Annotated in this window: 117 protein-coding genes and 1 other annotated feature (1 of these 118 running past the window's edge); of the genes, 101 read left to right on the top strand and 16 right to left on the bottom strand. The window is 40.0% G+C overall.

The features are described from left to right. Both yidC and CPS94_RS04610 read right to left on the bottom strand, forming a co-directional pair. Positions 1–339 carry the 5' end (the start) of a membrane protein insertase YidC gene (yidC, locus tag CPS94_RS04615; protein WP_004048886.1) on the bottom strand. 573 nt of this gene lie to the left of the window's left edge, so the window shows 339 of its 912 coding nt (coding positions 1–339); its start codon is at positions 337–339; its stop codon lies off the left edge, out of view. 95 nt (positions 340–434) lie between these two features. After that, positions 435–710 (bottom strand): acylphosphatase, encoded by a 276-nt coding sequence (locus CPS94_RS04610; protein ID WP_112194783.1) that lies wholly within the window; start codon positions 708–710, stop codon positions 435–437. A 123-nt stretch (positions 711–833) separates the two neighbouring features. On the opposite strand from CPS94_RS04610, the gene CPS94_RS04605 reads away from it, so the two are divergent. The 13 genes from CPS94_RS04605 to CPS94_RS04545 all read left to right on the top strand — a co-directional run bounded on the left by CPS94_RS04605 (position 834) and on the right by CPS94_RS04545 (position 19,006). After that, positions 834–1,994 carry a hydroxymethylglutaryl-CoA synthase gene (locus tag CPS94_RS04605; protein WP_112194785.1) on the top strand — a complete coding sequence of 387 codons (1,161 nt, stop codon included), beginning with the start codon at positions 834–836 and terminating at the stop codon, positions 1,992–1,994. Between the two features lie 60 nt (positions 1,995–2,054). Beyond that, the gene (locus tag CPS94_RS04600) at positions 2,055–2,774 is read left to right on the top strand and encodes a hypothetical protein (RefSeq protein ID WP_112194787.1); all 720 of its coding nucleotides are present in this window, start codon (positions 2,055–2,057) and stop codon (positions 2,772–2,774) included. 80 nt (positions 2,775–2,854) lie between these two features. Next, the gene (locus CPS94_RS04595; RefSeq protein ID WP_112194789.1) at positions 2,855–3,727 is read left to right on the top strand and encodes an exonuclease SbcC; all 873 of its coding nucleotides are present in this window, start codon (positions 2,855–2,857) and stop codon (positions 3,725–3,727) included. A gap of 10 nt (positions 3,728–3,737) precedes the next feature. Further along, positions 3,738–4,742 carry a hypothetical protein gene (locus CPS94_RS04590; protein WP_112194791.1) on the top strand — a complete coding sequence of 335 codons (1,005 nt, stop codon included), beginning with the start codon at positions 3,738–3,740 and terminating at the stop codon, positions 4,740–4,742. A gap of 9 nt (positions 4,743–4,751) precedes the next feature. Further along, positions 4,752–5,204 (top strand): hypothetical protein, encoded by a 453-nt coding sequence (locus CPS94_RS04585; RefSeq protein ID WP_112194793.1) that lies wholly within the window; start codon positions 4,752–4,754, stop codon positions 5,202–5,204. Positions 5,205–5,487: 283 nt separating this feature from the next. Beyond that, positions 5,488–7,680, top strand: coding sequence for a YSIRK-type signal peptide-containing protein (locus tag CPS94_RS04580; protein ID WP_112286380.1), 2,193 nt, complete (start codon positions 5,488–5,490; stop codon positions 7,678–7,680). Beyond that, entirely contained in the window at positions 7,619–11,233 is a 3,615-nt protein-coding gene (locus CPS94_RS04575; RefSeq protein WP_112286379.1) for a mucin-binding protein, read from the top strand. The genes CPS94_RS04580 and CPS94_RS04575 overlap by 62 nt, the downstream gene beginning before the upstream one ends. Before the next feature lie 159 nt (positions 11,234–11,392). After that, complete coding sequence (gene lepA / locus CPS94_RS04570; RefSeq protein ID WP_004048878.1) at positions 11,393–13,222, top strand: translation elongation factor 4; 1,830 nt, start codon at positions 11,393–11,395, stop codon at positions 13,220–13,222. A 201-nt stretch (positions 13,223–13,423) separates the two neighbouring features. After that, complete coding sequence (locus tag CPS94_RS04565) at positions 13,424–14,443, top strand: ABC transporter ATP-binding protein (RefSeq protein ID WP_112194799.1); 1,020 nt, start codon at positions 13,424–13,426, stop codon at positions 14,441–14,443. Next, the gene (locus tag CPS94_RS04560; protein ID WP_112194801.1) at positions 14,440–15,402 is read left to right on the top strand and encodes an ATP-binding cassette domain-containing protein; all 963 of its coding nucleotides are present in this window, start codon (positions 14,440–14,442) and stop codon (positions 15,400–15,402) included. Before CPS94_RS04565 ends, CPS94_RS04560 begins: the two co-directional genes overlap by 4 nt. Next, positions 15,383–16,342: an oligopeptide ABC transporter permease gene (opp4B, locus tag CPS94_RS04555; RefSeq protein ID WP_004048875.1), complete on the top strand. Its 960-nt coding sequence runs from the start codon at positions 15,383–15,385 to the stop codon at positions 16,340–16,342. Before CPS94_RS04560 ends, opp4B begins: the two co-directional genes overlap by 20 nt. A 12-nt stretch (positions 16,343–16,354) precedes the next feature. Beyond that, on the top strand, positions 16,355–17,242 hold the full coding sequence (locus tag CPS94_RS04550) for an ABC transporter permease (RefSeq protein ID WP_112286378.1): 888 nt from the start codon (positions 16,355–16,357) through the stop codon (positions 17,240–17,242). Between the two features lie 18 nt (positions 17,243–17,260). Beyond that, on the top strand, positions 17,261–19,006 hold the full coding sequence (locus CPS94_RS04545) for an oligopeptide ABC transporter substrate-binding protein (protein WP_112194805.1): 1,746 nt from the start codon (positions 17,261–17,263) through the stop codon (positions 19,004–19,006). 118 nt (positions 19,007–19,124) lie between these two features. Here the strand turns inward: CPS94_RS04545 and CPS94_RS04540 are convergent, their stop codons facing one another. Next, entirely contained in the window at positions 19,125–20,486 is a 1,362-nt protein-coding gene (locus CPS94_RS04540) for an ISL3 family transposase (protein ID WP_112194807.1), read from the bottom strand. Between the two features lie 745 nt (positions 20,487–21,231). On the opposite strand from CPS94_RS04540, the gene CPS94_RS04535 reads away from it, so the two are divergent. From CPS94_RS04535 to CPS94_RS04460, 16 genes are all read left to right on the top strand, one after another. Further along, positions 21,232–22,203 (top strand): IS30 family transposase, encoded by a 972-nt coding sequence (locus CPS94_RS04535; RefSeq protein WP_112194809.1) that lies wholly within the window; start codon positions 21,232–21,234, stop codon positions 22,201–22,203. A 150-nt stretch (positions 22,204–22,353) separates the two neighbouring features. Further along, positions 22,354–22,490: a sequence feature (ribosomal protein L20 leader region), on the top strand. Positions 22,491–22,535: 45 nt separating this feature from the next. Then, positions 22,536–23,036, top strand: a complete 501-nt coding sequence (gene infC, locus CPS94_RS04530) for a translation initiation factor IF-3 (RefSeq protein WP_004047271.1) — start codon at positions 22,536–22,538, stop codon at positions 23,034–23,036. Positions 23,037–23,068: 32 nt separating this feature from the next. Further along, entirely contained in the window at positions 23,069–23,269 is a 201-nt protein-coding gene (rpmI, locus tag CPS94_RS04525) for a 50S ribosomal protein L35 (protein WP_004047272.1), read from the top strand. Between the two features lie 146 nt (positions 23,270–23,415). Continuing rightward, positions 23,416–23,775, top strand: coding sequence for a 50S ribosomal protein L20 (rplT, locus tag CPS94_RS04520; protein WP_004047273.1), 360 nt, complete (start codon positions 23,416–23,418; stop codon positions 23,773–23,775). Between the two features lie 139 nt (positions 23,776–23,914). Continuing rightward, positions 23,915–24,448, top strand: a complete 534-nt coding sequence (locus tag CPS94_RS04515; RefSeq protein WP_004047274.1) for a YqeG family HAD IIIA-type phosphatase — start codon at positions 23,915–23,917, stop codon at positions 24,446–24,448. Next, a complete protein-coding gene (gene yqeH, locus CPS94_RS04510) occupies positions 24,441–25,556 on the top strand; it encodes a ribosome biogenesis GTPase YqeH (protein WP_004047283.1) in 1,116 nt (371 codons plus the stop codon). The genes CPS94_RS04515 and yqeH overlap by 8 nt, the downstream gene beginning before the upstream one ends. A 15-nt stretch (positions 25,557–25,571) precedes the next feature. After that, on the top strand, positions 25,572–25,883 hold the full coding sequence (yhbY, locus tag CPS94_RS04505; protein WP_004047285.1) for a ribosome assembly RNA-binding protein YhbY: 312 nt from the start codon (positions 25,572–25,574) through the stop codon (positions 25,881–25,883). Between the two features lie 12 nt (positions 25,884–25,895). Next, complete coding sequence (locus CPS94_RS04500; RefSeq protein ID WP_004047288.1) at positions 25,896–26,537, top strand: nicotinate-nucleotide adenylyltransferase; 642 nt, start codon at positions 25,896–25,898, stop codon at positions 26,535–26,537. Beyond that, positions 26,521–27,117, top strand: a complete 597-nt coding sequence (gene yqeK, locus CPS94_RS04495) for a bis(5'-nucleosyl)-tetraphosphatase (symmetrical) YqeK (protein WP_004047291.1) — start codon at positions 26,521–26,523, stop codon at positions 27,115–27,117. The genes CPS94_RS04500 and yqeK overlap by 17 nt, the downstream gene beginning before the upstream one ends. Positions 27,118–27,135: 18 nt before the next feature. After that, a complete protein-coding gene (rsfS, locus tag CPS94_RS04490) occupies positions 27,136–27,492 on the top strand; it encodes a ribosome silencing factor (RefSeq protein ID WP_004047293.1) in 357 nt (118 codons plus the stop codon). Position 27,493: 1 nt separating this feature from the next. Then, positions 27,494–28,228 (top strand): class I SAM-dependent DNA methyltransferase, encoded by a 735-nt coding sequence (locus tag CPS94_RS04485; RefSeq protein WP_112194815.1) that lies wholly within the window; start codon positions 27,494–27,496, stop codon positions 28,226–28,228. Positions 28,229–28,242: 14 nt separating this feature from the next. Further along, the gene (locus CPS94_RS04480) at positions 28,243–29,388 is read left to right on the top strand and encodes a nucleotidyltransferase (RefSeq protein WP_112194817.1); all 1,146 of its coding nucleotides are present in this window, start codon (positions 28,243–28,245) and stop codon (positions 29,386–29,388) included. Between the two features lie 79 nt (positions 29,389–29,467). Then, on the top strand, positions 29,468–30,016 hold the full coding sequence (locus CPS94_RS04475; RefSeq protein ID WP_089135839.1) for a YceD family protein: 549 nt from the start codon (positions 29,468–29,470) through the stop codon (positions 30,014–30,016). 74 nt (positions 30,017–30,090) lie between these two features. Beyond that, the gene (gene rpmF, locus CPS94_RS04470; protein WP_004047302.1) at positions 30,091–30,267 is read left to right on the top strand and encodes a 50S ribosomal protein L32; all 177 of its coding nucleotides are present in this window, start codon (positions 30,091–30,093) and stop codon (positions 30,265–30,267) included. A gap of 160 nt (positions 30,268–30,427) precedes the next feature. Continuing rightward, positions 30,428–31,021, top strand: a complete 594-nt coding sequence (gene yihA / locus CPS94_RS04465; RefSeq protein WP_056959465.1) for a ribosome biogenesis GTP-binding protein YihA/YsxC — start codon at positions 30,428–30,430, stop codon at positions 31,019–31,021. Continuing rightward, a complete protein-coding gene (locus tag CPS94_RS04460; protein ID WP_010688827.1) occupies positions 31,021–31,320 on the top strand; it encodes a nucleoside triphosphate pyrophosphohydrolase family protein in 300 nt (99 codons plus the stop codon). Before yihA ends, CPS94_RS04460 begins: the two co-directional genes overlap by 1 nt. A 50-nt stretch (positions 31,321–31,370) precedes the next feature. Here the strand turns inward: CPS94_RS04460 and CPS94_RS11425 are convergent, their stop codons facing one another. Continuing rightward, positions 31,371–31,508 carry an SPJ_0845 family protein gene (locus tag CPS94_RS11425; protein WP_004047308.1) on the bottom strand — a complete coding sequence of 46 codons (138 nt, stop codon included), beginning with the start codon at positions 31,506–31,508 and terminating at the stop codon, positions 31,371–31,373. 221 nt (positions 31,509–31,729) lie between these two features. Between CPS94_RS11425 and CPS94_RS04455 the strand changes: the two genes are divergently transcribed. The 5 genes from CPS94_RS04455 to CPS94_RS04435 all read left to right on the top strand — a co-directional run bounded on the left by CPS94_RS04455 (position 31,730) and on the right by CPS94_RS04435 (position 39,192). Next, a complete protein-coding gene (locus CPS94_RS04455; protein ID WP_112194819.1) occupies positions 31,730–33,199 on the top strand; it encodes an ABC transporter substrate-binding protein/permease in 1,470 nt (489 codons plus the stop codon). Position 33,200: 1 nt separating this feature from the next. Continuing rightward, entirely contained in the window at positions 33,201–33,926 is a 726-nt protein-coding gene (locus CPS94_RS04450) for an amino acid ABC transporter ATP-binding protein (protein WP_162626460.1), read from the top strand. A 115-nt stretch (positions 33,927–34,041) separates the two neighbouring features. Beyond that, positions 34,042–35,814 (top strand): excinuclease ABC subunit UvrC, encoded by a 1,773-nt coding sequence (gene uvrC / locus CPS94_RS04445; RefSeq protein ID WP_112286377.1) that lies wholly within the window; start codon positions 34,042–34,044, stop codon positions 35,812–35,814. A 161-nt stretch (positions 35,815–35,975) separates the two neighbouring features. Then, positions 35,976–37,286, top strand: a complete 1,311-nt coding sequence (obgE, locus tag CPS94_RS04440) for a GTPase ObgE (protein WP_112194825.1) — start codon at positions 35,976–35,978, stop codon at positions 37,284–37,286. 22 nt (positions 37,287–37,308) lie between these two features. Continuing rightward, complete coding sequence (locus CPS94_RS04435) at positions 37,309–39,192, top strand: acyltransferase family protein (RefSeq protein ID WP_112194827.1); 1,884 nt, start codon at positions 37,309–37,311, stop codon at positions 39,190–39,192. A gap of 35 nt (positions 39,193–39,227) precedes the next feature. Here the strand turns inward: CPS94_RS04435 and CPS94_RS04430 are convergent, their stop codons facing one another. Continuing rightward, positions 39,228–39,512, bottom strand: coding sequence for a hypothetical protein (locus tag CPS94_RS04430; RefSeq protein WP_238145383.1), 285 nt, complete (start codon positions 39,510–39,512; stop codon positions 39,228–39,230). Between the two features lie 232 nt (positions 39,513–39,744). Here CPS94_RS04430 and rnz point away from each other — a divergent pair, with 232 nt between their 5' ends. From rnz to dltD, 11 genes are all read left to right on the top strand, one after another. Next, on the top strand, positions 39,745–40,695 hold the full coding sequence (gene rnz, locus CPS94_RS04425) for a ribonuclease Z (RefSeq protein WP_112194831.1): 951 nt from the start codon (positions 39,745–39,747) through the stop codon (positions 40,693–40,695). Beyond that, positions 40,695–41,504, top strand: a complete 810-nt coding sequence (locus CPS94_RS04420) for an SDR family NAD(P)-dependent oxidoreductase (RefSeq protein ID WP_004047332.1) — start codon at positions 40,695–40,697, stop codon at positions 41,502–41,504. The genes rnz and CPS94_RS04420 overlap by 1 nt, the downstream gene beginning before the upstream one ends. Positions 41,505–41,523: 19 nt before the next feature. Further along, on the top strand, positions 41,524–41,838 hold the full coding sequence (locus tag CPS94_RS04415; RefSeq protein WP_004047334.1) for a LapA family protein: 315 nt from the start codon (positions 41,524–41,526) through the stop codon (positions 41,836–41,838). Between the two features lie 21 nt (positions 41,839–41,859). After that, positions 41,860–44,166 carry a single-stranded-DNA-specific exonuclease RecJ gene (gene recJ / locus CPS94_RS04410; protein WP_112194833.1) on the top strand — a complete coding sequence of 769 codons (2,307 nt, stop codon included), beginning with the start codon at positions 41,860–41,862 and terminating at the stop codon, positions 44,164–44,166. 22 nt (positions 44,167–44,188) lie between these two features. Continuing rightward, the gene (locus CPS94_RS04405) at positions 44,189–44,707 is read left to right on the top strand and encodes an adenine phosphoribosyltransferase (protein WP_004047337.1); all 519 of its coding nucleotides are present in this window, start codon (positions 44,189–44,191) and stop codon (positions 44,705–44,707) included. A 151-nt stretch (positions 44,708–44,858) separates the two neighbouring features. Beyond that, positions 44,859–45,527: a potassium channel family protein gene (locus tag CPS94_RS04400; protein WP_112194835.1), complete on the top strand. Its 669-nt coding sequence runs from the start codon at positions 44,859–44,861 to the stop codon at positions 45,525–45,527. A 188-nt stretch (positions 45,528–45,715) separates the two neighbouring features. Beyond that, entirely contained in the window at positions 45,716–45,865 is a 150-nt protein-coding gene (locus CPS94_RS04395; RefSeq protein ID WP_004047341.1) for a teichoic acid D-Ala incorporation-associated protein DltX, read from the top strand. A gap of 11 nt (positions 45,866–45,876) precedes the next feature. Continuing rightward, entirely contained in the window at positions 45,877–47,409 is a 1,533-nt protein-coding gene (dltA, locus tag CPS94_RS04390; RefSeq protein ID WP_004047342.1) for a D-alanine--poly(phosphoribitol) ligase subunit DltA, read from the top strand. After that, positions 47,409–48,605 carry a D-alanyl-lipoteichoic acid biosynthesis protein DltB gene (gene dltB, locus CPS94_RS04385; RefSeq protein ID WP_004047343.1) on the top strand — a complete coding sequence of 399 codons (1,197 nt, stop codon included), beginning with the start codon at positions 47,409–47,411 and terminating at the stop codon, positions 48,603–48,605. The genes dltA and dltB overlap by 1 nt, the downstream gene beginning before the upstream one ends. A gap of 22 nt (positions 48,606–48,627) precedes the next feature. After that, positions 48,628–48,858 carry a D-alanine--poly(phosphoribitol) ligase subunit DltC gene (gene dltC, locus CPS94_RS04380; RefSeq protein WP_004047344.1) on the top strand — a complete coding sequence of 77 codons (231 nt, stop codon included), beginning with the start codon at positions 48,628–48,630 and terminating at the stop codon, positions 48,856–48,858. Continuing rightward, positions 48,858–50,129, top strand: a complete 1,272-nt coding sequence (dltD, locus tag CPS94_RS04375) for a D-alanyl-lipoteichoic acid biosynthesis protein DltD (protein WP_112194837.1) — start codon at positions 48,858–48,860, stop codon at positions 50,127–50,129. The genes dltC and dltD overlap by 1 nt, the downstream gene beginning before the upstream one ends. Positions 50,130–50,178: 49 nt before the next feature. Here dltD and CPS94_RS04370 read toward each other — a convergent pair whose 3' ends face one another. Continuing rightward, positions 50,179–52,806: a YfhO family protein gene (locus CPS94_RS04370; RefSeq protein ID WP_112194839.1), complete on the bottom strand. Its 2,628-nt coding sequence runs from the start codon at positions 52,804–52,806 to the stop codon at positions 50,179–50,181. A 226-nt stretch (positions 52,807–53,032) separates the two neighbouring features. Between CPS94_RS04370 and CPS94_RS04365 the strand changes: the two genes are divergently transcribed. The 6 genes from CPS94_RS04365 to CPS94_RS04340 all read left to right on the top strand — a co-directional run bounded on the left by CPS94_RS04365 (position 53,033) and on the right by CPS94_RS04340 (position 57,927). After that, on the top strand, positions 53,033–55,093 hold the full coding sequence (locus tag CPS94_RS04365; RefSeq protein WP_112194841.1) for a peptidoglycan D,D-transpeptidase FtsI family protein: 2,061 nt from the start codon (positions 53,033–53,035) through the stop codon (positions 55,091–55,093). A 188-nt stretch (positions 55,094–55,281) separates the two neighbouring features. Beyond that, complete coding sequence (gene rpmG / locus CPS94_RS04360; RefSeq protein ID WP_004047352.1) at positions 55,282–55,431, top strand: 50S ribosomal protein L33; 150 nt, start codon at positions 55,282–55,284, stop codon at positions 55,429–55,431. A 122-nt stretch (positions 55,432–55,553) separates the two neighbouring features. Next, on the top strand, positions 55,554–56,228 hold the full coding sequence (locus CPS94_RS04355; RefSeq protein WP_004047354.1) for a rhomboid family intramembrane serine protease: 675 nt from the start codon (positions 55,554–55,556) through the stop codon (positions 56,226–56,228). 19 nt (positions 56,229–56,247) lie between these two features. Beyond that, positions 56,248–56,463: a YqgQ family protein gene (locus CPS94_RS04350; RefSeq protein ID WP_004047356.1), complete on the top strand. Its 216-nt coding sequence runs from the start codon at positions 56,248–56,250 to the stop codon at positions 56,461–56,463. A gap of 20 nt (positions 56,464–56,483) precedes the next feature. Further along, complete coding sequence (locus CPS94_RS04345; RefSeq protein ID WP_112194843.1) at positions 56,484–57,443, top strand: ROK family glucokinase; 960 nt, start codon at positions 56,484–56,486, stop codon at positions 57,441–57,443. A gap of 64 nt (positions 57,444–57,507) precedes the next feature. Continuing rightward, the gene (locus tag CPS94_RS04340) at positions 57,508–57,927 is read left to right on the top strand and encodes a rhodanese-like domain-containing protein (protein ID WP_004047361.1); all 420 of its coding nucleotides are present in this window, start codon (positions 57,508–57,510) and stop codon (positions 57,925–57,927) included. 169 nt (positions 57,928–58,096) lie between these two features. Here the strand turns inward: CPS94_RS04340 and CPS94_RS04335 are convergent, their stop codons facing one another. From CPS94_RS04335 to CPS94_RS04325, 3 genes are all read right to left on the bottom strand, one after another. Continuing rightward, the gene (locus CPS94_RS04335) at positions 58,097–58,903 is read right to left on the bottom strand and encodes an SPFH domain-containing protein (RefSeq protein WP_004047363.1); all 807 of its coding nucleotides are present in this window, start codon (positions 58,901–58,903) and stop codon (positions 58,097–58,099) included. 6 nt (positions 58,904–58,909) lie between these two features. After that, positions 58,910–59,266: an Arc family DNA-binding protein gene (locus tag CPS94_RS04330; RefSeq protein WP_004047365.1), complete on the bottom strand. Its 357-nt coding sequence runs from the start codon at positions 59,264–59,266 to the stop codon at positions 58,910–58,912. 115 nt (positions 59,267–59,381) lie between these two features. Further along, positions 59,382–59,558, bottom strand: a complete 177-nt coding sequence (locus tag CPS94_RS04325) for a DUF3042 family protein (RefSeq protein WP_004047366.1) — start codon at positions 59,556–59,558, stop codon at positions 59,382–59,384. 136 nt (positions 59,559–59,694) lie between these two features. Between CPS94_RS04325 and miaA the strand changes: the two genes are divergently transcribed. The 4 genes from miaA (at position 59,695) to glnA (ending at position 63,799) form a co-directional block, all read left to right on the top strand. Further along, positions 59,695–60,621, top strand: a complete 927-nt coding sequence (gene miaA / locus CPS94_RS04320) for a tRNA (adenosine(37)-N6)-dimethylallyltransferase MiaA (RefSeq protein ID WP_112194845.1) — start codon at positions 59,695–59,697, stop codon at positions 60,619–60,621. A gap of 13 nt (positions 60,622–60,634) precedes the next feature. Next, positions 60,635–61,903, top strand: a complete 1,269-nt coding sequence (locus tag CPS94_RS04315; protein WP_004047368.1) for a methionine gamma-lyase family protein — start codon at positions 60,635–60,637, stop codon at positions 61,901–61,903. Positions 61,904–62,045: 142 nt separating this feature from the next. Beyond that, positions 62,046–62,432 carry a MerR family transcriptional regulator gene (locus CPS94_RS04310; protein WP_112194847.1) on the top strand — a complete coding sequence of 129 codons (387 nt, stop codon included), beginning with the start codon at positions 62,046–62,048 and terminating at the stop codon, positions 62,430–62,432. 23 nt (positions 62,433–62,455) lie between these two features. Further along, a complete protein-coding gene (gene glnA / locus CPS94_RS04305) occupies positions 62,456–63,799 on the top strand; it encodes a type I glutamate--ammonia ligase (protein WP_112194849.1) in 1,344 nt (447 codons plus the stop codon). A gap of 48 nt (positions 63,800–63,847) precedes the next feature. Here glnA and CPS94_RS04300 read toward each other — a convergent pair whose 3' ends face one another. Next, entirely contained in the window at positions 63,848–64,243 is a 396-nt protein-coding gene (locus CPS94_RS04300) for a hypothetical protein (RefSeq protein WP_112194851.1), read from the bottom strand. A gap of 306 nt (positions 64,244–64,549) precedes the next feature. On the opposite strand from CPS94_RS04300, the gene gmk reads away from it, so the two are divergent. From gmk to CPS94_RS04240, 12 genes are all read left to right on the top strand, one after another. Beyond that, positions 64,550–65,164, top strand: coding sequence for a guanylate kinase (gmk, locus tag CPS94_RS04295; protein WP_004047375.1), 615 nt, complete (start codon positions 64,550–64,552; stop codon positions 65,162–65,164). A gap of 127 nt (positions 65,165–65,291) precedes the next feature. Continuing rightward, positions 65,292–65,501: a DNA-directed RNA polymerase subunit omega gene (rpoZ, locus tag CPS94_RS04290; protein ID WP_112194853.1), complete on the top strand. Its 210-nt coding sequence runs from the start codon at positions 65,292–65,294 to the stop codon at positions 65,499–65,501. A 113-nt stretch (positions 65,502–65,614) separates the two neighbouring features. Continuing rightward, complete coding sequence (gene coaBC / locus CPS94_RS04285; protein WP_112194855.1) at positions 65,615–66,805, top strand: bifunctional phosphopantothenoylcysteine decarboxylase/phosphopantothenate--cysteine ligase CoaBC; 1,191 nt, start codon at positions 65,615–65,617, stop codon at positions 66,803–66,805. Next, a complete protein-coding gene (priA, locus tag CPS94_RS04280) occupies positions 66,805–69,225 on the top strand; it encodes a primosomal protein N' (protein ID WP_112194857.1) in 2,421 nt (806 codons plus the stop codon). Before coaBC ends, priA begins: the two co-directional genes overlap by 1 nt. 27 nt (positions 69,226–69,252) lie before the next feature. Further along, complete coding sequence (gene fmt / locus CPS94_RS04275) at positions 69,253–70,218, top strand: methionyl-tRNA formyltransferase (RefSeq protein WP_112194859.1); 966 nt, start codon at positions 69,253–69,255, stop codon at positions 70,216–70,218. Further along, the gene (rsmB, locus tag CPS94_RS04270; protein ID WP_112194862.1) at positions 70,199–71,548 is read left to right on the top strand and encodes a 16S rRNA (cytosine(967)-C(5))-methyltransferase RsmB; all 1,350 of its coding nucleotides are present in this window, start codon (positions 70,199–70,201) and stop codon (positions 71,546–71,548) included. The genes fmt and rsmB overlap by 20 nt, the downstream gene beginning before the upstream one ends. Before the next feature lie 3 nt (positions 71,549–71,551). Continuing rightward, positions 71,552–72,301, top strand: a complete 750-nt coding sequence (locus CPS94_RS04265; RefSeq protein ID WP_112194864.1) for a Stp1/IreP family PP2C-type Ser/Thr phosphatase — start codon at positions 71,552–71,554, stop codon at positions 72,299–72,301. Then, positions 72,298–73,992 carry a Stk1 family PASTA domain-containing Ser/Thr kinase gene (gene pknB, locus CPS94_RS04260; RefSeq protein WP_112194866.1) on the top strand — a complete coding sequence of 565 codons (1,695 nt, stop codon included), beginning with the start codon at positions 72,298–72,300 and terminating at the stop codon, positions 73,990–73,992. Before CPS94_RS04265 ends, pknB begins: the two co-directional genes overlap by 4 nt. Positions 73,993–74,013: 21 nt before the next feature. Continuing rightward, positions 74,014–74,901 (top strand): ribosome small subunit-dependent GTPase A, encoded by an 888-nt coding sequence (gene rsgA / locus CPS94_RS04255; RefSeq protein WP_004047390.1) that lies wholly within the window; start codon positions 74,014–74,016, stop codon positions 74,899–74,901. 14 nt (positions 74,902–74,915) lie between these two features. Beyond that, the gene (gene rpe / locus CPS94_RS04250; protein WP_112194868.1) at positions 74,916–75,566 is read left to right on the top strand and encodes a ribulose-phosphate 3-epimerase; all 651 of its coding nucleotides are present in this window, start codon (positions 74,916–74,918) and stop codon (positions 75,564–75,566) included. Between the two features lies 1 nt (position 75,567). Continuing rightward, positions 75,568–76,236 carry a thiamine diphosphokinase gene (locus CPS94_RS04245; protein ID WP_112194870.1) on the top strand — a complete coding sequence of 223 codons (669 nt, stop codon included), beginning with the start codon at positions 75,568–75,570 and terminating at the stop codon, positions 76,234–76,236. A 111-nt stretch (positions 76,237–76,347) separates the two neighbouring features. Next, complete coding sequence (locus CPS94_RS04240; RefSeq protein ID WP_112194872.1) at positions 76,348–77,988, top strand: peptide ABC transporter substrate-binding protein; 1,641 nt, start codon at positions 76,348–76,350, stop codon at positions 77,986–77,988. Positions 77,989–78,090: 102 nt separating this feature from the next. On the opposite strand, the gene rpmB is transcribed toward CPS94_RS04240, so the two are convergent. Next, entirely contained in the window at positions 78,091–78,276 is a 186-nt protein-coding gene (gene rpmB / locus CPS94_RS04235) for a 50S ribosomal protein L28 (RefSeq protein WP_004047397.1), read from the bottom strand. Positions 78,277–78,656: 380 nt separating this feature from the next. Between rpmB and CPS94_RS04230 the strand changes: the two genes are divergently transcribed. From CPS94_RS04230 to rplS, 16 genes are all read left to right on the top strand, one after another. Continuing rightward, entirely contained in the window at positions 78,657–79,019 is a 363-nt protein-coding gene (locus tag CPS94_RS04230; RefSeq protein WP_004047399.1) for an Asp23/Gls24 family envelope stress response protein, read from the top strand. 32 nt (positions 79,020–79,051) lie between these two features. After that, on the top strand, positions 79,052–80,743 hold the full coding sequence (locus CPS94_RS04225; protein WP_112286376.1) for a DAK2 domain-containing protein: 1,692 nt from the start codon (positions 79,052–79,054) through the stop codon (positions 80,741–80,743). A 67-nt stretch (positions 80,744–80,810) separates the two neighbouring features. Continuing rightward, positions 80,811–82,856: an ATP-dependent DNA helicase RecG gene (gene recG / locus CPS94_RS04220; protein WP_112194876.1), complete on the top strand. Its 2,046-nt coding sequence runs from the start codon at positions 80,811–80,813 to the stop codon at positions 82,854–82,856. Between the two features lie 16 nt (positions 82,857–82,872). Then, entirely contained in the window at positions 82,873–83,904 is a 1,032-nt protein-coding gene (gene plsX, locus CPS94_RS04215; protein ID WP_112194878.1) for a phosphate acyltransferase PlsX, read from the top strand. 48 nt (positions 83,905–83,952) lie between these two features. After that, entirely contained in the window at positions 83,953–84,195 is a 243-nt protein-coding gene (gene acpP, locus CPS94_RS04210) for an acyl carrier protein (protein WP_004047408.1), read from the top strand. Between the two features lie 80 nt (positions 84,196–84,275). Continuing rightward, the gene (gene rnc, locus CPS94_RS04205; RefSeq protein WP_004047410.1) at positions 84,276–84,971 is read left to right on the top strand and encodes a ribonuclease III; all 696 of its coding nucleotides are present in this window, start codon (positions 84,276–84,278) and stop codon (positions 84,969–84,971) included. A 25-nt stretch (positions 84,972–84,996) separates the two neighbouring features. Further along, positions 84,997–88,536: a chromosome segregation protein SMC gene (smc, locus tag CPS94_RS04200; protein WP_112286375.1), complete on the top strand. Its 3,540-nt coding sequence runs from the start codon at positions 84,997–84,999 to the stop codon at positions 88,534–88,536. A gap of 61 nt (positions 88,537–88,597) precedes the next feature. Beyond that, positions 88,598–89,953 carry a signal recognition particle-docking protein FtsY gene (gene ftsY / locus CPS94_RS04195; protein ID WP_112194882.1) on the top strand — a complete coding sequence of 452 codons (1,356 nt, stop codon included), beginning with the start codon at positions 88,598–88,600 and terminating at the stop codon, positions 89,951–89,953. Positions 89,954–89,962: 9 nt separating this feature from the next. Next, positions 89,963–90,304 (top strand): putative DNA-binding protein, encoded by a 342-nt coding sequence (locus CPS94_RS04190; RefSeq protein ID WP_004047415.1) that lies wholly within the window; start codon positions 89,963–89,965, stop codon positions 90,302–90,304. A 15-nt stretch (positions 90,305–90,319) separates the two neighbouring features. Then, on the top strand, positions 90,320–91,747 hold the full coding sequence (gene ffh, locus CPS94_RS04185) for a signal recognition particle protein (protein WP_004047416.1): 1,428 nt from the start codon (positions 90,320–90,322) through the stop codon (positions 91,745–91,747). Between the two features lie 126 nt (positions 91,748–91,873). Then, entirely contained in the window at positions 91,874–92,149 is a 276-nt protein-coding gene (rpsP, locus tag CPS94_RS04180) for a 30S ribosomal protein S16 (protein ID WP_004047418.1), read from the top strand. 10 nt (positions 92,150–92,159) lie between these two features. Beyond that, positions 92,160–92,408: a KH domain-containing protein gene (locus tag CPS94_RS04175; protein ID WP_004047420.1), complete on the top strand. Its 249-nt coding sequence runs from the start codon at positions 92,160–92,162 to the stop codon at positions 92,406–92,408. 68 nt (positions 92,409–92,476) lie between these two features. Beyond that, positions 92,477–92,992 carry a ribosome maturation factor RimM gene (rimM, locus tag CPS94_RS04170; RefSeq protein WP_056959531.1) on the top strand — a complete coding sequence of 172 codons (516 nt, stop codon included), beginning with the start codon at positions 92,477–92,479 and terminating at the stop codon, positions 92,990–92,992. Next, positions 92,993–93,739: a tRNA (guanosine(37)-N1)-methyltransferase TrmD gene (gene trmD, locus CPS94_RS04165; protein ID WP_010688901.1), complete on the top strand. Its 747-nt coding sequence runs from the start codon at positions 92,993–92,995 to the stop codon at positions 93,737–93,739. Further along, positions 93,732–94,295: a GNAT family N-acetyltransferase gene (locus tag CPS94_RS04160; RefSeq protein WP_112194884.1), complete on the top strand. Its 564-nt coding sequence runs from the start codon at positions 93,732–93,734 to the stop codon at positions 94,293–94,295. The genes trmD and CPS94_RS04160 overlap by 8 nt, the downstream gene beginning before the upstream one ends. 117 nt (positions 94,296–94,412) lie before the next feature. Further along, positions 94,413–94,766: a 50S ribosomal protein L19 gene (gene rplS, locus CPS94_RS04155; RefSeq protein WP_004047428.1), complete on the top strand. Its 354-nt coding sequence runs from the start codon at positions 94,413–94,415 to the stop codon at positions 94,764–94,766. A 53-nt stretch (positions 94,767–94,819) separates the two neighbouring features. Here the strand turns inward: rplS and CPS94_RS04150 are convergent, their stop codons facing one another. The 3 genes from CPS94_RS04150 to CPS94_RS04140 form a co-directional block, all read right to left on the bottom strand. Continuing rightward, complete coding sequence (locus CPS94_RS04150; RefSeq protein WP_331250498.1) at positions 94,820–95,695, bottom strand: IS3 family transposase; 876 nt, start codon at positions 95,693–95,695, stop codon at positions 94,820–94,822. After that, positions 95,680–96,207 (bottom strand): helix-turn-helix domain-containing protein, encoded by a 528-nt coding sequence (locus tag CPS94_RS04145; RefSeq protein WP_004047940.1) that lies wholly within the window; start codon positions 96,205–96,207, stop codon positions 95,680–95,682. Before CPS94_RS04145 ends, CPS94_RS04150 begins: the two co-directional genes overlap by 16 nt. A 569-nt stretch (positions 96,208–96,776) precedes the next feature. Next, the gene (locus CPS94_RS04140) at positions 96,777–97,082 is read right to left on the bottom strand and encodes a hypothetical protein (protein WP_112194886.1); all 306 of its coding nucleotides are present in this window, start codon (positions 97,080–97,082) and stop codon (positions 96,777–96,779) included. A 209-nt stretch (positions 97,083–97,291) separates the two neighbouring features. On the opposite strand from CPS94_RS04140, the gene CPS94_RS04135 reads away from it, so the two are divergent. The 11 genes from CPS94_RS04135 to CPS94_RS04085 all read left to right on the top strand — a co-directional run bounded on the left by CPS94_RS04135 (position 97,292) and on the right by CPS94_RS04085 (position 107,578). Next, positions 97,292–97,801 carry an HD domain-containing protein gene (locus tag CPS94_RS04135; RefSeq protein ID WP_112194888.1) on the top strand — a complete coding sequence of 170 codons (510 nt, stop codon included), beginning with the start codon at positions 97,292–97,294 and terminating at the stop codon, positions 97,799–97,801. A gap of 98 nt (positions 97,802–97,899) precedes the next feature. Beyond that, entirely contained in the window at positions 97,900–98,235 is a 336-nt protein-coding gene (locus CPS94_RS04130) for a winged helix-turn-helix transcriptional regulator (protein ID WP_004047555.1), read from the top strand. Positions 98,236–98,553: 318 nt separating this feature from the next. Further along, positions 98,554–99,600: a phenylalanine--tRNA ligase subunit alpha gene (gene pheS / locus CPS94_RS04125; RefSeq protein ID WP_112194890.1), complete on the top strand. Its 1,047-nt coding sequence runs from the start codon at positions 98,554–98,556 to the stop codon at positions 99,598–99,600. A 7-nt stretch (positions 99,601–99,607) separates the two neighbouring features. Further along, a complete protein-coding gene (pheT, locus tag CPS94_RS04120) occupies positions 99,608–102,019 on the top strand; it encodes a phenylalanine--tRNA ligase subunit beta (protein ID WP_112194892.1) in 2,412 nt (803 codons plus the stop codon). Positions 102,020–102,095: 76 nt separating this feature from the next. Continuing rightward, positions 102,096–102,623, top strand: coding sequence for a helix-turn-helix domain-containing protein (locus CPS94_RS04115; RefSeq protein WP_112194688.1), 528 nt, complete (start codon positions 102,096–102,098; stop codon positions 102,621–102,623). Then, entirely contained in the window at positions 102,548–103,483 is a 936-nt protein-coding gene (locus tag CPS94_RS04110) for an IS3 family transposase (protein ID WP_112194690.1), read from the top strand. Before CPS94_RS04115 ends, CPS94_RS04110 begins: the two co-directional genes overlap by 76 nt. A gap of 339 nt (positions 103,484–103,822) precedes the next feature. Further along, positions 103,823–104,920, top strand: coding sequence for an endolytic transglycosylase MltG (gene mltG / locus CPS94_RS04105; RefSeq protein WP_112194894.1), 1,098 nt, complete (start codon positions 103,823–103,825; stop codon positions 104,918–104,920). A gap of 24 nt (positions 104,921–104,944) precedes the next feature. After that, positions 104,945–105,592 carry a uridine kinase gene (gene udk, locus CPS94_RS04100; protein ID WP_112194896.1) on the top strand — a complete coding sequence of 216 codons (648 nt, stop codon included), beginning with the start codon at positions 104,945–104,947 and terminating at the stop codon, positions 105,590–105,592. A 48-nt stretch (positions 105,593–105,640) separates the two neighbouring features. Next, a complete protein-coding gene (gene greA / locus CPS94_RS04095) occupies positions 105,641–106,114 on the top strand; it encodes a transcription elongation factor GreA (protein WP_004047561.1) in 474 nt (157 codons plus the stop codon). A gap of 76 nt (positions 106,115–106,190) precedes the next feature. Then, positions 106,191–106,718: a helix-turn-helix domain-containing protein gene (locus CPS94_RS04090; RefSeq protein ID WP_004047940.1), complete on the top strand. Its 528-nt coding sequence runs from the start codon at positions 106,191–106,193 to the stop codon at positions 106,716–106,718. Beyond that, positions 106,643–107,578 carry an IS3 family transposase gene (locus CPS94_RS04085; protein ID WP_112193146.1) on the top strand — a complete coding sequence of 312 codons (936 nt, stop codon included), beginning with the start codon at positions 106,643–106,645 and terminating at the stop codon, positions 107,576–107,578. The genes CPS94_RS04090 and CPS94_RS04085 overlap by 76 nt, the downstream gene beginning before the upstream one ends. 206 nt (positions 107,579–107,784) lie before the next feature. On the opposite strand, the gene CPS94_RS04080 is transcribed toward CPS94_RS04085, so the two are convergent. Both CPS94_RS04080 and CPS94_RS04075 read right to left on the bottom strand, forming a co-directional pair. Next, positions 107,785–108,135 (bottom strand): hypothetical protein, encoded by a 351-nt coding sequence (locus tag CPS94_RS04080; protein ID WP_056959630.1) that lies wholly within the window; start codon positions 108,133–108,135, stop codon positions 107,785–107,787. A gap of 18 nt (positions 108,136–108,153) precedes the next feature. Beyond that, entirely contained in the window at positions 108,154–109,113 is a 960-nt protein-coding gene (locus tag CPS94_RS04075) for a nucleoside hydrolase (RefSeq protein ID WP_089135447.1), read from the bottom strand. Between the two features lie 223 nt (positions 109,114–109,336). Between CPS94_RS04075 and CPS94_RS04070 the strand changes: the two genes are divergently transcribed. The 7 genes from CPS94_RS04070 (at position 109,337) to CPS94_RS04040 (ending at position 115,322) form a co-directional block, all read left to right on the top strand. Then, positions 109,337–109,825: a DUF3013 family protein gene (locus tag CPS94_RS04070; protein WP_004047568.1), complete on the top strand. Its 489-nt coding sequence runs from the start codon at positions 109,337–109,339 to the stop codon at positions 109,823–109,825. 18 nt (positions 109,826–109,843) lie between these two features. Further along, positions 109,844–110,731, top strand: a complete 888-nt coding sequence (gene prmA / locus CPS94_RS04065) for a 50S ribosomal protein L11 methyltransferase (protein ID WP_004047570.1) — start codon at positions 109,844–109,846, stop codon at positions 110,729–110,731. A gap of 3 nt (positions 110,732–110,734) precedes the next feature. Then, positions 110,735–111,484, top strand: a complete 750-nt coding sequence (locus CPS94_RS04060) for a 16S rRNA (uracil(1498)-N(3))-methyltransferase (RefSeq protein ID WP_112286374.1) — start codon at positions 110,735–110,737, stop codon at positions 111,482–111,484. A gap of 81 nt (positions 111,485–111,565) precedes the next feature. Then, entirely contained in the window at positions 111,566–111,892 is a 327-nt protein-coding gene (locus tag CPS94_RS04055; protein WP_112194901.1) for a hypothetical protein, read from the top strand. Between the two features lie 121 nt (positions 111,893–112,013). Next, a complete protein-coding gene (locus CPS94_RS04050; RefSeq protein WP_112194903.1) occupies positions 112,014–114,236 on the top strand; it encodes a RelA/SpoT family protein in 2,223 nt (740 codons plus the stop codon). Positions 114,237–114,251: 15 nt separating this feature from the next. Next, positions 114,252–114,698, top strand: coding sequence for a D-aminoacyl-tRNA deacylase (gene dtd, locus CPS94_RS04045; protein ID WP_112194905.1), 447 nt, complete (start codon positions 114,252–114,254; stop codon positions 114,696–114,698). Positions 114,699–114,710: 12 nt separating this feature from the next. Further along, a complete protein-coding gene (locus tag CPS94_RS04040) occupies positions 114,711–115,322 on the top strand; it encodes an HAD-IA family hydrolase (RefSeq protein WP_112194907.1) in 612 nt (203 codons plus the stop codon). Positions 115,323–115,343 lie beyond the last annotated feature (21 nt).

The raw sequence follows: 115,343 nt of genomic DNA, 5'->3' as shown, positions 1-115,343 counted from the left end.
CGCATCGCTAGTGGCTTCTTTTTGACGCTTGGTGATGTCTTCCATCAACGGTTTGATGTGAGCGATCTTTTCTTGTTGGACCGTAGCATTTTTAGACTGCTTGATCATGATCGGCATCAAGACTAGGCGGACGATGAAAGTGATCACGATGATTGCCCAGCCTAAACTATTGCCTAAGATCTGTGACAGCCAAACTAAAACATGTTGGGTTGGAACTGCCAAGTTATCATAGACAAAACCATAAGGCTTACCTGAGGCAGTGTGTTGAACACAGCCACTCAGGAATAACATTGCTGAAGCCATGATCGCAGCAATAGTTAATAATTTTTTGTTTTTCATAGGTCAATTCCTTTCACTTATGAATAAAGGTATCGTTATTAACTATACTGGAAAAAAAGCGATATTTCAATGTATAATCCGTAAGAACCGTGCAGTTACATATATGCCACGCTAAAACGCGTATAGCTATTTTCAGGGATCGACTTGAGGATGACACGATCGACGCGCCCTGCTGGGGTAGGTGAAGCTTTGATCCCTTCGATAAAGGCAGAAAGCTTTTCGGGATCGCCTTGTGCTTCAATATAAACAGAGCCATCATTTTTATTTAAAACTTTACCAGTGACTCCGATCTGATCGGCCAAGATCTTAGTCATATAACGAAAGCCAACTCCTTGAACGATACCATGTACTTCTAAACTGATTGCTGCCACTTATCCCATTCCCTTCGTAAGATATTTCTAGTTATATTATACTACAGGAAAGAAATTTGCTAAAAAATAATAACTTCGCTAAACTTGTAGAGTGAACAATCAGCAGTGAGAGGTGCGATGAAAATGAAAATTGGGATCGATAAAATCGGCTTTTTTACGCCACATTTGTACGTGGACATGGCTAAACTAGCTCAAGCACGAAATGAGGATCCAAATAAATATTTGATCGGGATCGGCCAAAATAAAATGGCGGTCATCCCACCGACACAAGATGCAGTGACCTTGGCAGCTAATGCCGCAGCTAAGGTTTTGACAGTAGAAGACAAAGAAGCGATCGATCTAGTGATAGTTGCCACGGAATCAGGGGTAGACAACTCTAAATCAACTGCAGCTTACGTTAGTGAATTGTTGGGCCTATCTCATGAGATCAGAACGATCGAATTGAAACAAGCTTGTTATGCGGCAACAGCTGGCTTACAGTTAGCTAAGGGGCATATTGCTTTAGCTCCAGATAAAAAAGCGCTAGTTATTGGTAGTGATATTGCTCGCTATGGCTTGAAGACACCAGGTGAACCGACACAAGGTGGTGGTGCAGTGGCAATGTTAGTTTCTAAAGATCCTAAACTTGTTACTTTGGAGGCAGAAAGTGCGTATTATGCTAAAGATGTGATGGATTTTTGGCGCCCACTTTCTCAAACTGAAGCTAAAGTCGACGGTAAGTTTTCGGCTAATATTTATCTAGAATTTTTTGAGAAAGTCTATCAAGACTATCTAGCAAAGACAGGGCTTAAGTTAACTGATTTTTCAGCGTTATTGTTCCATTTGCCATATACTAAACAGGGGTTAAAGGGGCTGCGTAAGGCCTTAGAAGGTGTTGATCCGACTGTAGCTAGTCATTATTACAATGAATTTGAAGCAAGTCGCAAGTATAATATGGCAACTGGGAATTTATATACTGGCTCGTTATATTTGAGCTTGCTATCTCTTTTAGAAAATACTGATACACTAAAGGCTGGAGATCGGCTAGGCTTGTTTAGTTACGGTTCTGGAGCCCAAGGTGAGTTTTTCTCAGGACGCTTACAGCCTAATTATAAAGAAGCTCTCACTTATCAAACTTCTGAAATGTTAGAGATGCGGGCAGAAGTTAGTGTTGCGGAGTATGAACAGATCTTTTCAGCGATCTTAACAGATGATCATGATCGAAAACTTGATATTTCAAAAGATCCTGCTCAATTTGTGTTAGCTGGGATCAAAGATTTTAAACGCCAATATTTGAAAAAATAAATTATAATGGCTACCTTTTGCGTATCTATAAAGTGTAGATAGTGAAAGGTGGTTATTTTTATGAAGTTTGAAAATAGTGAAGAGATCGTGTTAGCTAAGTCAGCCCAAGTGGTGATCGACCGGTATTTGGGGCTCAGTATGAATGTGATCGCAGAATTTATTGCTAATTGTGATCAGATGTCATTTTTACAATGTAAGAAATTATTGAGTGCAAAATATCGCAATCGTGCACAAAATACGGCCAATGAATTTTTTGAGTGTACGTTAGAGGCCACCTTTATTTTACTTGAAGAGATCTTTTTGAAAAAACAACCTTTTTTTCCTGAGTTTTTTATGGGGATCTGTAGTGGCAAAATGAAGTTGCTACTCGTTCAAGGGGTAATGGTAAGTCAAAAGATCGATCCTGAGCAACGGTTTATTGTTTATCTACACAAAGGCCGATATTTCATTTACTTTATCGATCAAACTCCACCAGATAAAGCTAATTTAGCTAGATTAGATCTCTTTTTTGGTGGGAATAAGTTATTGAAATTGAGTAATGGTCAGCGTTTCAATTATTTCAGGCAGCTCAGTAAAAAGCAACATCGCTATTACAAACAATATAAAGACCCGATTTGTGCCTATCATGAACGGATCTGCCAGCAGATCATGGCTTTACATCCAAAAAAATTAGCGGTCACAGCCAATAATAAAGTAACAGGTGCCTACTTAGAGGAACAGTTGCGGTTAAAGAAGCGATTAAATGAGATGATGAAACAAGAACTCAGCCCTGATAATTGATAAATTTAAGTTTTTTTGTAACAATAGAGCTATGAACATCTTGCTCTCAACTGGGCAATTATGAAATAGAGGAGATACTTATGGCTAATCCAAATCAACTTAGTTTATCAGATCATAAACAAGCAACTAAAAGCTTGACTAAGGCACTTCTAGATAAAGTTGCCTATTTAGAATCTTTTGAAAAAGCTGTTCAAGACCAAGATGATCGTTTGGTATACCAGCTGATCGATGGTAAACGTTATGCAACTGAGATCTTAAAACAAGATGGGGCTGAAGTTGATGATACCCATGAACATCTTGTGCGTGACAGTTATGCTAAGATAAGTGATTATTTGAGTAAGAACTTGATCGATTATTTATGTGAGATGTACCCATTTTTCTATTTTGAAGAGACTGCGATCGGACAGTATCAATTTTTCTTTGGAAATTGGTGGGGGAGACGATTATTTGGGACGTTAGATGTATTGAAAGTCAAATTCAATTTTGATGAAACTGAATATCAAAAATTAGCACGTGCTTTTGCATTGGAAAGTGAAAATAAACGCTTGAATAGCGATCAGATCGCGCTCTTATCGCAACAATCAGATGAGTTACAAGAATTGATCGATGCTCAAAATGAGCGTGATCAACGAAAAGATGAACTTCGTCAAGAGATCAAACGGACTTCGCAAGAGAAGGTGATGCCTTGGGAAGCTTCAAAACTCAAGGAATCTAAGCAAAAATTGATCGATGAATTATCCTATCTGTCTGAACTGGATGAAAAAGCGGGGAATGCTTACCGTCAGATCCGTGAAAATGAGGAAAAAATCTTAGCACTTTCAAAAGAAGATACTTTAATGGGCTATGAGAAACAAAGTATCGTAGCTAAATTTGGGAGCTTTGAAAACTTTGAAGCGCATAACGCAGCATTATACCGCAACTATATTGCAGATTTGATCGCTAAGCAAAAGTAGGTGAACAAAAATGACGAAAGAATATGAAAAACCAACGGAAACATTTCGACCAACTAATAAGAGGAATGCTGAAGAGACCACCAGTGCATATGCAGGTTCTTTGAGTACAACAGGGCGGTTGATGTCATACAACGATCAATTAAAAGAAAGCCTTAAGCGTGGGATCTACTTTACCAAAGTTTTAGATGAGCTGATCAATACCGATGACAAAAACATTTTACTAGAGTCAGTTATGACTTTGACTGATTATAGCTTGGATACAGCATATCTGATCTTCCCACAGCAATACAGTCGGGCTGACTATTACTTGATCTTTTTGAATCGTTTATTGCAACTTCATCAAAACGAGCAAGTTATTTTGCAATCCAGTGATCATCAAAATGAGCTTTACCATGAATTTCCAGGAATAAATATGGAAGGCTACTTTACTTTTAAGATCGATGAGAACATGCGTGAAGGAGCATATTATGTTGATAAAAGTACTGGTGCACGTTTGTTTTATATCAACTTTAAGCGCCAGTTGATCCGGTTTAATAGTCAAGCTTTAACTGATCTATTAGTTGTTGATTATAGTGGAAAATTTGACTATAAGACCGTAAAACGTTTTGAAGAGTATTTAGTTGTGATCGGCAAGTATTTTAAAGAAGATTACGGTTTTGATGTTGATTTTAATTTACTTGATACTTCTAATAATGCAAGTTATCAAATCTCTTCAGCCGATGAGCCACGTGAGGCATTAGATAAACTCTTCATCATCAGTGCAGATGCAGGTTATATGTTGGTAGCTGGTGAAAGTGGTCGTGCAGTCTTGCAATTGAAGAATAATATTGTTGTTTCTATTTTGATGCAAGCAGAACATGCTGATTTAAATAATGCTAGTTGGGTCATTAAGGTCCATGATGAAGATCATAAAGTAGCCTGGTTCGATATTTTATACCAGTATGAGTTTATCAAGGATTGGTATTTAGATAATTTGACGAGTCTAGCTATTAAATCAGATGAAAGATTTTTTTAGGACTAACGCATGGATATTACCAAATTAGCTAAAATTCAAAGACAGATCGGCACAAAGAATTCTTTTCAAAGAGAAAAAGATGAGCTCGTTTACAGTGAACTAAGCATCGCAGTGGCCGAACTGTTTAATAAAGTAAGCCGAGCAGATGAAACGATTTGTTTGAAAGCATATTGCAAAGTATTAGCAGCATTTTTAGATGTTGCTAATACAAAAAAATGGGTCTATCTATTATTACTGTCCCCAGAACAAGAAGAAAAGTTAGCTTCTAAATGGCGTTCACGTTCTGAAGCGACTGTATATCTTACCTTACAACAGCAGATCCTAAAAGCTCATTTAGAACGTCGAAATGAGTATTTAGTCCGAGCTTGGAACATTTTTATCAAGTTTGGTTTAACAGATTTGAAGTATTCATCTGAAATGATCGAAACCTGTTTTATAGATTTATATATGAGAAAAAGTTAGATGTTTAACTTTAAAGCAAATTAGAATATGAAACAAGCCAAAGGACTACTACGCTACAAAGCATCGTAGTGGTCCTTTGGCTTATATTGTTGGTAATAACAGTAGCCATGTTCTAAACGCTTTTTTTTAATTTGGATTAGATGTAATTGGTATATTGTTTAAAAATGTTGAAAAATAACGTAAAAATTGTACAAAGCATGTTCACTGCATTGTTTTATTAAAATTAATATGATAAATTTTTATTGATAAAATATTAAGTAAATATTAATTTTAGGAGGTCACTATGGGTTCGAAAAACAATCTAAAACTTCGCTCTGAAAAAATGGCACAACGCAAAGCAAAGTACAAAATCAAAAAATTGAATGTGGGAGTAGCATCTGTGATGGTCGGGGCTTTACTTGCTTTTTCGAACGCAGATGCTGTTAACGCAGACGTGGTCGATACTGCAACTAATGATGAAAAAACGACTCAGCTTACTGAAAGTACTGAAAATGAGACAGAAGTGGCTTTAACTGAAACACCAGAGGAAAACACAGTTACTTCGACGCAAACAGTTGAGCAAGCTGAGGCAGATAAGAGTGCTGACCAAGGTGTTCCACCAGTTGAAAATAATGAGGTATCATCTGCTGAAAGTACAACTGAAGCGCCACAAGAACAAATACACGCAACTTTTAGAAGTGCAGTAGCCGATGTGCCAACAGTCAATGTAGATCAAGTGATCGAAAATAATACCCAAAGTCAAGCAGTAACATTGGATCACGGCGATAATGAAACGCGTAGTATTTCAATTATGGTCCCAGCTGTTGCGGGAGATACAGTTACGGTCACTGTTCCATATATTTTTACAGCTTCGACTGGCAGTAGTATCAATGGTGAGTTGTACAATGTCGATACAGAAACTTCTCCAGTAGCTGATCCAGGATATGTTACTAATAAGGCCAGCCAAAATACGACTTTTACGTACAATATCAACACAACAGCTTCAATGATTTTTAATTTAAGATTGATGCCAACTGTTTCTGATTGGTCATTTTTAACACCAGGTTCAAAATTCCAAGTTGTTGTTAAGAAAAATGGGGATGATATTGGTGAGATCACTTATACGATCGGGCAACCGGCCGAGATCACCGCTGTCAATCTCAATTTTGATCAAAATCAAACTGCAGAAAATGGTTTAGTTAAGGATCAAAAATATGTTTTAGGGGTCAATTTAGCTAATAATGGTCAAAAAGACGGTGATAATTTTGCTGGTACAGTAACATTGAACGTTCCAAAGGGTTTTTTAGCTGATACTACAAGCATTGGCTATGCATATGGCTTGACTGATAAAACAGTCGTTGGTGATACAGCTAGTGATTTTGCTACATTAGCTAATGGAAAAAATGTTACGATCAAACAAGCAGCTGCAGGTGAACCAGTCGTTATTGATTTTAATAATGCCAAAACTGATCTATTGAAGGGGTCATTATTATTATTTGGGACATACACAACTGAATTGGCTGCCAGTGATAACAACTTTGATGCTACAGTTGCATACTACTCGATCAACACTGCAGGCGAACGAGCTAAGGATATGATCCAGCAAGCTGTGGGCACTAAGCATCTCAATTTAGCTGTGGCTACTAAAGTTAATAATTCTTGGGGAGCACAATTCAAGAAAAAAGATGGTGAGATCTACACAGATAATGGTCAAGCTGATGGGGAACACCAATCTGATGATACAAAGTTAGATTACAATGACAATGGTAGTCTGATCCGTTCGATCGAAGTATATAACAATGGTAATGTTGCGCAAGAAAATGTTTTGATCCACTTAGATATTGAACCAGGTACGATCATGAATGGTGGCGAAGGTGAGTATGCGTTAGCGATCACATCGTCAAGTGAAAATCAGCCAAGCGGTTTAACACGAGCAACATTAACAGATGGCCGTACAGTAGATCTACAAATGGGTAACTTTGTAACTTCTAATGTAAACTCTATTGTTGTTGCTATCGACGATAAAGCGATCAGTGCAGGTGTTGCTAAAGATGGATCTAATATTAAAGCGCTTGATATCGGTTATAAAAATATTGAAGCAGGTACTAAAGTTAAGATCAATTTCAGTAACAATGCGATCTTAGAAAAAGGGACGACTAAGAAGGTCAATGATACAGCAGAGTACAGCTATACTGTGACTTCCGATAAAGGACAAGAATTGACTGGGAAAATGTCACTTAATATCAAAGCGCCTAATCCAAGTAAGAACCAGTTTACTGGCAATATCTTGAATTTCAATAATACTTCTTACCAACCAACAAGTGAAGATGGTGGTAATATTGCAACGATCACATACCAGATCCGAAACATCGTTCAATATAATGACATTCCAAGCTCTTATTTTATTGCGATCCCTCAAGGATTTGATCTAGAAGATGCTAGTCAGTTACATGTTTACAAACATGGGGGGGGCACTTTACGAAGCTGCTGTTGTTGAAGATCTAGGGTACATCGGGATCAACGGTGAACGGATGTTTAAGATCAGCTTACCTGAAACACCTTGGTATCGTACGCCTGTTTTGATCAATGGGACTTCTTACACAACACCGTTGCAGATCGTAGCAAATAAGAATCAGTTACCGTTATCCTATGCTTACCCTGAAAACGGGATGAGTTTATTCATGGAGCTTAACGAAAATAATCAAGTTTCCGCACCAACTAATGGTTTTGCTAATATTAGTGAGGTCACGTTGCGGGATGGCAAGACTTATAAGGTTCGATCAACTAACTTAGGTTACTATAAGACTCCAAATGAAGTGAGCTACAGTTTCACCTATCCATCAACTTACGGTCCGATGAATGGTGTCAAAGCAGCTGACGCTGGAAAATATACCGAAGAAACAGGAACGACCAAGTTAGCATATAGTAGTTCAAAAGAGTTGGCTAACTCTAAAGGAACGATCCGCTTAGCTAATGTTTTGACGGATAAGGGTATTTCAGAATACTCCTATAATGTCATCAATTTACCTAGCATAGCAAATGGCGATGATGCGACGATCGTTTTGACTGGTGAAGGTGTTGATAAAGTAACAACTACAGGAACTGGTAATGGACAATTACTATTCGCTTATACACCATTTGTAGGTGATCAAGTAACTGAAGCTGCTCTAGTAGACTTTGTGACAGCTGATCAAGTGACTGATTGGTCTAAAGTAAGAGCAGTAGTCCTTAAGTCAGATAAATTAGACCCAAGTGCAACCGCAATGGCTGAATTAGGCTTTAAGATCACCGGTATTAAAGATGGTTCTAGTGTAGTCGGTGTCACACTTCAAGATCACTTTACTGGTGAACATGAAAATTCAACAGGTGTTAGTGGTATCTATAATGTTGCCCCAACTTACAAATTGGAGATCCAACGTTATGTAGATGTTACAACAAGATGGATCGATACAGATGGTAACGAGCTCCAAGCACCAGACGTTCAAAGTATCATGTCAGGTGCCACATATGTAACAACTGGTATCACACGCCCACACTATAAATTTGTTAAAGTTGAAGGCCAGCCTGCAGGTGTTACAGCAGGTCAAGATATTGTAGTTACCTATATCTATGAAGCTGACAAAGAGATCGAAGCTCAAAGTGTTAAATTTGAACAAACGATCAACTATATTTATGCTGAAAATAACCAGTCAGCTGCGCCAACAGTAACAAAAACTATCACATTTACGCGTGATAAGGTAAATAATTTAGCTTTAAATAAAGTAACTTATACGCCATGGATGGTCGATGGTAAGGAAGTAGTTGCAGCAAGTTTTGCAGCAGTTATTTCACCCGAGATCAAGGGCTATACAGCTGATCTAAAAGAAGTAGCAGCGATCACAGTAACACCAACGGATGAAAATAAAGCTTATGTAACGACGGTCAAGTATACTAAAAATCCAACTGAAAATGTAACTGAAGATAAAACGGTAACACGTACGATCAATTACGTTTACGCAGATGGCACTCAAGCTGTAGCACCAAATGTTGCAACTAAGACATTTACGCGTACTGGGATCAAGGACACTGTAACTGGTGAGATCACATGGAATGCGTGGAGCCAATCCCAAGAGTTTGGCGCAGTGACCAGCCCAGTTCTAAAAGGCTACACAGCTGATAAAGCAGAAGTAGCCGCCCAAAGTGTGACCGCTGATAGTGCAAATATCGAAGTAACGGTAACCTACACAAAACAAGCTGCAACTGAAGTGAGCGAAACAAAAGAAGTAACGCGTACGATTAAGTATGTCTATGCAGATGGTACTCAAGCATCTGAACCAGTTGTCGAAACAAAGACGTTCACAAGAACAGGAGCTAAAGATGCAGTGACCGATGAGATCACATGGAATGCGTGGAGCCAAGCCCAAGAGTTTGACGCAGTGACTAGCCCAGTTCTAAAAGGCTACACAGCTGATAAAACAGAAGTAGCCGCCCAAAGTGTGACCGCTGATAGTGCAAATACCGAAGTAACGGTAACCTACACAAAACAAGCAGCGGCTGAAGTGAGCGAAACAAAAGAAGTAACACGCACGATCAACTATGTCTATGCAGATGGCAGCCAAGCATCTGAACCGGTGGTCGAAACAAAGACGTTCACGAGAACAGGAGCTAAAGATGCAGTGACCGATGAGATCACATGGAATGCGTGGAGCCAATCCCAAGAGTTTGGCGCAGTGACTAGCCCAGTTCTAAAAGGCTACACAGCTGATAAAGCAGAAGTAGCCGCCCAAAGTGTGACAGCCGATAGTGCAAATATCGAAGTAACGGTAATGTACACAAAACAAGCAGCGGCTGAAGTGAGCGAAACAAAAGAAGTAACGCGTACGATTAAGTATGTCTATGCAGATGGTACTCAAGCAGCTAAACCAGTGGTTGAAACAAAGACGTTCACAAGAACAGGTGCCAAAGATGCAGTAACAGATGAGATCACATGGAATGAGTGGAGCCAAGCCCAAGAATTTGAGGCAGTACCAAGTCCAGAGCTTAAAGGTTACACAGCTGATAAAACAGAAGTAGCCGCGCAAAGTGTGACAGCTGATAGTGCAAATACCGAAGTAACGGTAACCTACACGAAACAAGCTGCAACTGAAGTGAGCGAAACAAAAGAAGTAACGCGCACGATCAATTATGTTTATGCAGATGGTCTACAAGCTTTAGCACCAGTGGTCGAAACAAAGACGTTTACGAGAACAGGAACTAAAGATGCTGTGACTGATGCGATCACCTGGGGAGCATGGAGTAGCGCTCAAGAATTTGCTAGTGTAATGAGTCCACAGATCTCTGGTTATTGGGCTGATCGGACAAGCGTTCCAGCTACCACAGTTGATCATATGAGTCCTGATCAAGTTGAACGTGTTATTTATACAGCAAACTACAGCTTGACAGAACGCTTTGTAGATAATATGGGCAATGAATTGATCCCAAGCATTGTTAAGAAAAATCTCTTTGTACCAGGTATGGATTTTGACAATACTGCTGATGCTAAGGTGATCACGGGTTACGTCTTACAAAAAATCGAAAATGGTATCGGAACATTTGGTGAAGGTGATGAAACCACAACATTCATCTATGCTAAAGTTGGTAATATCGTTCCTGTTGATGAAAATGGTAATGCCTTAGTTCCTCCAGTTCCATATGAAAATGATAAGGATGATCCTTTCGGTGTTACACCACATCAAAAGGTACCAACGATCCCAGGATATAAGGCAGAAGTAGAGTTTGTCGATCCAACTGATCCTACTTCAGATACGATCGTTAAATATGTAGCTGAAAAAACAGCAGAAGTACCAGAAGTGTCTGAAAAACAAGAACCAACTAAAACAAAGGGCGTAACTGTCCCAACCTCTCAAGTTGGACCAAAAGCAACTACTCCGGTTACAGATGAAGCAAAAGTTGCTGAATTACCACAAATGGGTGATGATGCTAAAGCACAAGTAACAGGTGTCGGTGCGATGTTAGTTGCCTTAGCAGGAATTTTAGGCTTAGGTGTTAAAAATAAGCGCAAAGAAGACTAAAATAGATTTTTAAAATAACTAGAGTATAGCTAAAACTATGCTCTAGTTATTTTTTGGTAAAATTGACGCTGACCTGTAAAACAGGCTATAATTGATAGTTAAAGAGTATTGAGTTGGGTGAAGAATTTTTCTTGCCCACTAGAAAGTAGGAAGAGCGAAATGGATTTTGAAAAAATGTCGGAGCGCCAAAAGCATATTCGGAATTTTTCGATCGTTGCTCATATTGACCATGGGAAATCGACCTTAGCTGATCGCATTTTGGAATTGACTGATACGGTCTCAAAACGTGAAATGCAAGATCAGTTGCTCGATTCGATGGATCTGGAGCGCGAACGTGGGATCACGATCAAATTAAATGCAGTAGAACTTCATTATCATGCAAAAGATGGAGAAACTTACATTTTCCACTTGATCGATACGCCTGGGCACGTGGACTTTTCATATGAAGTTTCACGTTCATTGGCGGCTTGTGAAGGTGCTGTTTTAGTGGTCGATGCAGCGCAAGGTATCGAAGCCCAAACTTTGGCAAATGTTTATTTAGCATTAGATGATGACCTTGAGATCGTACCAGTGATCAATAAGATCGATCTGCCTTCAGCTGAGCCAGAGCGTGTGCGCCAAGAGATCGAAGACGTGATCGGTCTGGACGCTTCTGAGGCAGTCTTGGCTTCAGCTAAAAACGGGATCGGGATCGAAGAGATGCTAGAAGAGATCGTTCAAAAAGTTCCAGCACCAAGTGGCGATCTAAAAGCACCGTTAAAAGCGTTGATCTTTGATTCAGTCTATGATGATTACCGTGGGGTCGTCTTGAGCTTACGGGTCTTTGATGGAACTGTAAAACCTGGTGATAAGGTCCGTTTGATGAATAGTGGCGCGGAATACGAAGTTATTGAAGTTGGGGTCAACTCACCTAAGCCGATCAAACGCGACTTCTTGATGGCTGGGGATGTAGGATATCTAACTGCAAGTATCAAGGATATTCAAGATACACGTGTTGGTGATACCTTAACGCATGCTGATGACCCAACTGAAAAACCATTAGCGGGTTATCGTGAAATGAGCCCCATGGTGTATTCTGGACTTTATCCGACAGATAATGCTAAATATAACGATCTGCGTGAAGCTTTAGAAAAATTAAAGCTAAATGATGCAGCTTTAGAGTTTGAACCTGAGACCTCGCAAGCTTTAGGTTTTGGATTTAGATGTGGCTTTTTAGGCTTATTGCACATGGATGTTATCCAAGAACGCTTAGAACGTGAATTTGGGATGGAATTGATCACGACGGCACCATCTGTGACCTATGATGTTGAATTAACAGATGGTTCGCATGTGAGCGTATCTAACCCATCTGAGATGCCAGAGGTCCCAACGATCAAGCAGATCAATGAACCTTATGTCAAAGCTGAGATCATGGTCCCAAGTGAGTATGTCGGGGCGGTGATGGAGTTATGCCAAGCTAAGCGTGGGAATTTTATCACGATGGATTATCTTGATGATTATCGGGTCAATGTTATTTACGAGATGCCATTATCAGAGATCATTTTTGATTTCTTCGATAAATTGAAGTCTAGCACTCGTGGTTATGCTTCGCTCGACTATGAACTTGATGGCACACGTCCAAGTGACCTAGTTAAGATAGATATCTTACTGAATAGTGATAAAGTCGATGCGTTAAGTTTTATTGCGCACAAACAATTTGCACAACAGCGAGCACGTGTGATCACAGATAAGTTAAAGACGATCATTCCACGACAAAACTTCGAGATCCCGATCCAAGCAGCGATCGGAGCTAAGATCATTGCACGAACTAATATCAAAGCTTATCGTAAAGACGTCACGGCACGGATCCATACAGGTGATCCTGATCGACGGGCTAAGTTGTTAGATAAGCAAAAGCGTGGTAAGAAACGAATGAAAGCAGTCGGACGTGTAGTCGTTCCGCAAGATGCCTTCATGGCTGTCTTAAAAACCGACGAAGAAAGCAAATAGATCAGTTATTTCCCTAGAGCATATCGCTTTAGGGTTTTTTTATTAATTATTAGACCTATAAGTTTAAATAGGTATTTTAATATTGTTGGTGATCAGACTCTTAGCTTATTTATGAAAAGAGTCTTTTTTGATTATTCGATACGTTATATTAATTAAGTATTGCAAAAAAAAAAAAAAAACAACTATAATAGTTAAAACAAAATGAAAGGGGTGGCAAGCAGTGTGAGAGATGTATTAGTTTTGGATAAAGTTAAAGTGGATTTTAAACTTGATGGTACTTTCTATAACGCAGTCGATAGTGTCGATCTGAGTGTTAAAGAAGGTGAGATATTAGCGATCGTAGGCGAGTCTGGTTGTGGCAAAAGTACGCTTGCAACAAGCATTATGAATTTACATGACCCAGTGACCACTCGGGTAAGTGGAAGTATCAAGTTTGAAGGAGAAGAACTCTGTGGGGCTTCGCCAAAAAACTTAGAGCAGATCCGTGGTGCTCAGATCGGGATGATCTTTCAAGACCCTTTGGCAGCTCTTAATCCGTTGATGAGGATCGGTGATCAGATCAAGGAGAGTTTAGATCTACATACAACACTTTCATCAAAAGAAAAGGAGGCACGCGTCGAGGAACTTTTGAGTAAAGTGGGGATCGATGATGTCAAACGTACTGTGAGACAGTATCCACATGAATTATCTGGTGGAATGAGACAACGGGTGATGATTGCGATCGCAGTTGCATGTAAACCTAAGTTGATCATCGCTGATGAACCAACGACTGCGTTAGACGTAACGATCCAGGCCCAGATCCTAGATCTTTTAAAAGAGATCCAACAAGAAAGAGGAGCAGGAATCATTTTGATTACGCATGATCTAGGAGTCGTGGCTGAAGTTGCAGATCAGGTGGCTGTCATGTATGCAGGTCAGGTAGTTGAAAGGGGAAGTGTGGGAGACATTTTTAACGATCCTAAGCACCCATATACACGTTCTTTGTTACGTTCGATGCCACAAACAGATACAGTTGATGATGAATTGTACGTGATCGCAGGTAATGTACCCTCACTAAAGAAAATGGCAGTGGATGGTTGTCGTTTCGCTGATAGGATACCTTGGGTCGAAAGCGCAAAGCATGAAGCTGAGCCAAAGCTTCATGAGGTGTCATCCAGACATTTTGTGCGTTGTACTTGTTATCAGGATTTTGAATTTCCGCTTGAGGGGGACATGAAATGACAGCTTTATTAACGATCAAAGATTTAAAAGTCTATTATCCTATCAAAACGGGGATCTTGAATCGGACTACTGATCATATCAAGGCAGTCGATGGGGTAGATCTTGTGATCGAAGCCGGTAAAACTTATGGCATCATCGGCGAGTCTGGTTCGGGAAAATCTACGATTGGAAAGACGATCGTAGGACTAGAACAAGCGACCTCGGGTGAGATCATTTATGAAGGTGTAAATATCTTACATAAAAAGGCAAAAAAACGTTTTGAATACAATAAAGATGTTCAAATGATCTTTCAAGATTCGCTTTCAAGTCTCAATCCTAAAAAACGGATCAAAGATATCATCAGTGAACCCTTGAAGAATTTTGAAAAACTTAAAGGTGAAGAACTTCAAGCACGAGTAAGAGAAATTATTAAGATCGTAGGTTTGGATGAAGATAGTCTCTATAAATATCCGCACCAATTTTCGGGTGGACAACGGCAACGGATAGATATTGCCCGCGCTGTAGCGACACGTCCTAAATTGATCATTGCCGATGAGCCTGTTTCTGCGTTAGATCTTTCGGTTCAGGCACAAGTTTTGAACTATTTAAAGAGGATCCAAAAAAAGTATGGTATTGCGTATTTATTCATTTCACACGATTTAGGAGTCGTTTACCATATGTGTGATACTTTAGCGATCATGCATCGTGGAAGATTTGTTGAAGTCGGTGGGCGTAAAGATATTTATCAAGATCCAAGACATATCTATACTAAACGGCTTTTGGCGGCGATCCCCCAAACAACGATCGCTGACCGTGAGATAAATAAACAACGACGTCAAAAGCTCGAACAGGAATTTTTAGCACAAAAAATTCAAGGATATGATGAAAGTGGTAAACCTTATCCACTCCAAAGAATAAGTGAGACTCATTTAGTTGCACTAAGAAAGGGGGAAAGATCAAATGTGGAAGACGATCATTAGACGAATCTTGATCATGATCCCAGAACTCATATTACTCAGCGTCTTAGTCTTTATGTTGGCTAAATTGATGCCAGGGGATCCCTTTACCGGCTTGCTGACACCTCAGACTTCCGCAGCTCAAGTGCATGAGTTAAAAGTTCGAGCTGGGCTTTACGATCCATGGTATGTTCAATATTGGCGTTGGATCGTTCATATGTTCCAAGGTGATCTAGGTATGAGTTACCAATTTAAATCACCAGTTGCCAATTTGATAGCTGAACGAGCGACAAATACATTATGGTTGTCATTGTTGACGGTCATTTTAAGTTATGCAATCGCGATTCCATTAGGAGTTATAGCGGGACGTTACGAAAATACTAAAAGAGATAAATTGATCCAATTTTATAGTTTCGTTGTCTATGCGATCCCAGCGTTTGTCTTTTATCTACTGGGCGTTTACTTTTTTGGATATAAGTTGCACTGGTTCCCGACTTCTGGTTCAGTGAGTGTTAGTGCTGATAGTGGATTGAGTTACCTTTTTTCGCGGCTTGATCACATGATATTGCCAGCCTTATTGATGGCGATCTTATCGACAACATCGATCATTCAATATTTACGAAGTGAGATCATTGATAATACTAACCAAGATTTTGTCAAGACCGCACGTTCTAAGGGCGTATCGGAAAAAATGGTTTTTTGGAAACATATTTTGCGCAACTCGCTTTTACCGATCGCAGCTTTCTTTGGTTATTCGATCACAGGTTTGTTGGGTGGTTCGATCTTTTTGGAAACGATTTTTGGCTATCCTGGAATGGGGCTGCTGTTTATGGACTCGATCGTTAGTCGCGATTATTCTGTTATCACGGCACTTGTCATGTTGTATGGTTTGTTGAACCTTATTGGGACCTTACTGTCGGATATAGTTTTAAGTATCGTTGATCCAAGAGTTCGGATCGAGTAAGGGGGAGAATATATGGTAAAAAATAGACCCACTAGAGTGATGATATCATCTTTACGGATGATCAAACGAGAATTTTTGAAAGATAAATGGGCATTGACCGCTCTTGTCCTGCTTTGTATCACTTTTGTGACGATCTTTATTTGGGCGCTATTCTTAGATACTGATAAAGTCATGACAGTTAGTGTTTTACAACAATATGATCGCCCTGGGACTAATGGGATGATTCTAGGAGCAGATCAAGGTGGTCGGGATGTTTTGTCAATGCTCATCTTAGGGGCACGTAATTCGATCACGATCGGATTTGCTGTAACGATCATGATGCTTGTTATCGGGATCTTGTTTGGGGTGATCGCCGGTTATTATGGCGGTTTAGTCGATAATCTAATGATGCGCTTTTTGGATTTCATGATGACACTGCCGATGTTGCTTTTGATTATCGTTATCGTGTCGATCATTCCACACTATACGATGATGACCTTTGTTTTAGTAATGGGGGCTTTTTACTGGGTCGGAACAGCACGATTGATCCGCTCAAAAGCTCTATCAGAAGTTAAAAAAGATTATATCAGTGCAGCTAAGACTTCAGGGGCAAGTGATCTAAAGATAATATTTAGTGAGTTACTTCCCAATTTGAGTTCGATCATCGTAGTCGAAACGATCTTGAGTTTGACGGCTAATATCGGGATCGAAGTCGGGTTGACCTTCTTAGGGTTTGGCTTACCTGATTCAGTTCCAAGTTTGGGGACATTGATCAGCTATGCTCAAAATCCAGATGTTTTAACAACAAAGCTTTGGGTATGGCTACCGGCTGCACTACTTATCTTATTTATCTGTGTAGGGATCAGTTATGTTGGAAATGTTGTGCGTCGAACATTTGATGCACGGCAACGTTTAGGATAATTACGAGGAGGAGATTTTATGAATAAAACACGTATCGCAAAATGGATGGTGACCGTATCAGTTACGGCAGCTGTTTTAGGGGGCTTGGTCGCTAGTACGAAAACGGCTCAAGCAGCACCAAAGTTAAAATTAGAATATAAAAATGATAAGTCAGCTAAAAAAGATGCTACTTTGCGAATTGGATATGCTGATGATGGTTCATTCAAAGGGGTGTTTTCACCAGAACTTTCAAATGATGCAGCAACTAGTGAGGTGTCGCAATTTGGGACAGTTGGACTTTTCAAAGTTGACGATAACTACAAGTTTGTCAAGGGAGGTCTGGCTGATGTAGATTTTGATCGCGAGAATAAAACAGCCACGATCAAGGTGTCGGATAAGGCAAATTGGTCAGATGGCCAACCAGTGGTCGCACGTGACCTAGTCTTTGCGTATGAGATCATTGCTAATAAAGAAAGTGGTTCAGCAAGATACACAGATCAATTAGCAAACATCGTAGGTATGGAAGAATATCATGCTGGCAAAGCAGATGCGATCTCCGGGCTAGAAGTAAAAGACGATAAAACTTTGGTAGTTCACTTTAAAGAAATGGCACCGACAATGGGAACTTCGGGTGCAGGCTATATCTGGGAATATGCAGAACCTTACCATTATTTGAAGGATGTTGCGATGAAAGATCTAGCATCAAACGATAAACTACGTAAAGAACCACTATTTTACGGACCTTTCAAGATCAAAAAAATGGTCCAAGGTGAATCGATCGAATGGGTCCCAAATACTTACTACAGCCAAAAGCCTAAGGTGAAAAAGCTCACGGTTGAAACGGTAAGCACTTCACAGGCAGCAGCGGCTGTCAAAGCTGGTAAATACGATATTTTGCTCAATCAAACACCACAAGTATATGATGCTGTCAAAAATGAAAAAGACTTCGTTCAACTTGGCAAACCGATGCTTTACTACAGTTACATGGGCTTTAGAGTTGGGACTGTTGATAAAGACGGAAATAGTGTGATGGACAAAACAGCCGTGACTAAAGACCGTGCGTTAAGACAAGCAATGGCCTATGCGATGAATATTGATCAAGTGCAAGAAAAATTCGGCTATGGGCTATCCTATCGTGCTAACACTCTTGTTCCAGCAGCATTTGGAAAGTGGAATGACAAGCATGCGACTGGTTATAAATTGAACATGAAAAAAGCCAAAGCGTTGCTCGATGAAGCGGGCTATAAGGTACAAAAAGACGGTTATCGGACCCAACCAAATGGCAAAAAATTAACTTTGACCTTGATGGCCAATAAATCGTCGAAGAATTTTGAGGCTTCGGTAAAAAATTATATCCAACAATGGAAAGAACTTGGAGTACGGGTAAAATTGATGAATGGTCGTTTCCAAGAGTTCAATTCAATGTCTGAAAAACTTATCAGCGGTGCAAAAGACTTTGATATCTGGATGGGTGCGTGGTCTACTTCTTCAGAACCAACTGATGTGGCAGCTAATTATTCTAAAACATCGGCTTATAACTTTGGACACTTTGTAACTAAGGAAAACACGGAGTTGATCAACTCACTAAGTTCAGAGAAAGCATTTGATGAAAATTATCGCAGAAAGCAACTCTACAAATGGCAAGAATACATGAATAAAGAGGCTTTCATTGTGCCGATGACCTTTACACATTCAACGATCAGTGTTTCCAAGGATGTCAAAGGGATGACTTTAGATGTATCTGACAGTGATACGTTGTGGAGCAATGTTGCTTTGACCAAATAATCGTTTTTTGAGGCTGTGACATAAGTCCCTATCTTTAAAGAAGACAATTCGAATTTTGGCTCTTTGTCAACCACTGTGTAAAGAGTAAATATTTTTAGAGAAGCTCTGTGAGAATAGTTTAGGCTGTTTTCACAGAGTTTCTTGTATCTTTACCAAGATATGTTTGGAGATAGATACGAGCTTTGAGATGTTCAAAATTACGATAACCATAGGCTGTTCTTTGGATCTGTTTTATTTTACGATTTATCCCCTCTAAAGGCCCATTAGTATAGTGACAATACTGGGGTTCTAAAGCTGTAATGACGGGAATCAAATTATCATAAAGTGTTAGAAGTGCTTTGTCAGCCTTAGATGCTTCAGAACGGGAGCCAGAGTATTTTTGATTTACTTCAGTAAGGCACTGCTTGAATATTTTTATTTTAGAAGGTGTTGGGTCATCAATAATCTCTAAGAGCCGTTGATAGTCCCAATATGCTTTGCGGAAGTCTTGATCAGCTAATTGAAGTCCTTGATTGACTAACTGTTCCGCAGTCACCCATTCACGTTGAGATCTTTCATAAAACTGATAGGTACAGTTTAGATCATCATATCGTTTTAAAAAGAGCTTCCAATTACGTTTAAACAGCTTATAATTTTTAGAATTATTATCAAACCGATTCATCAGATCAGTACGCATTGAATTTACGGCGCGATTGAGCATTTGAACGATGTGAAATCTATCGATGATGATCTTAGCATTAGGGAAAAGCTTTTTGATAAGGTCAACGTAGTACGAATTCAGATCACAGCTAACAGTACGAACTAAGCTTCTTACAGGAGCGGGGAAACGCATGAAATAGTTGAAAATAGTCTGTTTCAATCGGTTAGGTAAGATAGTCTGAATGGCGTGGTTATCAGCATCTAGACAAATAAAGTGGTATGTGTTGTGAGTGCCTCTGAATTCATCAAAGCACAGATGGAGCGGTAAGAAGTTAAAGTTATTCCGAAACTCGCAACGAGTAGAGTCTAGCGTGCGATTGACAGTAGAGGCAGAAACACCTTCTTCAAATGCGATAGTTTTAGCACTGATATCCATTCTTAATCTGGCAGCTATTTTGGCTTTAAGGAGTTTAGAGATCTGACAACCATGATCAGTGAGCTCAGAGCTTGCGGAGCAAGTAGAGTTACAGTTACGACAACGGATCCTGGCAGAACGAGCAGCAATAGCTGTTTGATATGTTGAATTGACAGAAGGAACTTTTATAAGATGCATAGGAGTGAACCCACTACGATAGAAAGAGGTAAACCCGCAATTATGACATCTAAAATCAGCTAATTCCTGAGGCAAGAAGTAAATAGTAGCAGGGAAAAGGAGGTATTTAGTTCCTCTAAGAGTATCTTTATAAGGTTCGTCATCAAAAATAAGATGCGGGTCATGACAATTAAGGCAAGATTTAACTGTTGAATCAATAATATTTGTAGTATAATTTAAAGAGGTCATAATGGACACCATACTTTCTAGTTGAGTTTTCGTGGTAGGATACACAAGAGAAAGATGCCATTATGGCTCTTTTTGTGTACCAGGATACTTTTTATTTTATGATAAATCAAAAAAGCTGTGTAATGAAGTAATATCATTACACATATAAAATACTCTCCAAGTATAAGATGAATTTTCTATTTCATCTGTATACTTAGAGGGCATTATAGCCTGGAGTCATACAAAACAACATAGCTCTAAAACTTGGAATGCAGTAGAACGCGCGGAGAAAAAGTTTTGGAGTCATACAAAACAACATAGCTCTAAAACCTCAAATGGAAAAATTATCATTTTGGTTTCGTAATCGCGCTATTCATCCTAGCAAGATCCCAGTTTTATATGCTCCCTAATGTACTATTATATTTCTGATAATTAGTTTAGAACTTTAATTGCTTTAATTATACAATATATTGACAAAAAACATGAAATTATTTTTATTGAGATGATCAATATATATCTATTTTCAGGTACGCATAGTAGACATCATCAAGCTTTAAATCGATCAAATAATCCCAAGAGTATCTTTCATATACTTTTCAAATTCTCTATTTTTCCAAAAACCTACTCGGATACCATCGATTCCTCGGGTCAATAGTACATAATAAATGTTCAAAACACGCAGTTTGTAAAATTAAGTTAGAAAAATAAAAAGCCATTTGTGATAGACTTTTGAGTATCAACAAACAAAAGTAAAGGAAAATCACAAATGACCTATAATCATCTTACCATAAGCGAACTGTCATTCATACAAAATTTTTGGAATCAAGGTGTTAAAGCCTATATTGTAGCTAAAAACTTAAAACGTAGTGCCGAAATTATTTATCGAGTATTTTGTTTTTTAGATGCTGGATATTCGATCTCTGAATACTATGAAAACTATCGGGCTAATAAATCTAGATCCGGCCGTAAACCCATCGTATTACCTAATGATGAGCTTGATTACATCAAGGAAAAAGTTAGTCTAGGTTGGACTCCTGATACGATCATCGGACGTAATGAAAAACATATCAGCTGTTCGATGCGTACCCTTTATCGTATCTTTAAACGCTCTAAAGACCTAGATGTGACCTCGCTCCCAATGAAAGGAAAAAGGCATCCAAATGGTTACGTTGAACGCCGTGGAAAAGCTGGGAGACTAGGTCGGACTCTTTTGGAACGACATCAGGACTATCCCAACTACCATAATGAATTTGGACATCTTGAAGCTGATACGATCCAAGGTAAAAACCACCATGGTGCAGTAATGATATTAGTTGAACGGAAGTCTAAGGCTGTCATCATTTTGAATACACGCCATAAGACGGATAAAGCTATCTTTGAGAAACTTGATGCTTTACTTTCTGTTACTCCTAAAGGACTCTTTAAATCGATCACTTTTGATAATGGTAAGGAATTTTCTAAGTGGAAAGATATTTCTAATAAGCATGATATCGGTACTTACTTTGCTGATGTAGGTGCTCCTAACCAACGTGCACTAAATGAACATACGAATGGGTTACTTAGAAAAGATGGACTAGGAAAAGATATGGATCTCAGTGATCTCTCCACTGACTATGTCCAACAAGTAGCTAGCTATAGAAACAATATTCCACGTAAAAGTTTAAACTATAGCATCCCACTAGAAGTATTCATAAAGTATATTACGAATGAGCAAGTAGTTTTTTCTAACTTGATTTGACAATTCAGGTCAAATGTAATCATTTGATATATTTGATTACGTTTGTTCACGTTTTATATAGCAGTAAATATCTTGTGTAAGATAAAACTCAACTTTTTTGAAAAAATTAGTTGTTTCAATATGGAAGTTATGTTATTCTATAACAGTTGAGAAAAAAAGCAGAGGCTCCCGCTTCTCGCCTAGGGGACAATTAGTCCCGGGGCAGAATTATGAAATGTAATTCCGATAAAAACGGATCTGTGCGGGTGTCTTGTAGTTTTACGAGATACCCGCATTTTTTCTGCATTTTCTCTGAATTTTTTTGGAGGTGAAACGCCATAGCAGTTGATAAGATGGTAAACGAAGGCATTCGCGCACGTGAGTTACGCTTGATTGCTGATGATGGTTCCCAGTTGGGGGTCAAATCTAAGCAAGAAGCTTTGAAGTTGGCAGAGCAAGCTAACTTAGACCTTGTTTTGGTAGCACCTAAAGCAAAACCACCTGTTGCCAAGATCATGGATTATGGGAAGTATCGTTTTGAGTTGCAGAAGAAACAGCGTGAAGCTCGTAAAAAGCAAAAAGTGATCAACGTTAAAGAAGTTCGGTTAAGCCCAACGATCGATACTAACGATTTTAATACTAAAGTCAAGAATGCACGTAAATTCTTGACGAAAGGTGACAAAGTTAAGGTATCTATTCGCTTTAAGGGTCGTGCGATCACACATAAAGAGATCGGACGCGAAGTTCTTGATAGATTTGCTGCGGAAACAGATGATGTTGCAACAGTCGAATCTAAAGCAAAAATGGATGGACGCAGCATGTTCTTAATGCTTGCGCCTAAAGCCGAAAAATAGGCTGATAGTTTATTTAGGAGGAGTACAGTATTATGCCAAAACAAAAAACACACCGCGCATCAGCAAAACGCTTTAAGCGTACAGGAAATGGTGGTTTGAAGCGTGCTCACGCTTTCACATCTCACCGTTTCCACGGCAAGACAAAGAAACAACGCCGTCAATTGCGTAAGCCAGCAATGGTATCTGCTTCAGATATGAAGCGTATCAAGCAAATGCTTTCTCAAATGAAATAATTATTGAGATTCTATTACTCGGTTGCAATGTAAGATTGCATCATTATTGTGCTTTGCAGAAGCGATTGTTGGATCGTTTTTTCAGCGCACAGATCAGTTTTGTGAATCCCGCATAACGTCGGGCTAAGTTTAAGGAGGAATTAACCATGCCACGTGTTAAAGGTGGAACAGTTACGCGTCAACGCCGTAAAAAAATGATCAAATTAGCTAAAGGATACCGCGGTTCAAAGCATATCCAATTTAAAGTAGCTAAGCAACAAGTTATGAAGTCTTACCAATACGCATTCCGCGATCGTCGTAAGACAAAATCAAACTTCCGTAAATTATGGATTGCTCGTATCAACGCAGCAGCTCGTATGAACGATATCAGCTACAGCAAGTTGATGCACGGTTTAAAATTAGCTAACATTGATGTTAACCGTAAAATGTTAGCTGATCTTGCAATCAGCGATGCAGCTGCTTTCACAGCGCTTGTTGATGAAGCTAAGAAAGCTTTGGCAAAATAATTTGCCACTCATTTAGTTAAAAGGCTGAGACTACTGTTGTCTCGGCTTTTTTCTTTAGCTGTCACATTAAAATTTTGCTAAAAGTAGTTTTGCTAGCATATAATAGTAGTTGGAGACTATATTTTGAAGGAGATATACTTTGCTCAATAAATTTGAACCAACCTGGATGGTCGAGTCGATCTATGACCTTTCACCGACTGAGTTAAAAGAAAAAGGGATCAAGGTCGTGTTGACTGATCTTGATAACACTTTGATCGCTTGGGATAATCCTGATGGCACACCCCAATTGCATGCGTGGTTACACAAGATGGAAGATGCTAAGATCCCGGTGGTCGTAGTGTCAAATAACAAGCATAAGCGGATCGAACATGCTTTAAAAGCTTTAGAACTACCTTTTGTTTCCCGTGCTTTGAAGCCACTTACTCGTGGGATCCAAATTGCTTTGAAGCGCTATGATCTAAAGAAACATGAGGTCGTTTTAGTTGGTGATCAATTGATGACTGATGTAATGGCTGCCAATAATGCTGGGATCCGCAGTATTTTGGTCAAGCCACTAGTGGATTCTGATGCGTGGAATACTAAGATCAATCGTTTCTTTGAAAAGATCGTTAAAAAACGTTTGATCAAAAAAGATAGATTGAGTACAAAATGGGGGCATACATTAGATGACTGAAAATGAAGAATTATACTGTATCGGTTGTGGGGCTAAGATCCAATCTGAAGATAAAACTGAACCTGGTTATACTCCACGAGCAGCGATCCAAAAGGGCTTAGAAAATAATGAGCTTTATTGTCAACGGTGCTTTAGATTACGCCACTACAATGAGGTAGCTGACGTTTCTTTAACTGATGATGACTTTTTGCGTTTGTTAAATCAGATCGGTCAAACGAATGCTTTGATCGTCAATGTTGTCGATATCTTCGATTTTAATGGTTCGCTCATTCCGGGATTACACCGCTTTGTAGGGGATAACCCTGTTTTATTAGTTGGTAATAAAGAAGATCTTTTACCACATTCATTGAAGCGTTCCAAGATCAAAGATTGGATGCGCCAAGAGGCTAACAAACAGGGGCTTCGTCCGGTCGATGTGGCTTTGACTAGTGCCAAACGTGGAAAAGACCTCGAAGATCTGTTAGAATTGATCGACAAATATCGTGAAGGTCGTGATGTATATGTTGTTGGGGTCACTAATGTAGGGAAATCGACTTTGATCAATCGGATCATCAACCAAACGACAGGGGTCAAAGACTTGATCACGACTTCGCGTTTTCCGGGAACAACCCTTGATCGGATCGAGATCCCATTTGGCGACGGTCATTTCTTGATCGATACTCCAGGGATCATCCATAAGCATCAAATGGCACATTATTTATCGCCTAAGGCTTTGCGATTAGCTGCACCTCAAAAAGAGATCAAGCCTAAAGTTTATCAGTTAAACGAAGGCCAAACTCTCTTTTTTGGCGCTTTAGCTCGTTTTGATTATATCTCTGGTGGAAAGCAAGGTGTGATCGTTTATACCGATAATAATTTAATGCTCCATCGGACTAAGACTGAAAAGGCGACTGAATTTTATGCTAAACATGCAGGTACGTTATTGACCCCACCAACAGCTGAAGAAATGAAAGATTTTCCAAAGCTAGTACGTTTTGAATTTAAAACGACTGAAAAAAGTGATCTTGTTTTTGCAGGCTTAGGTTGGGTCACAGTTAAAGCTAATAGTGTCGTTGCAGGCTGGGCCCCTGAAGGAGTAGCTGTTATTTTAAGAAGAGCGATGGTTTAAGAGAGGAATTAGAATATGAAACTTAAGGGTAAACAAAAACGCTATCTCCGTGCTCAAGCACACGGAATGCGTCCGTTATTTCAAGTGGGTAAGGAAGGTTTGAGTGCTAACTGGCTTGCTCAGATCGAAGATGCCATTGAAAAACGTGAATTATTTAAGGTAAATATCTTACAAAATGCGTTAGTCGAAGATGAAGAAGTGATCGCGTTTATCGAAGACAATACCAATATCCAAGTCGTTCAAAAGATCGGTCATGTTTTAGTATTGTTCAAACAAGCAGATAAACGTGATAATCGTTCATATTCACTTGAAGTTACTAAACTCTAAGAGGTGGGTAGGATGCTAAAGACCGAAACGACGGTGGCTTCTAAAGTCCAAGTTCAACCTATAAAAGCTGATAGCCGTGAACGGATCGGGATCATGGGTGGGACCTTTAATCCACCTCATTTAGGACATTTGATCATGGCTAAGCAGGTGCAAGAGCAACTTGATCTAGATAAAGTATTATTTATGCCAGATAATTTGCCCCCACACATTGATCAAAAAGCTGCGATCGCTGCCAAATATCGTGTGCACATGGTCGAAATGAGTATTGCTTCTGAGCCTAAATTTCAACTCGAAGATATTGAGATCAGACGTGGTGGGGTCAGTTACACTTACGATACTGTCCAGGAGCTAAAGAAGCTATATCCCAATGCTGATCTTTATTTTATCATTGGAGGGGATATGGTCGAGTATTTGCCTAAATGGTATAAGGTCGATGAATTGGTCAAAATGATCCAATTTGTTAGTGTAGAACGCAAAGGCTACGCCAAAAAAAGTGACTACCCTTTGATCTGGGTCGATGTTTTGCGGATCGATATCAGTTCATCGATGATCCGTGAAAAAGTACAACAAGGACGCTCGATCAAGTACTTGGTAACAAGTGAAGTGGAAAATTATATCAAACAAGAAGGTCTTTATCATGACACAAACAGTTGAATACCAAAAACATTATTACGCTGGTTCACGTAAAGAGCTGATCGCTAAAGTCAAAGAACAGGTCAGTGAAAAACGGTTTAAACACATTTTAGGGGTCGAACAAGCTGCGTTAGAATTAGCCCGAGCTAACGATTATGAGCTTGAAAAAGCTAGTGTGGCAGCGCTAGTCCATGATTATGCTAAAGAACGTAGCGATTCAGAGTTTAAAGCGCTGATCGTTCAAACTGGATTAGAACAAGACTTACTAAATTGGAACAATTTTATCTGGCATGGAGTTGTAGGCGCTGAGATCATCAAAAAAGAATTAAAGATCACCGATGAAGAGATCTTAAATGCAGTCCGACGCCATACAGTGGGCGCTAAAGAAATGACAATGCTAGATCAGATCGTGTATGTAGCTGATTATATCGAACCAGGCCGTGATTTTCCAGGGGTCGACCAAGCACGTCAGCTAGCTGCTGAAAGTCTACGTGCAGCAGTTGAGTTTGAAACTAAGCATACATTGCTATATTTGATGAATAATGATAAAACAATTTATCCCGCTGCGATCTTGACATATAATGCATATGTCGCATCGTAGCCTATTTAGGAGGACTATATGAACAGTCAAGAATTATTGGAATTAGTTGTTCGCGCTGCAGATAGCAAGCGTGCAGAAGATATCGTTGCTTTGGATGTCCAAAATATCAGTTTATTAGCTGATTATTTTGTGATCATGCAAGCCGGTTCTGAAAGACAAGTCAAAGCTGTAACTGAAGCGATCGTTGAAAAAGTTCATGAAGCAAATGAAGATATCAAAAGTGTTGAAGGCAAAGATGGCGCTAACTGGATCTTACTTGATCTAGGGGATGTGATCGTACATGTCTTTAAAGAAGAAACACGGCAATTCTATAACTTAGAAAAGTTATGGTCTGATGCACCATTAGTTGATATCGAAGAATGGGTCAAAGACTAAGATGATCTATTCGAGTTTTGCCAAGCTCTATGACGAGCTAATGGAACCGACGATGTATGATCAATGGTTAGATTTTGTTGAACAAGAGCTTCCTAAGACTACGGGGCAGATATTAGATCTAGCCTGTGGTGCCGGACGTTTAGCGGTCATGTTGGCTCAAAATGGTTATCAAGTTTCAGGAGTCGATCTATCAGAAGAGATGCTAGCTTTAGCTGAAATGCATGCTAGGGAAGCTGATTTAGCGATCCCATTTATGCAAGGAAATATGTTAGACTTGAGCGCACTAGGCCAGTATAGTGCGGTGACTTGTTTTGCGGATTCATTTTGTTACTTACAAGATGAAGCTCAAGTACTTCAAGCTTTTAAAGAAGTTTATCAACATCTAGAAAATGATGGGAAATTTATTTTTGATGTGATCACACCTTATCAAACTGATGAGGTCTATCCAGGCTACATGTATAACTATACTACTGAAGATCAAGCCTTTATCTGGAGTAGTTTTGCTGATGAATTTGAGCATAGTGCGGTCCATGAATTGACCTTTTTTGTTTGGAATGAGGCACTGGCGAGTTATGAAAGAGTCAGTGAGATCCATCATGAACGAACTTATGAATTAGAAGTTTACCAGCGACTATTGACCCAAGCGGGATTTAAGGATATCACGGTAAGTGCTGACTTTGGTAAGGGTGAGCTTACTTTAGAAACGACGCGGTGGTTTTTTAGTTGCCATAAGTAAATAGGGGGATAAACATGCCAGTTGCGGGAATTATTGCTGAATATAATCCATTTCATAATGGACATCTTTACCAGATAAAGGAAGTCAAAAAAAAGTTCCCCGATGCACCTTTAGTGGTAGCGATGAGTGGAAATTTTTTGCAACGGGGCGAACCAGCTAGCTTTGACAAGTGGACGCGGGCCCAACAAGCTCTAGCTAATGGAGCTGATCTTGTGGTCGAGATGCCGGTTTTGGCCTGTGTACAACCAGCGGACCGTTTTGCTTTTAATGGGGTCTCGATCCTAGCTTCATTAGGCGTGACAGATCTATTTTTTGGGGCTGAGCATGCGGAGTATGATTTTACCGCGTATGCGCGCTTAGTCCAAAGTACACACGGTGATTTTAAAATATATAATGAATCTTATGCGGCAACATTTCAAAAAGCAGTTGCTGCTAAGATCGGCCATAATGTCGATCAGCCAAATGATCTTTTAGGGCTGGCGTATGCTAAAGCAAATTTAAAGTTGGGCGAGCCTTTGTTCTTGAATCCGATCCAGCGCAAAAATGCAAATTATCATGAAATAAATTTAAAAGCTGGAACGATCGCTAGTGCGACTGCGATCAGACAGCATTATCTAGCGGGGAATTTAGCGAAACTGAGCGCTTATGTCCCTGCGGCTACGTTAAAGACACTAAAGACGCAAAAATTACTGACGTGGGATGATTTTTTTCCATATTTAAAGTATAAATTGCTGTCAACTGCGCCAGCACGATTAAGTGAGATCTACGGAATGGCTGAAGGGATCGAATATCGCTTAAAAGAGCAAATGGAACGGTTACCGAGCACAGCTGATTTTGATCAATGGTTAAAAGCAGTCAAGACCAAGCGTTTCACATATACGCGTTTGTCACGCTTAGCCTGTGCCTTACTATTAGATCTAACACTTGCTGAGCTCAAAGAGTATGACCAAGCTCCATATATGCGTCTTTTAGGCTTTAATTCCAAGGGGCAACAGGTATTGCGTCGAGCTAAGAAGACGAGTGCATATCAGATAATTGCTAAAGTTTCTAAGGATGATAAAGATGCGATTTATCGCGTTGATTATCGTGCTGGGAAAATTTACCAGCTTCAAAATCAGCTAGAACAGGATCTAAAAAGAGCGCCAATACGCATTTTTTAAATAGGTGTCAAGGAAAAAGCATTGACAAAGCTTTTTAAAGCAAGTATAATCAATTTTGTTGCATTAGGAGGAATATAGCATGAAATGGTCATTAAATGAATTGCGCCAAACTGCTGATGAGCCGTTGATGTTTGAAGAAGCTTTAGATCTTAAAGCTTCTTTAACAAAACGGCGTCCAGAGATTCTGGATGTTTCCCCGGTTTTGGTCAAGGGTGTCTTTTCCGTTGATGAATTAGGTGTCTTAGGCTATGCCAAAGTTAAAACGACAGTCACATTACCTTCAACGCGTTCACTTGAACCAGCCGAAGTTGACTTAGAGTTTGAATTTACGGAACATTATGTCAGTCACCATGAGCGTGATCTTTCACGGTTTGAGGATACAGATGTTGTGATCGTTTTAGAAAATGACATTTTAGATCTCAATAGTGTGATCGAAGACAATATTTTGTTACAAATTCCGATGCAGGTTTTAACGAAAGCCGAACAACAAGATGATGCGACAATGCCTAACGGTGGCGATTGGAACGTTGTCAGTGAAGGTGAGTTAAAGAAAATGCAAAAAGATGAAGATGGTGTTGATCCACGTTTGGCTAAACTCAAGGATTTTTTCGAAAATGCTAAAGATTAGTTGCAAAAGTGATGAATAACAAGTAAAATTCTTTTTGTTGGATATTTTTAAAATTTTGAAGGAGGTGTTTCTCGATGGCTGTACCAGCACGTAAAACATCTAAAACACGTAAGAGATTACGTCGTACACACTACAAATTGTCAGTACCTGGCATGAGCGCTTGCCCTAACTGTGGTGAATTGAGAAAGTCACACCACGTTTGCCCAGCTTGCGGTTTCTACGGTGACAAAGAAGTTGTAAAAACAAAATAATTTTGTTAAATGATGATATGGGACCATGGCCCTATCGTTTTTTCTCAAAGTTCACGCCCCAGATCTGCGGATCATGGGGCGTTTCTTTTTAAGTACACGTAGATGTGGATTTTGTGATAGAATTAGACGTAAATGAATTTAACGGAGGTAGCAGATTTATATGGACGTACATAATGTTGAGCTGACGATCAGTGCAGTCCGACCAGAACAGTATCCAGCAGAAGGGTATCCTGAGATCGCCTTGTCAGGGCGCTCCAATGTGGGGAAATCATCACTGATCAACACCTTGATCAATCGTAAAAATTACGCCCGGACATCTAGCCAACCAGGTAAGACACAAACTTTGAACTTTTACAATATTGAAGATGAGTTATATTTTGTTGATGTGCCAGGTTATGGTTATGCAAAAGTTTCGAAAAAAGATCGAGAAAAATGGGGAAAAATGATCGAAACATATTTTGAAACACGGCAAGAATTGCGGGGTGTGATCTCATTAGTCGATGCGCGGCATGAACCGACCGAGCTTGATTGCCAAATGATCGAATTTTTACATTATTACAACTTGCCGATCTTGGTCGTTGGAACTAAGATCGATAAAATTGCTCGTGGTAAGTGGAATAAGAGTGAAAGCATCATTCGCAAAAAATTACGTCTACGTAAAGAAGATAAAGTCATTTTATTTTCAGCAGTTACTAAAACAGGTAAAGAGCAGATCTGGGAATGGATCGATGCACATACAATGGGGGCAAAATAATGGAATTTAATGAATACCAAGTAGCAGCAAATCGAACTCTCTATGGAAATGAACAGGTTTTGACCAATTGTGCTTTAGGTTTAGCAGGTGAGAGTGGACAATTGATCGATCTCGTGAAAGATTATACATTTAAAGGTAAAGATCTTGACCGTGAGAAATTAGTGGCTGAGATGGGAGATGTTTTGTGGTATCTATCTCAGATCGCACAATGGGCAGATATTCCTTTTGATGAGGTCGCGCAAAAGAATATCGACACCTTGAATCGACGTTATCCCAATGGATTCACACCGAATGCATAATGATACAAATAATGAGAATGCCAGGAACGAAAACTTCACTGGCATTCTCATTATTTTTTCTTATCCTTATCCTCTTTTTTAGGATCAGTACTTTCTTTTTCTTCGCGCTTGGCTTTTTTTTCAGGCTCGATTGCAAATTTACTGAAGAGATCTTCGAGTTTATTGGTTTGATTGATCTTAAGACCCATGGATATCACCTTACTTTAACTTATTTACCCCAAGGATAACAGGTCTTTGACTAGATTTCAAATTAGATATATTCAGTATTTTTTGTATAAAAAAACTTTTTGTGATTATTTATTGCATAAATAATCTTATGGGGGTATAATACCTATAAAATTAAAAAATAAGAAGTGGGAGTCAAGCCAGATGGTGCGACACACAAATTTAAAAAAAGGAGCTATTGGAAATGAATAAACTCAAGCAATTTATTTTAATGCTGGTCATGATGTTTGCTGTTTTTTTACCACTTAGTAATTTAACGATCAAAGCTGATCAGACGGATACCTCTTTGGAAGATATCAAAAAAAGTGGGAAATTGGTGGTTGGTTTAAGTGCTGATTACCCACCATATGAATTTACAGCTAAAGTTGATGGTAAAACAGAATATGTTGGGATCGATATTGAGATCGCTAAAAAATTGGCAAAAGATCTCGGTGTAAAACTTGAGATCAAAAATATGTCATTTGATTCACTATTAGTTGCTCTAGAAACAAATAAGGTTGATGCGATCATCTCAGCAATGAACCCGACACCTGAAAGAAAAGCAAGTGTGGATTTTTCTGATATCTATTATTCGGGTAAACAATACATCGTCATCAATAAAAAAGATGCTAGCAAATATAAGAATTTAGCAGATTTCAAGGGACAAACAGTTGGTGCTCAAAATGGGTCATTACAATATAATTTAGTCAAAGATCAAATGCCTGGTACGACTGTCAAAGGACTTTCGAAGTTAAATAACTTAGTCTTAGCACTACAATCGGGCAAAATCAACGGGATCGCAATGGAAGAACCAACAGCTAAGGCGTATGTGGCTAACAATAATCAATTATTAGCCTTTGATCCAGGCTTTTCCGTTAGTTCTGATCAAACCGGTTCAGCGATCGCCTTTAGAAAAAATTCGCCTGCTTTAGTCGCTGCAGCCAATAAAACATTAGCTCAGATCAAAAAACAAAATTTACTTGATACAAAGTATGTGCCTGAAGCGGCTAAATACATGGAAACGACTACCAAGAACAATACCATGATGAGCTATTGGACATATTTTGCTAAAGGGATCGAATATACCTTGATCATTACTGTTACAGCGATCTTCTTTGGTTTTATCTTGGGGACACTGCTCTCCTTGATGCGTCTATCTAAGAATAAATTGTTGCATAGCATTGCAGTTTGTTATATCGAGTTTATCCGAGGGACACCGTTGATGGTCCAAGTGATGTTTGTTTACTTTGGTGTCGGTGCAGTTATTCAATCCTTACCAGCTTTAGTAGCCGGGATCATTGCAACTGCTTTAAATTCCGCAGCCTATATTGCTGAAGTTATCAGATCAGGGATCGAATCTATCCCAACAGGTCAAACAGAAGCAGCTCGTTCGTTAGGGATGACACAAAAAGATACGTATCGTTATGTTGTTATTCCGCAAGCCTTGAAAAATATTTGGCCAGCTTTAGGTAATGAATTTGTGACCTTGATCAAGGAAAGTTCGATCGTCTCGATCATCGGTGTCGGTGATCTGATGTATCAAACACAATTAGTACAATCTGCGACGTATAAAGGTGTCATGCCGCTGTTTATCGCAATGGTGATCTACTTTATCATGACATTTAGTTTATCGAAGTTACTCAACTTATTTGAAAGGAAGTTAAACCATGGATAAAATGATCGAGATCAAAAACTTGAAGAAAAATTACGGTAAAAATGAAGTCTTAAAAGATATCACCGAAACAGTGGATAAAGGTCAAGTTATCTGTGTGATCGGACCTTCTGGCTCAGGTAAGAGTACATTTTTACGTTGCTTAAATGTTTTAGAAAAACCAACAAGTGGCAAGATCATTTTTGATGGTCAAGATCTGGCACATATTTCTGAAAAACAATTAAATGTTTTACGTGAAAAGATGGGGATGGTCTTTCAAGGCTTCAATCTTTTCCCAAATATGAGTGTTTTAGAAAATATCAAGTTAGCACCGATGAAAGTCAAAAATGTGGATGAAAAGACAGCCAGAGAGCGTGGGAAAGAGCTGCTTGATAAAGTTGGACTTTTAGATAAAGCTGACCAATTCCCAGATAGTCTATCTGGGGGCCAAAAGCAACGGGTGGCGATCGCACGTGCATTAGCGATGGATCCAGAAGTTATTTTATTTGACGAACCAACTAGTGCCTTAGATCCTGAGATGGTCGGCGAAGTTTTGAAAGTTATGCAAGATTTAGCTGATAGTGGAATGACAATGGTCGTGGTCACACATGAAATGGGCTTTGCTCGCGAGGTGGCTGATGAAGTTTGGTTCATGGCAGATGGCTATGTTCAAGAGATCGGTAGTCCAGAAGAGATCTTTGAACATCCAAAATCTGCTCGTGCCAAAGATTTTTTAGCAAAAGTTTTATAAAATAAATGATTAGAAAAATACGCTTGTCATTTGAGGGCAAGCGTATTTTTACGTATTGTAAAGCCAATTTTTGCTGTATAATTAATGTAGAGGAAGTAGCGAAAGGAAAAGTGGGATGGCATCAGAACATATTGAAAACAAATTAAAGTTGTTACCTGATCTTCCCGGATGCTATCTGATGAAAGATATCAATAGCAAGATCATTTATGTGGGGAAGGCTAAGAATTTGAAAAACCGGGTCAGGTCTTATTTTAAAAGTAGTCATGAAGGTAAGACAGCTAAGTTGGTCTCTGAGATCTATGATTTTGAAACGATCATTACTTCGACAGATAAAGAAGCGTTCTTGCTAGAAATAACGCTGATCCAAAAGTATACACCTCATTATAATATCAAGTTGAAACGGGGAACGGGTTATCCGTATATCAAGATCACTAACGAAAAAGACCCCGTACTAAAGATCGTTAGTCAAGTCAAAAAAGATGGGGGCTATTATTTTGGCCCTTATCCTAATGTTTACGCTGCTCAAGAAACATTACAGTTATTGCAAAAGGTATATCCGTTAAGACGCTGCAATGGGTATCAAAAGCGTCCTTGCTTGTATTATCATATGGGCCAATGTTTAGGGGCCTGTTTTAAAGAAGTCGATCCAGCTGAGTATGAAAAAAATATCAAAAAGATCAAATCTTTTTTAAGTGGTAATGTTGGTGGGATCAAGCGAGAATTGACCACAAAGATGCAACAGGCTGCCGAACAACTCGAATATGAGCGTGCCGGTGAGATCAGAGATCAGATCCGTTATGTTGAGATGACTGTTGAACGGCAAAAAATAATTTCTAATGATAATACACCACGAGATCTGTTTGGTTTTTATATGGATAAGGGGTGGATCTCGATCCAGGTTTTCTTCATTCGTCAGGCTCGGTTAATGAAACGAGAAAAACGGCTTTTCCCATGTATCGATACGCCTGAGGCCGAACTAGCTTCATTTATCTTACAGTTTTACAACCAAAAAAATCGGATCTTGCCTAAAGAGATCTTAGTTCCAGAAAGGATCGATAAAGAGATCTTAGCTGATATTTTACAAACACCAGTTAGGACACCAAAACGTGGGACCAAAAAGGAATTGCTCGATCTTGCTAGCAAAAATGCCCAGTTAATTTTAGAAGAAAAGTTTCGTTTACTAGAATTAGATGATCGCAAAACGACTGGAGCAATGAAAGAGATCACTGATGCTTTAGGGTTACCGGTGGGCCATCGGATCGAAGCCTTTGATCATTCGCATACGCAAGGTTCAGATCTCGTTTCAGCGATGGTTTGTTTTGTTGATGGGCAACCAGAGAAAAATGATTATCGGAAATACAAATTACAAACAGTTGATCATGCGGATGAAGCTGCAAGCACGCGAGAAGTCATCTATCGCCGTTATAGCCGGTTGTTGAAAGAAAAAAAGCCGTTACCTGATTTGATCTTGATGGACGGAGCCGAGATCCAAGTTCAAGCGGCAGTCGATGTTTTGCATAATCAGTTAGGCTTGGCGATCCCAGTAGCTGGGATGGTAAAAAATGAGCACCATAAGACGGCTGATCTTTTACGTCAAACCGGCGAACGGATCGGACTAGATCCAAAGAGCGAGGGCTTTTATCTGTTGCAAAGGATCCAAGATGAAGTTCACCGATTTGCAGTGACATTTCACCGTCAAGTTAGATCGAAAAATTCGCTTTCATCCAAGCTTGAACGGATCCCCGGTGTGGGACCAAAAACGCGGATCAAACTTTTGCGTAATTACGGATCTTTAAAGAAGATCGCGCAAGCTTCATTAGAAGAGCTTCAAGCTTTAGGGATCTCTAAAAAGGTCGCCCAAACGATCAAGTTAAGTTTAGATAATTAAGTGTTATTCTTGGTTGAAGAATGAGGCGTGAAACTGTTATACTTGTGCTTAGTGTTACAATATTTTGAAAAAATTTTAGATAATATTGAATAATAGTTAGAGATTATGTAGAAACATCCTGGACAGCAGAGGTTGTCGGATTATTTAGAAGGGTGAAATAAATGTTTGTAGATCAAGTTAAAATTCAAGTCAAAGCTGGTAAAGGTGGCGACGGTGCCGTAGCTTTTCGGCGCGAAAAATATGTTCCTAATGGAGGACCGGCTGGGGGAGACGGTGGTAAAGGTGGTAGTGTCATCTTGAAAGTCGATGAAGGTTTACGGACTTTGATGGATTTTCGTTATCACCGTATTTTTAAGGCTAAACCTGGCCAAAATGGAATGATCAAAGGGATGTATGGTCGTGGAGCAAAAGACTTATATATTGCAGTTCCACAAGGTACGACCGTGACGGATGCTGATACTGGTGAGGTTTTAGGCGATCTAGTCGAAAATAACGCTGAATTAGTCGTAGCTAAAGGTGGTCGTGGTGGTCGTGGCAATATTCATTTTGCTTCAGCTAAGAATCCAGCCCCTGAGATCGCTGAAAATGGTGAACCAGGGATCGAACGAAATCTAAAGCTTGAACTTAAGGTTTTAGCGGATGTGGGACTGGTCGGGCTCCCATCAGTTGGAAAATCGACCTTACTTTCGGTGGTAACAAGTGCTAAACCTAAGATCGCTGATTACCACTTTACAACACTTGTGCCAAACTTAGGGATGGTACGTTTAGATGACGGGCAAGATTTCGTAATGGCTGATCTGCCAGGTTTGATCGAAGGTGCCTCACAAGGCGTTGGCTTAGGGATCCAATTTTTACGTCACGTTGAGCGGACAAGAGTGATCTTACATTTGGTCGACATGTCAGGGACAGAAGGGCGCGATCCATTTGAAGATTATCAAAAGATCAATGCTGAACTAAAGAAATATGATCCAGCTTTGTTGAAGCGGCCACAGATCGTAGTCGCTTCTAAGATGGATATGCCTGATTCGGCTGAAAACTTAGCTAAATTTAAAGAACAACTTGCTCAAGATGATACTTTAGCAACTAAACCAGAAGTGTTAGCCATCTCTTCTTTGACACATCAAGGTTTAGATGAATTATTACACAAGACTGCTAAGTTGTTGGCTGAGACACCAGCGTTTGAGACTAAAGCTGAAAAACTCCAAGATAAACAAGCTAAAGTCTATGAGTTTGAGGAACAAGCGGCACAAGCACCATTTACGCTTACACGTGATGCAGATGCAACCTGGATCCTTGGTGGTGCTAAGTTAGAAAAACTCTTCAAGATGACGAACCTAGATCACGAAGAAAGCATGATGCGTTTTGCGCGTCAATTACGTGGAATGGGCGTTGATGATGCCTTGCGTGAGCGTGGAGCTAAGAACGGTGATCTTGTAAGAATTGGCAACTTTACATTTGAATTTGTTGAATAAGATTTAAAGGAAATATTTACAAATGGGAAAAAGGTTAAAGAAGAGTAGATATATTACAGGTTTTGATGGTATCAGAACGATCGCAGTCATCGGTGTTATTTTGTATCATCTGGCACCGTATCAATTTCAAGGTGGTTTCTTAGGAGTTCCGATCTTTTTTGTGGTCTCTGGTTATTTGATCACAGATCTATTGTTTCAAGAATGGCAACAAAATAGACGGATCGATATCAAGGGCTTTTATATTAGACGAATGAAGCGCCTGTATCCAGCTTTAGTTACATTGGTATTAGTAACGACTGCCTACATTACTTTGTTTGTCCGTGATCTACTGACAAATATTCGGGCAATAATCGCGACCAATTTTTTATATGTTTATAATTGGTTCCAAGTGGCACATCATGAATCTTATTTTGATAAGTTTGGTACCCAGTCACCGTTTACCCATCTATGGTCATTATCGATCGAAGGACAATTTTATCTTTTTTGGCCGATAATTATTTTATTATTGCTAAAATTTGTCAAAAAGAAACAACCGATCTTTGATACGATGATCATTTTAGCGTTTATCTCGGCTTTATTGATGGCTATCTTGTATCGGAGTGGTCAAGATCCCTCCCGTGTTTACTACGGTACAGATACACGGATGTTTTCGATCTTATTAGGGACATCGTTAGCAGTTATTTGGCCAAGTACAGCCCTTAAAAAGGATTTGCAACCAAACTTTAGGCTAGCCCTAGATGTGATCGGTGGCGTCACAATGTTGCTTTTACTTTGGATGTTTATGCGTATGACGGGTGAAAGTGCTTTGGTTTATCGGGGCGGGATGTTTTTCTTCTCTGTTTTATCGATGATCTTAGTCGCAGTTGTGGCTCATCCTGGGGCTGACATCAACCGTTTGTTGACAAATCCATTATTTACTTGGATCGGAAAGCGCAGTTACGGGATCTACTTATATCAATATCCAGTCTTGGTCTTTTTTGAAGACAAAGTAAATGTCGCCGACCATCCATTCTTATACGGTGTGATCGAAGTAGCTTTGATCTTAATGATCAGTGATCTTTCTTATCGTTATCTTGAATTGCCCTTGCAACATTTTGACTATTCTAAGACATGGATAACGATCAAGGAAATTTTTGCACCAGGATCACGCTATGGCAAAAAACGCTGGTATCTAGCTGTACCAAGTGTGATCATCTTATTAGCTTTGACGGGTGCGATCATTTCCCCGGCTCAGGGTTCTGAAAGTAAGCAAAATTCAGCATTAGAAAAAGCGATCGAGTCAAATAACAAAAAGGTGGCAACGCAAAATAAGGAGATCCAAGCTGAGAAAAGTAGTCAAGCTTCAAGTGTTCAAAAAGCAAGTTCTGAGCAAGCAACAAGTAGATCTGAATCTAGTTCAAGTGATTCATTGACCCAAGCTGAGCTTACTCGAGCACAAACTTTACCGATCACAGCAGTAGGTGATTCGGTCCTTGCTGATGCTTCAGCAACACTCCAAGGAATCTTCCCTAATATGTATGTCGATGCTAAAGTCGGACGTCAGGTCAAAGAAGCGATCCCAGTCTTACAATCGTTAGCTCAAATGGGTAAACTATCTGACACAGTTTTGATCAGTGAAGGTACTAATGGCCCATTTACGGAAGATGAGATGCAACAGATCATGACGATCTTAGGTGATAAACGCAAAGTGTATTGGATCAATGTCCATGTTCCGACACGACGTTGGCAAGACCAGGTCAACGATGATCTAAAAGAAGCTGCTAAGAAATATCACAATCTAAAGATAATTGATTGGTATGCTTACAGTAAAGATCATGCCGATTGGTTCTATGGTGATAATGTTCATCCAAATCCAGAAGGACTCAAATACTATGGACCTTTTGTAGCCAAACAGATACTAAAATAAATAAAAGATGCTTTCAGGTTTTGAAGGCATCTTTTTTACTTAAGTAATAATTTTGGAGGGCTGATCTTGATCCCAAAAAGTGGTTGGAGTGTATCATTAGACATTAAACTTAGTGTTGTAGTTGGAGCTATAGGTGCTAACTTTAGCTGAAGTTCTTTTAGTGTTAGGGGCTTTTTAGTTGGCAACAAAACAACTTCAGTCGGCAAAAAGCGTACTACTCCTATTGGCAAAGTTTGCGTGGACGTTGTGAAGTAAACTTTTAAAGTCAGATCGAGTTCTGTGGTCAAATGTAAAAAATCACTGATACGCAATGGACTCACCTCAATTGTATTATAAAACATTTGTTCGATAAAGACAAAATTTTTATGCTATTGCAAATAAAGAAATGTAATATTTTTTATTTAAATCGTTATCGAATACTTAAAAAGAGATGTTCGACTGAGGTTTTGGATAGAGGGTACTTTGTCTACTTGGGGAAATGATGATAGAATATAAAAGGAATAACATGAAAAACTACTTCGGCTTTGCCGATTAGAATAGGAATATCAATTGATGGAATTAGAATTTTTAGGTACAGGTGCGGGCTCACCTGCGAAATTTCGCAATGTATCATCGGTCGCCCTTAAACTGTTAGATGAGGAAAATGCGGTGTGGTTATTTGATGTTGGCGAAGGAACGCAACATCAGATCTTACACACGACGATCAGGCCACGTAAGGTCGATAAGATCTTTATAACGCATTTACATGGAGATCATATCTTTGGACTACCTGGTTTTTTAAGTAGTCGTTCATTTCAAGGGGGAGAAAAATTACACCCACTGACGATCTATGGACCTAAAGGGATCGCTGATTTTGTGAGGATAAGTTTGAAAGTTTCGCAAACACATCTTTCATACCCACTGCGATTTGTAGAATTAACAGACGAAGGTGTGATTTTTGAGGATGATAAATTCAAAGTTTCATTTCAGCGGCTAGATCATCGGATCGAATGTGTGGGTTATCGGATCGAAGAAAAAGATCATCCAGGTGAACTGTTGATCGATAAGTTGCGGGCTGAACATGTTCCTTCGGGGCCGATCTATGGTCGGATCAAGGCTGGAGATGTTGTGACTTTACCTGATGGACGCACGCTTGATGGTAAAGATTACATCGGTGAACCCCAAAAGGGTCGGATCATCACGATCTTAGGTGATACTAGACAAACACCTGGGATCTTAGAATTAGCGCAAGGTGCAGATGTGTTAGTACACGAGAGTACTTTTGGTAAAGGCGAGAGCAAACTAGCACGTAACTATTATCACTCGACGTGCATTCAAGCAGCTAAGATCGCAAATAAAGCGGGTGTCAAGCAATTACTATTGAATCACATTTCGGCACGTTATGTCGGACCTTTAGCAACGCAACTGCAAAAAGATGCTGCAAGTATCTTCAGTAATGTCAAGGTAGTCAAAGATTTTGATGTGATCGATGTTCCATTCAAAAAGAAAGGTGAAAAAAGCTAATGACAGGATATAAGCAATTAAAAGATCTAACGAATCGAGTTGTTTTGATCACAGGAGCTTCTTCTGGTTTAGGCGAACAAGTTGCCTATCAAGTTGCTAAGCAAGGGGCGATCGTAGTTGGGTGTGCTCGGCGCAAAGATAAGCTTGAAAAAGTAATGGCTGTTTGTCGGGCGATCTCTGGGAGATTGGCCTATGCTTACCAATTAGATGTCTCGCATCCGCATCAGATCGAAAAAGTGATCGATGAAGTAGAAGCAAATGTCGGTCCGATCGATGTTTTGATCAATGATGCTGGTTTTGGTTTTATGCGTCAAGCCCTGGACTTTAGAATGGATATTGCCGAAAGAATGTTTCGGGTCAATGTCTTAGGCTTGATGTATGTAACTAAATATACAGCTTTATATATGGCTAAGCGCAAACGAGGCATGATCATCAATGTAGCCTCGATCGGTGGCAAGATCGCAACTCCCAAATCATCGATCTATTCAGCTACTAAAGCAGCTGTGATCGCATATTCAAATGCTTTGCGTTTAGAATTAAAACCTTTGGGGATCGCAGTCTTGACAGTCAATCCAGGTCCGATCAGAACAGCTTTCTTTGAAATTGCCGATGAAACAGGCGAATATATCGATCGGGTCAAGAAAATGTCATTGAATCCAGAGATCGTTGCTGAAAAGATCGTTAAGGCGATCGGGACACGTAAACGCGAGCTCAATTTGCCATATTATATGGAACTAGCGCATCACGGGTATCAAATGTTTCCGTGGCTAGGTGATCATCTGGCTGGCGGGATCTTTAATAAAAAATAATAAAGGATAGGTAAGATCTATGAAAAAACAATGGAGTTTGATCGGAATTTTAGTTTTAGTCTTGGTGATCGTGATCTTTTCATGGTTAAATGTGCAACCTGTGACTGTTAATTTTGGCTTTTCCCAAGTTACGATGCCGTTAGTTGTGATCTTGGTGATCTCATTACTTTTAGGTGTTATTTTAGCAGTTCTTTTCTCGATGACGACTATTTTGCAACAAAAGCAGGAATTAAAACAGGTCAAGAGTAAATTAGAATCTAATCAAGCAATGCGCCGGGCAGATAAAAACATTAAACAAGAGATAAAACACGATACAAAAACAGAAGAAAAGTAGTTAGATGTAGGGGGAAAAATATTGGTTTCAGCAAAATATCGATGGCAAGAAGAAAACCTGGCCCCAACTCCAGCTAGCCAAGCGATCGCAGATGAATTTGGCTTGGCTACTCTAGTGGCTGAGCTGTTAGTGAAGAAGGGATATACGACCGTCGAGGAGGTTCGCAGATTTCTTGAGCCATCAAGTACGAGTTTTTACGATCCATATTTACTATATGATATGCAAAAAACAGTTGATCGGATCCAAGAAGCGATCGTTTCAGGTGAGCATATCACGATCTATGGTGACTATGATGCCGACGGACTGACTAGTACGGCGATCATGTATGAGACTTTGACACAGTTAGGTGCTGATGTTGATTACTATATCCCTGATCGCTTCAAAGATGGTTACGGTCCCAATAAAGACGCATATGAACGTTTGATCGCTAATGGAACTGAACTGATCGTGACCGTTGATAATGGTGTCTCAGGTCACGAGGCGATCACTTTGGCAAATGAAAAAGGTGTTGATGTGCTCGTCACTGATCATCATGAATTGCCCCAAACGCTACCAGATGCTTATGCGGTGGTCCATCCTCGTCATCCTAAAGGAAAATATCCGTTTTGTGATCTTTCAGGAGCGGGGGTAGCTTTTAAAGTGGCAACAGCGCTGTTAGATGAGATCCCACAAGATCTCTTGGATCTAGCGACGATCGGAACAGTGGCTGATCTTGTCTCATTGACAGATGAGAATCGTGCTTTGGTCAAATTTGGGTTGACGGCTCTGGAAAATACCTTGCGTCCTGGATTACTTGCTTTATATGAAGTTGCGGGTGTTGACCAACGAGCGATCACTTCTGAAACGATCGGTTTTTCGTTAGGACCGCGCTTAAATGCGATCGGCCGAATGCAACATGCCCAAAGTGGTGTTGAGCTGTTGACGACATTAGATGATGAGTTAGCGACAGATTTAGCCAAAGAAGCTCAGAGCTTGAACATCCAAAGACAAAATATCGTTGAAGAGATCACAAAGCAGGCATTGCATAAGCTTGAACAAGAACCAAAACATTTGGTCAATGTTGTAGCCGGTTCTGATTGGCACGAAGGCGTCTTAGGGATCGTAGCGAGTCGTTTGGTCGAAAAAACGGGCCGGCCGACTTTGGTGCTCGATATTTCAGATGAAGGGATCGCTAAAGGCTCTGGGCGGTCGATCGAGGACTTCCATCTGTTTAATGCTTTGGATGGACATCGGGAACTGATGACAAGCTTTGGTGGTCATCACATGGCATGTGGATTAGCTCTTGAAGTTAGCAATTTGTCTCAACTTCAAGCGATCTTGGATGAAGAGGCAAAAGCCCAAGAACTTGATTTAACAAAGAAACCTGTTTTGAAGGTGTCAGCTAAACTTAAGGCCAGTGAAGTTACGCTAGATCTGATCGCTTCGTTAGATAAACTAGCACCTTTTGGGACGGATAATGAAGTTCCATTATTTGAGATCATAGACTACCAAGTTGTGCAAGCTAAAGCTCTAGGTAAGACAAATGATCATTTGCGGTTGGATCTAAGTACTGGTAAGACCCAATTAGCAGCCCTAGCTTTTGGTGTTGGTGATAAATTACCAGAATTACTAACTCAGCCTAAGTCATTAAAATTTGTCGCCTCAGTCGATAAAAATGAATGGCGTGGTAACGTTAGTCCACAATTATTGATCAAGGACTTAGCTCAGGCAGTTAAGCCAAAGCCACAAGTGATCATTGAGCGAAGCGAACGATTACAAAAAGAGCAGTTTTTGCGGCCAGCTCTTTATGGCTTTTTCAATGCAAACTTAGCCCAACGTTTTGCTGATCATCTGCCAGCCGGTTCTAAATGTGTCGTTTTTGATCAAAATCTATCTCAATTGACAGCAGATGAAATAGTTTTAGTCGATCTACCACAAAATCTTGCTCAATTGGAATTTGTTTTAAGTAAACTTGATTGCGCTAAAGTCCGGGTTATTTTATACACTAAGGCTAAAAGCGCACCATTACCTGAAAGAACAGCGCTTACTAAAGTGTATAAATTTATTTTTCAAGTAGGACATTTGAATTTAAAAACAGACCTTGATCAAGCTGCAACTCAAGTGGGACTAGAAAAATCTCAACTAGTTTTGGTCTTAAAGATGTTTTTTGAGGCAGGATTTGTTACAATAAAAAATGGAATTTTAGTTGGTGTGAGAAATGCACGTCCACATCGATTAGAAGATACAAATAGTTATCGCACACATGGCCAGCAAATACAAGTCGAAGAGCTAGTTTCGACTAGTTCAGACGAAGAGTTGACTGACTGGTTACTACAACGTTTAGGTTAGTGGCGAGAGAAGGAGTTAAAAAATGGCTTTGGATTTAAATAATTATGTTGAAAGTATCCCTGATTATCCTGAAAAAGGGATCATCTTTCGCGATATTACGCCCCTAATGGCTGATGGTGAAGCCTATCGCCAAGCAACAGATCGGATCGTTCAATTTGCCAAAGATAAGGGCGTTGAAATGGTCGCTTGTCCTGAAGCCCGTGGCTTTATCGTAGGCTGTCCCGTGGCTTATGAATTAGGTGTTGGCTTTGCTCCTGCACGTAAAGCAGGTAAGTTACCACGAGAAACGGTCGAAGCAAAATACGATCTAGAGTATGGTACTTCTGCACTTTACATGCATAAAGATGCGATCAAGCCAGGACAAAAAGTTTTGATCGTTGACGATCTATTAGCAACTGGTGGAACGATCGGTGCTACGATCGATCTAGTTGAACAACTCGGTGGTGAAGTAGTTGGCTGTGCCTTTATCATCGAATTAAAAGATCTAAATGGACGAAAACGTATCAAAGATTATGATACACTATGCTTAATGGAATACTAAAAAGCGAGCCTAGTCAGCTAAAAGTTGACTGGGCTTTTTAGATATTAGATCACTAATGTTAGTAGCAGTAAATAAAATCAAGAAAGGAAAAGCTATATTCTTACTCAAAGTACAGTATTAAAATTGAGCATATTATATAGCAGAAAAACGCATGGAAAAGCAAACATTTGCCGTGATCGGTCTCGGGCGTTTTGGCGGTAGTGTCTGTCAAACACTAGCTGATGCGGGACAAGAAGTTTTGGCGATCGATCATGATGAAGCTAGGGTCAATGATTACAAAGATATTGCGACCCAAGCAGTTGTTGCCGATGCTCAAGACGAAGACATTTTACGTTCGTTGGGGATCAGGAACTTTGACCATGTGATCATTGCGATCGGTGAGGATATTCAAGCAAGTATTTTAGTAACTTTGATGGTCAAAGAACAAGGGGTCAAATATGTAACGGCTAAGGCTCAAAATGAAAATCACGCTAAAGTTCTAGAAAAATTAGGTGTCGATCGAGTCGTCCATCCCGAACGCGACATGGGGGTGAGGATCGGGCGGAGTTTGACCTCTAAAAATATGATCGATTATTTAGATCTAGATTCAAACTTCAAGATGGCTGAGATCTTGATCACTAATCCGCGCTTCTTTGGCCGGTCATTAGCTGAATTGAATTTCCGCGATAAATATAAGCTAAATGTGATCGCAATTGCTCATAGTAAAAGTGAGATGAATCTTCCAGCAGCTGATGATGTATTAGGTCTACATGACAGTATCTTAGTAGCTGGGCCTAAAGATGCGATCGATCAATTTGAAGAATTGATGAATTCTAAGTGAATTTAAAGTATTCTTAATTATTTGACCTTGCTTTTTGGAAAACATTGGTCTTTAATTACTTTAGGACAAGTGCTTGATAAACCAAGTCTTGTGTAATTAATCTTGTAATCTAATATAAGAGTATTGTAATATAAATTAGTTGAGGTAGATTTTACCTACGTATCAATATATAGATTAGGAGAAAAATATTGAAAGAAAAGTGGACAAAGTTTTTTAAAAATGAGTATGTCACATTTGCTTTAAAAACAGTTTTTTATTTTGCTGTTTTATTTGCACTGGTCTATCTCTATAGTTACAGTGGTGTAAATCAACCACACTTTATCTACAACGAATTTTAGGAGTGATTTGTTTGGCAGAAAATTTAATCAAAGCGATCGATCGTTGGGGGATCGAAACGCCAACTAAAATTGCCTACGATTATTTAGGTAAGACTAATACGTATGCTGAGCTCAAAGCATATTCCGATGCTTTAGCTAGTTATTTGCTCAATTTAAACTTACCTAAGGGTGCACCTGTGATCGTTTTTGGAGGGCAGACATTTGAAATGATCGCTGCTTTTTTAGGGGCGGTCAAAGCAGGACATGCTTATATTCCTGTTGATGCTCACTCGCCATTAGAACGGATCAAAGTTATAAATGAGATCGCCCGTCCAGTGGCTTGTATCGCAGTTGAAGAGTTGCCATTAGAATTGGGAACATTGCCCGTCGTTACACCAGCTAAATTGGCAGAAGTTTTTGCGACAAAGGCTACATATGAGGCGTCAGAAAATTATGTTGCTGGAGATGATAACTTCTATATCATCTTCACCTCTGGAACTACGGGGGTACCAAAGGGCGTTCAGATCAGCCATGATAATTTAGTAAGTTTCAACACTTGGATGCAAACAGATTTTGGTTTAGCTAGTGATGGTATCTGTTTATCACAACCACCATATTCTTTTGACCTCTCAGTGATGGACCTCTATCCAACTTTGACAGCTGGGCGTCAGTTGACAGTTTTACCTAAGGAAACAACGGATAACTTCAAGGAGTTATTTGCAGTTTTACCTAAATTGCATGTAAGTGAATGGGTCTCGACCCCCTCATTTATGGATATTTGTCTACTGCAACCGACTTTTGATGCAAAGAATCTTCCTGAGTTGACGCATTTCTTCTTCTGTGGGGAAGAATTGACACATAAGACAGCGGCGACGTTAAAACAACGCTTTCCTGAAGCTAAGATCTATAACACCTATGGTCCAACTGAAGCGACTGTGGCTGTCAGTGCAGTTGAGATCACAACTGAGGTCTTGGAAAAATATCCTCGGTTACCGATCGGCCAAGCTAAGGCCGATACCACCATCGCGTTGATCGATGAAGCTGGTAAACCAGTCGAACAAGGGCAAAGTGGTGAGATCTTGATCGCAGGTCCAAGTGTTTCAAAGGGATATTTGAATAATCCGGAAAAAACAGCGCATGCATTTGTTGAGTTTGAGGGACGCCCAGCGTATAAGACTGGTGATCTTGGACAGTATGATGAAGCTGGTCAATTGTTGTATAAAGGGCGGATCGATTTTCAGATCAAGTTACACGGATTTAGGATCGAACTAGAGGATGTTGATCATCATTTAGATAAAGTGAGTTATGTTGCTCAAGCTACGACGGTCCCACGGTATGGCAAAGATCATAAAGTCAGTCAATTGATCGCTTATGTGGTCAAAGATGAGACAAAGACAGCTGATTTTGAGAGTGACTTCAAGCTAACACAAGCGATCAAGCAAGAACTCTTAGAAACGATGATGTCATATATGATGCCTCAAAAATTTATTTACGTCGATTCATTACCGTTGACTGCTAACGGAAAGATCGATCGCAAATCTTTGATGAAAGAGGTTAATGACTGATGCTTAATATGCAACCGTACCAAGATCCGACCTATTTTGTATTACTGGCGATCGGTCTATTGCCGATCATGGTAGGACTTTTATACGGTCGACGCTTTAGAGTTTATGAAACGATCATCTCATTTCTATTTTTATTGCTGACCTTTGGAGGCGTAAAGTGGCAACAAGGGGTAGCCTTGATCGGATATATTATTTTTGAACTTTTGCTGATCTATGGGTACCTTGCTTATCGTAAACGTAAAAATGCTTCTTGGATCTTTAATTTGACTGTCATTTTGTCGATCCTCCCCCTAGTGATCGTTAAGATAGCACCAGTCATGAATAATGGGCGTGAATCGATCATTGGCTTTTTAGGGATCAGTTATTTAACCTTTAAGGCGGTGGGAATGATCATGGAGATCAGAGATGGGATCATCAAAGAAGTTGGACTAAGTGAGGTTGTACACTTCTTGCTCTTTTTCCCAACGATCTCATCTGGACCGATCGACCGTTACCGCAGATTTTTAGGTGATTATAAAAAGGTCCCCGCACGTGATAAGTATTTAGCTTTGTTAGATAAAGCTATGTGGTATATCTTTTTAGGGTTTGTCTATAAGTTTTTACTGGCATATCTATTTGGGGTCGTGATGTTGCCTAAGATCTCAGCCTTGGCCTTAGCACACGGTGGCTGGTCATGGTGGGTGATCGCATATATGTATACCTATTCGATGGATCTGTTCTTTGATTTTGCAGGTTATAGTTTATTTGCAGTTGGGATCAGCTATATCATGGGGATCCAAACACCGATGAACTTTAACAAACCATTTATTGCTAAGAATATCAAGGATTTCTGGAACAGATGGCATATGACTTTGTCGTTTTGGTTTAGAGATTACATTTACATGCGGTTAGTCTTCTTTATGATGAAAAAGAAATTGCTCAAAAGTCGGATCGCGATCGCCAATGTCGGCTATTTGACGCTCTTTTTGATCATGGGCTTTTGGCATGGGGTAACTTGGTATTATATCGTCTATGGCTTGTATCATGCAGTGGCGATCAATTTGTGTGATATGTGGCTACGCTTTAAAAAGCGCCATAAAGAGAAGATACCACACAACAAATTTACTGAAGCTTTAGCTATTTTTATCACATTCAATGTAGTTTGCTTTAGCTTCTTGATTTTCTCAGGTTTTTTGAATACACTATTTTTTGCATAGATAATTTTTGGAGGTTTTAAACATGAAAGATACAGTATTGGATATTTTAGAAGATTTAACAGGTAGCGATGAAGTAAGAAACGATCTAGACATCGATATCTTCGAAACTGGTCTTTTAGACTCAATGGGAACAGTACAAATGTTATTAGAATTACAAGCTCAATGTGGCGTTGACGTACCAGTTTCTGAGTTTGAAAGAACTGAATGGAACACACCTAACAAAATTATCGCGAAAGTAGAAAGTATGCAATAATGGACGTAAAAAAGAAGCTCTTTAAGATCTTCGGTCCGATCATTTTGGCGGCTGTTTTATTGACGCTCTTGTTGATCTCACCATTTAATTTTCGTAAGATCAACGATAAGACAGTTGAAGTAGCTGCCTTGTCCCAGTCAAAGAATGTTTTTAAGGGGACAGTGGTAAAACAAAAAGCTTTAGAAGAAAATTACGTTCCATTTTTTGGTTCTTCGGAATTATCGCGAATGGATGCCTTTCATCCAGCTACATTAGCTAGTCACTATGATCGCAGTTACCGCCCATTTTTACTTGGGGGACCAGGATCGACCTCACTTTCTCAATTTTTTGGGATGCAAGGGATCAATCAACAGTTAAAAAATAAAAAAGCTGTGATGATCATCTCACCACAGTGGTTTGTACCTAAAGGAACCGATCCCGGAGCCTTTAGTCTATACTATTCCAATCTTGAAGCTGTTACGTGGTTGCGTCAAGCACAAGATGACCAGATGGACCGCTTTGCGGCTAAGCGTCTGTTGCAGATGCCATCAGTCCAAAATGATGCGATCTTAAAACAAGCGATCCAAAAAGTTGCAGCCGGTCAAGAATTATCTAGTTCAATGAAGATATATCTTGATTTGAAGTACAACCAATTGCAACACGAAGATGAATTGTTTTCGACATTGGCCTTAAAGGATAATACGCAAAGGATCGCTAAAGTTGCAAAAGTCTTGCCAGATAAGTATGATTTTGAACAACTTGATGCGATCGCTTATAAGCTAGGGCAAGCAAACACAACCAATAATCCGTTTGAGATCAGTAATAAATTTTTTGATAAAAATTTACGCAAAAAATATAAGAAGCTAAAGGGCAAACAAAGCAAATACAGCTATGTAAGATCACCTGAATTTGCTGATTTCCAATTAGTCTTGAATCAATTTGCTAAAGATAATACTGATGTGATCTTTGTGATCCCACCAGTAAACAAACACTGGTCAGATTATACTGGCTTATCACAAGAAATGTTGCAAGATTTTAACCAAAAGATCACGTATCAGTTGCGTCAACAAGGTTTCAATAATATCGTTGATCTTTCTAAAGATGACGGTGAGAGATATTTCATGCAAGATACGATCCACTTAGGTTGGCGTGGGTGGTTGAAGATGGATCAAGCAGTAGCACCATTTTTGACTAAAGAACAACTAAAGCCAAAATATCAGATCGATAATTACTTCTACAGTAGATCTTGGCAACAGCTCGATGGTAAAGACCTAGATCAAGTAACAAGATAAAATAAAACGCATCTAATCCAGTTGTTTTTACTGTATTAGATGCGTTTTTTTAAGCTTTAGTTTCTCGTATATCTAGTGTGAAAACTAGCACTAATGAAACTAAACTAAGTACGATTCCCAAGTATAAGCCTGGTGGAGTGAAGGTCAAAGTTACTTGATGTTTACCTTGGCCGATGTCAAAACCAACGAAGGTATCTTGGATCTTGTAAGTTTTGACGGGTTTTCCATCAACTTTTGCTTGCCAGCCTTTACTATAAGGGATAGTTGTAGCAAAGAGCTGGTTTGACTTAGTGATATCGATCTTACCTGTTAATCTGTGAGCGGTAGCTTTTGTAAGTTGCCAAGAGTTTTTTTGGAGTTGCTTTAGTTTTTGTTCAACTAGGGATCTATCCATGCGATAGAGAACGAAATTCTCCAACCAAAGGCTATTTTTTTTGAATTTAGCGGTAATAACGGCTTCATCGTCACTACCAGATACGGTTGGATTTAAAACGACTGTATGTCTGAAGGTCTTATAGTAAGGATATTCCTTGCTACCTAAATACCAAGTAGCAGAATCACCGTCGAGACTAGCACCAAGTGTCAAGTAGTAAGGGTCATCAGTCTCAGGCGTGAATTTAAAGATGATCTGAGCTGGTTTAGCCAAGTCGGTCTTTTTGAAAAAGGCGCCAGTAAGGTTGGTCTGCTTTTTGGTATTTTGAAAGACGACTTCATTAAAATTAGCGGCATAAAAATATTTAGTCGTATTAGCTGAGCCAGTCGCTGCATTTAGCCAATTGGTCTGATAGGTCAATGGCTGATCGTAGAGAACTTTGAGCTGCTTTAATTTTTTATCAGCACTATAGCCAAGTCCGATCGCATAAGGGTTTTGATAGATCCTGGTTTGAGCAGTTTGGGCACGTAAGGCATAAAGCTTGGTATCGGGACGATAACTAGTAACATTAAGGTCGACCTTAGCTGAGGAGCTCAAGACAAGTTCAGCTTTATCTTTAGCTTGAAGGAGGTACTTCATGTCGAGCAACGAATCGCTGATCAAAGTCCCGTTATAGTAACCCACATAGTTGTCGCCATCGGGTTGCCCCAATTGACCATAAAAATCAGGGATGCTTTTTTCAAGTGCAGAGCTAAAATAAGAACCTGTTTTTAAATCATGCGCAAGGCCATCATCTTTAGTCCGACTATAGAGTTGAGCGGTCCGATAAAAGCCAGGATCTAATTGCGTCAACTTTTTTTGGTCTTGGGCGATGACTTTAGTTGGCCCGGCAAACTCAGCTTGGGTCAAATAGCTGATATTATTGAGCGAATAAGTTGTATTAGCTAACATTTCAAAGCATACCAATAAAAAGATGACTAATGGTGTTAGTCGTTGATTGAGCGGTGTCTTCTTGACCGTCAAGACAAGCAAGAGCAAAACGTTGAAGAGAGCTGTGAATAATATGACTTGTTTTGATACATAGTCAAAACTCTTAGAATTAAAATAAACATAGCTCAAACCAGCTGTAAAGATCCCCAAGCAGATCAAAGCTTGGTGGGGTTTAAGGCGAAATTGATTTTCTTTGAGAGCCAAAGCGGCTAAGAAGATCATCCAAAAACTAACGATAAATGAAAAACGGTATGGATACCATACGGGAAATTGCATCCCATGCCACAATAGATCAAGTGGTTCAAAGCATAGAGAAAGCCAAAGAAATACGCTCACTAAAAAGGCAGCTAATTTTGGACGCCATTTGATCTTTAAGCTGATAAAATATAGAAATACTCCGATCAAAGCAAGACTACCGATAAAAAGATTCGGGAATCCTTTAGGCATTTGCTCAAAATTAAATGCCCCGATCACAAATTTTGAAAGCATCTTTAGCGGAGCATATTCAAAGTGTGATTGGAAACTTTTTTCGGTGTATTGTCCCTTGCTAGTGACCAACGAATAATAAGTTGGCACAAGGACAAAGGCCGAGATGCCGACCGCTAGAAGGGAACGACTTATAAAAAGGTAAAGCTGTGACCAAAACTTTTTGAGACCCGAAAAGTATGCTGTTTGGTACCAAGCAAAAAATAAAACTAAAAAAAGACAGATCATGTATGCCATGTAATAATTGATGATCATCATTGCTGCCAACCATAAGACATAGGCGAGACTGCGCTTTTTTTGTAAGAGACGATACAAAGCTGAGATGATCAACGGTAAAAAGATCGGTGCATCTAGCCAAAGCATATTCAATTGGTTAGCGATCATCCAACCCATCAAAGCATAGCTGGTAGCAAGAGCGGGGATCATCCATTTATTTAATTTGAGTTCATTTTTGAGTAACCGCCCAAAAGTATAGCCAGCGCACCCGTATTTTAACAGTAAGATAAGCAAGCATCCAGCTGTTAAATATTTGCCGGGAAAAAAGACAAATAAGAGATTAAATGGACTCAATAGGTAATAGGCAGCTTCACCGATCATCGGGCCCCCTAAGGCTTTTGAAAATGAGTAAAATAGTTCACTCGGAGAATGCAGCAAGGTATGGCGAAAATAAGCAAAAAAGTCGACATATTGCTGTCCTAGATCGACTGTCAACACACTGGAGCTGCCAAAGGGATAAAAGCCACGGTAGATAAAATACCCAAGCATGAGCAATACTGGAGTCCAAAAGCTCAAGCCGAGGGGATAGTGTTTTTTGAGATATTCTTTCATATCTAGCGTGATCCTTTCGAATTTTTGAATATTATCAGCTTATAGGATACCACAACGAGAAAAAGATTTCGAATAGTGCTTGTTTTAAGTGGTCTTTTAAAAAATTTAGTATTTAATCGCTCGTATATCGTATATAATATAAAAGGTAGTATCTAAGGTACAGATTTTAGTTGATTTGTGCTAGGATAGTTCGTAGTGTTAATAATATTAGTAGAGGAGAATTGTGGTGAGATTCTTAAGAAAAGCGAATGCACAAAATAAGCAAAAGCATTCGCAAATACCATTTAGATTAAATTTTCTCTTTTTGATCGTTTTTTTACTTTTTGCAGCCTTGATCGGACAATTAGCTTATCTGCAGATCATTCATGGTCCTAAGTTTGAATCAGAAGCAACTAGTAGTGATAATCAGACCGAAACTAGAAATGTGCAACGGGGAACGATCTACGATTCAACGGGAAAATTATTAGTCGCCAATAATACTTCGCGTGCGATCACGTATACTAAACCGCTGAATGTGGCTTCAAGTCAGATGTATAAGGTCGCTAATAATTTAGTTAATTATGTCAGTGTTGAAACTGATACTTTGACCGAGCGTAATAAGGTCGACTACTATTTAGCTGATCCAAAACATACTGCAGCAGTCAATAAGCATATTCCCAATGCTGATACGATGCAAGATAATGAAAAATTGACTAAGTTACAGACAAATTACGTTAAAAAGCATAACTTAGTCAAGAAGATGTCAGAAAAACAAGAACAAGCAGCTGTGTTATATGCTAAGATGGCAGGTGCTTATGCTTTGTCGACGGTCTATCTTAAGACAAGCGATGTCAGTGATAGCGAAATGGCTGAAGTTGGTGAGCATTTGTCTTTATTACCAGGTGTTAAGATCGGGACTAGTTGGTCGCGTTCTTATCCTAATGGCGAATCAGTCAAGAGTGTCATTGGGACTGTGACATCAGAAAAACAGGGACTTCCTAGCGATCAGATCAATAAGTTACTGGCTGAGGGCTACTCGCGTAATGATAGTGTAGGTTCAAGTTACATCGAATCTCAATATGAAAATGCGCTCAAGGGAACAAAAGAAATTATTAATGTTCAAACGCAAAATAATGAGATCATCAAAGAAGTCAAACAATATGGCGGTAGTCCAGGGGATAATCTACAATTGACGATCAATGCAGAATTTCAAAATCAAGTCCAAAAGATCGTTGAGGATAATGTGAAAAATGCTGCTGGTAGTAATCCGTATATTCCAGGAGGCTATGCCGTTGTGATGAATCCTAAGACTGGCGGGATCTATGCATTGGCTGGGGTCAATCGTGATCTTTCAACAGGTAAAGTAACGGAAAATGCACTTGGAACGATCAATCAGACTTTTGTAATGGGGTCTGTTGTCAAAGGTGCGATGGTCATGGGAGCTTTGAAAGATGGTGTCATCACTCCGACCAACAATACTTTGCTTGAAGAACCGATCAAGTTAGCTGGTACTGCTGCTAAGACATCTTGGTTCAATAAGACAGGAGCAGCTAACATGAGTCTTACTGCGGCTGATGCCTTACAAGTCTCGTCTAACACATACATGATGAAATTGGCGATGCTAGAAGGGGGCTTTAAGTACACTTCGGGGGCTGCACTCAATTTACCGACCTCGATCTTTGATAAATTACGTCAAAACTTTAAACAATATGGTCTAGGTGTCAAAACTGGGATCGACATTCCAGGCGAAGCTAGTGGATTTGAAGGGGCTGCTGATCAGTCACATATCGGTAATGCGTTAGACTTATCTTTTGGGAACTACGATGCCTATACCCCGATCCAATTAGCACAATATGCATCAACGATCGCTAATGGAGGTTATCGTTTACAGCCACATATCCTAAAGTCGATCCGCAAGACGAATAAGGATGGCTCTTTAGGACCAGTAAAATACGAAATGCAACCCAATGTTTTAAATGTCGTTGATGGGACAAAGGATCAATGGGATGTTGTCAAGACCGGTCTTTGGCGTGTAGTCCATGGCTCTAATACCTATCGGACCGGGGGCTCAATGGCTTCGGTAAAACCTGAGATCGCAGCTAAGACAGGGACCGCGCAAACATTTTATAACAATATCGAGACTGAGACATTAAGTGCGATCAGTTATGCGCCAGCTAATGATCCACAAGTCGTAGTTGTAGTTGCATTCCCTAATATTACTGACTCTAACAGTAAGATCAATACTGAGACAGTCAAGCAGATCTATGAAGCTTACTGGAAAACGGTCCAGTCTAGTGATGGTTTTTAATAAATGATCTTTGATCGACTTTAAGCAGGCAATAAGCGTGTTTAAGGTCGTTTTTTTTGCTGTCAAGGAATTTTCCTTAACAAATAGCCAAAAAATACTGGTAATCGATGCCAAAAGATGATATGATATTAAACGTTGAAGATGCCAAGGGCATTTTTAGGAACTGATATGTATGGGAGGTTTAGAACATGCGTGTAAATATTACATTAGAATGTACAGAATGTCATGAACAAACATATTTGACAAACAAAAACAAGCGTAATAACCCAGATCGTCTTGAACTTAAGAAGTACTGCCCACGCGATCACAAGGTTACTTTACATCGTGAAACAAAATAACAACAGGTTTAAAACCCTGTTGTTTTTTTTTGAAAGTTTGATGAACCGGTTGCATAAAGGCAAGACCTCAGCTGTGGTTTGTGCTAAAATAGGATAGACCAGACTAAATTGGGGGACCAGTTATGAACAGCTTTCGCAAAAAGCCGATCGTTACTTACGGACTGATCGCTGTCAATCTTTTAGTGTTTATTGGAATGACCCTAAGTGGCGGGAGTCAAAATGTAGTCAACTTGATCGCTTGGGGGGCTAAATATAACCCTTTGATCATTCAAGGTGAGCTTTGGCGCTTGTTCACACCGATGTTTATTCATATCGGATTAGAGCATTTGGCCTTAAATCTATTGACATTGTATTTTCTGGGAGTACAGCTAGAACAGCTATTCGGCAAATGGCGTTTTTTAGCCTTATATTTAATAAGTGGCGTAGGAGGCAACATTTTGAGTTTTGCGCTCTCAAGCAACATTTCAGCAGGGGCAAGTACTTCGCTGTTTGGTTTTTTTGGCGCCTATTTGATGCTAGGAGAATCATTTAGACAGAACCAGTATATCAGAATGATCTCACGGCAATTTTTAGTTTTGATCGTACTTAATCTTGGATTTGACCTCTTTGCAGGAGGTATAGATATTTGGGGACACTTAGGTGGACTCTTAGCCGGTTTTCTGGCTTCTTATGCAGTTGGGGTACCTAATATAGGATCTATTCCAAGGATAAAGCGGATCATTAGTGTTGTTGCTCTAGTAGTTGTATATGGATTATTGTTGCAAACTGGTTTCAATCACTGGCAATATCCAGTATAATTTTGAGGGAGAGGTTTTCATGAAGACGTTATATGATGTTCAACAGCTTTTGAAGCATTTTGGGATCTTTGTGTATGTTGGTAAAAGGCTTTGGGATATCGAATTGATGGCGATCGAGCTGGACAATTTATATAAAGCTGATGCGATCGATAAACAAGTCTTTTTGAGTGCCAAACTAGTCTTGACGCGGGAACACCGCATTGAGGAACAATATGAAGCAGCTAAAGATATTTAGATTTGAGGAGATATATTAGTATGGACAAGAAACTTATCGGCGTTGACCTTGGTGGGACAACGATCAAATTTGCAATTTTAACCGCAGATGGTGAGATCCAACAAAAATGGAGTATTGAGACTAATATTTTAGATGAAGGTTCGCATATCGTACCTGATATCATTGAATCGATCAACCATCACTTAAATTTATATGAAATGACACCAGACCAATTTATCGGTATTGGGATGGGGACCCCAGGGACCGTTGATCGAGCAGCGGGCACAGTTGTTGGGGCTTACAACTTGAACTGGAAGACAGTTCAAAATGTTAAAGCTGAGATCGAAAAAGGCACAGGAATCAAGTTTGCACTTGATAACGACGCTAACGTTGCTGCTTTAGGTGAACGTTGGAAAGGTGCGGGTGAAAATGCTGCTAACGTTGCATTTATCACTTTAGGTACCGGTGTTGGTGGCGGTTTGATCGCTGATGGCAACTTGTTGCACGGTTTAGGCGCAGCGGGTGAAGTTGGTCATATCAACGTTCAACCTGATGGCTACCTTTGCACATGTGGTAACAAAGGTTGTTTAGAAACTTATGCTTCGGCTACTGGTGTTGTCCGGGTAGCCCGTGATATGGCTGAAGAATTTGCAGGCGATTCTGAATTGAAGCGTGCTTTAGACAATGGTGAAGAGATCAGCTCAAAGATGGTCTTTGACCTAGCTAAACAAGATGATATCTTGGCTAAACGTGTTGTTGATCGTGTTTGTTATTATTTAGGGTTGGCAAGTGCTAACATCAGTAGTATTTTGCATCCAGAATACGTTGTTATCGGTGGCGGTGTATCTGCTGCAGGGGATTTCTTATTGGAGCAAGTTGAAGCTTACTTTAAGCAATTTGCATTCCCAACGATCCGGAATACGACAAAACTAAAATTAGCACAACTAGGTAACTCTGCAGGGGTTATCGGGGCTGCTTCGTTAGCTTTGGAATTTAAATAAACGTATTGATCAATTAAACAGTCTCGCTTTTAAGTGAGACTGTTTTAGTCTAGGAGGTTTTTTGATGAATTTAGTATTGGGTGAAATTTCAGCATGGCTTTGGATCGACCTTGTTTTGGTCATTATCTTATTATGGATGCTTGGTACACAATTATATTGGTGGTATCGGGGCAAAAAAGTTGCTCATATCGTTGAAAGCGATGAGTTCAAACAAGGTCTACGTAAAGGACAAGTTATCGATCTACGAGATAGTGCCGAGTTTGGGCGCTCACATATTTTAGGGGCAAGAAATATGCCATTTGCACAATTCAAGCTTTATGAAAACGCATTGCGTAAAGATGCACCGGTTTATCTGTATGATACGACTAAAGCAATGCCGATCCGGATCGCAGCTCGTTTGAAAAAAGAAGGATTTAACGACATCTACATTTTAAAGGGTGGCTACTCTAAATGGGATGGTAAGAAAAAAACTAAAAAAATTTAGTAGGTATGGGTGATAGCGCTAAAGTTGTCGCCCATATTTTTGTAAAAATATAGCTGTGACATAAGGCTTTATTTGGCCTTCAAAATATCAAAAATACCCAACTCCTAGTAGCTAAAAAACCGCCATGATGCCAAAATACATCATAGCGGTTTTAACATGTTAGGAAACATTACTGGTCTAACATTTTTTTAATAACAGGTACTTGTCCTAGTTCGGTAATATCTTCTTTCGAAAGTACGACTAGATTAGTATCTGATTCAGCAAGGTTGGTAAAAGCAGTGATACTTTGATCTTTGAAGTAATTCTCATCGACATTTTTTAAAGCTTCTTGGATCTTGGTGATCCGATAACTTTCAGCGTCAGCCCGTGTTTTTGTCGCTTGGGCTTGAGCCTGTGCAGTTTCAACTAAGGCTTTATTTTTAGCATCGGTCGTTAATTTGATGTTGCGGGCTTCGCCTTCGGCTCGAGCGATCGCAGCTACCCGTTCGCGGTCGGCGGTCAACTGTTTGTCCATAGCTTTTTGGATCTCTTTTGAAGGGGTCAATTCATCGATGTTTACCCGATCAACATTGATCCCATAAATATTTGTCAGATCCCCGATCGCATGTGCGAGCTCAGCATTGATCTTAGAGGTCGAACCTAACGCTGCGTTTAGATCCATTCGTCCGATGATGTCGCGTAGATGACCGCGAACTAATTGAGCCATAGATTCTACAGAGTCAGAGTTTTCATAAGTGTATTTTTTAGCATCAGTAACGTGGTAGTTCAAAGTGACGCTTGCCTCGATCTCGGCATTATCTTGCGTGATAACAGAATATTTTTGTAGACGCAGTGGATGCATAGCCAATTCGACTGTCCGGATCTTTTGAAAGATAGGAACATAGAATTGCAAGCCAGCATCAACTGAACGTGAATATTTGCCTAAGGTCTCAACGAGTCCCTTACAGTTTTGGCGAACGATCTTGATTCCAAACATAATGGTTCACTCCTCTTTATTATTAAGTGGTCGTAAAGTTAAGATATTCCCCACTGCTTCGATGATGATGTAGTCGTGACCGAGTTTTAAAGGTTGGTTACTTTCGATCAAGTAGCGATAATAGATGCCGTCAACTTTGACTAGACCATCAAGTTCATCAAATTGCCTAGCCGAAACGCGTTTGCCTAAAAACATTCGTTTCTCCAAGGACTCAGAACTAGTAGGCTTAGTTAAGGATTCATCAACGATCGATTGCAATGTTGCATTGACACTTTTATTTTCTTCTTTAGCCTTCTTACTTAGTTTTTCTTTTAATGAAGCTGGCAACCGAAATAAGAAGGTCGTCATTTCATCTTTGTCCATAAGGATCCTCACTTAAAAAATATTTTAGCATTACGATATCATTATGATATCATCAGGACGTAATAAAGTAAATAAAAATACCCGCTCTCAAAAAATGGAGCGGGTAGCTTATCTATTATCCTTGATGGGAAGAACGGCGTTTGCGCAATGCACGACGACGATGTTGATCCAACACGGCTTCGCGTTCTTCGATCGGTTCAACTACAGTCTTCTTGAATGCATAAACACAACCTGCAACTGCACTAAAAGCAGTTAACGTGCCAACTAAGAAGCCCTTACCAAATGTCTTCATAGGGGATTCCTCCTTTTTGAATTACTACTCCTATTATGAATGATTAGCCAAAAAATATCCAGTATTTAACTCTTTTGGCTAGAAAATATGATAGTATTAATCATGTGAATAATTAGTCTTGTAGAAAGGAAAGATAATGGCACAAAAGCTACTATTGATCGTGGGGCCAACTGCAGTGGGGAAAACGGCATTAGCTGTTGAATTAGCCCAAAAATTCAATGGTGAGGTCATCTCGGGGGATTCGATGCAGATCTATCGCGGTCTAGACATTGGGACAGCTAAAGTAACACCTGCAGAAATGCAGGGCATCAAGCATTATATGCTTGATATAAATGAGATCGATCAGCGCTTTTCTGTAGCTGATTTTATTGCGCAGTGTAAACAAGATGCCCAAATGATCGCCAAAGAAGATAAATTGCCGATCTTAGCCGGGGGAACTGGTTTTTATCTTCATGCGTTACTAAATGATTTTAAGCTGGGTCAAGATAGTTATGCTCAAGCTGAGATTACACGTAACAAATGGCATACTTTTGCAGCTGAACATGGGCAAAAAAAGTTATGGGAAAAATTAGCTCAGATCGACCCTAAGGCAGCTACAAAGATCCCATTTCAAAATGAACAACGGGTCGTGCGGGCTTTAGAAGTCTATGAAAAAACTGGAAATCTTTTTTCCAGTCAAGCTGACCAAAAAAGTTTGGCTTATGATGCCTTGATCATTGGTTTGACAACAGAGAGGACTTTACTATACGAACGGATCAATCAACGAGTCGATCTGATGTTAGAGCAGGGCTTGTTGGCAGAAGCTCGTTTTCTCTATGAAAAAGGCGGGGTCCAATTACCCCCGGGAAAAGGGATCGGATATAAGGAATTTTATCCATATTTTGAGGATAAGATCACGCGCAAAGAGGCTGTCTTAGCAGTCAAACAAAATTCACGACGCTATGCCAAACGGCAATTGACATGGTTTCGCAATAAAATGGATGTTAATTGGTTTGATATCGTACAACATCCAGCACAAAAAGAAAAAATTATTGGGTTAGTTACGGACTGGCTCGCAAAATAACGGAGGATTTTCAATGCTAAATTCATGGAAACAAAACTTACCAGAAGATCTGATCGCAAAGGTGGCAAAAGTTGATGAAAAGATCAGTGGTCATTTGCAAAAGATCGATGAACAAGTGCTCTACAATCAACAACGCTTATTGAGCTTATTTAGAAAGCACCGGGTCGCTGAAGAAGATCTGGTTGGTTCAACGGGGTATGGTTTTGATGATATGGGACGTGAAAAACTTGAAGCGATCTTTGCTGACTATTTTAAAGTCGATGACGCTTTAGTTCGACCACAACTTATTTCGGGGACACATGCGATCGCAACTGCTTTTTACGGTGTTTTACGTCCTAAAGATACTCTTTATTATATGACGGGGATGCCGTATGATACGATCCAACAAGTTATCGGTGTTGTAGGCGATAATCCTAAAACTCTCAAAGAATATGATATCAATTTTGATTACACTCCATTAAATGAGCAAGGCAAAGTTGACTATGATGCGGTCAAAGAAAAATTACAAAATGATAAGTCGATCAAGATGGTCGCGATCCAACGTTCACGTGGTTATGCGACCCGCGACAGTTTCGTTGTTGATGAAGTTAAAGAAATGATCGAATTTGTAAAACAATATGCTCCAAATGCGGTGATCTTCATCGATAATTGTTACGGTGAATTTTCAGAACCAACAGAACCGACATTTTACGGGGCAGATCTGATGGCGGGTTCGTTATTCAAAAATGCTGGTGCGGGGATCGCTAAGGGTGGTGCCTTTATCGTTGGACGTAAAGACTTAGTGGCTCAGGCAGCTGCGCAACTTTATGCTCCTGGTTTAGGTAAGGCTGAAGGGCCAACTTGGGGATATCTACGTGATTTCTATCAAGGAGTCTTTATGGCACCACATACAACAGGAGAGGCGATCAAAGGTGCGATCTATACGGCGGCCTTATTAGAAGAACTTGGAATGGAGGTTTCGCCTAAATGGGATGCACCGCGAACAGACCTCGTTCAAACGGTCACATTTGGAAAGCCAGAACCGATGATCAAGTTCTGTGCTGCGATCCAGCATAATTCACCAATGAATGCTTTTGTTGATCCAGTGCCAAGTTATATGGATGGCTATGAAGATCAAGTTATTATGGCTTCTGGGAGTTTCACAGAAGGATCAACGATCGAACTTTCCTCTGACGGTCCTTTGCGTGAACCATATTGTCTCTACATTCAAGGTGGTCTATCTTACGCACATGTTAAATTAGCCGTCACGGCAGCTGCTAAAGAAGCATTTTATAAAGATTGAGCAGTCAAAAAGTCGGGTTTATACTCGACTTTTTTATTAAAAAAATAAATATCTATCATTCTATGTTATAAAATATAACATAAGTGATTGACAATATAATTCAGAGTTGCTATGATAATGGAGTGATCCAAAGGAGGATGTTATGAAGGAAAAAGAGTTACGTCGCTCATTGGCTGTTTTGCCGATCGGGACGGTCATGAAACTTACTGATCTAACTGCACGGCAGATCCGCTATTATGAGGAACAGGGATTGATCATACCTGAACGAAATGAAGGTAATCGTCGGATGTATTCGTTGAACAATATTGATAAATTATTAGAAGTCAAAGATTATTTAGCTGAGGGTATCAATATGGCTGGGATCAAACAGATCTATGCTGAGCGTGCCCAAGAAGAGGCAAAACGCCAAGCTAAACGTGAAAAATCATTGACGGATGCCGATGTTAGACGGATCTTGCGCGATGAATTCGTTGCTGTCAGCGGTTTGAGCAAGCAAAATCAATTTTCTTTCCGAAATAACGGTCTCTAATCAAATTACAAGGAGCAATCAGTATGGCAAAACCTAGCTACACCAAAGATGAAATTCGTAAATTGGCAAAAGATGAACATGTGCAATTTTTGCGCTTGATGTTCACTGATCTCTACGGTACGATCAAAAACGTGGAAGTTCCGATCAGCCAACTTGACAAAGTATTAGATAACAAGATGATGTTTGATGGTTCTTCGATCGATGGCTTTGTACGGATCGAAGAAAGCGATATGTGGCTTTACCCGGATCTATCAACATGGTTGATCTTTCCGTGGGAAAGTGAACACGGGAAAGTTGCACGCTTGATCTGTGAAGTTTATAATGCTGATCGAACACCATTTTATGGGGATCCAAGAAATAATTTGATCCGCATTTTGGACGAAATGAAAGAATTAGGTTTTACTGACTTCAATATTGGGCCTGAACCAGAATTTTTCTTATTCAAATTAGATCCTGAAACAGGTAAACCAACCACGCATCTAAATGACAAGGGAAGTTATTTTGACCTTGCTCCAGTAGACCTAGGCGAAAATTGTCGACGTGATATCGTATTGGAATTAGAAAAGATGGGCTTTGATGTTGAAGCTTCACACCATGAAGTTGCTCCTGGTCAACATGAAGTTGATTTTAAGTACGCAGATGCACTACATGCCTGTGATAATATTCAAACATTCAAACTAGTTGTTAAAACTGTAGCTAGAAAATATGGTCTACATGCAACATTTATGCCAAAACCACTTGATCGGATCAATGGATCAGGGATGCACTTGAATATGTCACTTTTCAATGAAAAAGGCAATGTTTTCTTTGATGAAAATGCTGAAGAGCAACTTTCTCAAGAAGCGCGCTATTTCTTGGGTGGCTTGATCAAGCATGCGCGTAATTATACTGCTGTTATGAATCCAACGGTCAACTCTTATAAGCGTTTAGTTCCAGGATACGAAGCTCCAGTTTACGTAGCTTGGTCTGGTCATAACCGGTCACCGTTGATCCGTGTACCGATCGCTCGTGGTTTATCTACCCGGGTCGAATTACGCAGTGTTGATCCATCAGCTAATCCATATCTTGCGGTAGCTGCTGTCTTAGCTGCTGGGTTAGATGGTTTGAAGAATAAGATCGAACCACCAAAACCAGTTGACCGTAACATTTATGTTATGGGCGAAGAAGAGCGCAAAGCTAATGGGATCGAGGATCTACCATCGACCTTGCATAATGCGCTAAAAGCCTTACGGACTGATGAAGTGATCATCAATGCGATGGGGTCACACCTATACAACAACTTTATTGAAGCTAAACGTTTAGAGTGGGAGGCATATCGCCAAGAAGTATCCCAATGGGAACGTGATCAATACCTAGAGCTTTATTAAGCTAAAACATTAGCTAAAAAACCTGTCATTTTTACGACAGGTTTTTTGTTATTTACTGATGAGGACTGGATGATGAAGTGTGGCATCTTTGACAGAGAAACGTTCTAAACCGAGATGAACGATATCTTTGGTGAAGACGACCCGGGTCTGTTTGTCTGATATCTTGAGAGTTACAGCGTCAAAACGGTTTTTGATCGAATCTAGTTTCCCGCTAAGTGTTTCAGTCGTGCCATCCTTTAGTGCTAAAGTGAGAGTAGCTGTTTTTTGCGAACGGATCGCTTGTTGTAAGAAAAGTGCAAGTTGCTTTGGTGGGATACTTGCAAAATCGGTTGTACGTGGAGTAGGCGTTGTTTGTTCGAGTTCAAAGAATGATTGTGCTTTAGTATGGAGATTTTTAGTGAATTTGCTCAAATTTTCAGGGCTGAAGAATTTTTTAAGTGTCATGGTAAATACCCTCCTAGAACATTTGTTTGATATCTATATTATATGAACGTTTGTTCGATAAAGCAAGAAAAAATTTGAATAAAAATATATTGATATAGCTTAGAAGGAAAATAGACATTTTACAGCATAGTGTCCTATGTATAATAAGTGGTTCTTGATTAGGGGATCGCTCATGACATGAAAAGCCCTAGATTTTTTTGAGAAAATTTAATTAAAATCTGCAAAAATGGACATGACGACTTGAAAAAAGCCTTAAAAAAGTGCACAATGGTATATAAACTTATAAATTGAGGAGTTATAAAGCGCATGGCTAAAAGAGGAATGTTGATCGTCCTTTCAGGTCCTTCTGGTGTGGGGAAGGGTACTGTGCGAAAGGAGATCTTTTCACAAGAAGGAAACAACTTTGACTATTCGATCTCAATGACGACTAGACAAATGCGACCAGGCGAAGTTAACGGCAAAGATTACTACTTCGTTTCAAAAGAAGAGTTTGAAAAAGAGATCGCCGATGGAGGCATGTTGGAATATGCTCAATATGTTGACAATTATTATGGAACACCATTAAAATACGTTAATGAGATGCTCGATGCGGGGAAAGATGTCTTTTTGGAGATCGAAGTCAAAGGTGCGATGCAAGTACGTGAAAAAGTTTCAGACGGCTTGTTCATCTTCTTGACGCCGCCTGACCTAATGGAACTTCGCCAACGGATCATCAATCGTGGGACTGATGATCTAGAAACGATCGATAAGCGTATGGAAAAAGCAAAAGATGAGATCGAAATGATGCAAAATTACGATTACGCGGTCGTAAACGATGAAGTTACTAAGGCAGCAGAAAAGATCAAAACTATCATTCGGGCTGAACGTTGGCGTGTTAAACGTTTCTTGCCTGATTATAAGAAACAATTAGGGGTCGACTGACCGCTTTGAGTCGAGAGCTAAGAAGTTTAAATGTGAGGCAATAGCGCAATAAATCTAGGAAAGGAAGAGACTATATTCTTCACAAGTTATTTTGACTTGTTCACATTCATATAGTTGAGAATATTCAATGATTTTATACCCATCAGTGGATGAACTTTTAGAACGTGTCGATTCACGTTACTCTTTGATCATGCTTGCATCTAAGCGTGCACACGAACTTGATGCTGGTGCACCTCCAATGTTAAGCGAATATGAATCGGTAAAAAGTGTTGGCCGAGCTTTAGAAGAAATCGTTGCCGGTGACCTTAAGATCAAATCTGAAGGTGAAGAAGGCTAATATAGCAGAGTGAGACTGAGGTTGACCTTGGTCTCATTTTTTTTGAACAACTAAAAATATTAATTTTGAGGAATGTGCTAAAATATGGATAGATAATTAAAGGGGCTGATTTTTTGAAGGAAAAACATGTAGCGATCTATGTAAGCGGTGGGATCGCAGCCTATAAAGCAGCTATTTTGGCGCGACTCTTTGTTAAACAAGGGGCAAAGGTCAAAGTCGCAATGACTAAAGCGGCTCAAGCTTTTGTTACACCACTGACATTTAAGGGTTTGACCCATCAAGAAGTTTATACAGATCTCTTTGAAAATGATTCACCTGTGCCACATATCGAGTTAGCTGATTGGACTGATCTAGCTGTGGTAGTACCGGCTACAGCTAATGTGATCGCTAAGATGGCTAATGGGATAGCTGACGACTTTGTGACGACTGCCCTATTAGCGACGGCAGCGCCTAAATATGTTGTTCCCGCTATGAATGATAAAATGTGGAGCGATCCAGCGACCAAGCGCAATATTGCACGGTTACAAGACGATGGGGTTGCAATTTTAGAACCAGTGACAGGCCTATTAGCTGAAGGTTATACTGGTAAAGGCCGGATGCCTGATCCAGAAGCTATCTATGCTTGGATCGCTGAAGTAGAAAATATCGAACAAGATCTTAAAGGAAAAAAAGTTTTGATAAGTGCAGGTGGGACCCGAGAAGCAATCGATCCGGTCAGATATATCGCCAACCGTTCGAGTGGAAAAATGGGATATGCTTTAGCTAAACGCGCTTTAGTGCGAGGTGCAGAAGTTATCTTGGTCACTGGCCCGACTAAACTAACACCACCAGTAGGCGTCACGACATATGAGGTCCAGACTACTGCGGAATTAGAAAAAGCGATGCTCACCCATTATGCCGATCAAGATATTGTGATCATGGCAGCAGCAGTGGCGGACTATCGAGTTAAAACAGTTGCAGAACAAAAGATCAAGAAAAATGCTGAAACATGGCAGTTAGAGCTGGTAAAAAATCCGGATATTTTAAAGCGATTGGGCGAATTAAAGCGTGATCAAATATTAGTTGGTTTTGCAGCTGAAACGACCGATCTTTTGCACTATGCAACTAAAAAATTACAGCAAAAAAATGCAGATCTCTTAGTTGCAAATGATGTTTCGCGAAAAGATATCGGTTTTGGTGCTGACGACAACGAAGCCTGGCTGTTGACAAGCAAAAACTCACCTAAAGCTACTGGTAAGCTAAAAAAGACGCAATTAGCTGACCTGATCTTGAGTTTTGCTTTGCAGTTACGAGGTGAGTGCTGATGGCACGTTATGCGCAAGTTATTGTTGATGTGCCCGCTATGCAGACTAATCGCCCATATACGTATGAGTTACCTCAAGCATTACAAGCTCAAGCTCAGGTAGGCATGCGAGTGATCGTCCCTTTTGGTAAGGGAGAACGCCAGATCCAAGGTTTTATCGTCGGTCTAACTGACGAATATGGGCTTACTATCGCACCTAAGCAAGTTACAAGTTTAATGGATCTAGCTCCGGTCTTGAATAATGAAGCTTTGCAATTAGCCGATTGGTTAGCCCAAAAGACATTTTCCTTTAAGATCCGTTGTCTACAAGTGATGTTACCAAATGCTATGCGTGCAAGTTATTCCAAGAGTTTACGTTTGCTTTCAGCTGATGAATTACCCCAAGAATTGAACTCGCTTTTTGCCGGAAAGTCAGAGATCGAATTTGATGAAAGTAAATTATCGGCCCAACAATTGAATAAGTTGGCACAAATGCGCCAAGCTGGGCATTTAGAAGTGGTCTATCATGTTAAAGATCGAGCCAAAGCCAAGCTAGTCGGAGTGGTGACTTCGCTAGTTGATGAAAAAAACTATGCTCAATTCAAAGCTAAAGTGCGGAAAAACGCGCATAAGCAATTGGAGTTGTTAGAATTTTTATATCAAAATTCGCACCAAAAGTTTTTGCAAACAAAGCTGCAAGCAAGTTTACAGCTCAGTCTAAGTCAATTAAAAAAAGCGGCTCAGCAAGGATGGCTAAAGTTAGCCAAGCAAGAACGCTATCGTGATCCTTATGGTGATAAAATGCTCCAAGCAACCACGCCTAAGCAATTAACGGCTGAACAACAGCGAGCAGTCGAACAGATCGACCAAGCGATAACAGCTAAAAATGCAACTACATTTTTATTGGAAGGTGTGACTGGCAGTGGTAAGACTGAGGTTTATCTTCAAGCGATCGCTCATGCGTTAAGTCAGGGATGTTCGGCTTTGATGCTCGTGCCAGAAATATCATTGACGCCACAAATGGTCCAAAGAGTCAAAGAGCGTTTCGGCAAAGAGGTTGCGATGTTGCATAGTGCGTTATCAGACGGTGAACGTTACGATGAATGGCGCCGGATCGAGCGCAAGGAAGCCAAAGTCGTAGTTGGTGCGCGTTCGGCTATTTTTGCACCTTTAGATGATCTGGGGTTGATCATTATCGATGAAGAGCATGAAGCAAGTTATAAACAAGAAGATATGCCACGTTATCAAGCACGGGATGTAGCGCTTTGGCGTGGAAAATATCATAATTGCCCCGTAGTTTTAGGTTCGGCAACGCCAGATCTAGCGACACGAGCGCGCGCAAAAAAGGGTGTTTATCAACAATTGAATTTAACTAAACGGATCAATGGTAGCTCTTTACCACAGGTCACTTTAGTCGATATGCGTGAAGCGGTTAAGACTGCACCCGCTCCAGATTTTTCGCAGATACTACTTGATCAGATCACTAAACGTTTGGTCAGAAAAGAACAAGTCGTCTTGATGTTGAATCGACGGGGGTATTCGTCGTTTGTTTTGTGTCGTGATTGTGGCTTTGTCTTGAAGTGTCCGAATTGTGATGTTTCGTTGACTTTACACATGGATACGCACTCGATGAAGTGCCATTATTGTGGCCATGAAGAAGCGATCCCAAAGCGCTGTCCAAGTTGTGATAGTCAAAAGATCCGTTACTATGGGACCGGAACTCAAAAAGTCCAAGAGGAGTTAGAAAAGTTGTTACCTGAAGCAAAGATCTTGCGGATGGACGTTGATACGACCCGTAAAAAGGGCGCACACGAACGGTTATTAGCTAAATTTGGGGCGCATGAGGCTGATATTTTATTAGGAACGCAAATGATCGCTAAAGGGTTAGACTTCCCCGATGTGACTTTAGTTGGTGTTTTAAATGCTGATACGGCTTTGAGTTTGCCAGATTATCGTTCGAGTGAACGGACGTTTCAACTTTTGACACAGGTAAGTGGACGGGCTGGACGGGCTGATAAGACTGGCCAAGTAGTTATTCAGACTTATAATCCAGAGCATTATGCGATCCAACTAGCTTGTCGGCAAGATTATGAGCAATTTTTCTTTTACGAGATGAATTTGCGCCATTTGAATAATTACCCACCGTATTACTATACGATCAAGATCACAGTTAGTGCTAAAAGTGAGGCAGAAGCCGCTAAAGAAAGCTTTGCGATCAAAAAAGGACTCGCTCAATGCTTAAGTCCACAAGCACTAGTTTTAGGTCCAACGCCAAGTTCGATCTTAAAGATCAAGAATCGGTTTTATTACCAATTAGTGATAAAATATAAACAAGAACCCGCTTTGGAAAAGTATCTACAAGAACTGCTCTTACAAAGCCAAAGCGGTGAGAAAAAAGGGCTCATGGTCGTGATCGATCGTGAACCTGTCAATTTTTTATAATGTTAAGTAAAGAGGATGATAAGTGAAATGACATCAGTAGTATTTATGGGAACGCCACAATTTGCTGCCCCCATCTTAGAAGGTCTAGTGACCAATGGATATGATGTAAAAGCCGTTGTGACCCAACCAGATCGTTATACAGGACGTAAACGAGTTTTAACGGCTTCACCAGTCAAAGAAATGGCTTTAAAACATGGGATCAAGGTTTTACAACCAGAAAAGATCTCAGGTAGTCCTGAGATGCAAGAGATCATCGAACTACAACCAGATCTGATCGTTACAGCCGCTTTTGGTCAATTTTTACCTACTAAATTGATCCAAGCAGCCAAGATCGGTGCGATCAATGTTCACGGCTCACTATTGCCTAAATACCGTGGTGGAGCTCCAGTACAGTATGCGATCATGAATGGAGATGATAAGACAGGTGTCACGATCATCTATATGGTCAAACAGATGGATGCTGGTGCAATGTTAGCTCAAAAAGAGATGCCGATCGGACCAAAAGATGATACAGCTTCGATCTTTGAAAAGATGAGTCTCTTAGGGCGCGATACTTTACTAGAAATGCTACCACATTTGATCGCAGGTGAGATCAAACCAGTTGAACAAGATGAATCAAAAGTCGTCTTTTCACCAACGATCAAACCGGCAGAAGAGAGTTTGAGTTTAGAGCTGACGGCTAAAGAACTTGATTGGAAGATCCGGGCATTACGACCAGCTCCAGGCGCTTACTTTGCTGATTTTAAAGGCAAGCGAACTAAGTTATGGGAGATCGAACCACTAGCGCAAACAACTGAGTTTGAAGCTGGAACGGTAGTCGAAGTTTCAAAACATGAACTGATCTTAGCTGCTGCTGAAAATACGACTTATAGTGTCAAAATTTTACAACTAGCAGGTAAACCTAAATTAAAGATCACCGATTATTTAAATGGTGTCGGTCAAGGATTAAAAGTAGGGCAAAAGGTAATTTCAGATGGCAAAGAAGATAAATAAGACACCGCGTTATTTAGCGGTTGAATTGCTTGAAAAAGTCGAAAAGCAAGGTGCGTATTCAAATTTAGCACTCAACCAAACGATCAAGCAAAACGAATTGTCAAAGCGGGATGCACATTTATTGACTAACATCGTCTATGGTGTGATCCAACATAAGCTTACTTTGGAATATTATTTAAAGCCTTTTATCAAACGACCAAATAAATTACAAAGTTGGGTCAAACAACTACTTTTAACGGCACTTTATCAACAGATATATTTGGATAATATTCCTAAACGTGCGATCTTTAATGAAACGATCGAGATCGCTAAAGTTAAAGGTCATGCCGGGGTCCGGAAGTTTGTTACCGGGATCTTACATGCGATCGATCGCCAAGGCTTACCGAGCTTAGATGCGATCACTGATCCGATCGAAGCTTTGAGCATTGCAACTAGTACACCGCGGTGGTTGGTCGAACAATTGCAAAAAGAGGTCGGTGTAGCCAAAACTAAAAGTATCTTAGAAACGGTCAATCAAGCTCCAAAACAAACGATCCGTGTCAATACTAAAGTGACGACAGCTAAGGCGTTAACAGAACAGTTAGAGGCTGAAAAACTTGAAGTGGCTAAAAGTTCAGTCACACCGTTAGCTTTGCAAGTCAACACTGGCTTTATTCCAGCGACAGAAGCTTTTAAAGCCGGTCAAGCGATCGTGCAAGATGAAAGTGCGATGTTGGCAGTTGAATCGATGGCGCTCAAAGCAGATGATCAAGTTTTAGATGCTTGTGCAGCCCCAGGTGGAAAAACCACACAGATCGCTGCCCAGTTAGAGACCGGACAAGTCACTAGTCTAGATATCCATAAGCATAAAGTGGCTTTGATAGAGCAAAATGCGCTCCGGGCCCATGTTAAAGCACAAGTGAGGGCTTTACAACTGGATGCACGCAAGGCGTCCGAAGAGTTCGCAAAAGCAAGTTTTGATAAAATACTAGTAGATGCTCCTTGTTCCGGGATCGGTCTATTACGGCGTAAGCCTGAGGTCAAGTATGAGAAAAAATATCAAGACTCACTAGACCTTCACCAGATCCAAGTTAGCATTTTAGATGCGGTGGCGCCGTTACTAAAAGTCGGAGGTACGCTGACATATAGTACCTGTACGATCTTAGACAGTGAAAATCAACAAACTGTCTCGGCGTTTCTAAAAGCTCACCCAGAATTTGAGCAGCTCAAAACAAAAACGGCCTTTGAGCTCAAAGCAGATCGAAAAGAACTGGGCTTGACGATCTATCCTGATGATTACTTATCGGATGGATTTTATATTGCAACATTAGTTAAAAGAACTGAGGTGTAACAGATGAAGATCGCATATACGAGTGATGTGGGCCAAGTCCGACAAGTCAATGAAGACCGCGTTGCAACATTTAAAAATAAAGCTGGTTTTAGCTTTGCGATCGTGGCAGATGGCTTAGGTGGGCATTTAGGTGGAGAAGTTGCTTCTGAAATGGCAGTTTCTCATCTTGGCTACTTATTTGAACAGACAGAATTAAGTGATGCAACAGCAGCGATAAAATGGCTTGAAGATCAAGTGATCGTTGAAAATAATAGTATCTTGAAGCGAGCTGATCAGTATCAAGATCTAGCTGGAATGGGAACGACACTTGTATGTGCGATGATCTTTAACGACCAGATCGCGATCTCAAATATCGGTGATAGTCGAGCATACTTGTTACATGCAGGTAAATTTGAGCAGATCACAGAAGATCATTCTTATGTCAATGAGTTGGTCAAGCGTGGTGAGATCAGTAAAGAAGAAGCTAAGCATCATCCGCACAAGAATATTATTACACGGACGTTAGGGGTCTCTAAACAAGCTAAGATCGATTCGTGCATTTTGAAGTTATTGCCGACTGATATGTATTTACTCTGTTCGGATGGTTTGACGAACATGCTAGATGATGAAAAGATCAAACAGATCTTAGAGTTACCAGTGCTGTCTTTGCAAGAAAAAGCTGAAAAACTAATTGAGCAAGCTAACTTAGCTGGAGGCTCGGATAATATCACAGTTTTGATAATTTGGTCAGATGAGGAGGACGATGAAAAATGAGAGCCGGTTATGCGATCAATGGTCGCTACCGCATCATCCGCTCTTTAGGCGAAGGTGGCATGGCTAATGTTTACCTAGCTTACGATCTGATCTTAGAACGTGAGGTGGCAGTCAAGCTCTTGCGTTTAGATCTAAGCGACGATAAAGCTGCGATCAGACGATTTCAACGTGAAGCTAATTCGTTGATCGAGCTCGATGATCCACATATCGTTGATATTTTCGATGTTGGTGAAGATCATGGCATGCAATATTTGGTAATGGAATATGTTAAAGGGATGGATCTCAAGCGCTATATCGAAAAGTACAAACCGTTGGCCTATGCTAAAGTGATCGAGATCATGGAGCAGATCTTGTCAGCAGTAAAAGAAGCACATAGTCATGGGATCATCCACCGCGATCTAAAGCCCCAAAATATCTTATTAGATGAAGCGGGAAATGTTAAAATAACTGATTTTGGGATCGCGATCGCCCTAGCCGAAGAAACCATGACTAAGACGAATACGCTGATGGGATCAGTTCATTATATTTCCCCCGAGCAAGCACGTGGTAGCATGATAACTCAACAATCTGATATTTATTCATTAGGGATCATTTTATTTGAAATGTTGACGGGTCGCGTTCCATATGATGGTGAAACAGCTGTTTCGATCGCATTGAAACATTATCGCAGTCAGATGCCAGCCCCCCGCTCGTTTAAGCGAGATATCCCGCAAGCCTTAGAAAATATCGTTTTACATGCTACGGCTAAAGACTGCACTGATCGTTATCAAAATGTAGAGGAGATGCAAGCTGATCTAGCAACTTGTTTAGATGAAAAACGAGCAGCTGAGCAACAGTGGCGTCCGCGGACACATGTGGAAGAAGAGACTAAGATCTTACCTAATTTTTATGATGAGGTAGCTCGTGAAGATAAAAACTTAACTAAGACGATACAAATTACACCAGAACCTAAAAAAGCAGTGAAAAAAACTCCTAAACGGTTGAAAATTTGGCTGCTAATGATCTTATCGATATTAGTGGTTCTAGGGGCGCTTATTTATACACTCCCAAAAGATGTATCGGTCCCTGATTTAAAGGGGATGCATAAAAAAGAAGCTGTTCAGCTATTGGAAAGTCAACGTTTGAGTCTAGGCAAAGTGACTTATCAATATGATGCTCGCTATGATGCAGGCTGTGTGACCTTTACTTCTCCAAGTAAGGGAACCACAGTCAAACAGCGCACTAAGATCGACTTGATCTTATCTAAAGGTCTGCCTAAAAAAGCTTTTGGAGATTATCGTGGCCGTGATTTTAGTGATGTTAAGCGTAAGTTGAAAGCTCAAGGGGTCACGGTCAAACAAGAGAAACAGTATTCAGATAGTGTAGCAAGTGGTGAAATAATCGCTCAATCGATCTCACCTAAAAAGAAAGTTGCATTTGCAAAAACAACAGTAACATTTACAGTCAGCCAAGGACAAAACTTTGAGGGAATGATCGATCTAACCGGCTATACTTTGAGTGAAGCTAAGGAATACGCAAGGGAATGTGGCTTAGAGTTAGTTGTGAAAAAAGCATCAAGTTCAAAGAAAAAAGCGACGTTTGTGATCGCCCAAGAGCCAGCAGTAGGGACGCCTTTGCATGAAGGTGATGTTTTAGAGATAACTTTGGGTAGGAAGAATGAAAATAGTCCCTACAATTATGAAGTAGAATAGAAATGAAAGGTGATAGAGTAATTGACAAAAGGACAGATCAGACAATCTTTGAGTGGCTACTATGATGTAGTTACTACTGATGGTATAGAGTATCGAACTAGAGCACGGGGAAATTTTCGTAAAAAAAAGCAAACTCCGCTAGTGGGAGATTGGGTAGAGTTTAAGGCGCAAAAAGCTGATGAAGGCTATATTTTAGAGATCTATCCGCGAAAAAACCAGTTGGTCAGACCACCAATGGCTAATTTGGACACGGCTATTGTAGTCACAGCTTGTATTCAGCCCGATTTTTCCAGTAATTTACTTGACCGTCAGTTAGCGATGTTAGAAGCAAATGATGTCTCACCAGTTTTGTATTTCTCAAAATATGATCTTCTCACTGAAGAAAAGAAAGCAGAACTTGATCCGATCTTAAACTACTATGCTAAGTTTTATCCGGTTTATCGGGGAGGCTTGCCAGCTCGCTTAGAGACGTTAAAGACGATGCTAGCAAAACTCCATCATCAAGTCATCGTTGTGATGGGACAAACTGGTGCGGGGAAGTCAACGCTTTTGAATCAGCTAGAGCCAACTTTGAAGTTAGCAACTGGCGAGATCTCTAAAGCTTTGAGTCGTGGACGACATACGACACGTAAAGTTTCTCTTTTGCCGATCGGAGATAACTTATTAGCCGATACGCCTGGTTTTTCATCCTTTGAATTATTAGAGATCACTAAAGAACAACTCCCAGCACTTTTTCCAGATCTTGTAGCTTATCAAGCTGAATGTAAATTTAGGGGATGTTTGCATATCAACGAACCTAAATGTGCAGTCAAGGCAGCGGTAGAGTCAGGTGAGATCATGTCTAGTCGCTATGCTAATTATCAGTTGTTCCACGATATGATCATAAATCAAAAACCAAAATATAGATAATGGAGGAATTTAATATGAAAATTGCACCTTCAATTTTAAGTGCTGATTTTGCAAACTTGAAAGATGATGTTTCTGTTGTAGAACAGGCAGGAGCTGAATATTTACACATTGACATAATGGATGGTCATTTTGTCGATAATTTAACGTTTGGGGCTAATGTAGTAAAGGCTTTGCGTAAGCATTCAAAGCTGGTTTTTGATTGTCATATGATGGTCGATGAGCCAGAAAAATATATTACTGACTTAAAGCAAGCAGGAGCTGATATCGTTGGGGTCCATTTAGAAGCAACACCGCATATCCATCGGGTCTTGAGTCAGATCAAAGCTAGTGGTCTAAAAGCAGAAGTTGTTTTAAATCCAGGGACTCCAGTTATGGCAGCAGCTGAGATTTTATCGCTAGTCGATCAAGTGTTGATCATGACAGTCGATCCAGGTTTTGGTGGCCAAGCTTTTATCCCTGAAACAGTAGCCAAGGTAGCTGAATTGGCAGCTTATAAAAAAGAACATGGACTTGACTTTGAGATCGAAGTCGATGGTGGGATCAATGCTGAAACGATCAAAGAAGTTGCTTGCGCGGGAGCAACAGTTGCAGTTGCTGGTTCATATGTTTTTAACGCAAAAGATCCAGCAATGCAGATCGCAGCGTTAAAAGAAGCTGCTAAATAGGATGCAGTTAAATTTATTAGTCGGAGGTCCAGTGGAGTATTTGCCACCAGGGCTTTTGCAAGCTAAAAAAAATGAACGATGGGTCGGAGCAGACCTGGGAGCAGTCCGCTTGTGTCAAGCAAAGATCACGCCTTTATTAGCTGTTGGTGATTTTGACTCTGCTACTGAAGAACAAGTTAAATTAGTCAAAGAAACCAGTCAAGCTATCTGTAGTTTACCGGCAAAAAAAGACTATACTGATACCGAAGTAGCCTTATTAGAGATCGAACGCCGGTATCATCCAGAGCAGATCATAGTCTATGGGGCTACTGGGGGACGAAGCGATCATTTTTTGGCTAATTTATTTAGTGTTTTGCGGTTAGATTTTCCGACGTTTGTACCCAAAGTTTGTTTCAAAGACTGTCAAAATGAAATTCGTTTTTATTTACCTGGAAGTTATACATTAACTAAGTTAGAGGAAATGAGTTATCTCTCATTTATTTCGCTGACACCAGTAACTAAGCTGACACTCCCCGATGAAAAATATCAATTGTTTGAGCAAGATCTTTCATTACCGACTGCATATGTCAGCAATGAATTTGTTGGCGAAAGTGCTAGTTTTAGTTTTGATAGTGGTGTATTGTGTGTTATTCAAAGTAAAGATGATCAAAGAAATAATGGTCGCCAATAATTTGGCGATCATATTTTTTTTGAAAAAATATTGCTTTTTGATTTGTTTTAAATTAAAATTAATGAAATATTAATTAATATTTAAACAATACATAGCATGAGGGGGAGTATTATGAATTTTAAACGATTGATGACTGGAGCATTAGCTTTAGCTGCTACAGGTTTATTAGTGACAGCGTGCTCAAGTAAGCAAAAAGCAAATTCTACGGGGCAGGTAGCGTCAAAACAAGTCTTGGATTGGAGTTATTTGGCTGAACTAGCCACGCTTGATCCCTCGAAGGTCTCGGATGCCTATAGTGGTGATATCATTAATAACTCGATGGAAGGTTTATATCGTTTAGGGAAAAATAGCAAGATCGAACCAGGATTAGCGACACAAACAGAGGTCTCAGATGATAATTTGACATATACTTTTAAATTAAGAAAAAATGGCAAATGGTCTAATGGAGATAAGGTGACAGCGCATGACTTTGTTTATGGTTGGCGCCGAACTGTTGACCAAAAAACAGCTTCACCGTACGCTTATCTCTATAGTGGGGTCAAAAATGCTGATGCGATCATCAAAGGGGAAGCTAAACCTGAAACTTTGGGGATCACAGCTAAAGATGAGCATACGTTAGTGGTGACTTTGGAGAAACCGATCCCGTATTTCAAATTATTATTAGGTTTTGAACCATTCTTACCACAAAATCAAAAAGCAGTCGAAAAATTTGGTGACGAGTATGGAACTTCAGCTAAAACAATGGTCTATAATGGACCGTTCGTAGTTGAGGGGTGGACTGGTTCTAACTTGAATTGGAAACTAAACAAGAATCCAAATTACTGGGATAAAAAGAAAGTCAAACTCGAAACGATCAACTTTAAGGTCAATAAAAGCACGACGACATCGTATAATCTCTATCAAAGTAAACAGCTCGACTACACGACTTTGAGCAATGAACAAGCTAAGCAATTGGCAAAAGATCCAGCATATAGTGCCTTAAAGCAAGCACGGACTACCTATCTAGAATTCAACCAGACAAAGGAAAGTTTTAAGAATTTAAAGATCCGCCAAGCACTATCCTATGCAGTCGATCGGCAAGAATTAGCTAAAAATATCGTTGGTGGTGGTTCTCAACCAAGCCTAGGGATCGTTTCTCAAGGTCTAGCCCAATACAAAGGTCAAGACTTTGCGCAAGCAGCTAAAACCACAGTTGGCGTCAGCTATGACAAGAAAAAAGCCAAGGAATTATTAAAAGAAGGTTTGGCTGAATTAGGTCAAGATAAATTATCATTTACTTTAATGAGTAGTGATGACGATGTTTCAAAGAAAGTGGCTGAATTTATCCAAAGTCAACTAGAAGAAAATCTATCTGATGTTAAAGTTTCAGTGCAAAGTGTTCCGTTGAAAACGCGGATCGCTCGTGGTGAAAAAGGTGAATTTGATGTTCAGCTAAGTGGTTGGTCAGCCGATTTTGCTGATCCGATCAGTTTCTTAGATCTTTTTACTAAAGATAATTCTTATAACTTTGGTAAGTGGGAAAATGCGGAATACGACCGTTTGATCGAAGCCTCTAAGACGACTGATGCGAGTGATAAAGCTAAGCGTTTTGCTGATCTGATCCAAGCATCTAAAGTTTTAAGTGAACAACAAGGCGTGGCCCCACTTTATCAAACTAATGTACCGCAGTTGACCAATGTGACTGTCAAAGGTTTGATCCAAAATTCGGCAGGTGCTACCAATAATTGGAAAGAAGTTTATATCGTTGAGTAAGTAAAAACTCCCCGTAAATAGCCTAGTGCTACCTACGGGGAGTTTTATATATTTTTGAGGTAAAATAAAAAGCCCTCAAGTTGGGGCCTGTAAACGCCTCGATTAGACGCGTGTAACTTTACCAGATTTCAAAGCACGAGCTGAAACCCATACTTTCTTAGGCTTGCCGTCAACCAAGATGCGTACCTTTTGCAAGTTTGGCTTCCAGCTACGGTTTGTTTGGTTCAAAGCATGGGAACGCTTCTTACCAAAAGTTGTCTTACGACCAGTTACAAAATCTTTAGCCATGATTATATCCTCCCTTATCTCGAATTAAGGAGCAAGGGGTCTTGCTCATTCACTAAATAAAATTATCATAGATAGCGCGCGATTGCAATAGTTTTCTATAAAGTAATTTTGCTTGACAGCTATAAATGCCTAAAATATAAGGTTTTTCAAAAGTTAAATTTTTATCTAAACCAATTTTGGCGATCAAACAGGGGAAATGCCAGCATTTAAAGGGCAAAAAAGATAAAATGACCAACAGTTTTTTGGTAATTGCGATAAACATGGTATAATGAAAGGACAAGTATTGATCGAGCAGTGAAAAACTGAACATCGATTTGATATTTCTTTTCCATCTTAATTGGAAAAGGGAATTGTCTTAATAGTTAAGGAGGCTGTATAGAATGGCTGTTAAAATTCAAAATCAATTTGGAAATATCGATATCAGCAATGAAGTGATCGCAACTGTTGTTGGTGGAGCCGCAACTGAAATTTTCGGGATCGTTGGTATGGCCAGCAAAAACCAGATTCGAGACAATTTGAATGAAATTTTAAAGCGTGACAATTACTCTAAGGGTGTTGTGATTCGTCAAGAAGATGAAGGCATCGCTGTGGATGTGTATATTATTGTCGGTTATGGTACAAAGATCTCAGAAGTTTGCCGCAATGTACAAGATAAAGTTAAGTACAATTTAGATTCAATGTTAGGCATTACCGCTGAATCTGTGAATGTTATCGTTCAAGGTGTACGTGTTATCAACGATTAGTACCACGAAATAACCAAGGAGGAGTTAGTAACTTGAAAGTGGAGAATATTACTGAAACAGAATTTCGTAAAATGATTCTGGTCAGTTCGAAAAGATTGACTAATAATGCAGAATTTATCAATTCATTGAATGTGTTTCCAGTGCCCGATGGGGATACAGGAACAAATATGAGTCTTTCCTTTGCGAGCGGTGAAAAATATGTTGCCGAGTCAACTTCAAGTAATGTTGGGGAATTAGCTAATGCATTAGCTAAGGGTCTGTTGATGGGGGCACGTGGTAACTCGGGTGTTATTTTATCCCAAGTTTTCCGAGGCTTTTCAAAGAGTATTACGCAAAAAGAAACTTTGAGTGCGACTGATCTTGCTACAGCACTTCAAGGCGGGGTCGAAACGGCTTATAAAGCGGTTATGAAACCACAAGAAGGTACGATCTTAACGGTAGCACGGAAGGCGGCTGAAGCAGCTAAAAAAACAGCTGCGCAAACTACTGATATCGTCGAAGTTATGAAAGCGACTTATGAAGCTGCAGATGCTGCATTACAAACAACTCCAGATCTTTTACCTGTGTTAAAAGAAGTTGGAGTTGTTGATTCTGGTGGTCAAGGGCTAACTTTTGTCTATCAAGGATTTTATGATGCTTTAGCTGGCAATGAACGCCAAGAAGATGAAGTTCATACACCAAGTCCGATCGAAATGGATGAAATGGTCAATGCAGAACACCATAAGAGTGCTCAAAGCCAATTGCATACTGAAGATATCGAATTTGGTTACTGTACTGAGATCATGGTCCGTTTAGGGGCAGGTCGCTTAGTTGACAAGGAATTTGATTATGATGAATTCCGAAACCATCTATCGCAGATCGGGGATTCATTACTCGTTATTGCCGATGATGAAGTTGTTAAAGTTCACGTCCATACAGAGCATCCAGGTAAGGTGTTATCTTATGGTCAGGAATTTGGTTCTTTGATCAAAGTCAAAGTCGATAACATGCGTTTACAACATGAAACGATCTTGGAAAAAGATGATGAAATGCCAACACCTAATATTTCTGCTACTCCAGAAGTTCAAAAAGAATACGGTGTGATCGCGATCGCTTCGGGTGAAGGGATCGCTAATATCTTCAAAAACTTGGGTGTAACGCATATCATCAACGGTGGTCAAACGATGAATCCAAGTACTAAAGATATCGTTGAGGCGATCGAACAGACTAATGCTAAGAAAGTGATCATCTTACCAAATAATAAGAATATCTTTTTAGCAGCTCAACAAGCAGCTGAAGTAGCCGATGCTCAAGTTGCTGTAGTTTTGAGTAAGACGATCGCTCAAGGTATGAGTGCGATGCTTGGCTTTAATGATGCGGCTTCGATCGAAGAAAATACCGAAGCGATGACTGAAGAAATGGATGCAGTTCTTTCAGGGCAAGTTACGGTCGCGGTACGTGATACAACGATCGAAGGACGTCCGATCAAGAAAGATGATTACATGGGGATCGTTGATGGTAAGATCGTGGTCACGCAACCAACTTGTGAACAAGCTGCGATCGAGATGGCTAAGGTGATGTTAGACGAAGATAGTGAGATCGTAACGATCATCTATGGTCAAGATGGTTCAAAAGAACAAGCAAATGAAATTGCAGCTCAGCTTGAAGAATTAGATCCTGAGATCGAAATTGAGATCCATGAAGGTGACCAGCCAGTTTATCCATACTTGATCTCAGTCGAATAATGCACGATAAATTCTAACTTCTAGCGCGCATAGAAGTTAGAATTTATTTGTTTGAGGGGGATTATTTATGGCACGAGCATTGACGGACTCACCTGCAGTGTTAAAGGGCGTGGGTCCAAAAAAATTACAGGCATTGAACAAATTAGGGATAAATACGATCGAAGATCTATTGACATATTATCCATTTCGCTATGAGGATCTGACAGTCAAGCAGCTAAGTGATGTGGCTGATGGAGAAAAAGTCGTCTTAAAGGGTGTCATTGCTGCGCCACCAGTCGTTTCTCATTTTGGCCGGGCTAAAACGCGGTTGAATTTTGGCTTGTTGGTCGAAAATGATCTAGTTAAAGTGACTTTTTTTAATCAAGGTTATTTAGCTAAACGATTGAGTACTGGTCAAGAGGTCGCGGTCTATGGTAAGTATGATCAACGACGGCAGAGCCTGACTGGGATGAAAGTGATGTATCAGGCTAAAGATGAAGATCTAGCTGGTGTTTATCGGGCTTCAAAGGAGATCACGGCTAAGACGATCAAAGATCTTGTTTCACTAGCCTATGCAAACTATCATGATTTGATATTTGATATCGTTCCTGATAGTTTGCGCCAAAAATTTCGGTTAGAAACACGTAGCCAAATGATCCATGATATGCATTTTCCAGTGACTTTGGCTCAAGGAAAAGCAGCTCGGCGCTCAGCGATCTTTGAAGAATTTTTCAAATTTCAATTACGGATCCAACTGCTTAAGCAAAAACATCGTAAAGAAAACGGGATCATTATCAAATATGATAACGATAAATTGCGTCAATTTATCAAACAGTTACCTTTTGAACTGACAGGTGCTCAAAAACGAGTCGTTAACGAGATCTGTCGGGATCTACATCGGCCAGAACACATGAATCGTCTCTTACAGGGGGATGTGGGTTCAGGAAAAACGGTCGTTGCGGCTTTAGCTATGTATGCTGCTATCACAGCAGGATATCAAACGGTCTTGATGGCACCAACTGAGATCTTAGCGCAACAGCATGCCCAAAAGTTAGCCCAATTATTTGAAACTATATCAGAGGTCAATGTAGCTTTATTGACTAGTAGTGTAACTCGCAATCAAAAAGCAAAGCAGACCTTGTTGGATAATTTAGCCAGTGGGGAGATAAATTTGTTGATCGGGACACATGCAGTGATCCAAGACAATGTCAACTTTAAAAAGTTGGGCTTAGTTGTTACTGATGAACAGCATCGTTTTGGGGTCGGTCAGCGTCAAGCTTTACGCCAAAAAGGGGATTTCCCTGATGCCTTAGCAATGACAGCGACCCCGATCCCACGGACACTAGCGATCACGACTTACGGTGAGATGGATGTTTCGATAATTGATGAACTACCTAAGGGACGGCAAACGATCAAAACAAATTGGTTACGCCAAAAGCAATTCACGCAAGCACTTGACTTTATGGAACAACAGTTGCAAAATGGTTCACAAGCTTATGTGATCTCACCATTGATCGCTGAGTCAGAAATGTTAGATCTTCAAAATGCTACGGAGATCTATGAAAAGTTAAAGGCTCACTATGCAGGGCGTTATGAGGTGGGACTATTACATGGTCAGCTGACGTCTGAACAAAAAGATGAAGTAATGGATCATTTTAAAGCAGGTGAGCTAGATATTTTAGTCTCGACGACAGTGATCGAAGTTGGGGTCGATGTTCCCAATGCAACGGTCATGGTGATCTTAGATGCTGACCGCTTTGGCTTAGCGCAGTTACATCAATTGCGTGGTCGTGTCGGACGGGGCAGTAAGCAATCGTATTGTTTATTGGTAGCTGATCCTAAGAGTGAGTATGGGATCGAAAGAATGAAAACAATGGTCGAAACGACAGATGGTTTTGTGATCGCGCAAAAAGATCTAGAACTACGGGGGCCAGGGGATGTTTTAGGTAAGAAACAGTCAGGTCTGCCAGATTTTAAGATCGGTGATCCAGTAAGTGATTTCAATATTTTACAAGTAGCGCAATTAGAAGTGGCTAAACTTTTGACTGACGAAAAATTCCGTTATCGCCAGGAAAATGCAGGTTTGATGCGTTATTTGAATCAAGAGCTTACTTATTTTACTAGTTTTGACTAAAGAGAGGATGTATGAAATGAAAATTGCGATCGATGCAATGGGGGGCGACAATGCACCCGAAAGTGTTGTTAAGGGTGCGCTCAAAGCACGCGATGAATTTAGCGACCTAGAACTTATTTTATATGGTGATAAGACCGCGATCGAGCAATATATAACTGATCCAACTCGGATCACGATCGTTAACACGACTGAAGTGATCGATATGAATGATGAACCGGTCAGGGCGATCCGACGTAAGAAAGATTCGTCTTTGGTCGTAGCAGCTAATGCGGTCAAGGCTAAAGAAGCCGATGCGCTGTTTTCTTGTGGTAACACGGGAGCTCTTTTGACAGCGGGACTTTTACTAGTCGGTCGGATCAAGGGGATCACGCGCCCAGGCTTGTTATCGACATTGCCTGTTGTTTCAGGGCAGGATGGAGCATTTAACTTACTTGATAGTGGGGCTAATGCAGATAGTAAACCAGAGCACCTTTATCAGTATGCTCTTTTAGGGACGTATTATGCTAGCAACGTTCGAGGGATCAAAGCACCACGGATCGGGCTATTGAATAATGGGACTGAATCACATAAGGGAAGTAAAGTAACGCAAGAAGCTTACCAACTTTTAGCAGCTGATGAAAATTTGAATTTTATCGGAAATGTTGAGTCTAAAGATCTGATGAAAGGTGTCTGTGATGTAGTCGTTGCAGATGGCTTCACAGGTAATGCTGTTTTAAAAGCGATCGAAGGAACTGCACTAGCTGTAATGAGTTTGTTAAAAGACACGATCGCTAATGCTGGTGCTAAGGGCAAATTAGGTGCACTGTTATTAAAAGATGACTTAAAGAGCATCAAAGGTCGAATGGACCAGGCGCAATATGGTGGTGCAGTCTTACTTGGAGTCAAAGCGCCGGTCGTTAAAGCTCATGGGTCAAGTGATGATTTGACAGTGTATTACACATTAAAGCAGATCAGAACTATGATCGATGAAGAAATGGTGCCTAATTTTACCAAATACTGGCAAGTCCAACAGGCCAAAAAAGTTTTAGATAGCAAAGACGCTGAATAGTATGATATACTTGTTTGCGAAAAACTAGGATAGGTGAGGTTGATATCCATGACAGAAAACGAAATTTTTACAAAAATCACAACAATTATTGAGGATCACTTTGATGTTTCAGCTGATAAAGTGACAGAACAAACAAACTTTAAGACAGATCTTGATGCCGATTCGATCGATCTGGTGGAGTTTGTTTTGGAATTAGAAGATGCTTTTGGTGCTGAAATTTCTGACGAAGACGCCGAACAAATCGTGACAGTTAAAGATGCTGTAGATTATATCGCTTCACATCAAGGATAGAATTATCTTAGGCCAGCTGTAACAAAGCTGGTCTTTTTTGCTATAATGGATAATGCATTAATAAAGTGAGGAGAATCATTTTGATAATTGGACTAACACAAATGCTAAAGGATGATTTTGGCATTGATTTTAAAAATACAGCTTTACTTGACGAAGCTTTTACTCATGCTTCTTATGTAAACGAACATCCACGTGAAAAACTAAAATATTACGAAAGGATCGAATTTTTAGGTGATGCTGTGATGCAACTTTGCGTCTCAGAATACCTATTTAAACGCTATCCTACTTTGCCAGAAGGAAAACTTTCACGTTTACGTGCAGCAATGGTCTGTGAAGATAGTTTCAGCAAATTTGCTAAGGAATGTCATTTTGATGAATATATCCGCTTAGGCAAGGGTGAAGAAAAAGCCAACGCACGTAATCGGGCATCATTACTTTGTGATATTTTTGAAGCTTTTATCGGGGCGTTATACCTTGATCAAGGTAAAGCAGTCGTTGTCAGTTTTATCAGTCGGGTCGTCTTTCCTAAGCTTGATCTCGGCTGGTTTGATCACTACTTAGATCATAAAACTGAACTCCAAGAACTATTGCAACAACATGGGGACTGCAAGATCACTTATGTTAAAGTTGCTGAAAATGGTCCTGATAATGAAAAAGAATACACCATGGCAGTTTATGCTGATGGGCAAAAGATCGGTGAAGGAAAAGGGATGTCAAAAAAAGCCGCTGAGCAACAAGCGGCTTTCCAAGCACTAAAAGCACTCCAAAAAAATTAGTTTATTTGAAGGGAAGAAATTCAGCATGAAGTTAAAGTCGTTGACTCTAAACGGATTTAAATCCTTTGCTGACAAGACCAAGATCGAATTTCAAGATGGTATGACTGGGATCGTTGGACCAAATGGGAGTGGTAAAAGTAACATTATTGAAGCTTTACGTTGGGCTTTAGGGGAGCAATCTGCTAAGAGCCTACGTGGGGGGAAAATGCCAGATGTTATTTTTGCAGGTTCTCAGACAAGGGCCCCGCTAAATCATGCCGAAGTTGAATTAGAATTTGATAACTCAGACCATTTTTTAGATCTAAATGCTGATCAAGTTGTGATCTCGCGTAAGATCTATCGGAATGGTGACAGTGATTTTTTGATCAACAATGCCAAAGTTCGTTTGCGTGACATTGTAGAATTATTTATGGATACTGGCTTGGGGCGGGAATCATTTTCGATCATCTCACAGGGCAAAGTTGAAGCTATCTTTAACAGTAAACCTCAAGATCGGCGTGTTTTGATCGAAGAAGTCGCCGGAGTGGTCAAGTACAAAAAAGAAAAGCAAAAGGCGCAACAGGAATTAGCAGAAACTACGGATCATCTAGATCGGGTAGCAGATATTATTACCGAATTACGGCAACAAAGAGAACCTTTAAAAGAACAAGCAAGTATAGCTAAAGACTATGTTGCTCAAAAAGAAGAATTTGACCATTATGAGAAAAGTCGGTTAGTCTTAGAGATCGAGCAACGTGCTAAAAATAAAGCGCAGATCGAAGCCAAACTTTCCGAGATCGAAAAATTGCTGGCGACCCATACGAAGCATGCTGAGCTCCAAGAGCAAAAATCGCAACAATTAGCAGATAAGCAAGCAAAATTAGAAGCAAAATTAGATGAAGATCAAAGAGAATTCAATCTTTTAACGGGGCAACGTGAGAAACTGATCGGGCGTCAGGATATCTCAAAGCATGATGATGATCTCTTTAACGAGCGGCTCGCGGAGTTCAATGAAAATATCAAGCGCGATGAAAGTTTGGTTGCAAAATTACAAGCACAAGTTGATGAATTGACAACACAGCAAGCCAAAGCAGCTTCCTTGCAAAATAAATATATTAAGCAGATCCGAGACATCCAGGCGGCATTGGTCGATGATCCTGAGACGTTGGCTGATCAGGTCGAAAAGTTACGCCAAGATCTGATCGACCTAATGCAGGCACAAGTTTCGACTAAAAATGAATTAGCCTATTTAGAACAGGAAAATCAGCGTAATTCAGAGCAAAAACAAGCTGATCAAAAGCGGATCGCAAGTGCTAAAGCGCAATTAGCCACGCTCAAAGAAAAACAGGCAAGCGCAAGTAAGCAAGCAACTGAAGCAAAGACGGCGTATGCCAAAGTTCAAGCAACAGTGCTTGATTTTCAAACACAACAAACGACCGCCCAACGTTTGCGAGAAGACCAACAAAGACGCTGGCTCAAGGCAAGTGAGATCTTGCAAAAGGCACGTGCTCAGCATGAATCGTTGCAAAATATTGCAGCTAATTATGCTGGTTATTATCACGGTGTCAAAGCGATCTTACAAGCTGATCTGACAGGTGTAGTAGGTTCGGTAGCCCAACGTCTCAAGGTCCCAGCCCAAGTAGCTAAAGCGATCGATGTGGCATTAGGCGCACAACTACAAAATGTGATCGTGACCGATGAAAGAAGTGCTAAAGCGGCGATCAACTATTTGACAAAGAAAAAAGCTGGTCGGGCGACATTTTTGCCCCGTACGACTGTCAAACCACGTTTTTTAGCACAAGGTCACTTACAGGCGGTCCAACAACAAGCGGGTGTTGTCGGGCTTGCTAAAGATCTGGTCCAATACGATCCTTTGGATAAACCTGTTGTCGAATATTTATTAGGGGCGATCGTGATCGCGCAAGATCTAGATGCTGCTACTAAGCTTGCTGTAAAGCTCAATTATAGTGTCAAGATCGTAACTTTAGCAGGTGAAGTTATCAATGCTGGAGGTTCGATGACTGGGGGACAAGATAGAAATCAGCGAACTGGTCTTCTAGAGCAGCAGCAACAAGTTGAAAAATTGGCGGCTGATATTACTGTGATGGAACAAAAGCTATCGCAGATCGAATTTGAAGGCGGTCAGACTAAAGAAAAAGTCGAACAACTAGTTAAAGAACTTGAGGCATTAAAGCCTAGCGAACAACAGGCATTAGAAGCCCAACAACAAGCACTCAAGAAGTTGGAACGCTGCGAGCTTGAAGTTGAACATCAAGCTGATCAAGTCAAACAGCTAGAAGTAATAGCTAGCATGAGTGAGGCTGATCAAAGGCAGTATGAAAGTAAGCATCAAGCTTTGGTAGAACAGCAAGCAACTTTAACAAAAGATATCGAAACTAAGCAAAGTGAGATCAAATTACGCGTAGCTTTACAAAAAGATACCAGTGCGACTCAAGCAAAACAGCAAGCGACTTTAAATGAACTCAAGCAAAAAGAAGCGATCGCCAAAGAAAGAGCGCAATTGCTACAAGTTCAAGTCAAAGAAAGTCAAGTGCAATTGGAGCAGACTCATGCACGGATCACAAAAGCGCAATCTAAGATATCTGAGATCAAAGAAAATCAAAAACAAAATCAGGTGCGCGATACTGATATCGAAGCTAAACGTCAAGCTGTCGAACAGCGTTATGAAGAGCTTGAGCAAGCGATCACAGCTCAAAAACAAAAACGTCAAGATTTAGCAGTACGCCTTAAAAATGCACAACAAGAATTGAAACGGGCAAATGAATTGCGTCAGGCTAGTCTGGATGAAAAGAGCGATATCAAGGCACAATTAGGAAGTTTTAAAGCAGATCTAGCGCGTGACTTAGATGAATTAGCTCAAAACTATGGCTTGAGTTATGAAATGGCTAAACAAGAGAATCAAGCAACAGATCTAGAATTTGTCAAAAACAAAGTCCATCTTTTGAAGTTAGGGATCGAAGAGTTAGGTGAAGTCAATTTAGGGGCGATTAGTGAATTTGAACGGATCAATACGCGTTATGAATTCTTGACACAACAGCAAGCCGACCTTTTAGAGGCAAAAGCGCAATTAGTTCAAAGTATGGATGAAATGGATGCTGAAGCTAAAAGTCGTTTTAAACAAGCCTTTGATGAAGTGGCGGCCGCCTTTTCTGCGATTTTTCCGCAAGTCTTTGAAGGAGGCAAGGCGCTGCTTAGCTTAACTGATCCAGCCGATCTGTTGACTACAGGTGTCGAGATCATGGCCCAGCCACCAGGTAAGAAATTTCAGCATTTGAATCTACTTTCAGGTGGGGAACGGGCCTTGACTGCGATCGTATTATTGTTTGCGATCTTAAAGGTCCGCCCAGTGCCTTTTGTGGTCTTGGATGAAGCTGAAGCTGCCTTGGATGACGCTAATGTTATCCGTTACTCGCGTTATCTCCAACGCTTTAATGCACAAACGCAATTTATCGTGATCACCCATCGTAAAGGGACGATGATGAACGCTGACGTCTTATATGGGGTTACGATGCAAGAATCAGGGGTCTCAAAGATGGTCTCGGTATCGTTGGATGAATTAGCCTAGTGTTTTGGAAAATACAAATGAATTTGATAAAATAAAACAAAATAAGAAATGAGGGATGGGCATGGGCCTTTTTGATCGATTAAGACGAGCTTTTTCGGGTGAACCTGAAGAAGAACCAAAAAAAGAAGACGAAATTGTTTCGACCTCAGAAGAAAACCAAGAACCTGAGGAAACAGCGACAAATGAAGCAACAACGGCTACACCAGAAGATGATCAGCCTAAAGTAGCAGAAACAACAACTGCTGAAGCAAAAGAGGCTGAACCAGTCGCTAAAGAAGCTGAAGATACCAAAGAAGTGGTGCAAACACCAGAAAAAGTAGAAGTTATTGAAGAAATTGAAACAACATCAGAAAATAACGAAGTCGAAATCGCTAAAAAAGCTGACGAAGAGTCGCTAGAACAACAAAGTGATGAGCCAAAAGAAACTAAAGCAGAACCTAAGGAACCGGAAATACAGACAACATCGTCTGAAACCGTGCGTTATGACAAGGGCTTAGCTAAGTCGCGTAAGGGTTTTGGTGCTAAATTAAATGCTTTATTGGCTAATTTTAGACGAGTAGATGAGGATTTCTTTGAAGAACTCGAAGAAACCTTGATCGAAGCCGATGTTGGCTTTGAGACTGCGATGAAGATCAGTGATGAATTGCAAGATGAAGTAAAATTGCGTAATGCTAAAAGTCGCTCTGACGTTTCTGATGCGATCATTGAACGCTTAGTCGACATTTATGAAAGTGAAGGCGTTGATGAAGACAATAGCTTACATTTTGCTAAAGAGCCAACTGAGCCGACTGTGTTCTTGTTTGTTGGGGTCAATGGGGTAGGTAAAACAACAACGATCGGTAAATTAGCCCACCGTTACCAACAAGCTGGTAAAAAAGTTTTGTTAGCTGCTGGTGATACTTTCCGAGCAGGTGCGATCGAGCAGTTAGCTGAATGGGGCCGCCGAGTCGAGGTCGATGTGGTTACTAAGCCAGAAAAAAGTGATCCGGCAGCTGTTGTTTACGATGCTGTGGTCAAGGCTAAAAAAGAAAACTACGATATTTTATTAGTCGATACGGCGGGACGTTTGCAAAATAAAGTCAACTTGATGAATGAGTTAGATAAGATCAAGCGTGTCATTACGCGTGAATTACCTGATGCACCGCAAGAAGTGTTATTGGCTTTGGATGCAACAACAGGTCAAAATGCTTTGACGCAAGCCAAGCAATTTAAAGAAGTTACTGATGTTACCGGGATCGTCTTGACTAAGTTAGACGGGACTGCACGTGGTGGGATCGTGTTAGCGATCAGAAACGAACTTCATTTACCAGTGAAATTAGTGGGCCTAGGCGAAAAAATGGATGATCTTCGCGACTTTTCACCTGAAGAATTTGTCTATGGCTTATTTAAGGGTCTGGTTACACCTAAGAAAGATTAGGGTAAGAAAATGGCAATTGAAAAAACAAATCGGATCAATGCTTTGTTTGAATTCTATGAACCTTTGCTGACTAAAAAGCAAATGAATTACATCGCTTTGTATTATCGCGATGATTTTTCGTTAGGTGAGATCGCCGAAAATTATGAAGTTTCACGGCAAGCAGTCTACGATAACATCAAACGGACTGAAAAAATTTTAGAAGAATATGAGCAGAAATTACATCTGTATCGTGATTTCTTACAGCAAAGCGAAAAAACGGATGAACTTTTAGCTTATGTGACTAAAAAATATCCGACTGATGAAAAGTTATTAGCATTGGTCGAAAAATTAGAAATTTTAGAAGAAAAATGAAAGTTGGTGCACTAAATGGCATTTGAAGGATTAACAGAACGTCTCCAAAATGCGATCGGGAAATTACGGCGTAAGGGAAAGGTCAGCGAATCCGACGTCAAAGAGGTAATGCGTGAGATCCGTTTGGCTTTGTTAGAATCTGACGTTAACTTTAAAGTGGTCAAAGACTTTGTTAAGACCGTGCGTACTCGAGCTGTAGGTGCTGAGGTGTTAGAAAGCTTAACGCCAGCACAACAGATCGTAAAGATCGTTAATGAAGAATTAGTCAAGGTGATGGGCGAAGAAGCCACACCATTGAATAAATCACCTAAGATCCCAACAGTCATTATGATGGTCGGGCTACAAGGTGCTGGTAAAACGACAACAGCAGGGAAACTAGCTAAACGTCTAAAAGACGAACAAAATGCGCGCCCCTTGATGATCGCGGCTGACGTTTATCGTCCAGCTGCGGTCGACCAATTAAAGACGATCGGCCGTGAATTAGATGTTCCAGTCTTTGAATTGGGAACTGATGTCGATCCAGTCGAGATCGTTAAGCAAGGGATGCAACTAGCCAAGGAAAAGAAAAATGACTATGTGATCATCGATACGGCTGGTCGTTTACAGATCGATGAAAAATTGATGGATGAGTTAGTCAATATCAAAGAATTGGCACAACCAAATGAGATCTTGCTGACAGTTGATGCGATGACTGGGCAAAATGCCGTTGAAGTCGCACAAGGCTTTAATGATCAATTGGATGTAACGGGTGTCGTACTAACTAAATTAGATGGCGATACTCGTGGTGGGGCTGCGCTTTCGATCCGTGCGGTGACAGGCAAACCGATCAAGTTTATCGGGCAAGGTGAAAAAATGACGGCTTTAGACGTCTTTTATCCTGATCGAATGGCATCACGTATCTTAGGGATGGGTGATATGCTCACGTTGATCGAAAAAGCACAAAAGGACTTTGATGAGAAAAAAGCAGAAGAACTCGCCGATAAAATGCGGGAAAATAGCTTTGATTTCAATGACTTTTTAGATCAATTAGAACAAGTTCAAAATATGGGACCGATCGAAGATATCATGAAGATGATCCCAGGGATGGCCAATAATCCAGCCCTAAAAAATATCAAAGTTGATCCTAAAGATATGGAACATACCAAAGCGATCGTTTACTCGATGACACCACAAGAACGAGAAGATCCCGATCTTTTGAATCCAAGTCGCAGACGACGGATCGCAGCTGGTTCAGGACGTCCGATCCAAGAAGTGAATCGTATGATCAAACAGTTCAAGCAAATGCGTGATATGATGCAAAAGATGTCTAAGGGGAATTTCAGTGGGATGGAAGGACTCTTAGGTGATGGTATCGGTGGTAAACTAGCTAAGATGTCTATGAATCGTATGGTGCGTAAAAATAAAAAACGTAAATTACAACGTTTGCGTAAACGGCGTAAATAGGCGGTAAATCAAGGTTTTTCTTTAAATTAGAAAAATTTTTTATAACTGTCAAGAATTTTCCCTTTACAGCAGACCAAATTACTGGTATATTATTTATCGTTGATAAGATATTAGGAGGTGTAATGCATGTCAGTAAAAATTCGTTTAAAGCGTATGGGTTCTAAGAAGCGCCCATTCTATCGTATCGTTGTAGCAGATTCACGTTCTCCACGTGATGGCCGTTTCATCGAAACAGTGGGTACATACAACCCATTGACACAACCAGAACAAGTTACACTTAAAGAAGAAGCTATCATGGGCTGGTTGAATAACGGTGCTCAACCATCAGATACAGTTCGTAACATCCTTTCAAAAGAAGGCGTTATGAAGAAATTCCACGAAGCTAAGTACTCCAAGAAATAAGGTTAGGTAAATGACAGAAGCAGATGTGAAACAATTGATCTTATCGATTGTCAAACCATTGGTGTCTGAACCTGAGGCGATTGCGATCACAACTGCCCAGGATGCACATTTTCTGAATTTTAACTTATCTGTAGCGCCTGAAGATGTCGGGCGTGTGATTGGAAAACATGGTCGGGTAGCTCAAGCGATCCGGACCATTGTTTATAGCATTCGTATTGACGGACCTTTGCGTGTTCGTTTAAATATTGTAGATGATTAATCAAACCTCTGTCTGAAACCTAGTTTCTTCAGAGGTTTTTTTAATAGCAAATACGAGGAGGTTTTTAAATGGAATTTTATCAAGTTGGAAAAATCGTTAATACTCATGGGATCCGCGGTGAAGTCAAGGTGATCGCAACGACTGATTTTCCAGAAGAGCGTTTCAAGCCAGGTAATAAATTATATGCTTTTAAGCAAAATGCAAGCACGGGAACAGAATTGACGATTCAAAAGAGTCGACGCCATAAGCAATTTATCATGCTAGCGTTTGAAGGCTATGACAACATCAATTTAGTTGAAAAATTTAAGGGTGATGATCTAAAAGTTTCGGCTGACCAACAAGAAGAACTCGAAGATGGTTCGTATTATTATCATCAGATCATCGGTTTGGATGTTGTGGATGAAAATGGGAACACGCTTGGAAAGATCAAGGAGATCTTATCGCCCGGAGCTAATGATGTTTGGGTCGTTAAGCGTAAACAAAAAAATGATCTCTTATTGCCAGTGATCGATGATGTGATCAAAGACGTTGATCTAGCCGCTGGTAAAGTGCATGTTGAACTTTTAGAGGGATTGGATGACTAGATGAAGATAGATATTTTAAGTTTATTTCCCGAAATGTTCAAGGGGCCATTGACGCAATCGATCGTAGGCAAAGCGATCGAAAAACAACTACTTGATGTCGAAGTGACCGATTTTCGTGACTATACGACTAATAAGCAACGTCATGTTGATGATACACCTTATGGAGGTGGCGCGGGCATGTTGTTACAAGCTCAACCGATCTATGATGCTTTAGATGCGATCGCCGCTAAAAATGATGGCTTGGGCAAGGTCATCTTATTAGACCCAGCTGGGCGTAAATTTGATCAAAAAGTTGCTGAAGAATTATCACAAGAAAAACATTTGACCTTTATTTGTGGCCATTATGAAGGTTATGATGAGCGGATCAGAGAACGAGTTACAGATGAGATCTCATTAGGTGATTTTGTCTTGACGGGAGGCGAATTAGGCGCGATGGTCGTGATCGATGCGACGGTGCGCTTATTGCCAGATGTTTTAGGTAACCGTGAGTCAGCTTTAGGCGATTCATTTTCGATGGGCTTACTCGAATACCCACAATACACTCGTCCAGCTGATTTTAGAGGAATGAAAGTGCCTGAAGTACTAACAAGTGGTAATCATCAAAAAATCGCTGAATGGCGCAATAAGGAAGCTTTGCGTCGAACCTATGAACGTCGCCCTGATCTTTTAGAGAACTATGAGCTTTCTGCCCAAGAGGAGAAATGGTTGCGAGAATTTAAGACGCTTGAGGTAAATGACGATGAGTGAAGTCTTGATCAGACCGGTCCAAAAAACTGATATTGCGACTTTACGCCAGATTTATGCTTATTATGTTGAAAAAACAGCGATCACTTTCGAATATAAAGTTCCAACTTTGCCTGAATTTACTGAACGGATCGAGCAAATCACGGCTACGTATCCTTATTTAGTAGCTGTAAAAGACAATGTCGTAGTTGGCTTTGCTTATGCAGCTTCCTTCAATCATCGAGAAGCGTATAAATGGGCGGTTGAAGTCACAGTCTACTTGGACCATGCCAGTCGAGGCGGTGGCATTGGTAAAAAGCTCTATCAAGCATTAGAAAAAAAGCTTAAATCCCAAGGTATCCAAAATATCAATGCCTGTATCAGTGTTCCTGCGACTAATGAACAGGCATATGTTGATTATGCTAGTATGCATTTTCATGAGCATTTAGGGTATCGGCTGGTCGGCCGTTTTCATAGCTGTGGCTACAAATTTGATACTTGGTATGATATGGTCTGGATGGAGAAGTTTATCGGGACCCATCCAGTACCGGCACCACCGCTAGATAAACCAAAATTTTAAAATTGATATTTACATTCAAATTTGAGTGTGTTAAGATATTTATTGGCTATTTGCCGACGATTAACGATATTCCGCTGTATCTGGACATGAATGTCGAGGAAAAGGAGAACATATATAATGTCAGTAAACCCATTGATCCAAAAGATTACGGAATCTCAATTACGTAATGATATTCCAGAATTCCGCGCTGGTGATACAGTGCGTGTTCACGCTCGTATCGTTGAAGGTAAGCGTGAACGTATCCAAATCTTCGAAGGCGTTGTTATCAAGCGTCGTGGCGAAGGTATCTCAGAAACTTACACAGTTCGTAAAATCAGTAACGGTGTAGGTGTTGAACGTACATTCCCATTGCACACACCACGTGTTGACAAGATCGAAGTTGTACGTTACGGTCGTGTACGCCGTGCTAAGTTGTACTACTTACGTGCATTACAAGGTAAGGCTGCTCGTATCCCAGAACGCCGCCGTTAATAAAACGCTAAAAACCCTTGATTGAAGTGAACCCATAAAGTTGGACACTCTATTTAGACTATATTTCTTAAGGCAAGATGTCGGTATTCTACCGGTGTCTTGCCTTTTAGTTTGACCTTTATCCGTTCGTTATTGTAATAGCTGATCCAGCTGATCATTGCTTTGACCAACTCTTCTTGTGTTGTATATTCTTTATTGTGATATAGCTCTACTTTCATTGTGTGGAAAAAACTTTCCATGGGTGCATTATCTAAGCACGTTGCCCTACGAGACATGCTTTGAAAGATCCTATTTTCTTTTAGCTTCTTTCGCCATTGGACACTCTGATATTGGACACCTTGATCGCTATGGAGAGTCATACGATAGTTTAATTTAGGTCTAAGTTTTATCAATGCATCCAACGGTTTTACCACGAAGTCTGTTGTTGGATGCTTACTGATACTATAGCTTACTATTTCATCTGTACATAGATCTTTGATAGGTGAAAGATAGACACGTTCTTCTTGTGTCTTATTTCCATACCTAAATTCACTTACGTCGGTCACCATTTTTTGAAATGGTAAATGTGTATCAAAACGTCGATGTAATAAGTTCTTAGCTTTCTTACCTTGTGGTCCAAGGGCAGAATTATATTTTCGCCTTTGTTTATTATACATATGCGCTGATAGATCATTTTCTCGCATGATGCGACTAACACGCTTATGATTTACTTTTATGCCTTGAGATCGTAATTTCAGTGTTACTGTACGATAACCAAAACACGGGTGCTTTGATTTGACCTCCTTTATAAGCTTTAATAGCTCCTCATCTTTATTTTTTCGCCTGTTTATTCGTTGGGCTTGATAGTAAAATGTACTACGTTTAAGACTAGTGTAAGGTAGTATTTCATCCAATGTATATTTAAATTTTTGCCTTAGTTCTTGGATGATTTGATATTTTTCTTGCGATGTCCGCGCTTCTGAACCAAGGCATCGAGTTTTTTTAAGTATTCATTTTCAACCCGTAAAGCACGATTCTCAGCTCGTAAACGTTCTAATTCAGATAATTCTGATTTTTCTGCTTGTTTATTATTGTTGGTCGTCATGTGTTTAGCCCGTCCTCTTCTAGTAAATAAGGCATCAACACCTTTAGTATCCAATTTACGTTGCCAAGTCGCGATCGTCCCAGGATTACTTATATCAAACTGAAGTGCCGTTTCCGGATAGGAAGCCTTATGCCTTTTTCTCCAGTTTAAAACGTTGAGCTTAAAATTTCCATCGTAATCGTATTTAGGGTAGCGAACTTTTAACCCATCAATACCATATTTTTGATATCGTTTGACCCACATAAGGATATTTGAGTGATTCTTCACTTTATAAACTTTAGCTACTGTGTTACTTCCATATCCTCTTAGATACATATTTACAGCCCGCAACTTATCCTCAAAAGAAAATTTAGTCATAGTAAAACCCCCTAAGTTAGATTCCTTTGTCCAACTTAGGGGGTTCACTTCAGATTTTCAAGGGCTTTTTTATTTGCCAAAAATTAGATGGGGCTAATTTTTACAGTGTATGATGCTATTTTATGCAGAAATTATGCAAACTTGCTTTAAAGTTGATCAAGTTTACTATCCAGTTTTTCTTTTGCTTTGTCAGTTACATAATTGAAATTAATGGTTACAATGTTAAGGAAATTGATCATGGAAGCATATAGCCGTTTGAATATTGAACAATTAAGTTGATTTTAAGTACTCGTCGTTGAGTGCTTTTTATTATGCGTCTGTGCTCGAATAGCATGTAAAATCTTGAATTACCTTAAATGATCGTTACAAAAATGGCAAAAAAATTACCCTCTGACAAAAAGTCAAAAGGTAAAATTGGCTAGGGATATCAGACCCGTAACGAGATCAACTCGTTACTCACAACAATCATTGACTATGATCAAACGAATCCATGAAATATTACGCTGTTTAAAGTGCATTTCACATATCATTGAATAAGTTTATACTAACACGCTGGATCTGAGTTCTTTTTACTCAAATTCGATCTCAAGTACACTTTCTTCTAATTGTTCTAAGAGTTCGTATTTTTCGATGTAATCGAGCCAAGCTTGGTGGTCGTATTTATTTTTGATCGCGTTGCGCAATTTGGTATAGATCCCATCAAGAAAAGTATCGTACATTGCATCTGCTGCTCGCTGGACTTTGGCATCATTCCAGCGAGCAGATTTCGTACGATTCTGATTTTTATTGGCTTGGTAGTCTAAAGCTCGTGCTTGAAATTTACTCAAAGCCGAGCAGTGCCCATTTAAATAAGTCTCAAATTCTTGTTTATTCATATATAGTACCTCTTTTCGAATGTGTGTTCTTTTGTATTATAGCACATATGTTCGTTTGTTTGGGAAATAAATACTGATTTTTTAAATTTATCTTTAAATTACTTAAATCAACAGTTTAAAGATTGCTTTTGTAAAATAAAATAGTAAGATAAAAGGTGAGAAGTAGGGTTGGTTAGTAAAACATTGGTTAAAGGAGTTATGCAGCATTTATGAAAAAAGACGTATGGCGTAATGATGAAGAATATATGAGCTATGTAGGTGAGTTGCTAGAAAAGCCAGAAGTCCAACGATTGGCTGATTATACGCAACACCATTTTTCAACACGCTTAGAACATTGTATTGCTGTTTCCTATGAAAGCTATTTACTTGCTAAAAAATTCCACTTAGATGCAAAAGCCACGGCTCGTGCGGGCTTGTTGCATGATTTGTTTTACTATGATTGGCGTGTGACTAAATTTGATCGTGGCACGCATGCGTGGATCCATCCACGAATTGCTGTGCGTAATGCAGAAAAGCTGACCATACTGACTCCACGCGAAAAAGATATCATTATCAAACACATGTGGGGCGCAACGACCTGCCCTCCAAAGTATCCTGAAGGTTACATTGTGTCATTAGTTGATAAATATTCGGCGACTGAAGAATACAGTAAACATCTTTCTTTGAAATTAATGAGTTCACTAAAACATGCTCTAGGCTTTGCGAAAGTAAGTGAATAGTGTAAAATAGTGTTAAGCACTATTGAAAGCACAGATAATAGGCCCGTATCACTCGATAGTGCGGGTCTATTTGTGTAATTTAGAGAGGAGTATGTGTTTTGAGTACACAATCAGTATTCAAAGTCTGTCCGAAGTTCCAAAAGACTTTTGGGATCTTAGGGAAAAAATGGAATGGTTTGATCATCGAAGTTTTATTGAATGAAGGTCCACAGCGTTTTAAAGAAATAGCACAAAAAGTTGAGAAATGCAGTGATCGTGTTTTAGTGGAACGTCTAAAGGAGTTGGAAAAGGAAGGATTGGTAGAACGTGTGATGACTAGTAATAGCTCACGTGCGGTCTATCAGTTGACCGACCGAGGCGCAGCTTTAAAAACGATCATGCAAGAGATCCATGTTTGGTCAGAAAAGTGGTATTCTGAAGAAGATTGCAAATAACTACTTGACTATTTATGCATGCGAGCTTAAACTGGATTGTAGAATATTTAAAGACGTAGACGGAAATTAGTAAGCTGATCGATCAAGACAGAAAAGAGCCGGGAGCTGAGAAGGCTTGCTTGATCTAAGGCTGAATTTCACTTCCTGAGTTGCTGTTGGGATTCCTGAGGATGAATAACAGATCGGTTCATGACCGTTTTATCATGAAAGAGTGCTGTTATTTACTTAACAGAACAAGGGTGGTACCGCGAAGCCTCGTCCCTTTTTAGGGATGGGGCTTTTTTACGTTGGATCAGCCGGATGAAAGGAAAGATTAGTGTGAATCTAAGAGAAAAACTTGAAGAGATCAAACAAAATGGTTTAGAAGAGATCAGGCGTGCTGAAGATACTAAACATATCAATGACGTCAGAGTAGAATTATTGGGTAAAAAGGGCTCAATTACTGAAGTTTTACGAGGAATGCGTGACTTAAGTGCAGAGGAACGTCCTAAGGTCGGAAGTTTTGCTAACACGATCAGAGATGAATTGACTCAGGCGATCGCTGCAAAGCATGCTGAATTAGAAGAACTAAAGTTGGCCAAACGTCTAGAAAGTGAAACGATCGATGTTACTTTACCAGCTACCCCAGTCAAAACTGGGACATCTCATGTTTTAGTCCAAGTTATCGATGAGATCGAAAAACTCTTTTTAGGGATGGGCTTTCAAGTTGTTGATGGACCTGAGATCGAAGAAGATCATTACAACTTTGAAATGTTGAACTTGCCTCAAGATCACCCTGCCCGTGATATGCAAGACACATTTTATATTACTAAACAATTATTAATGCGGACTCAAACCTCGCCTGTTCAAGCACGAACGATGGAAGTTCATGATTTTAGCAAGGGTCCGTTAAAGATGATCTCGCCAGGTAAAGTCTACCGTCGCGATACAGATGATGCAACGCACTCGCATCAATTCCACCAAGTAGAAGGCCTGGTCATCGACAAAAATATTACAATGGGTGATCTAAAAGGTACGTTAGAGCTGATCGCTAAGACGGTCTTTGGTCAACAACGTGAGATCCGTTTGCGTCCAAGTTACTTCCCATTTACAGAACCATCTGTCGAAGTCGATGTGTCTTGTTTCAAATGTGGTGGTAAGGGCTGTTCAGTTTGCAAGCAAACAGGGTGGATCGAAGTTTTAGGCGCTGGTATGGTCCATCCTAATGTTTTGAAGATGGCTGGTGTCGATCCAGAAGTTTATGGTGGTTTTGCCTTTGGTCTTGGACCTGATCGCTTTGCTATGCTCAAATACGGTGTCGATGATATTCGCGAATTTTATCTAAATGATGTTCGATTCTTACAACAATTCGCACAGAAAGGATAACTGATTCATGAAAGTTTCAACAAAATGGTTAAATGAATATGTGCCTGTCGCTGACCTTGAACCGTTAGCATTGGCTGAAAAAATCGAAAGAACGGCGGTCGAAGTTGCTAGTACAGGTAAACTTGAAGATGGACTAAAGAAGATCGTTGTAGGTTACACTTTGGATGTTAAAGATCATCCAAATTCCGACCACTTGCATATTTGCCAAGTAGATATTGGGGAAGAAGAGCCGTCACAGATCGTGTGTGGTGCGCCTAACATCAAGGCGGGGCAAAAGGTCATTGTGGCTTTGCCAAATTCACGGATCGCTGGTAATGTGAAGATCAAACGCGGTAAGATGCGGGGCGAAGTTTCTGAAGGGATGATCTGTGCTTTACAAGAATTAGGTTTTCCTGAAAGTGTAGTCCCTAAAGAATTTGCTGATGGGATCTATGTTTTACCTGAAGATGCTAAACCAGGTGAACCTGTTTTTGGATATTTAGGGATGGACGAAACGGTGATCGATCTTGATATCACTCCAAACCGTGGTGATCTTTTAAGCATGCGCGGTGCTGCTCATGAGATCGCAGCTATCTATGATCGTGAAGTGACTTTACCAGTTCCAAACGTTGTCGAATCAGCCACAGATGAGATCGCTGATCACGTTACCGTCAGTGCACCAGAAGAATTAGCTAAACCATATATGATGCGGGTCATAAAAGATGTCAAGGTCAAAGAAAGTCCAATGTGGTTGCAAACCCGTCTTTGGAATGCGGGTATTCGTCCGTTGAACAATGTCGTTGACGTAACAAACTATATCTTGCTTGATTATGGTCAACCGTTGCATGCTTTTGATTTGGATAAGTTGGGATCTAAGCAAGTCGTTGTGCGCTTGGCTAAAGAAGGCGAAATGCTAGTTACCCTTGATGGTGAAGAACGTAAATTACAACTAAATGACATCGTGATCACAGCTAATGATGTACCAGTCGCTTTAGCAGGCACGATGGGGGGCTTAGATACCGAGATCAGTGATGAAACGACCACTGTTGCTTTAGAAGCAGCAGTTTTCGATAGTCATCGGATCAGAAAAACTTCACGGCGGGAAAATTTACACTCAGAAGCTTCAATGCGCTTTGAACGTGGCGTTGACGTATCAGCTGTCCGTGAAGCTTTAGATGCTGCTGCTGCAATGATTGCTGAACTAGGTGAAGGTCAAGTGGTCAAAGGTGTAGCTAGTGTCAATGAACCAGAAACTACTCCGACAAAGATCAAGACCTCAGCTTCACATATCAATAAAGTTTTAGGCACAGAATTGACAGTAGAACAGATCCAAGCTATTTTTGATCGCTTAGGTTTTGAAACGACGGTCGTGGCTGATGGTTTGACAGTATATGTACCAACAAGACGCTGGGATATTGCGATCGAAGCTGACTTAGTTGAAGAAGTAGCTCGGATCTATGGCTATGACAATTTGCCAACAACGCTCCCAGCAGGACAAACGACACCAGGGAGTTATACACCGGCTCAAAAATTGATTCGGCAAGCACGGCAGACATTAGAAGCAACTGGCTTAGATCAAGCTATTTCATACGGGTTGACGACTGAAGAAAAAGCCAAACGTTTTGCCTTAGAAGAAGCTTTACCGACTAATTTAGATTTTCCAATGAGCAGTGAACATACAACGGTTCGAATGAACTTGATCTCAGGACTTTTAGACGATCTAGCCTATAATGCAGCGCGTAAAGTTAACGATGTTGCATTATATGAACAAGGACGTGTCTTCTTTAGAGATGAAGATCAAACACGCCCACGTGAAGTTGAACATATTGCTGGGGTTGTAACAGGCTTAGTCAATGATGCTAACTGGAATACTACAAAACAAGAAGTTGATTTCTTCTATCTTAAGGGGATCGTAGCGAACTTGTTGCATGAATTAGGTGTGACTAACGAAGCTTATCAAGCAACGGCTATGCCAGATATGCATCCTGGTCGGACCGCTGCGATCTATGCAGGGGAAACTTACTTAGGCTTTATCGGTGAAGTTCATCCTAATACGGCTAAAGAACATAAATTAAAACAGCGAGTTTATGTTTTTGAGCTTGACCTACAAAAAGTTATCGAGTTACCAAAAGAGGCTAAACTTTATACACCAGTCTCAAAATATCCATCGATCACGCGTGATATTGCTTTGGCAGTTTCGACTGCTGTGACAAATCAACAGATCGAAGATTGCATTCGCAAAAATGGTGGTGCTTTCTTAAAAGACATCAAGCTGTTCGATGTATATCAAGGTGAACATATTATGGCTGGCTTTAAATCATTGGCTTATACTTTGGTCTACTCTGATCCAAATGCAACTTTACAAGATGAAGCAGTTACAAAAGCTTTTGAAAAAGTACAAGCCAAGCTAGTCGAAGAATTTAAAGCCGACATTCGCTAGAAATAAAATTAAAGGAGCTCATAGTGAAGTGAACCCCCTAAGTTGGACAAAGGAATCTAACTTAGGGGGTTTTACTATGACTAAATTTTCTTTTGAGGATAAGTTGCAGGCTGTAAATATGTATCTAAGAGGCTATGGAAGTAACACAGTAGCTAAAGTTTATAAAGTGAAGAATCACTCAAATATCCTTATGTGGGTCAAACGATATCAAAAATATGGTATTGATGGGTTAAAAGTTCGCTGCCCTAAATACGATTACGATGGAAATTTTAAGCTCAACGTTTTAAACTGGAGAAAAAGACATAAGGCTTCCTATCCGGAAACAGCACTTCAGTTTGATATAAGTAATCCTGGGACGATCGCGACTTGGCAACGTAAATTGGATACTAAAGGTGTTGATGCCTTATTTACTAGAAGAGGACGGGCTAAACACATGACGACCAACAATAATAAACAAGCAGAAAAATCAGAATTATCTGAATTAGAACGTTTACGAGCTGAGAATCGTGCTTTACGGGTTGAAAATGAATACTTAAAAAAACTCGATGCCTTGGTTCAGAAGCGCGGACATCGCAAGAAAAATATCAAATCATCCAAGAATTAAGGCAAAAATTTAAATATACATTGGATGAAATACTACATTACACTAGTCTTAAACGTAGTACATTTTACTATCAAGCCCAACGAATAAACAGGCGAAAAAATAAAGATGAGGAGCTATTAAAGCTTATAAAGGAGGTCAAATCAAAGCACCCGTGTTTTGGTTATCGTACAGTAACACTGAAATTACGATCTCAAGGCATAAAAGTAAATCATAAGCGTGTTAGTCGCATCATGCGAGAAAATGATCTATCAGCGCATATGTATAATAAACAAAGGCGAAAATATAATTCTGCCCTTGGACCACAAGGTAAGAAAGCTAAGAACTTATTACATCGACGTTTTGATACACATTTACCATTTCAAAAAATGGTGACCGACGTAAGTGAATTTAGGTATGGAAATAAGACACAAGAAGAACGTGTCTATCTTTCACCTATCAAGGATCTATGTACAGATGAAATAGTAAGCTATAGTATCAGTAAGCATCCAACAACAGCCTTCGTGGTAAAACCGTTGGATGCATTGATAAAACTTAGACCTAAATTAAACTATCGTATGACTCTCCATAGCGATCAAGGTGTCCAATATCAGAGTGTCCAATGGCGAAAGAAGCTAAAGGAAAATAGGATCTTTCAAAGCATGTCTCGTAGGGCAACGTGCTTAGATAATGCACCCATGGAAAGTTTTTTCCACACAATGAAAGTAGAGCTATATCACAATAAAGAATATACAACACAAGAAGAGTTGGTCAAAGCAATGATCAGCTGGATCAGCTATTACAATAACGAACGGATAAAGGTCAAACTAAAAGGCAAGACACCGGTAGAATACCGACATCTTGCCTTAAGAAATATAGTCTAAATAGAGTGTCCAACTTTATGGGTTCACTTCAATAGGGGCTCCTTTTTTTAGAAATTAACCATGATACAATATTGCAATTAGACAACCACGCTTATATAATGGTAGAGATAGAGTTTACACAGGAGTGGCTTGGATAAAATAAGCCATGGTCAAGGAGATCGTAGTCAGAAAGAGCGCAATGTGGGGCTAAGGATTTCATAAAAATTGATAGATCCAGTGTATGATCTTTATACATAGCAATTTAGCTAGGGGTTTAAAACGCAGGAAAGGAAAAACTATAATTCTTTCACAAATATAAATAATATATTTGTTCACATTAGTGTAGTAAGGGTGATTACTTTGGGTAAAGAAAAAGCAAAGAAATCGGTTGCTAAAAAAATCATCACCGGTGTTATTTTAGTGATTGCAGTTTTGATCGTATTAGTCGGAGCATTTGGCTATCATTACGTTAAGACGGCTTTGCAACCACTTGACAAAAACTCGAATCAACGTATCGAGGTCAAGATCCCTGTTGGAAGTAACAACAAGCAGATCGGTGCCATTTTAGAGGAAAAAAAGGTCATCAAGAGTGGCTTTGTCTTTGATTACTATGTTAAGACCAATAAACTAGGTGATTTTAAGGCAGGGTACTATGAACTAAAACCATCGATGACGCTTGAACAGATCTCAAAGGCTTTACAAAAAGGTGGTGCCAGTGAACCGCTTGATTCCGGAAAAGTTCTTATAAAAGAAGGGGTGACGATCGATGAGATCGGAACTGAGATCCAAAATACGACTAAGTTCAGCAAGAAGGACTTTTTGGCATTAGTCAACGACGAAAATTTCTTAAATGAGTTAAAGAACAAGTATCCAGAGTTGTTAACATCAGCACTTGAAGCCAAAGATGTTCGTTATCGCTTAGAAGGTTACTTATATCCAGCTACTTATTCGGTTCAAGATGATACGACATTAAAGCAGTTGGTCGAACAAATGGTAGCTAAGACCAATGAAATGCTGTCACCATACTATAGCAAGATCTCCGAACGTCACTACACAGTCCAACAAGTTTTGACTTTAGCTTCTCTAGTTGAACGCGAAGGTGTGACCCAAAAGGATCGTTATAAGATCGCGGGTGTGTTTGAAAATCGCTTAGAAAAGAATATGAAGATCCAATCGGATATTTCGGTTCTTTATGCTTTAGGTAAACACAAGCAAAATGTGACATATAAAGATCTTGAAGTCGATTCTCCATACAATCTATATCAAAATGAAGGTATGGGACCTGGACCGTTCAATAACCCAAGTATTGCATCGGTAAAAGCTGTCTTAGATCCAGTCGATAAGGATAAAGGTTATCTTTATTTCATCGCAAATATGAAGACAGGTAAGGTCTATTTCTCCAAGACTTATGAAGAACATCAAGCATTGACCAAAAAACTCGAAAAAGATAATCAATAATTAATTTAAGGTAGGTATTTATTAATGTCAGAAGCAAAGAAGCGTCCACGTCCAATTATTATCGGTGTAACTGGGGGATCAGGTAGTGGGAAGACATCTGTTTCCCGTGCGATCTTTGATCAACTGCATGGTCATTCTTTAATGATGCTCCAAGAAGATTCATATTATAAGAGTCAAGATGATATTCCGTTTGAAGAACGGACTAAAGTCAACTATGATCATCCCAATGCCTTTGATACAGATCTCTTGATCGAACAACTTGAAGATCTATTAAACTGGAAGACGATCGAGATCCCAGTTTATGATTATGCCGCTCATACACGGAGTAAAGAAGTTTTAGTTCAAGAACCACGAGAAGTTATCATTGTAGAAGGTATTTTGACGCTAAATGACGCACGCTTGCGTGATCTGATGGATATCAAGATCTTCGTGGATACTGATGACGATATTCGGATCATTCGTCGTATCCAACGTGATATCGAAGAACGCGGACGGACATTGCAATCAGTGATCGATCAATATCTTGAAACAGTTAAGCCAATGTATCATCAATTTATTGAACCTTCAAAGCGTTATGCTGACATTATTGTGCCTGAAGGTGGCGAAAATCAAGTTGCGATCGATCTTTTGGTCACAAAAGTGCGTGACATCATTCGTAAAAACGAAGACTAGTTGTGGTATAATGGACCACGCAGTTAATGATATTAATGAGGTGTAAAAATGGCTGAAGAAAAAACATTTCCAATGACATTGGAAGGTAAAGAAAAACTTGAAGTTGAATTAGAAGAACTTCGGACAACTAAACGAGCAGAGATCATCGAACGGATCAAGATCGCTCGTTCCTTTGGTGATCTATCCGAAAACTCCGAATACGAAGCAGCAAAGAATGAACAATCGATGCTTGAAGGTCGGATCAAAGAAGTAGAAAACATGTTGAACCATGCTGAGATCATTGATAATGGCTCGATCGCTGCTGACGAAGTTGCGATCGGCAAAACGGTGGTCTTCCAAGAAGATGATGATGAACCAGAAACTTATCAGATCGTAGGTGCTGCAGAGGCTGATCCATTTGCGGGTAAAATCTCAAATGAATCCCCAATTGCCCAAAGTTTAGTTGGACATAAAGTGGGCGAGACTGTAAGTGTTGAAACTCCTGGCGGTGAAATGCAAGTTAAGATCATCGAAGTTAAATAAATTGATCCAAAAAAAGATCTGCCATGAAGTGAACCCCCTAAGTTGGACAAAGGAATCTAACTTAGGGGGTTTTACTATGACTAAATTTTCTTTTGAGGATAAGTTGCGGGCTGTAAATATGTATCTAAGAGGATATGGAAGTAACACAGTAGCTAAAGTTTATAAAGTGAAGAATCACTCAAATATCCTTATGTGGGTCAAACGATATCAAAAATATGGTATTGATGGGTTAAAAGTTCGCTACCCTAAATACGATTACGATGGAAATTTTAAGCTCAACGTTTTAAACTGGAGAAAAAGGCATAAGGCTTCCTATCCGGAAACGGCACTTCAGTTTGATATAAGTAATCCTGGGACGATCGCGACTTGGCAACGTAAATTGGATACTAAAGGTGTTGATGCCTTATTTACTAGAAGAGGACGGGCTAAACACATGACGACCAACAATAATAAACAAGCAGAAAAATCAGAATTATCTGAATTAGAACGTTTACGAGCTGAGAATCGTGCTTTACGGGTTGAAAATGAATACTTAAAAAAACTCGATGCCTTGGTTCAGAAGCGCGGACATCGCAAGAAAAATATCAAATCATCCAAGAACTAAGGCAAAAATTTAAATATACATTGGATGAAATACTACCTTACACTAGTCTTAAACGTAGTACATTTTACTATCAAGCCCAACGAATAAACAGGCGAAAAAATAAAGATGAGGAGCTATTAAAGCTTATAAAGGAGGTCAAATCAAAGCACCCGTGTTTTGGTTATCGTACAGTAACACTGAAATTACGATCTCAAGGCATAAAAGTAAATCATAAGCGTGTTAGTCGCATCATGCGAGAAAATGATCTATCAGCGCATATGTATAATAAACAAAGGCGAAAATATAATTCTGCCCTTGGACCACAAGGTAAGAAAGCTAAGAACTTATTACATCGACGTTTTGATACACATTTACCATTTCAAAAAATGGTGACCGACGTAAGTGAATTTAGGTATGGAAATAAGACACAAGAAGAACGTGTCTATCTTTCACCTATCAAAGATCTATGTACAGATGAAATAGTAAGCTATAGTATCAGTAAGCATCCAACAACAGACTTCGTGGTAAAACCGTTGGATGCATTGATAAAACTTAGACCTAAATTAAACTATCGTATGACTCTCCATAGCGATCAAGGTGTCCAATATCAGAGTGTCCAATGGCGAAAGAAGCTAAAAGAAAATAGGATCTTTCAAAGCATGTCTCGTAGGGCAACGTGCTTAGATAATGCACCCATGGAAAGTTTTTTCCACACAATGAAAGTAGAGCTATATCACAATAAAGAATATACAACACAAGAAGAGTTGGTCAAAGCAATGATCAGCTGGATCAGCTATTACAATAACGAACGGATAAAGGTCAAACTAAAAGGCAAGACACCGGTAGAATACCGACATCTTGCCTTAAGAAATATAGTCTAAATAGAGTGTCCAACTTTATGGGTTCACTTCACCAAAAAGCAGGTCTTTTTTTGTATGACGAATCGTTAAATCAAGTGCAACGAAACGCGATAAAACCCTTCATTTGGATTTTTCTAACCTAAACTTTGATGCTTTTGCTGCTGTGCTCGAATTATAAATGAAAGGTACAAAAAAACTCCCTTGGCCACAGCCAAGGGAGAGAATATTTAAGTTCTGAAAACAAATAGTCCAGTGCCGATCCCAATAAAGATACAAGCTAAACAAAGATAGATACTAGTCCAAGCATTGCCGATCCGAAACCAAAAATTACGTGCTGTCATAAGAAAGATCAGGCAGGCGGTAATAAAAAATAGAAAATAGATCAATTTTAGTGGCGCAAAAATAAATAAGACCATCAAAGCGCAAAGCAACAATAAATTTCTAAAATTTTTATACCAGTACAAAGTACCAAAGAAAGCCTGTTGATAAGAAAAACGGCGGTTATGCGGTAAAGAACTAAATTTTAAGATGACCAGCAAAAGCCAAAAGATATAAAGGGAGATCCCAAGAATATTCATTGCTTAAGCCTCATCTTCCTAATTTTTGCTAAATAGCGTTGTCAAGCGTTCCATAAATAGATCAACAAAGCGACCTTTATCAACGTTGACGGCTGCTTTAGTCAATAAAGCTGGTTCGTTGATCCGAGTCTCATCACCGATCGTGCGTCCAGCATAAGGACCTTCAGTATCAACTTTCATATTTAGATCAAGTGTTGTTACTAATGAAGGATCGATCGCTGCTGCTACAGCTAATGGATCATGTAAAGCACAGCCACCTAAGTGAGGACTTGTAACTTTGTAAGCATCGATATAATAATCTGTTAGTTCAGCGTATTTTTCACCGGCTAAAGTCTTTAAGTCACGCCACTTTTGAGTTTCTTTTGTAGTCAAGAGTGTTCGAGTCGTAACGTCTAAGCCGATCATTGTCAATGGAAATTCACTGCGAAAGACTTTATCAGCTGCTTCAGGATCTTGATTGATGTTAGCTTCAGTTACGGGATTGACGTTTCCAGGAACAGTCAAAGCTCCCCCCATTAAGGTAACTTTACCTACAAGTTTAGCGATCTGGGGATCTTTTTCCAAGGCGGCAGCTAAGTTTGTTAAAGGACCTGTTGGAACGATCACGAGGTCTTTACCATATTTGTGTGCCGCTTCGATGAAGAAATCGATCCCAGACATCGTTTCTGGTTTGCGATCAGCTTTTTTTAGTTTGACTTCGCCGATCCCGTTTTTGCCGTGGATCTGGGCGCTGATCGGCATAACTTCAAAGCTATCCTTAGTTGAAGCGTGTGGAAGTCCAGTAAAAACTGGAATATCGGGGCGTCCTAACAGTTCAAGCAAGTCTAAACTGTTTTGGACCCCATCTTCGACTAAAATGTTACCATATGAACCCACGATCCCGATCAGATCGCATTCTTCTGAAGCTAAAGCATAAGCGATGGCTAATGCATCGTCGATCCCAGTATCAAGATCAAGAATCATTTTGTATTTTGCCAAGTAGATCATCTCCTAAAGTTAGTAATTCACACTCTTAGTTTATCAGAAATTATGGCTTTTGTGCTTAATTGAGTGTAAAAAATTAATAAAATATTACTAAAAACGATAAAATATACGTTAAATAAGCTAAAAACAAAAGATTATCGAATTAAACTTGTTTTCTATCCTGCCTAGAGGTTACTATATTAGTATAACTATACACAGACAGGACAGGATTGATTGGATGGCAAAAACAGATCTTTTGACTTTTTTAGAAAGCAATATAGATAGTTTGGATTTTGATGGTAAGATCGAACTTTTTTGGAATAAGCGTGCCAAGACATTTGAGATGGAATTGACCTTTTATGCTGAAAACTCTACTAGTCAAGTCATCACTGATGCTGAAGGGGTAAGTTCTGATGAGCCGATCATCTCATTTAGTGATAGCATTTTATTTTATGATGAGAAAAATGTAGCACAAGTCGAACCAGAGGCGTATTTAGCGTGTTTGAGCTATGCTGGTAAAAAAGGTTGGACGTTAGCACGAGGTAAAGCATTTTTTAGTTATTTACAGATCGTGTTAGACAATGGACGTTCGGACCTACTTGACTTTTTAAATGACGGCGATAAGGAATTATTCGAACTGACGTGGTCGATGAGTGAATTTGAAAGATTTGTGCACGATGCGACTGAGAATACGGCTATTGAAAATCTGCCGTACCCTAAATTTTAAGCAAAGGATGAATTTATCTTGGATTGGATCAAATTAACTGTAACGACAACAAATGAGGCGAGTGAAGCTGTGATCAATCTTTTGATGGAAAATGGTGCTGGTGGCGTTGAGATCGACGATTCAGATCTTAGTCAAGTTGAGTTAGCGACATATTTTCAAGCTCAAGCTGGTTTAGTAGAGTTACTCCCAGAATTAGAACAAAAGATCGCACAATTGCGAGAATTTGGCTTAGATCCAGGGAAAGGAACTGTCAAATTAGCTGAACTAGATGATGACTCTTGGGCGGATGTTTGGAAGAAATACTATCATCCAGTTCGCTTAACACGCTATTTGACGATCGTACCAAGTTGGGAAAGTTATACTCCAGGGTCAACTGATGAAAAAGTTATCAAACTTGATCCTGGTCGTGCTTTTGGAACGGGGACACATCCAACGACTAAATTGGCCTTACAAGCATTAGAGACAGTTGTACGTGGTGGCGAAACTATGATAGATGTGGGAACTGGCTCAGGTGTCTTGAGTATTGCAGCTAAGTATTTTGGGGTCGAACAGATCGCTGCTTATGATGTTGATGCTGAAGCGGTCAAAGCGGCCGAAGAAAATTTGGCGTTAAATGGTATGCAAGATGCGATCACAGTGGGAGCTAATGATCTGTTGGCTGGGATCAAGACCAAAGTTGAGTTGATCACAGCTAATATCTTGGCCGAGATCATCGTGCCATTGATCCCCCAAGCTTATGAATGCTTAAAGCCAGGCGGGATCTTTATCACTTCAGGGATCATCGTTGACAAAAAAGACTTGATCGTTAGTGAACTTGAAGCAAAGGGTTTTGTGATCGATCAAGTTTTAAATATAAAAGATTGGTATTCGATCATCGCCCATATGCCAACTACAGATGAGGTTTAAAAAATGCAACGTTATTTTTATAATGAAATGTTAGCCAATGAGCAATTTATTTTACCAAAAGACATCTATAAGCATGCGATCACAGTAATGCGGATGCGTGTGGGGGATAAATTTGAGTTGGTGACCCCAGATAAGCAAGTTCAGCTCATGGAAGTGACCGCAGTTGATAAACACCAGGCTCGAGCTAAGGTCGTTGAAACTTTTAGCCATCAAACTGAATTGCCAGTTGTAACAACGATCGCTTGTGGACTTTCTAAGGGGGATAAAGCGGAATTGATCGTTCAAAAGGGAACGGAATTAGGAGCTGATAAATTTATCTTTTTTAAGGGCGATTTTTCAGTCGCTAAATGGGATGATAAAAAGCAAGCTAAAAAGATCATGCGGTTGGAAAAGATCGCTTTAGCAGCAGCTGAACAGTTACATCGTACAACGATCCCGACGATCAGCTACTGCAATAGCTTGAAAGAATTGAAACTAGCTTCAGATGAGCTAGGTATCGTGGCCTATGAAGAGGCAGCTAAACAAGGGGAAAAAGCTAATTTGGTCAAAATCATTGAACAGCTCACTACACGTAAAACATCACATTTGACGGCAGTTTTTGGCCCAGAAGGTGGATTATCAACAAATGAGATCGAACTTTTGACTCAAGCAGGCTTTATTCAAGCGGGATTAGGACCGCGGATCATGCGAGCTGAAACAGCGCCACTATATCTTTTAGCGACGCTTTCTTATGCATTAGAATTAGTAAAATAGCCTGTAGCAGAGTTTCTTCTATACTAAAATGTGATTTTACGGTAAAATGAAATTAATTAATTTTAGAAACAGGTAATGAGAATGCAATTAAGTAAAGTATCACCCCAAAAAGTAATTTCGTACTGGGCTTTTGCCACACTGTTTAGTTTCGTGATCCCGATCATTTTTACTGTTTTAAATGTTGATGAGATCACGAAAACGGGTGTGATCTTATTTGGTATCAATGTAGTTTATGCGATCGCAACTGGATTTTATGCAGGTAAACAGGCTGATAAGTTTTGGTTAGTGCTATTTTTCCCAGTTATTTACTTGGTCGGTTGTGATTTCTTTTTTGATAGCCATGCGATCTATTGTGCCGTAGTTTATCTGATGTTGACAGGCTTTGCCTATGGTGCTGTACGCAAATAAAATTTTACAACAGCAGTAGGCACTTTTTGCAGTAGTGAAAAGTGCCTATCGTGCATTCAAATGAATTTGGTAGATTGGTGAGAAAGGAAGCGCTACTGTCTTTAGTAGCGACGGTGATGAGATGGAAAAGAACGTAATTTGGAGTGCAGAAGACGTGATCAACAAATGTAGTGGATACATGAATGCAGAACATGTGGCAATTGTACAAAAAGCCTGTGATTTTGCTACCTACGTTCACCGTGAGCAATTTCGTAAGTCAGGGGAACCCTATATCGTCCACCCGATCCAAGTGGCTGCGATCTTAGCTGAATTAAAAATGGATCCTGAAACGGTAAGTGCGGGTTTTTTACATGATGTAGTCGAGGATACGCCCGTTATTTTGGCTGATATTGGTGAGCTCTTTGGTAAAGATATCGAAGTGATCGTAGACGGGGTCACAAAATTGAGCAAGATCCGCTACAAGTCACACCGAGAACAGTTAGCTGAAAATCACCGTAAATTACTCTTGGCGATGTCAAAAGACTTACGGGTCATTATCGTGAAGTTAGCTGACCGCTTGCATAATATGCGTACTTTAAAACATTTGCGTCCAGACAAACAACGTCGTATTGCAAATGAAACACTTGAGATCTATGCACCGTTAGCTGATCGTTTAGGTATCAGCACGATCAAATGGGAATTAGAAGATACTTCATTAAGGTACTTGAATCCCCAACAATACTATCGCATCGTACATTTGATGAATTCAAGACGTGACGAGCGTTTACAATATATCAATGAAGCGATCGATGAGATCAAAGGCGCGATCGTGGATCTTAAGCTCAAAGATTGTGAGATCTATGGGCGACCAAAGCATATTTACTCGATCTATCGTAAGATGCGCGATCAGCACAAACAATTCAGTCAGATCTATGACTTACTTGCGATCCGTGTGATCGTTAAATCGATCAAGGATTGCTATGCTGTATTAGGTGCGATCCATACGAAGTGGACCCCAATGCCGGGACGGTTCAAAGATTATATTGCGATGCCTAAAGCAAACATGTACCAATCGTTGCATACGACTTTGATCGGACCAAATGGGACTCCATTTGAGGTGCAGATCAGAACTGAAGAGATGCACCGGGTGGCTGAATATGGTATCGCTGCTCACTGGGCCTATAAGGAAGGTAAGACAGATGGCGTCAAAGAAACGACGACGGGTGAAAAACTCAACTTGTTCAAAGAGATCATTGAATTACAAAATGAATCCAGTGATGCTAGTGATTTCATGGAAAGCGTCAAGGGCGATCTTTTTAGTGACCGCGTCTATGTCTTTACGCCTAAAGGGGATGTCTTTGAATTACCTAAAGGGGCTGGACCACTGGATATGGCTTATTCGATCCATACTGAGATCGGCAACCATACGACAGGAGCTAAAGTCAATGGCAAGATCGTTCCGCTAGATTATCAGGTCAAAAATGGTGATATCGTTGATATTTTGACTTCACAAAATTCTGCTGGCCCTAGTCGGGATTGGTTAGATCTGGTGCATACCAATAAGGCACGTAATAAAGTCAAACGTTTCTTTAAACAACAAGATCGGATCCAAAATATCGATCGTGGTAAAGATATTTTAGAAGAAGCACTGATCGAAGAAGGATATAATGTACATGATGTTTTAAATGCTAAAAATATTGAGCGGGTCTTGGACAAGCGTCATATTTCCACGAGCGATGATATGTATGCAGCACTTGGCTTTGGTGAATTACAACCAGCTGGGATCATTAATATTTTGACACAAGATATTCGTGAGCAAAAAGAATTACAACGTAAAAAACAGCAAGAAAAAGATCTCCTTGAAGATCATAAGGGGATCAAAAATAATAATGCTAACAGTAAGAATAAGCATGATGAAAGTGTCTTGATCGAAGGGATCGATAATCTATTGGTCCGCTTGAGCCATTGTTGTAATCCGATCCCTGGTGATGAGATCGTTGGCTATATCACTAAGGGTCGTGGGGTATCGGTCCACCGAACTGATTGTCCTAATGTGAAGAATGCTGAACAAAGTGGCACACGTTTGATCGATGTAAGTTGGAATGTCGTTTCTGATGATCGGACGCACTATAATACTGATCTTGAGATCCAAGGGTATAATCGTTCGGGTCTGTTGAATGATGTTTTACAGGCGGTCAACAATACGACAAAACAGCTCAATTCGATCAATGGCCGGATCGACCATAATAAGATGGCGACGATCGATGTGACGGTAGGAATCAGAGATAAGGTGCATTTGCAACGAGTTATCGACAATATCAAACGAGTTCCTGATGTTTATGTAGTAAAACGAACGATCCATTAAGCGAGGTAAAGAAAAGTGCGTGTAGTATTACAACGAGTTAGAAAAGCTAGTGTGGCGATCGCAGAGCAAACAGTTGGTCAGATCGATCAAGGTTTGATGCTATTGGTTGGTTTTCAGACGGGTGATGGTAGTGAACAGATCGATCATTTAGTTAAAAAAATCGCCAACTGTCGGATATTTAGCGACGAAGAAGGCAAGCTGAATCTGAATGTTCAACAGATCGCAGGAGAAATTTTATCGATCTCACAATTTACGCTTTATGCCGACACTAAGAAAGGAAATCGCCCAAGTTTTACTAAAGCCCAAGAACCAGCTAAGGCAGCGGCTAATTATGCTGAATTTAACCAAAAGCTACAAGCTTTAGGGCTCGAAGTTCAGACTGGGGAATTTGGGGCCGATATGCAAGTGAGTTTGATAAATGATGGTCCCGTAACGATCATCTTTGATACAGAGAATAGATAGTGAGGTCATAATATGTATCAAAATTATTTTTTTGATTTCGATGGAACGCTTTATGATACGTATCCTGGCATGGTCAAAGCCTTTGTTGAAGCTTTTGCACTTCAAGGAGTAGAATTATCGCCAAATGAAGTTTATCAAGTGATGCGTGAGGTTTCTGTTCGTGAAGCTTATCGGCGATATATGACATCACAGTTAGATGCGACCAAATTGCATGCTGATTATCGGAATTTAGAAGAAAAATATCAAGTTCAAGCTAAGCCGTTTTCGGGGGCACGTGAATTGTTAGAGCGAGTCATTGCTAACGGTGGGCAAAACTTTTTATTGACTCATCGAGATAAAAGTTCATTGGAATTGCTCAAACGTGATGGATTTTTGCAATATTTTACGGATCATTCGACAGCAGATGATGGTTTTAAACGTAAGCCTGATCCTGAGGCGTTGAACTTTTTAGTCGCTAAACATGGTCTAGATCCCAGCGCTTCTGTAATGGTCGGTGATCGGACATTAGATGTTGTAGCGGGACACAACGCTAAGATGGCAGGGGTCTTATTTGACCCTGATAAATTGATCAAGGCTGATGTTTGTGCAGAACAGATCGTTCAAAACTTGAATGCTATCAAATAAAAATTGCTGGGACATAAGGCT

The organism is Ligilactobacillus murinus (assembly GCF_003288115.1).
Taxonomy (GTDB): domain Bacteria; phylum Bacillota; class Bacilli; order Lactobacillales; family Lactobacillaceae; genus Ligilactobacillus; species Ligilactobacillus murinus.
This window is presented reverse-complemented; position numbering and strand designations above follow the sequence as displayed.

Coding starts and splice junctions, on each gene's coding strand:
- CPS94_RS04345 (WP_112194843.1), top strand. CDS start 56,484: ATGGACAAGAAACTTATCGGCGTTGACCTTGGTGGGACAACGATCAAA.
- CPS94_RS04540 (WP_112194807.1), bottom strand. CDS start 20,486: ATGACCTCTTTAAATTATACTACAAATATTATTGATTCAACAGTTAAA.
- rsmB (WP_112194862.1), top strand. CDS start 70,199: ATGGCAAAGAAGATAAATAAGACACCGCGTTATTTAGCGGTTGAATTG.
- ftsY (WP_112194882.1), top strand. CDS start 88,598: ATGGGCCTTTTTGATCGATTAAGACGAGCTTTTTCGGGTGAACCTGAA.
- CPS94_RS04415 (WP_004047334.1), top strand. CDS start 41,524: ATGAAAAAACAATGGAGTTTGATCGGAATTTTAGTTTTAGTCTTGGTG.
- CPS94_RS04060 (WP_112286374.1), top strand. CDS start 110,735: ATGCAACGTTATTTTTATAATGAAATGTTAGCCAATGAGCAATTTATT.
- rpmI (WP_004047272.1), top strand. CDS start 23,069: ATGCCAAAACAAAAAACACACCGCGCATCAGCAAAACGCTTTAAGCGT.
- CPS94_RS04175 (WP_004047420.1), top strand. CDS start 92,160: ATGACAGAAGCAGATGTGAAACAATTGATCTTATCGATTGTCAAACCA.
- CPS94_RS04590 (WP_112194791.1), top strand. CDS start 3,738: ATGACGAAAGAATATGAAAAACCAACGGAAACATTTCGACCAACTAAT.
- CPS94_RS04460 (WP_010688827.1), top strand. CDS start 31,021: ATGGAATTTAATGAATACCAAGTAGCAGCAAATCGAACTCTCTATGGA.
- CPS94_RS04160 (WP_112194884.1), top strand. CDS start 93,732: ATGAGTGAAGTCTTGATCAGACCGGTCCAAAAAACTGATATTGCGACT.
- CPS94_RS04535 (WP_112194809.1), top strand. CDS start 21,232: ATGACCTATAATCATCTTACCATAAGCGAACTGTCATTCATACAAAAT.
- yhbY (WP_004047285.1), top strand. CDS start 25,572: ATGAAACTTAAGGGTAAACAAAAACGCTATCTCCGTGCTCAAGCACAC.
- CPS94_RS04480 (WP_112194817.1), top strand. CDS start 28,243: ATGCCAGTTGCGGGAATTATTGCTGAATATAATCCATTTCATAATGGA.
- CPS94_RS04310 (WP_112194847.1), top strand. CDS start 62,046: ATGAAGGAAAAAGAGTTACGTCGCTCATTGGCTGTTTTGCCGATCGGG.
- obgE (WP_112194825.1), top strand. CDS start 35,976: ATGTTTGTAGATCAAGTTAAAATTCAAGTCAAAGCTGGTAAAGGTGGC.
- CPS94_RS04300 (WP_112194851.1), bottom strand. CDS start 64,243: ATGACACTTAAAAAATTCTTCAGCCCTGAAAATTTGAGCAAATTCACT.
- CPS94_RS04115 (WP_112194688.1), top strand. CDS start 102,096: ATGACTAAATTTTCTTTTGAGGATAAGTTGCAGGCTGTAAATATGTAT.
- CPS94_RS04050 (WP_112194903.1), top strand. CDS start 112,014: ATGGAAAAGAACGTAATTTGGAGTGCAGAAGACGTGATCAACAAATGT.
- CPS94_RS04600 (WP_112194787.1), top strand. CDS start 2,055: ATGAAGTTTGAAAATAGTGAAGAGATCGTGTTAGCTAAGTCAGCCCAA.
- CPS94_RS04545 (WP_112194805.1), top strand. CDS start 17,261: ATGAATAAAACACGTATCGCAAAATGGATGGTGACCGTATCAGTTACG.
- pknB (WP_112194866.1), top strand. CDS start 72,298: ATGAGAGCCGGTTATGCGATCAATGGTCGCTACCGCATCATCCGCTCT.
- CPS94_RS11425 (WP_004047308.1), bottom strand. CDS start 31,508: ATGGGTCTTAAGATCAATCAAACCAATAAACTCGAAGATCTCTTCAGT.
- plsX (WP_112194878.1), top strand. CDS start 82,873: ATGAAAATTGCGATCGATGCAATGGGGGGCGACAATGCACCCGAAAGT.
- infC (WP_004047271.1), top strand. CDS start 22,536: ATGGTAAACGAAGGCATTCGCGCACGTGAGTTACGCTTGATTGCTGAT.
- CPS94_RS04420 (WP_004047332.1), top strand. CDS start 40,695: ATGACAGGATATAAGCAATTAAAAGATCTAACGAATCGAGTTGTTTTG.
- CPS94_RS04230 (WP_004047399.1), top strand. CDS start 78,657: ATGGCTGTTAAAATTCAAAATCAATTTGGAAATATCGATATCAGCAAT.
- CPS94_RS04560 (WP_112194801.1), top strand. CDS start 14,440: ATGACAGCTTTATTAACGATCAAAGATTTAAAAGTCTATTATCCTATC.
- CPS94_RS04145 (WP_004047940.1), bottom strand. CDS start 96,207: ATGACTAAATTTTCTTTTGAGGATAAGTTGCGGGCTGTAAATATGTAT.
- rpe (WP_112194868.1), top strand. CDS start 74,916: ATGAAAATTGCACCTTCAATTTTAAGTGCTGATTTTGCAAACTTGAAA.
- rpoZ (WP_112194853.1), top strand. CDS start 65,292: ATGATTTTATACCCATCAGTGGATGAACTTTTAGAACGTGTCGATTCA.
- rplS (WP_004047428.1), top strand. CDS start 94,413: ATGTCAGTAAACCCATTGATCCAAAAGATTACGGAATCTCAATTACGT.
- rpmB (WP_004047397.1), bottom strand. CDS start 78,276: ATGGCTAAAGATTTTGTAACTGGTCGTAAGACAACTTTTGGTAAGAAG.
- rpmG (WP_004047352.1), top strand. CDS start 55,282: ATGCGTGTAAATATTACATTAGAATGTACAGAATGTCATGAACAAACA.
- miaA (WP_112194845.1), top strand. CDS start 59,695: ATGGCACAAAAGCTACTATTGATCGTGGGGCCAACTGCAGTGGGGAAA.
- CPS94_RS04370 (WP_112194839.1), bottom strand. CDS start 52,806: ATGAAAGAATATCTCAAAAAACACTATCCCCTCGGCTTGAGCTTTTGG.
- CPS94_RS04070 (WP_004047568.1), top strand. CDS start 109,337: ATGGCAAAAACAGATCTTTTGACTTTTTTAGAAAGCAATATAGATAGT.
- rplT (WP_004047273.1), top strand. CDS start 23,416: ATGCCACGTGTTAAAGGTGGAACAGTTACGCGTCAACGCCGTAAAAAA.
- rsfS (WP_004047293.1), top strand. CDS start 27,136: ATGAACAGTCAAGAATTATTGGAATTAGTTGTTCGCGCTGCAGATAGC.
- CPS94_RS04325 (WP_004047366.1), bottom strand. CDS start 59,558: ATGAAGACATTTGGTAAGGGCTTCTTAGTTGGCACGTTAACTGCTTTT.
- CPS94_RS04455 (WP_112194819.1), top strand. CDS start 31,730: ATGAATAAACTCAAGCAATTTATTTTAATGCTGGTCATGATGTTTGCT.
- acpP (WP_004047408.1), top strand. CDS start 83,953: ATGACAGAAAACGAAATTTTTACAAAAATCACAACAATTATTGAGGAT.
- CPS94_RS04400 (WP_112194835.1), top strand. CDS start 44,859: ATGGAAAAGCAAACATTTGCCGTGATCGGTCTCGGGCGTTTTGGCGGT.
- CPS94_RS04580 (WP_112286380.1), top strand. CDS start 5,488: ATGGGTTCGAAAAACAATCTAAAACTTCGCTCTGAAAAAATGGCACAA.
- glnA (WP_112194849.1), top strand. CDS start 62,456: ATGGCAAAACCTAGCTACACCAAAGATGAAATTCGTAAATTGGCAAAA.
- dltD (WP_112194837.1), top strand. CDS start 48,858: ATGGACGTAAAAAAGAAGCTCTTTAAGATCTTCGGTCCGATCATTTTG.
- CPS94_RS04335 (WP_004047363.1), bottom strand. CDS start 58,903: ATGTTTGGAATCAAGATCGTTCGCCAAAACTGTAAGGGACTCGTTGAG.
- priA (WP_112194857.1), top strand. CDS start 66,805: ATGGCACGTTATGCGCAAGTTATTGTTGATGTGCCCGCTATGCAGACT.
- CPS94_RS04450 (WP_162626460.1), top strand. CDS start 33,201: ATGATCGAGATCAAAAACTTGAAGAAAAATTACGGTAAAAATGAAGTC.
- CPS94_RS04055 (WP_112194901.1), top strand. CDS start 111,566: ATGCAATTAAGTAAAGTATCACCCCAAAAAGTAATTTCGTACTGGGCT.
- pheT (WP_112194892.1), top strand. CDS start 99,608: ATGAAAGTTTCAACAAAATGGTTAAATGAATATGTGCCTGTCGCTGAC.
- CPS94_RS04405 (WP_004047337.1), top strand. CDS start 44,189: ATGGCTTTGGATTTAAATAATTATGTTGAAAGTATCCCTGATTATCCT.
- uvrC (WP_112286377.1), top strand. CDS start 34,042: ATGGCATCAGAACATATTGAAAACAAATTAAAGTTGTTACCTGATCTT.
- CPS94_RS04080 (WP_056959630.1), bottom strand. CDS start 108,135: ATGAATATTCTTGGGATCTCCCTTTATATCTTTTGGCTTTTGCTGGTC.
- CPS94_RS04565 (WP_112194799.1), top strand. CDS start 13,424: ATGAAAGGGGTGGCAAGCAGTGTGAGAGATGTATTAGTTTTGGATAAA.
- CPS94_RS04575 (WP_112286379.1), top strand. CDS start 7,619: ATGCTAGTCAGTTACATGTTTACAAACATGGGGGGGGCACTTTACGAA.
- CPS94_RS04435 (WP_112194827.1), top strand. CDS start 37,309: ATGGGAAAAAGGTTAAAGAAGAGTAGATATATTACAGGTTTTGATGGT.
- trmD (WP_010688901.1), top strand. CDS start 92,993: ATGAAGATAGATATTTTAAGTTTATTTCCCGAAATGTTCAAGGGGCCA.
- lepA (WP_004048878.1), top strand. CDS start 11,393: ATGGATTTTGAAAAAATGTCGGAGCGCCAAAAGCATATTCGGAATTTT.
- CPS94_RS04240 (WP_112194872.1), top strand. CDS start 76,348: ATGAATTTTAAACGATTGATGACTGGAGCATTAGCTTTAGCTGCTACA.
- CPS94_RS04350 (WP_004047356.1), top strand. CDS start 56,248: ATGAAGACGTTATATGATGTTCAACAGCTTTTGAAGCATTTTGGGATC.
- yqeH (WP_004047283.1), top strand. CDS start 24,441: ATGACTGAAAATGAAGAATTATACTGTATCGGTTGTGGGGCTAAGATC.
- CPS94_RS04140 (WP_112194886.1), bottom strand. CDS start 97,082: ATGAATAAACAAGAATTTGAGACTTATTTAAATGGGCACTGCTCGGCT.
- CPS94_RS04040 (WP_112194907.1), top strand. CDS start 114,711: ATGTATCAAAATTATTTTTTTGATTTCGATGGAACGCTTTATGATACG.
- CPS94_RS04135 (WP_112194888.1), top strand. CDS start 97,292: ATGAAAAAAGACGTATGGCGTAATGATGAAGAATATATGAGCTATGTA.
- CPS94_RS04245 (WP_112194870.1), top strand. CDS start 75,568: ATGCAGTTAAATTTATTAGTCGGAGGTCCAGTGGAGTATTTGCCACCA.
- CPS94_RS04550 (WP_112286378.1), top strand. CDS start 16,355: ATGGTAAAAAATAGACCCACTAGAGTGATGATATCATCTTTACGGATG.
- CPS94_RS04500 (WP_004047288.1), top strand. CDS start 25,896: ATGCTAAAGACCGAAACGACGGTGGCTTCTAAAGTCCAAGTTCAACCT.
- ffh (WP_004047416.1), top strand. CDS start 90,320: ATGGCATTTGAAGGATTAACAGAACGTCTCCAAAATGCGATCGGGAAA.
- udk (WP_112194896.1), top strand. CDS start 104,945: ATGTCAGAAGCAAAGAAGCGTCCACGTCCAATTATTATCGGTGTAACT.
- rpmF (WP_004047302.1), top strand. CDS start 30,091: ATGGCTGTACCAGCACGTAAAACATCTAAAACACGTAAGAGATTACGT.
- yqeK (WP_004047291.1), top strand. CDS start 26,521: ATGACACAAACAGTTGAATACCAAAAACATTATTACGCTGGTTCACGT.
- opp4B (WP_004048875.1), top strand. CDS start 15,383: ATGTGGAAGACGATCATTAGACGAATCTTGATCATGATCCCAGAACTC.
- CPS94_RS04585 (WP_112194793.1), top strand. CDS start 4,752: ATGGATATTACCAAATTAGCTAAAATTCAAAGACAGATCGGCACAAAG.
- CPS94_RS04340 (WP_004047361.1), top strand. CDS start 57,508: ATGAATTTAGTATTGGGTGAAATTTCAGCATGGCTTTGGATCGACCTT.
- recG (WP_112194876.1), top strand. CDS start 80,811: ATGGCACGAGCATTGACGGACTCACCTGCAGTGTTAAAGGGCGTGGGT.
- CPS94_RS04355 (WP_004047354.1), top strand. CDS start 55,554: ATGAACAGCTTTCGCAAAAAGCCGATCGTTACTTACGGACTGATCGCT.
- CPS94_RS04265 (WP_112194864.1), top strand. CDS start 71,552: ATGAAGATCGCATATACGAGTGATGTGGGCCAAGTCCGACAAGTCAAT.
- dltC (WP_004047344.1), top strand. CDS start 48,628: ATGAAAGATACAGTATTGGATATTTTAGAAGATTTAACAGGTAGCGAT.
- CPS94_RS04330 (WP_004047365.1), bottom strand. CDS start 59,266: ATGGACAAAGATGAAATGACGACCTTCTTATTTCGGTTGCCAGCTTCA.
- dltB (WP_004047343.1), top strand. CDS start 47,409: ATGCTTAATATGCAACCGTACCAAGATCCGACCTATTTTGTATTACTG.
- fmt (WP_112194859.1), top strand. CDS start 69,253: ATGACATCAGTAGTATTTATGGGAACGCCACAATTTGCTGCCCCCATC.
- yihA (WP_056959465.1), top strand. CDS start 30,428: ATGGACGTACATAATGTTGAGCTGACGATCAGTGCAGTCCGACCAGAA.
- CPS94_RS04605 (WP_112194785.1), top strand. CDS start 834: ATGAAAATTGGGATCGATAAAATCGGCTTTTTTACGCCACATTTGTAC.
- CPS94_RS04595 (WP_112194789.1), top strand. CDS start 2,855: ATGGCTAATCCAAATCAACTTAGTTTATCAGATCATAAACAAGCAACT.
- CPS94_RS04190 (WP_004047415.1), top strand. CDS start 89,963: ATGGCAATTGAAAAAACAAATCGGATCAATGCTTTGTTTGAATTCTAT.
- CPS94_RS04090 (WP_004047940.1), top strand. CDS start 106,191: ATGACTAAATTTTCTTTTGAGGATAAGTTGCGGGCTGTAAATATGTAT.
- CPS94_RS04485 (WP_112194815.1), top strand. CDS start 27,494: ATGATCTATTCGAGTTTTGCCAAGCTCTATGACGAGCTAATGGAACCG.
- CPS94_RS04315 (WP_004047368.1), top strand. CDS start 60,635: ATGCTAAATTCATGGAAACAAAACTTACCAGAAGATCTGATCGCAAAG.
- rnz (WP_112194831.1), top strand. CDS start 39,745: ATGGAATTAGAATTTTTAGGTACAGGTGCGGGCTCACCTGCGAAATTT.
- rimM (WP_056959531.1), top strand. CDS start 92,477: ATGGAATTTTATCAAGTTGGAAAAATCGTTAATACTCATGGGATCCGC.
- rpsP (WP_004047418.1), top strand. CDS start 91,874: ATGTCAGTAAAAATTCGTTTAAAGCGTATGGGTTCTAAGAAGCGCCCA.
- gmk (WP_004047375.1), top strand. CDS start 64,550: ATGGCTAAAAGAGGAATGTTGATCGTCCTTTCAGGTCCTTCTGGTGTG.
- CPS94_RS04475 (WP_089135839.1), top strand. CDS start 29,468: ATGAAATGGTCATTAAATGAATTGCGCCAAACTGCTGATGAGCCGTTG.
- smc (WP_112286375.1), top strand. CDS start 84,997: ATGAAGTTAAAGTCGTTGACTCTAAACGGATTTAAATCCTTTGCTGAC.
- greA (WP_004047561.1), top strand. CDS start 105,641: ATGGCTGAAGAAAAAACATTTCCAATGACATTGGAAGGTAAAGAAAAA.